Genomic DNA, 114,363 nt, shown 5'->3' with positions numbered 1-114,363 from the left:
AAGGTCGTCGACGACCGCACCTTCACCGTCGAATTGCAGTCCCCCTCCATCGATTTCGAGATCGGCCTGGGCTACTCGCCGTTCTATCCGCTGCCCGATGCGGCGTTCAAGGACATGAAGGCCTTCGGTGCGGCCCCGATCGGCAACGGCCCGTACAAGTTCAAGACGTGGGAGCACAACGTCAAGATCGACCTGGAGCCGAACCCGGACTACAAGGGCGGCCGCCCGGCCAAGAACAAGGGCCTGCGGTTCGTGCACTACCAGAACTTCGAGACGGCCTACGCCGATCTGCAGGCCGGCAACCTCGACACCCTCGACACCATTCCGTCGAGTGCGATCGCTACCTACAAGAACGACCTCGGGGACCGCGCGATCACCAAGCCGACCGCGCAGAACCAGCACATCGGCGTCCAGTCGAACGTGGCGCATTTCTCCGGTGAAGAGGGAGTGCTGCGACGCAAGGCGCTGTCGATGGCGATCAACCGGGAACAGATCTGCGACAAGATCTTCCACGGCACCCGTAATCCGGCGAAGGATTTCACCGCCAGCACGCTGCCTGGATTCAACGGCAATCTGCCCGGCGCGGAGGCGCTGAAGTACAACCCGGACGAGGCCAAGAAGCTGTGGGCCCAGGCCGACGCCATTTCGCCGTGGTCGGGACGCTACGAGATCGCCTACAACTCCGACGGCGGACACCAGGAATGGATCGAAGCCGTCGCCAACAGCGTGAAGAACGTGCTCGGCATCGAAGCGGTCGGGACGCCGTATCCGACGTTCAAGGACATTCGCGGGCTGATCACCGGACGCACCATCGGCAAGGCGTTCCGCTACGGCTGGCAGGGTGACTACCCGACGATGCTGCAGTTCCTCACCGCGAACTACTACAGCCACTCGGGCACCAACAATGTCGACTACAAGAGCCCGGAATTCGACAAGCTGCTCGATGCCGCGCTGGCGGCGTCCTCGCTGGAAGAGTCCTACAAGATCATCGGCGAGGCGCAGGCGCTGATGCTCCGGGACATGGTGGATATCCCGATTCTCGACTATGTCGCCAACGCCGGACGGTCGGACAAGGTGAAGAAGGCCGAGCTCGCCTGGAACGGGCTGTTCGACTTCGAGGGCATCGAGAAATAGTTTCAGCGAGATCTGGGAGAACGCAGTGAGATTCACAAGAGCTGGTGCGTTGGCCGGGGCGGTGCTACTGGCCACCAGCCTGGGACTGTCCGGATGCGGGAACGACGACGACAGCGCCGATGGCCGGATCGTCCTCGTCAACGGCGGGGAACCGCAGAACCCGTTGGTGCCCACCAACACCAACGAAAACATGGGTGGTCGGGTCATCGACCGGTTGTTCGCGGGTTTGAAGTATTACGACGCCAACGGTGTCGCGCACAACGAGATGGCCGAGAAGATCGAGACCACCGACCGCAAGAACTACAAGATCACCATCAAGCCGAACTGGAAATTCACCGACGGCACCACAGTGAAGGCGAAGAACTTCGTCGACGCCTGGAACCACGGCGCCCTCGCCACCAACGCCCAGCTGCAGAACTACGTTTTCACCCCGATTCTCGGGTTCGACGAGGTGCAGGCCAAACCACCGAAGGCCCAGACCATGAAGGGCCTCCAGGTCCTCGATGACAGCACCTTCACGGTCGAATTGCAAAAGCCGTCCATTGATTTCGAGACCGCCCTGGGTTACGCGCCGTTCTATCCGCTGCCCGATGTCGCGTTCAAGGACATGAAGGCCTTCGGTGAGGCGCCGGTCGGCAACGGCCCGTACAAGTTCAAGACCTGGGAACACAACGTCAAGATCGACCTGGACAAGAACCCGGACTACAAGGGCGGCCGCCCGGCCAAGAACGACGGCCTGCGGTTCGTGCACTACCAGTCCTTCGACACCGCCTACGCCGACCTGCAGGCAGGCAACCTGGACGCCCTCGACACCATCCCGCCCAGCGCGCTCGCCACCTACAAAAAGGATCTCGGTGACCTCGCGATCACCAAGCCCACCGCGCAGAACCAGAAGATCGGCATCCAGCCCACCGTGCCGCACTTCGCCGGCGAGGAAGGCGTGCTGCGCCGCAAAGCGATTTCGATGGCGATCCACCGGGAACAGATGGCGGAGAAGATCTTCCAGGGCACCCGCCTGCCGGCCCGCGACCGCACCTCCAGCGTGCTGCCCGGTTTCGACGGCAACCTGCCCGGCTCGGAGGTGCTGAAATACAACCCGGACGAGGCCAAGAAACTGTGGGCCCAGGCCAATGCCCTTTCGCCATGGTCGGGCAAATACGAGATCGCCTACAACGCCGACGGTGGACACCAGGAATGGATCGAAGCCGTCGCCAACAGCGTGAAGAATGTGCTGGGCATCGATGCGGTCGGCGTACCGTTCCCGACGTTCCGCGACATTCGCACGCAGATCACCGGACGCACCATCGGCAAGGCGTTCCGGTACGGCTGGCAGGGTGACTATCCGACAATGCTGCAGTTCCTGACCCCGCACTACTACAGCTACTCCGGCTCCAACAGTATCGACTACAAAAACCCGGAGGCGGACAGGCTGCTGGACGCCGCGTTGGCCGCGGGGTCGCTACCGGAGTCGTACAAGATCATCGGCGAGTTCCAGACGCTGCTGTTCCGGGACATGGTCGACATCCCGATCTTCGATTACGTGGCGAACGCGGGTCGCTCGGACAAGGTGAAGAAAGCCGAACTCACCTGGAACGGGCTGTTCGACTTCGAGGGGATCGAGAAGTAGATGGACTGGCTGATGGGGACTTGCGGTTGCAACATCCCCATCAGCCTCCAGTCAGGCCGGCTCGAAGGAGCACAGATCGGCCTCGCCGGAGATCTGCTGATAGACCGCGCGGTAGCGCTTGCTGTTGGTGTGGTCCAGGCCCGGTGCGTGTTTGGCGTAGCGGACGGTGACGTCCGCGGCGATCTCGCTCTCGCTGCTGTCCGCCCAGCGGTAGTTCGCGATCTCGGTGACCTGCCCCAAGCCGCGGGCGGAGGCGTTCGCCTTCATCTGCTGTTCGAAGGCTTGCCTTTCCGGAGTTTGCGGCCCGACGGTCAGTTTCCGGTTCAGGGGCCCGCAGGTGATGGTGTAGAGATCCAGCGGGTTGCCGTTATTGAAGGCCTGCACGGCTTTTCGGGTGAGGGCGGGGATGTGCGCCAAGGTGGCCGCGAGTGACCCATCGGCGGATGGGATGTCCGCGGCGCAAGGCGTGGTCGCCCACACGGTGAGCACATTCGTGTTCGAAAGGCGTACGCCGCCTTCGTAACCCGCGGTGCTGGTGAAGGACTTGGTGCGCGCTTGATCGTCCTTCATGCGGTAGCCGTCGCGCTTGACGAGCGCAGCCAGCTTGTCCTGGGCGGCGCGAACCAATTCCGGTGTGGGATTGGGGAATTCGTCCTGGGCGCGCAACTTCCACGGCGGCCCTTCGGTCATCGCCGAGGCGTTGGTGCGGCATCCGGTGCGGCTGGATTCGACGCTGTAGGACCGGCCCGGGTCCGGGGAGACGGCCAGTAGATTGCCGAACATCGCGAACTCGGCCTTGTCCACGGTGAGGCCGGACTTTTCGAGGATCTCCTGCTCGGTGGGCCCGCCGCTGTACGGGTCGCACGTTGCCGCTGTCGACAGCAGCGCGGCCGCGACCAGGACTGGCACACCGTGCAGGAATCTCATGACGCCAGGATCCTCGGTCCCAGTTCGGCGTTGTCGGTGACGCGCGGGTCGGCGTAGGGCTTCTTGCCCAGCTGCTGTGCGGCCTGTGCGGCGACCAGATCGGCGACCTCGTCTTTCAGATCGCCGTCGTCACCGAGATCGATGTCCACCCAATCGGTTTCGATGCCGCGCTCACGGTAGGCATGTACCTCGCCGCCCGCGATGACGCCCGCGATATTGCGGAAGGCGGTGGAATTCGGGTCGTCCCAGTACTTTCCGTGGCCGTCCGGGCCGAAGACGACCGCCTGTTCGCCGTCGCCGTTGTAATCGCCGTAGTAGCCGGTGTCGAGGCGGGTGACGCCCGGCATCTTGTCCGGGTCGGTGCCCTGTGGGTGGCCGCCGTGCGGGTTGCTCTCCGGGATGCCGGGCAGGTCGAGCCAGGACGGGAGACCGGTGTCCCGGGGCGCGGATTGTGCGGCGCCGATCAGGTCACCGGGAGCGGTCATGGAGTAGCGCTGCACATTCGGGTTCGGGTTGTTCCACGCCTTGTCTTCCACGCCGGTGCCCGCCGAGGAGGCGTGCAGGATGCGGTCGGCGCGCAGGCCCTGTTGTTCGGCGGTGCCGACGATCGAACCGCCATAGGAATGGCCGACGTAGGTGACCGGGGTCCCCGGGGCCCGTTGACCGACCTCGCGGTCGACCTCCTTGCCGAACTCGACCAACTTGGGGGCCATGTCCTCGGCGTACTGCGGGTTCATCGCGCCGGACGGGCCGAGATCCTGTGGGAAATCGCCCTCCATGTAGAGGAATACCGGGCCCTTGGTCTGGTCGGCCAGGTTCCAGGCGGCGGCCTGATTGGACGCGGAACCGTCCAGATCGGTCGAGGTGCCGGGCACGTAGACGCCGACTCCCTTTGTGTCCGAGGTGAATTCGCCGACCATCTCGATCATGTGCCCGGTGCCCTCGTCGGCCCGGAACATGATGAATTTGCGGTCCAGCTTCGCGTCGTCGGCGGCACTGAGGCCGGCGGTCCGCACCAGCTCGAGTTCCGGCTTCTTGTCCGACTCGGACTTCCCGAGCACCTTGTCGGTCTTGGTCGGGTCGTCGATCGGCGCGAGCAGGCCCTCCAGACGGTTGATCCGCTCCTGATCGGGATTGGGCTTGTGCTTCTCCTGCTGAACGGCGTTGCGGATATTGATCTCGTTGGCCGCGATGCGGATCGGGAACGGGACACCGTTCAAATTGCCCATCACATCCGGATTCGCGATTACCAGGGCCCGGATATCCGATGGGCTCAGCTGCGACAGCGCGGCCGCGCGCTGATCAGCGGTCATCGCCGCCAGTTGGGTGATTACGTCGTCCGGGTCGCGGGGGACGCCCTGGAACATGATGTCCTGCTGGCCTTCCCGGATCGCGGCGAGATCGGCTTGGATGGCGCGCAGCTGTTCCCCATAGCTGTTGTCGATCCGCTCGATCTCGTCCAGACCAGCGAGGATATTCAGTTGGAAGACACCGGCTTCGGTGTTGCCGCTGTCCGGGTGGGTGACCATGCCGGTGTCGCCGACCGTGCAGCCCGCGGTCCGTGCCGTCGACTGCTGCGCCAGCACATACGTGCGGGCGGTCTCGAATTCCCGGTGCGCGTCCGCGGCTTCGTCGGCGAACTGCACCAGCAGCCCGCGCACCTCGTGCGCGTGCTCGATCTCCTCGTTCGTGCGCCGCCAGGCCGCGTCCCTGGTCTGGCCCCGCCACTCCTGCGCGGCGTCCATCGCCCGCGACGAATCCGTGAGCGAGTCGTACAGCGTCACCGCGTTCTCGTTCGCCACCTTCGCCGCCTGCAGCAGCCCAGCGAGGTTCCACGCCGCCAGCTGCGAGATCGTCGGCCGCATCAGCGCGCCTCCAGCTTCCCGAATTCCGCCGCGATCTCGGCATCCCGCTCGGCGATACTGCCCGCGAACTTGTCCACCAGCTCCGCCATCGTCGTGAACCTGCTCGCGATCGAAACCGCCGCCTGCCGCGCCGGATCCGCGCTGTCCCGCACCGCCGCCAGCACCGCACTGCCCTCGCCGCCGACCTCGGACAACGCCGACCACACCAGCCCCGTGAGGTCCCCCGCCTCCCGCCGCCACGTAGCGGAAATGCTCGTCAACTGTGCGGGCTGTACCCCGAACTGCGCCTCCTTGGCCACATCTCTCCCTGCGTAGTGCGTTCACTTTCTTCGACGCAGCGTGGGCAAGATCGGTTCCACTTTCCTGGCGGCGAAGTTTCGCCAACCCGCAGTGGGCGCCGGGCGCTGGATCTAGCATTGTTTCCAGTCGTTTGCGAGCGCCGGAGGGGTCCCATGGAGCGCGATCACGAGTTCACCGTCACGCTGCCCGGTGCGGGCACCTACATCATCAAGCTGCTCGAAACAGTCCAAATCGAGGAATCCGACGGCCACACGATCGGCCACTGGCCCGCCTTCCACCTCGACGCGAAGAGCGACAGCGCGGCGAAGGTCTACGAAGAACTGCTGGGCGGCCTGCAACAGCAGATCGCCGCCGGCCCCGGCTCGCCGGAGTTCGAACCCTTCGCCGCTTACGTCCGCGAACACGGCACCCACCTTTCCGAAGCGGAAGCCACCGCCCGCGAAGTAGCGGAACTCCGCGACATCACCGTCCGCTGGCGAGTCACCGACGACGAGCAGTACACCGTCCGCCTCTGGCAAGACCTCGAATTGCAACGCGACGGCGACACAGTCACGGCCCAAGCCTTCAACCTGACCGGCACCGGCCACCACCCCGGCGAAGCGCTCCAAGAATTGTCACGCGCCCTCAGCGAAGCCTGCGGCGAACCCGACGCCCCCGGCCCACGCCTCACCGACCTCACGACCTGGGTCCGAACCAACGGCGACCCGGTCCCCACCGAAGTCCTCGCCCAAGAAGCAAAAGACAAACAGCTCTACCTGACAGCGCGCGACAAACTAACCGCCATCACCCCGGAAGACATCCCCGCCGAAAGCTCCACCGGCATCCCACTACTGGTCGACTTCTGGGCCGAATGGTGCGGCCCCTGCCGCCAGGTCACCCCAGTCCTAGCCGAACTTTCCGAACAATGGGCCGGCCGAGTACTCGTCCGCAAGATCGATGTCGACCAATACGAAGGCATCTGGGAGCGCTTCAACTTCCGCGGCATCCCCGCCATCTTGATGTTCAAGGACGGCAACGAAATCCACCGCGTAGTCGGCTTCGCCGGCAAAAAGCACCTGATCACCGAAATCGAACCCCACCTCTGACCTGTACCAGCCGCTCGCGACTCAGGAATTCGTCAGACCGGCGGCGTTACTCCGAGCCGAGGGCCCTAGCCTCGCTCTCCGCACCGGCCTCATCGCCCGACGAATAGCGCTAGGTGCCGGACACATTGGTGCCGTGCCGCAGGGAGGATGTGTAAGCGGTCGGCCGCGGTGACTCGTTTCGATGCTGTCGAGAGCCGCGGTTCCGAGACGGTCGTGGGCGCGCGATAGTGTCGGCGAGCCAGTTAACTCGCTGGATTGGTGGAGGAGACTCTGTCAGAGGCCAGCAGCGGTCGATGTCAGGAGAGGCGATCCATCCAGGACCTTTCCGGGTTATCGAATTATGGTCCAGGACAACGGTTTATGGCTTGCGCGCTACGGCTGGGGCAGGGCCCGTTCGGCTGCGGACGCGGATATCTCGCGGCGCCGCGCGGGGCGGCACCGCGGGCTCAGCGGCGGGCTTGCGTGGCGCTAGTTCGGTGAGCCAGCGTCGGCGCTGTGCGCGGTCGTGTTCTCTGTCTTCGTGGATGCGTGCGAGTGTTTCGGCGAGTAGTTCGCTGGCGTGGTGGCGGTGGTTGATTCGGGGTGTGCGGGTGGGGTCGATGTGGGGTGGTGCGATCCACCCGGTCCGGCCCGGATGATCCGAACCCTTGCCGAGGACAACAGTTTTCCAGCCGCCGGGCCCGTCATGAATCAGGGCGTGGCAGCGGTCGCAGGCCAAGGTTTCGTTGCCGATGTCAGTGTTGCCGTGTTTGTTCCAGTCGGTGACATGATGGACCGCGCATATACTCGCCGGGGCGTCACAACCCGGACGGGTGCAGCCCCGCAGAGCAGCGATCAACGCCAATCGTTGACCGGGGCTGGCGAGGCGTTTGGTGCGCCCCAAATGCAATGGGACACCGGCATGGTCGAACACCATCAGCCACGGCAGAGCCCGTTCGGCCAGCTTCAACGCTTCCCCGATCGGGACCGTGCCCCCGGTCGCGGTGGTCGCGACCCCGGCGGCGTTCTCGATGTCCTCGATGCTGATCGACAGGATCGCTGAAACCGGCAGCCCGCGATGGGTTCCCAGGTTTGCGGGGTCGGTGCCCGGCGACAACAGGGCGACCAACGCGTCGTGGGTGCGTTGGGCGGCACTGCGGGTATCGCGCTTGGCGGCGGCATCCAACACCTCCCGATCGATGTGCTCGGTGCTGCCGGAGGGGCTGTCGGGGTCGTCGGGGTTGTTCATGCCCGGGCGTCCGAGTTTGGCGAGGACAGGGTCGAGCAGGGCGCGCAGGGTGGGGGTGATGTCTCCGCTGATCGCCGACATGCCGTCAGCGCGTTGCCGACCAATACGCAGGCTGCGTTGGCGTTGGCGGTCGCTGTCGTTGGTGAGGCTGCCATCGGGGTCGAGGCGTGCCAGGATGTCTCGGCCGATGTTGGTGATATCTTCGGGCATCACGGCACGGGCGGCGGTGGCCAGGATCTGTTCGGCGGCTTCGAAATCGGTGTTCGCGGTCGAGCCGGGGACACGTTTCAACACTTTCGCGATCTCGCGTGCGTGGTCGGTGGAGATCTGGCCTTCGGCTTGGGCGGCTGCGGTCGCGGGGTGGTGGGGCTCGACATCCTCGCCCGGGATGTCATGCCACACACCCAAAGCCGTCGCGGCCGCGACGCGGGCGGCGGCATCGGCATGAGAAATCCGAAGAGTTTGGATCAGTAGTTTCTTCGTGGTCCCGGCGCCGGTGCGGGCGGGGAGTCCGCCTTCGGTGGCGCGCACGATCAGTTTGTGGGCGAAGGAATCCAGCACCCGCCGCGCTTTCTCCAACTCGCGCATCGCTTCGAGCACAGCCTCATCCGAGAACAGCGTCACCGTGGTGGCGGTGAGGTCGGTGGCGGCGGTCAGTAGCGGGTCGGTGACCCGCTGTGCTGATACCGCTGGGCTGGTCGAACGCATGTGTGAATTCTATCGCCGTTCAAAGCGGATAGCTATCGAAAATCGGGTCTGAATTCGATCTCTTCACACTGGACACGCGATCGAAATCCACTGGTACACAATGCGTTACGGGATGCGACTGTTTCGGTTTGTCTCCACAGTGCCTCTGAAGCTGTTCATCCGCACCGATTCTCTTTTCTGTCTTTCTGGAATGTTCTGGACCGGACCACAGCCGGGTGACCGAGGACCGAACCGAGCGCCCGCACGAAAGGTGAGGGGTAAGTCCGGTAGGGCTGCCAACGCGCCCCGCATGATTGGGCAAGATCTCTGGACCACAGCACCACTACTGGACGACCCTGGCCGGGAGGTTTGTCCGATCCCCAACCGCCGCCACCCTGCGGACGCACCGAAACCAGCCCTCTGCCGGGCACCCGAACGGTCACCACCATGCCAGGCGCGCCGAACGCGGCCATCCATGGTTGAGCCAATCTCTGGACCACAGCCCCCACCAGAACGCCCTGTCCGGAAGGGTTGTTCGATCCCAACGCCGCCGCCACCCTGCGGACGCATCGAAAAACTGACCCTCAGCCGGGTACCGAAGGGTGACGACCTCGCGGACGCACTGAAGCGATGCGGCGTGTCGGGAGCCCTACCGTGCTTACCTGCCGCAGCCATGTCCGAACGCTCGATGTCGTCACAAGTACCCCGCTATGGGCGCGTTCAGAGCTTCGACAAACCCGAAAAGTGTTCGCTCAGTAGGCAAGCCGCGATTTCAAAGCAAGGGCATCTCGCGGCGCCATCACCTTCGCATCGTTGTCGAAGTAGACATAGACATCGCCATGCAGAGCCCAATCGCGAATCTTGCCGGCCCACATGTCGAGCCCTTCGTCGGTGTAGCCGCTGACATACAGCTCTTCATGGCCATGCAGGCGGATGTAGGTGAAATCGGTGGTGATTTCCTCGAGGGCGGGATATTTGCCCGCAGTGTCGGCGACGACCAGCGCGATGCCGAATTCGCGGAGCAGGGCCGGGAATTCGGGTGTGACGAAGCTGGGGTGGCGGATTTCGAGGGCGTGGCGGATCGGACGGTCGGCATCGGTGGTGAGCCAGGCCGGGTCGACGCGATGGTCGTGGTGGCTTGCGATCTTCGCTGCCTCGGTAGTGCTCCGGGGGAGGCGGGTAAAGAAATCCGCGAGCAAGGCGGGGTCGAAGGCGAAGTTCGGCGGCAACTGCCACAGGAATGGTCCCAGTTTCGGGCCTAGCGCGAGAACCCCGGAGGCGAGGAAGTTCGACAGCAGCGTGTCGCCGTCGCGCAGCCGCTTCATGTGGGTGATGAAACGGCTGCCCTTGACGGCGAATACGAAGTCGTCCGGCGTCTGTTCGGCCCACTTCTGGTAGCTGGCAGGCTTCTGCAGCGCGTAGAACGAACCGTTGATCTCTACGGTTTCGAACTGCTCTGCCAGATAGGCGAGTTCACGGCGTTGCACCAGGCCCTCGGGATAGAACACGCCCCGCCACGGCGGGTACAGCCAGCCCGAGGTGCCGATCCGGATCTCGCCCATCCGACCATGGTGGCAGTTACCGCGGCGAACGGGTCGCCGAAACGCGGCCGACCAGCCAGGCCACCAGGCCCGCCGCCAGGAACGACAGCAGCGACGCGCTCATCCAAGCCTGCTTGGTGAAGCCCAGCGCCTCCTGAACATTCACCCAGAACCGGGTCCACGCGCCCGCGTCGCCCGGGTTGATCAGCTGGTACACCGACAGGCCCACCAGCCACGCGAAGACCATGCCCCAGCGCGACGGCGCGTCCTCGGCGGTGTTCCAGGAACCCTTGGCGCGCAAGAAGAAATCGGCGACCAGCACACCCAGCAGCGGCACGAACACCGAACCGATCAGGCCGAGGAATCCGAAGTAGTCGTCCATCTGCAGCCACAGCGCGAGCAACGTGATCAGCGCACCGAGCCCGATCGTCAGGATCCGCCGGTCGATGCGCGGCCACAGGTTCTGGATCGAGATGGCCGTGGAGTAGACGTTGGCGAAGGACTGATCGGCTTCGCGGAGCACCAGAATGAAGAAGAACAAAGCGCCCAGCGTGACATGCAGGAACGGACCGTAGGTGCCGCTGTCGCTGGTGGCCAAGGCCAAGGCGAGCAGGCCGAGGATGTAGGCGACGATCTGGGTCAGCGCGTAGGACCCGCTGGCCGCGCCGAACGCCGCCCGGCTGCTCTTGGAATGGCGGGTGTAGTCGGCGGCCACCGGCATCCAGGAGATCGAGACGGCCAGCGCCGCGTCGGTGGCGATCCAGAACAGACTCCAGTCGACGCCGAACGGGCCGCTGCCCTTCGGGCCCGGGTTGGCGGTCAGATCGGGGATACCCGCCCGGAAGAACTGGATGTAGAACCAGGCCAGCGCGATCACCACACCGATGGTGACGAATCGGCGCAGCATCCGTACCGAGCCGAGCGGCCAGATCGTCAGGGCCACGGTGATCACGCCCGCCCCGACCACATACAGCCAGCGCGGCCCGCCGCCGAACAGTTCCTCCGCGGCGCTGCCGATGACGATCAGCTCGAAGGTGCCCCAGCCGATCAGCTGGGCGATGTTCAGGATCGTCGGCAGGTAGCTGAGTTTCGCGCCGAACAGGCCGCGCAGCAGCACCATGGCCGGTTGACCGGTCTGCGAGCCCGGGACCGCGGCCAGGCCGAGCATCAGCCCGCCGACCACGGTGCCGATGATCATCGCGACGATGCCCGCCGCGATGGACAGTTGCAGCGCGCCCTCGGTATTCGGGGCGAGCACCGTGTAGGCGCCGGAGAACGCGAACAGGCTGACGCCGAGATTCGCCCAGAACGCGCTCTGATCCCAGAATGACAGCACCCGGGGTGCGGGCTGGTCGAGGGTGAGCGGCGCCTCGTGCGCTTCGTTTGGAACAGACATAACTTCGAGCACTTTCCCTACGTCGGCATTACCCGGACAGGTTCGCGCGGTCGGCGGAACTGACCCTTGCGAGCGATCTGCGAGCAGTCGCTACGGATCGGTCCGCCCTCTCAGCCCGGCCGTGCCCGAGCTCCCGCAGTGAGATGGTTCGGCCGAATAGTACACGCGACCACTTCAATCGTGGGATGTCTCGTTGTCCCTGCTCATCGTGGGTGTGGACGGCTGTGGATCGATCTTGTGTGGTCCTCCGATCGGTAGGCTGCAAGAGAGCTGCCGGGGTGGAGGATTCGCCGAACTCGGGGCGAGAGATTCGGGGCGGGTGCGGTGCGAGCATTCTTCGGGGCAGTCGGTGCGCGGTGGCGGCGTTGGTCACGGTGGCGGCGAGCGGGGGTGATCGCCGGGCTGGTGTTCGCCTTGCTGCTCACCACGGTGGCCGGGCTGGCGGTCGCGCTGCGGCTTGAATACGCGGGCGACCCACCGGCGGACGCGCGAACCCGAGGCCGCGACGCGGTGTGGCTGGGCCATGCCTGGGTCGACGGCCGCAAGACCGACGCCGATATCGCCGCCCTGGCGACACTGCTGTCCGGCACCGGCATCAAGGACCTGTTCGTCCACACCGGACCGTTCGCGCGCGACGGCAGCGTGCCGGACGACCTCCATCCGCAGGCCCGCTGGTTCACCGACGCGGTGCACCGCAGCCTGCCCGGAATCCGGGTGCAGTCCTGGCTCGGCCAGCTCGTCGAGCCCGAATTCGACGACCTCGACATGGCCGATCCAGCGACGCGCGCCAACATCACCGCTGCCGCGCGAAAGGTGCTCGACCTCGGATTCGACGGCGTGCACCTGGATCTGGAGCCGGTCCGTTCGGGCTCGAGCGACTTCCTCTCGATCCTTGGACAGGTGCGGGCGGTCACCAAGAGCCGCAACGTGCCGCTGTCGGTTTCGGCGCCGCAGATCGACCCGCTACCGGGCTTGCACTCGGTTGGTATCGCCCTGCGCGACCACGGAAAGTGGTGGTCCCAAGCCTATTTCGCGGAGGTCGCGCGCCGCGTCGACCAGGTCGCGGTGATGTCCTACGACACCGCGATGCCGACCCAATCCCTCTACGGCGGTTACGTCGCCCAGCAGACCTCGCTCGCGCTGGCCGTCACCCCCGCCGAAGTCGACTTGCTCATGGGCGCTCCCGCTTTCTGGGCCGACGACATCGCCCACCACGGCGCCGCGGAAACCGTTCCCGCCGCGATCCGCGGCATCCGCCTGGCCCTGGGCCGCGACGATCGACACCGGCAAACCTTCGGCGTCGCGCTGTACGTCGATTTCGCTGCCACACCCCAGGATTGGGCCGCCTACCGCCGTGACTGGGGACAACTGCCCTGATCAGACCGGCATGGACGGTGACACGGTGCCGATGCCGCGCCGCTCGTGCGCCCCCGCATCCCGTTTGGGAAGGGTCTTTTGGGCCTTGTTTTCGTGCGCCGTGGGGTTTCCCATTGTTAGGAAACCAAACGCCGACGTTCGGGGGTGTTCTGATGCGCGCCGCTCCGGTCCATGGTGAGTACGTCTTCGACAACGCAAATGAAAAGGCCGCGGAGCAGTTTCGACTGCTGTGCGACATCCTCAACGCCCACACCGTCGGCGTCCTCCGGGAAACCGGTGTGACCAGCGGGTGGCGCTGCTGGGATATCGGCGCGGGCAACGGCAACATCGCGCACTGGCTGGCCACCACGGTCGGCCCGACCGGGTCGGTGCTCGCGACCGACCTGGAGCCGCACCACATCCCACCGCACGACTGCATCGAGATCCGCCGCCACGATATCCGCGTCGACGCGCCGCCCGGCACCTTCGACCTGATCCACGTGCGGCTGGTCCTGATGCACCTGCCCGAGCGCGAAGCCGTATTGCGCCAGCTCACCTCGGCATTGGCGCCGGGCGGCGTGCTGGTGGTCTCGGATTGGGACGGCCCGCAGGAGGATTTCGTCATCACCGCACCGACCGTGGAAGCCGCCGCGGCCGTCAGCAGATTCGGCGACGCCATGCATGCCGTGGCCGGTCTCGCGGGCATCGACTTCTCCTGGGCCAGGCGTACGCCCGCCGTCTTCCACGCCGCAGGCCTGTCCGACGTGTGGTCCACGGGCATCGGGGAGATCTGGCCCGGCGGCAGCCCCGGCTGTGCCCTGTTCCGGCTGCACACCCTGCTACTGCCCGGCCCACTGACCGCGGCCGGTCTGGCTCCGGGCGATCTCGACACTCTGGGCGAGGCCTTCACCCGGCCAGACCTTCGCCTGTGGTCGCTGCGGATTTACACGACCACCGGCCGTCTAGCCGCGTGAGTGGTGCGGGCTCCCGAAACCCGACCTTGCAATCGGTACCCAGGTACAGGCTTACCGTGGGGTTATGGAACAGCACGCCTGGGTTTCGGAAGCCTGCACACTGCCGACGGCGGAGCAGCCGATGCGGGTCGCGGAGTTCGATCGGTTCTTCGCCGAGGCGGTCCGTGGGATGCGGCAGCCGGAGCGCACCCGGCTGGAATTGGTGGTCGATCCGGCGTGTGAGTCCCGGGCGCGCGACCTCGCAGCACTGGAAACCGCGTGCTGTTCGTTCTTCAGCTTCGAGTTCGGTACAGCCGGCGCGGATCTGATCATGAGCATCGCAGTACCAATCGGTCGCATCGAGGTGCTCGATGCGCTGCGGCGGAGGGTGGCGACGATGCTCGGAGAACAGGAAACATCATGAACGACTTCGGATTACGCACGGGCCAGGTGGCAGCGGCCGCGGGTGTGAATGTCCAGACCTTGCGGTACTACGAACGGCGCGGCCTACTCCCGAAGCCGCAGCGCTCGCTGGGCGGACATCGGGTGTATCCGCGCGAAACCCTCACCACACTGCGGGCCATCAAAGCAGCCCAGCGCCTCGGCTTCACCTTGGCGGAGGTCGCAGATCTCCTGGCCTCCCGCCGCCGAACCAGCGTGAAACACAGCGCCGCGGCAAAGCTCGCAGCAGTCGACGCGAAACTCGCCGAGCTCACCACTGTCCGCGACACCCTGAAAGCAGCACTGTCGGCAGGTTGCGACGACCTCCTGATGTGCGCTGAAATCCCCAGTTGCCCAGTGCTATCCGTGCAACCACACGCCAGCGTCTGATCCCGCCGCCCCGGCCGTCGATAAATCCAGCTGCCGCCCGCCTCCGAGCCTGCCATCATTGCCGGATGGGGAGCGTTCTGATGACCGGGGATCTGCACGGCAACACCAGCCATGCCCTCGACCTGCTGCAGGTCGCCGTGCGCGAAGAGTGCGAAAGAATGTTCGTGCTCGGCGATTTCGGCGCCTGGGAGCACACCGCCGCCGGGCGGCGCTACTTCGATGTGGTGGACCGGGTCGCCCGCAAGAAGAAGGTCCGGGTGTATTTCCTGGACGGCAATCACGACAAATCCTCGCTGCTGCACGAACGCTATGGCTCCGAGCTGGACGACGAGGGCTTCCTGGTGTGCCGCAAGAACATTCGCTACGCACCGCGCGGACAGCGATGGACCTGGGACGGCACCCGGTTCGCCGCCTTCGGCGGGGCCTACTCGGTGGACAAGGGCTGGCGACTGGCCGCCGAAGCGCAGCGGGCACGAAAAGCCGAGCGGCGCAGACAGTTCGGCTCCGCCCGACACCCGGCGACCGAGGGCACGCTGTGGTTCCCAGAAGAGCAGATGACCGACGACGAATGCGACGCGCTGCTCGCCGACACCGACCCGGTGGATGTGCTGCTCACCCACGACAAGCCGCGGGCTGCCGACCCGGATTGGAACCGCAAGAACCTCCCCGAATGCCTGCCGAACCAGGACCGCATCCAACGCGTGACCGACACCCTGCGGCCCCGGCTGCTGCTGCACGGGCATCTGCACTACCGCTACACCGACCACCTCGGCGATACCCGGGTGGAAGGTCTCGGCGCCGATCCGGACGCCTCGCACCCGATCGGCTACGAGGCCTCGGACTCCTGGCTGGTGCTGCCGCTGCCGTATGCGCCCGAAGTCGCCGCGGAACGCGAAATCGCCTGAGGCGAGCGGTTATCCGGCCATGCAGGCGTCGCGCGCGGTGTTCTTGCTCGCGTTGAACCTGTCGACTGAGGCGTTGAGTGTGTCGACATCCACCTTGCGGTCCACATTGTCGGCGACGGTATTGCTTTCGTCGCGGTAGCCGCGCAGCGGATCGGCGATGCGCGGGGGCAAATCACTGGTCAGCGTCGCGGTCAGCTCGGTGGCGCCGGCGCGCAGGGTGTTCACCGCGTCGGCGGCCTTGGCGTCCACGTCGGAAGCGCCGGCTTCACCCGCGGCGATGTAGGCGTTGAACGAGGTGACCGACTTGGAGGTCACCTCGGCGAAGGTGTCGCAGGCCGTTTCGATGGCCGAGGCCAACGCGGCCGCCTTGGACGACGACGCCGCGATCGAGGACGAGATCGAGGAAGCGGTCACCTCGGAGGTGTAGGAGGCCAGCTCCGTCTGGTTGGCCTCGGCGGCGCCTTCGACCTGTCTGGAACATGCGCCGAGGAAGATGATGCCGGTAGCGGTCGCGGCTGCCGCGGCGGCCAGGCCGGCGCGCTCTAGTCGTCGCATCGTGTACGCCTCTCTGATATCCCTCGGGCCCGATGACGCTGCGCGGTCGGAATCGGACGTTTCGACGGTACTGGGTTGGCGGCGTTCCCGTGAGCTGGGTCGGCAACCGATACCCAGCTGTACCCCGAAGGGGCCCGTGACCTGGGGGTCACGGGCCCGGTCAGACCTGCGTCAGCTCGGCAGTCCGGCGAGCATGCCGTTCATCGTGTCGATTTCGGCCTGCTGCGCGGAGTTGACGGCCCGCGCCAGTGCCACCGACTCGGGATTGACGCCGCCCGCGATCTCGGTGTCGGCCATGGCGATCGCGCCCTTGTGGTGCTGGATCATCAGCTCCAGCCACTGCCGGTCGAACGCCGTGCCGGTGGCGGCGCGCAGCGCGTCCATTTGTGCGGTGGACATCATGCCGGGCATGGTCGCGCCGTGCCCGCCATGGTCACCCGCCGCATTCGGCACCGGTTTGCCGAAACTTTGCAGGAGGGTGCTGATCTGCTGCATCTCCGGCGACTGCGCCTGCTCCACCGCCGTTGCCAAGGCGAGCAACTGCGGGTTCTGGCTGCGGCCCGGCACCAGCTTCGCCATCTCCACGGCCTGGGCGTGATGCGGGTACATCCCTTGCAGGAAGGCGACATCCGCGTCGTTGAAATCGGTGCGCGCTCCCGGCGCGGACGTGGCCACCGCGCTGGACGACGTGCTGTGGTCCATGCCGGGCATGGAGTCGGAATCGTCGCTACATCCGGCGACGATCAGGCCGACTGCCGCGACGGCCAGGGTGATTCGGGTACGACTGATGAACATGCTTGTACTCCTGGGGAATTGGGGGGGTGATTCGGGAAGGGCGAAGCGCCCATCAGATCCGCAGAATCGACAATTCGGCCAGGGATAGGACAGTCCACGGCGGCGGGCGTACCCGCTCGGCTCGCCACTGCCGCGGCAATGTCAGCGGGCCGCTCGGATGACCGGCGGCGACGTAGTAGAGCAGCACGAGCATCAGCGCCAGCCCGAGCGCTGTCAGGATGAATACGCAGCCGTGCGGGCCGGCGTGCCCGGAGTCGCAATCCGCGCCGCCGCAACCGGTTCCGGTAGCTGTTTTCGGGAAGTGCGTCGAGGTGCCGCCGTCCACGGTGTGGTCCGAGCCAAGCGCATGCTGGGACGACGGGGCGTGGTCTGCGCTGTGCACCGCGCTGGTCGCGGCGTGATGACTGCCGCTGGCGGACACCGCGAAGACGCCCGCGTGCATGGCGACGATCCCCGCGAGTAGCGCCAGCACTGCCAGCATCCGGGTGGCCCCGGACGCTCGAAGCAGCGGATGCTGGTCGACCACGGCGCCGAGTGTAGCGACCCGCGCCGACCAGTCGCAAATACCCCTAGGTAGTACTGGTAACGACCGTTCGCTCCGCTCGGGATGACAGAAAGTGCGTTGTCAGGAGCAGGAAAGCGCACTAACTACGTCGCGATATCTATCACCAATCGTGTCGGGTTGCTCAGCGTGCTGACCGTGAACGGTGGCCGATCGGCGTTCACTCCGATGAACGACTGCGTGGTCCCCTCATAGACAGCCGTCCGGTACACCCCGGCGATGCCCGGTGCGACCGGGTCGGTCGCCGGATCGGGCCCCGAATAGGGTTCGACCCCGCTGTCGAACGGATACGCGGACCCGGTGATCTGCACCTCCAGGATCGACTGCCCCGCGACGTCGATGACCTTGCCGCTGCCGTCCTGTACGGCCCGATCGGCGTATCGCACGGTCCAGCCCGGTGTTCCGAGGCCGCCGAGGTCGTAGACGACGCGGTCGTATCCCGGCTGCCGCCCGATCCGGACGCCGGTCACCGTGACCCCCGCTTCGGCCGAGGGCGCCTGCTCCTTGGGCAGCGCGTCCCGCGGGACCTGCGTGGGCGCGTCGATGAACGTGCTGGTCGTATCCGTGATCCCAGCCCGCTCACCCGCGGCCTCCGAACCGCGGTCGTCGCAGCCCGTGAACAGGACCGTGGAGACCGCCGCCAGCAGCACCATCGTGTTACGCATGGGGCAGATGCTACTTAGCGAAACGGCTTTCACCGGGACCAGCAATCCTCGTGTCGCGCACCCACTTCCGGCAACCCGCTGTTGTGTCGAATTGCATTGTGAGACTTGCGGTTACGAACCTCGCAGATTTGCCCGAAAATCTATTCCGGCCGATTCGCCGGGGTGAATGAGACATTCGGGCAACGATCTAGCACACTTGACGTGTGGGAGATGTCGAGGATGTCCTAAGCCGGCTGCGGCGCTACCCGGATGTGGAGGCGCTGAACCTCTATGCCGTCGATGCCGCTGATCGACTGATTCTGGATGTCGCCGAGGAGCACCTGGCCACCGCTGGTAGCGGAAAGGTTGCTGTAATCGGTGACAGTTACGGCGCGCTCACCCTCGGCGCGATCGCCGCGCACGATCTGCGCGACGTTCGCGTGCATCAGGATCTGTACACCGGCGAACTCGCGCTGGCCAACAACTCTCGAACCCTGGGCCTCGCGGATCGCTATCTCGCGCACGGACTCAACGAGAAGCTGCTCGCCGACGCGCGGGTGGTCCTGCTGCGCTTGCCGCGGATGCTGTCCGGGCTCGCGGAGGTCGCCGACGCCATCGCGCGCTACGCCGACCCCGAGGTGACGGTGATCGCCGGCGGCCGCGACAAATACCTGACCAAATCCATGAACGACGTACTGGCCGAATACTTTTCCGACGTGCGGGCCAGTCGCGGCCGGCAGAAGTCGCGCACCCTGCTGGTGTCGGGCCCGAAACCCGTGGGCGCGCCGCAGTTCCCGATGTGCGAGCGCGTCGAGGACCTCGCCCTCGACGTGGTCGCCCACGGCGCCGCGTTCTCCGGCGCGCGCCTGGATATCGGGACCAGATTCCTGTTGCAGCACCTGAAACTGATGAAGCCGGACGCCCGCGACGCCATCGACCTCGGTTGCGGCACCGGCATTCTCGCCGTCGCACTGGCCAAGGCGCGTCCGTCGATCCGGGTGGTCGGCACCGATCAGTCCGCGGCCGCGGTGGCCTCGGCGCGGGCGACGGTGGCCGCCAACCACGTCGACGACCGCGTCACCGTGGTGCGCGACGACGCCATGTCCTCCGCCGCGGACAACAGCGCCGACCTGGTGCTGTGTAATCCGCCGTTCCACGTGGGGGCCGCGGTGCACACCGGCTCGGCGATCAAGATGTTCGTCGAAACCGGCCGGGTGCTGCGACCGGGCGGAGAGCTGTGGACGGTGTACAACTCACACCTGAATTATCGCGGCGTGGTGGAGAAGATGGTGGGCCGCACCGAGGTCGTCGGGCGCAACCGGAAGTTCACGGTGACTCGGTCGGTCCGTGGCCTGCACGACGCCCAGCAGCGGTAGAGTCCAGTCCGATATGTCCAACTCGGGCAAACCCCACCTGGGAACTTGCCTAGGGGCATACACGTTGAACAAGGCAGTTGGCGATCGAGCGCACGGCTCGGGCGGCGACAGCAGCAACGACTGAAAGAAGGGACGCAGTGCGCACCACGAGCAATCCGGTTTTCAAGAACCTGCCCAAGCAGCAGGGCGGCGGTGGCTACGCCAACTTCGGCCAGGGTATGCCCGGCGCCCCGATGGGCCAGCCGTACGGCAATCAGTACCCGCCGAACCAGCCTGGCCAGCCCGGTCAGTACCAGCCTTACGCCCCGCCGGCGCAGACCACCCGCTCGATCACCATCGATGACATCGTCACCAAGACGGCGATGGTCCTCGGCGTGCTTTCGGTGACAGCGCTGGTCTCCTACATCCTGTCCGCCACCAGCACCAACAACTCGCTGGCCTTGCCGCTGATGCTGGTCGGCCTGATCGGCGGCCTGGTGCTGTCGCTGGTCGCGATCTTCGGCAACAAGACCGACAACCCCGCGATCGTGCTGTCCTACGCTGCATTCGAGGGCCTGTTCCTCGGCGCGATCTCGTTCGTGTTCGCCAACATCGTCAGCGTCGGCGGCACGGGCATGATCGCCCAGGCCGTGCTCGGCACCTTCGGTGTCTTCGCGGGCATGCTGGTCGTCTACAAGACCGGCGCCATCCGCGTCACCCCGCGCTTCACCCGCATGATCATCGGCGCGATGATCGGCGTCGTGGTGCTGATGCTGGGCAACCTGGTCGCGAGCTTCTTCACCGACGGCGGCTTCGGCCTGCGCGACGGCGGCCCGGTCGCGATCATCTTCAGCCTGATCTGCATCGCGATCGCCGCGTTCAGCTTCCTGCTGGACTTCGACGCCGCCGATGACCTGATCCGCGCGCAGGCGCCGGAGAAGGCGGCCTGGAGCGTGGCGTTCGGCCTCACCATCACCCTGGTCTGGCTGTACCTGGAGATCCTGCGTCTGCTGAGCTACTTCAACAACGACTGATTTTTGGCCAGAAAAAGGGCGGCTACCGGAGAACCGGTAGCCGCCCTTTTTCTTGTCAGCCCGAAAAACTAGCTCAAACGCTCGATGACCATCGCCATGCCCTGGCCGCCGCCGACGCACATGGTCTCCACGCCGAACTGCTTGTCGTAGGTCTGCAGGTTGTTGATCAGCGTGGCGGTGATGCGCGCGCCGGTCATACCGAACGGGTGGCCCAGGGCGATCGCGCCGCCGGACACGTTCAGCTTGTCCTCGTCGATCTTCAGCTCACGCGCCGAGCCGAGCACCTGCACCGCGAAGGCCTCGTTGATCTCGAACAGGTCGATGTCGCCGACGCTCTTGCCGGCCAGCGCCAGCGCGCGTGTGACAGCCTCGATCGGGCCCAGGCCCATGATCTCGGGGGACAGACCCGAGACGCCGGTGGACACGATGCGTGCCAGCGGGGTCAGGCCCAGCTCCTTGGCCCTGGTGTCGCTCATGATGACCAGCGCGGCCGCGCCGTCGTTGAGCGCGCAGCAGTTACCGGCGGTGACGGTGCCGTCGGGACGGAACACCGGCTTCAGGCCGCTGACGCCCTCGTAGGTGACGCCGGCGCGCGGGCCGTCGTCCTTGGACACCACGGTGCCGTCGGGCAGCGTGACCGGGGTGATCTCGCGCTCGAAGAAGCCGCTCTTGATGGCCTCCTCCGCGCGGTTCTGCGAGCGCACGCCCCAGCGGTCCTGGTCTTCGCGGGTGATGCCGGTGAGGGTGGCCACGTTCTCGGCGGTCTGGCCCATCGCGATGTAGGCGTCGGGCAGCAGGCCGTCCGCGCGCGGGTCGTGCCAGACCACGCCGCCCTCAGCGGATTTCGCGGTGCGCGCCTCGGCATCGGCGAACAGCGGGTTCTTGGTGTTCGGCCAGCTGTCGGCGGAACCGTTCTTGTACCGCGACACGGTCTCCACACCCGCGGAGATGAACGCGTCGCCCTCGCCGGCCTTGATCGCGTGGAACGCCATCCGGGTGGACTGCAGCGACGACGCACAGTAGCGGTGCACGGTGGTGCCCGGAACGGTGTCGTAGCCGAGCATGACCGCGACGTTGCGCGCGATGTTGAAGCCCATCTCGCCGGCGGGCGAGCCGCAGCCGAGGATCAGGTCGTCGATCTGGGTGGGGTCGAGAGCCGGAACCTTCTCCAGCGCTGCGCGCACGATCTGCACGGTGAGGTCGTCGGGACGCATGTCGACCAGCGAGCCCTTGGCGGCGCGGCCGATGGGCGAGCGGGCGGTCGAAACGATAACTGCCTCAGGCATGAGGGCTCCTTCGGTACTGCGGCGTGGCGAGCTCAGTTTTGTACTGGCGCATCTATGTGTACCGAACTCCTGGATCCCAGGGTCAGGCAGGTACGTCGAAACTCGCGTGCGCGGGGACGCTCGCGCTGTCGGTGGTGACGACGACTTCGATGCGGCCGGGCCCGGTGTCCTGGAACAGCGAGTAGAGAATGCTGCCGTAGATACCCACCACGACGGGGTTGCTGTAAGCGCCCGCCGCACCGGTGGTCAGGTTGCGCCAGGCGACCGTGGTCTGCACTTCACACAGGGGCGCGAGGGGATATTTGCCGGGTCCGAGGCCCGCGACCGGATCCGCGCGCATATTGATGATGGCCCGGCCCGGCCATTGCTGGCTGGTGTCGGCCCAGGTGCGGACGCTGGTCCAGCACAGGCCGCCGTGCGCGAGCGTGGGCACCGCCGGAAACGACGTGGTGGCGGCGTTCGCCGCCGCGGCCGGGACCAGTGCGATGGCCGCCGTGGCAAGCAGGGCGGCACGAGCGATGTTGGGCTGCCTCATGTTCGCGAATCCTATGCGTGAAAATGCCGCCCGGCCCGCTGCACTCGCGCATCCGCGCGTTTGCGAATAATCAGCCTGAAATCCTCGAGAATCCAGCCTCTGCAACGATGGGGGCATGCGCATCGCGAACCATGTCGTCGACCTCATCGGCAATACGCCCCTGGTTCGGTTGAACTCTGTGGTGGAACCAGAAGCCGGCCTGCTGGCCGCCAAGATCGAATACCTGAACCCGGGCGGTAGTTCCAAGGACCGCATCGCGGTGAAGATGATCGACGCCGCCGAGGAAGCCGGGCTGCTGAAGCCGGGCGGCACCATCGTCGAGCCGACCTCCGGCAACACCGGCGTCGGCCTGGCCCTGGTCGCCCAGCAGCGCGGCTACAAGTGCGTGTTCGTCTGCCCGGACAAGGTCTCCGAGGACAAGCGCAATGTGCTGCGCGCCTACGGCGCCGAGGTCGTGGTGTGCCCGACCGCGGTCGCCCCGGAGGACCCGGCCAGCTACTACAACGTCTCCGACCGCCTGGTGCGCGAGATCGACGGCGCCTGGAAGCCGGACCAGTACTCCAACCCGGGCGGCCCGGACAGCCACTACGAGACCACCGGCCCAGAGATCTGGCGCGATACCGAAGGCAAGGTCACCCACTTCGTCGCGGGCGTCGGCACCGGCGGCACCATCACCGGCACCGGCCGCTACCTCAAGGAGGTCTCCGGCGGCAAGGTGAAGATCGTCGGCGCGGATCCGGAGGGTTCGGTGTACTCCGGCGGCACCGGCCGCCCGTACCTGGTCGAGGGCGTCGGCGAGGACTTCTGGCCCTCGGCCTACGACCCGGCCATCCCGGACGAGATCATCGCCGTCTCCGACGCGGACTCCTTCGACATGACCCGTCGTCTGGCCCGCGAGGAGGGCCTGCTGGTCGGCGGCTCCTGCGGCATGGCGGTCGTGGCGGCCATCGAGGTGGCCCGCCGGGATCCGAACAATGTGGTGGTCGTGCTGCTGCCGGACGGCGGCCGCGGCTACCTGTCGAAGATCTTCAACGACCAGTGGATGAGCTCCTACGGCTTCCTGCGCACCCGGCTCGACGGCAGCGTCGCCGAGCCGCTGGTCGGTGACGTGCTGCGCGGCAAGTCCGGTGCGCTGCCGGATCTGGTTCACACCCATCCGTCGGAGACGCTGCGCGACGCCATCGAGATCCTGCGCGAATACGGCGTCTCGCAGATGCCGGTCGTCGGCGCCGAGCCGCCGGTGATGGCGGGTGAGGTCGCGGGCAGCGTCACCGAACGCGATCTGCTCTCGGCGGTCTTCGAAGGCCGTGCGCACCTGACCGATTCGGTGGCCCAGCACATGAGTCCGTCGTTCCCGCTGATCGGTTCCGGCGAACCGCTCTCGGCGGCTACCAAGGCGCTGTCGGATACCGACGCGCTGATGGTGGTGGAGGATGGCAAGCCGGTCGGCGTCATTACCCGCCATGATCTGCTCGGATTCTTGAGCACGGGCAGCATAGGGCACTGACCAAATAAACGCACGCGGCGATTCGGTCGCCGAATCATCGCGACCGAATAACCATTTCTTCGCATTCGGCAATTTCCTGGCAAACTGCTGGTTTAGCACTTCGTGGCGGGGTACAACAGCTGCGAAGGTCGCCTCGGCAAACCGTCAGGCGTCGTCGAATAGCAGCGAAGGGAAGCGCCCGTGCAAACCTCCATTTTGGCTATCGATATCGACTTCCGGCAAGGGTGGAACGATGCGTGGAGTGCGATCGCGACGTTCGTGCCCAAGTTCATCGGCTTCCTGGCGATCCTGTTCATCGGCTGGATTGTCGCCAAGGCCATCGCCGCCATCGTGCGCCGCGTCCTCGACCGGGTGGGGTTCGAGCGCCTCGTAGATCGTGGCGGCATCAAGAACATGTTGGCGCGCAGCAATTGGACCGCGTCACAGATGCTGGCGAAGCTGGCCTACTACGCGGTACTGCTGATCACGTTGCAGCTGGGCTTCGGCGTCTGGGGCCCGAACCCGGTGAGCGACATGCTCAACGGCATCGTCAGCTGGCTGCCCAAGCTGGCCGTGGCGATCGTCATCGTGATCGTCGCCGCGGCGATCGCGAAGGTCGTGCACGAGATGGTGTCGGCCGCGCTGGGCAGCCTGTCCTACGGTGCGCTCCTCGCCCGGGTGGCCTCGGTGTTCATCTGGGCGCTGGGCATCATCGCCGCCCTGAACCAGGTCGGCGTCGCCACCGCGGTCACCGAACCGGTGCTGTGGGCCGTGCTGCTGACCGTCGCCGGTGTCCTGATCGTCGGTGTGGGTGGCGGCCTGGTCCGTCCGATGCAGGCGCGCTGGGACGGCTGGCTGGACAAGGTCGAGGGTGAGATGCCGGCGCTGCGTGGCCATGCCGAGGCCTACAAGCGTGGTCGCGAGGATGTCTCGCGGCAGCAGGCCTGGCAGGACCAGTCGGCGACGACCACCACCCGCTACACCAGCACTACCGGTGAGCCCACCCGCCAGAACGGCTGAATCGGGCCACAATTCGCTGAATAGACAAATGTCCGCCGTGAGCTTCGGCTCGCGGCGGACATTTGTTTTCAGCTGATGTATTGCGCTTGGACGCAGACCGCGGCGAGCCGCAATTGCATCCAGTCCGCTTCGGTCCAGTCCGCGGGCGGCAGGCCGGTCATCGGCGTCGCGATCATTTCGGCGAGGTCCTGGGCGGTGGCCGGTTGATGCTCGCGGGCCTGGTCGAGCAGGCCGCGCACATATCCGGCGAGGAGCAGCAGCGGCGGGACGTCCGCGGAATCCTCGACGCCGTGGTCGAGAATGTCGCGAATAGCCGCACCATGCTGGTCGAGCACCGCCGACAATGCCGGATTCTCCGCGGCTGCCGTGAGCGCCGGTTCCCCGTGCGAGTCGTGCAGGCGGTTCATAATTCTGCGCGCCGACACTTCGAGCAACGCGGGGCCGAGCATGAACATTGGCCGACTGTAGCAATCATGCAGCGTTTATCAAAATGTGATCTTCCGCGCATTTATCGCCCGTGCCGAAAGTGTTTGTCAGCGAAACGCATTCGCGTCCGTGAGGGCCTTGCCGAGTACCAACTGGTGGACTTCGGCGGTGCCCTCGTAGGTCAGCACGGACTCCAGATTGTTCGCGTGCCGCAGCACCGGATAGTCCAGCGTGATGCCGTTGGCACCGAGGATGGTGCGGCATTCCCGGGCGATCTTGATGGCTTCCCGGGTGCTGTTCAGTTTGCCCGCGCTGACCTGGTCCGACAGCAGCTCGTGCCGGTCCTTGAGCCGCCCCAGATGCAGCGCCAGCAGCTGCCCCTTGCCGTACTCGAGGGCCATGTCGGCCAGCTTGGCCTGGGTCAGCTGGTAGGCGGCCAAGGGCTTGTCGAACACCTCGCGCGTACGGGCGTAGTCGATCGTGGCCGCCAGGCAGTCCCGTGCGGCGCCGAGGGCGCCGAAGATGATGCCGAACCGGGCCTCGCTCAGACAGGCCAGCGGCGCGGCGAGCCCGCGCGATTCCGGCAGCACCGCGTCGGCGGGCAGGCGCACGTCGTCGAAGTCCAGCTCCGCGGTGACCGAGGCGCGCAGCGACAGCTTGCGGTGCATCTCGCGCGCGATGAACCCGGGGGTTTCCGTCGGCACGATGAAGCCGCGGATCTTGTCCTCGGTCTGCGCCCACACGATCGCGACATCGGCGACCGACCCGTTGGTGATCCACATCTTCGACCCGTTGAGCACCCAGTCCGCGCCGTCGCGCACCGCGCGGGTGCGCATGCCCCCGGGATTGGAACCGAAGTCGGGTTCGGTGAGGCCGAAGCAGCCGATGATGCGCCCCTCGGCCATCCCGGGCAGCCACTGCTGCTTCTGTTCCTCGGAGCCGAACTTGTGGATCGCGGTCATGGCGAGCGAGCCCTGCACCGAAACCATGCTGCGCACACCGGAATCCACGGCTTCGAGCTCCTGGCAGGCCAGGCCGTAGGTGGTCGCCGACATGCCCGCGCAGCCGTAACCGTCCAGGTGCATGCCCAGCAACCCGAGTTTGCCGAGCTCCGGCGCCATCTCGCGGGCGGGGAAGGTGCCCGCCTCGAACCAGTCCGCGATATGCGGTCGGAGCTTCTGCGCCGCGAAGTCGCGCACGGTGTCGCGGATTTCGCGCTCGTCGGCACTGAGCAGGGAGTCGGTGGCGAAAAGTTCATCAACGCTGAGCATGGGCCTCACGCTACCGCCGGGGGGTGTGGGCGGTGGTAGTTCACGCACAGCCCCGATCCCCGGCCGAATATCCAGCCCATTTAGGCTGTCGTTCATGAGTGAAGGGCTGGGTTTCTCCACACGGGCCGTGCACGCCGGATTCGATCCGGATCCGCAAACCGGCGCGGTGAACGTGCCCATCTACGCGAGCTCCACCTTCGCCCAGGACGGCGTGGGCGGCCTGCGCGGCGGCTTCGAGTACGCCCGCACCGGCAACCCCACCCGCCAGGCGCTGGAAGCGAACCTGGCCGCCCTGGAGTCCGGCCGGTTCGGCCGCGCCTTCGCCTCCGGCATGGCCGCCACCGACTGCGGGCTGCGGGCCACCCTGCGCCCCGGTGACCACGTCGTCATCCCCGACGACGCCTACGGCGGCACCTTCCGGCTCATCGACAAGGTCTTCACCCAGTGGGGCATCACGCACTCCCCGGCGGCGGTCTCCGATGTCGACGCCGTGCGCGCCGCGATCCGCCCGAACACCAAGCTGGTCTGGATCGAGACCCCCACCAACCCGCTGCTGAACATCGGCGACATCCCGGCACTGGCCGAGATCGCGCACGCCGCCGGCGCGAAGCTGGTGGTGGACAACACCTTCGCCACCCCGTACCTGCAGCAGCCGCTGCTGCTCGGCGCCGACATCGTCACCCACTCGACCACCAAGTATCTGGGCGGCCACTCCGATGTGGTGGGCGGCGTGCTGGTCACCAACGATCCGGAGCTGGACGCGGCGTTCGCGTTCCTGCAGAACGGCGCGGGCGCGGTGCCCGGCCCGTTCGACGCCTACCTGACCATGCGCGGCGCCAAGACCCTGGCGCTACGCATGGAGCGGCACTGCGACAACGCCGAACTGCTCGCCGAGTTCCTGGTCAAGCATCCGGCCATTTCCCAGGTCATCTACCCGGGCCTGACCGAGCATCCCGGCCACGCTGTCGCCGACAAGCAGATGCGCCGCTTCGGCGGCATGATCTCGGTCCGGCTGCACGGCGGCAAGGAAGCGGCGCACGAGTTCTGCTCGCGCACCAAGATTTTCACCCTGGCCGAATCGCTGGGCGGTGTGGAATCGCTGATCGAGCACCCGGGCGCCATGACGCACGCGTCCACCGAGGGCTCGGAGCTGGAAGTGCCCGCCGATCTGGTGCGCCTGTCGGTCGGCATCGAGGACGGCGCGGATCTGCTCGCCGATATCGAGCAGGCCCTGGCGGGATAGGGACCTCAGACATGACGAAGCGGCCGCACTCGAGATCGGGTGCGGCCGCTTGCGTCTATGCCGGGTTCGGCTCAGCTGTGGTAGGGCTCCGCGCTGACCAGAGTGACTTTCATGATGTTGCCGTTGGGCAACTGGTATTCGCGGGTCTCGCCGACCTTGGCGTCGATGAGCGCCCCGCCGAGCGGCGACGCGGGGGAGTAGGTCTCCAGCTTGGAATCGCTGAGGCCTTCTTCGCGGGTAGCGATCAGGAAGGTCTCGGTGTCGGATTCGTCGCCGTCGTAGTAGACCTTGACGACCGAACCGGGCAGCGCCACACCGGACTTGGTGGGCGCGACACCGACCTTCGCGTTGTTCAGCAGTTCCTGCAGCTGGCGAATGCGCGCCTCCTGCTGACCCTGCTCTTCACGCGCGGCGTGGTAGCCGCCGTTCTCCTTGAGGTCACCCTCTTCACGGCGTTCATTGATCTCGGCAGCGATGACGGGACGGTTGGCGATGAGCGCGTCGAGTTCGCCCTTGAGCCTGTCGTGCGACTCCGGGGTCAGCCAGGTCACTTGCGTCTCAGTCATCTCGATCACTCCCTAGTAGTTGTTCCCGGCGAGCCGGGATTCCTTCGTAACTGCCGCAGTACCCACCCGGGAGCGGGCACGCACCAGCCGACGACCAATGGCGATCACGGGCAACCCGCCTGTAAAACCTGAAAACACCCGCGAACACTGCGCTGGCCGCCAATGCAGCAAACACGGCTCCGAGGTCCGGAACCGTGTATCACGCCATTTTAGCATGAATCACAAACATGCAGGTCGGAACTTGTTTTGTGTCCGAGGGGTGCCGTTGGTTCGCCGGATAGGTCCGGTTGATCACCCCAGCTCGCAGGTGTCTGAGCCTATTTCAAGTACGAGGGCACCTGATCGGTGCAGCCATAGACGTTGCCCGCAGATGGCCGGGACGAGGACTTCACGGTGGTGGTCAGCTCGACCGTACCGCTGTCCTGCCCTGGGATCAGTACCTCGCGGCGGCCGATTTCCTCGCTCTTGCTGCTCATGACGCGCACGAAACACACCACGGGCTGCTGCGGATCCTTGCGGGTGACCTTGAACCGGACCGTCATGGTGGACTCGTCCACCTGCTGGTAGCCCAGCCCCTCGGCCTCGATGTCCTTCGGCCCGTACTTCTGATAGCCGAGGAAAGCGACTCCGACTCCGGCCAGCACCACCGCGATGCTGAGCGCCCAGGGGATCCACGGACGTCCGGCGCGCTGAATTTTTCCGTAGCGGTCGGCGTGTCGAGCTGACGCTATCTCCGATTGCCGGCGCTCCGCGTCGCTCATTGCTGATCTCTCCGGGGGGTAGGTCGGAACAAAAGTGGGTCGGATGGAACTATAGGGAACGACCATCCGACATCCGCGACCGAGAGCGATGGTGAACGAAATCGTGAGTGGCCTTCGCCTCATGGCGGTGCACGCCCATCCGGACGACGAGTCCAGTAAGGGCGCCGCGACGACCGCACGTTACGCCGACGAAGGACACGACGTCCTCATCGTCACGCTGACCGGCGGCGAACGTGGCAGCATCCTGAACCCCGCCATGGACACCCCCGGCGTGCTGGATCGCATCGACGAGATCCGCCGCGAGGAAATGGCCGCCGCCGCCCGCGCGCTCGGCGTCCGCCAGACCTGGCTCGGGTTCGTCGACTCCGGGCTGCCGGAGGGCGATCCGCTGCCGCCGCTGCCCGAGGGCTGCTTCGCGCTGGTGCCGCTGGAGGAGTCGACCGAGGCGCTGGTGCGGGTCATCCGCGAGTTCAAGCCGCACGTGATCACCACCTATGACGAGACCGGCGGCTACCCGCATCCCGATCACATCCAGTGCCATCTGGTTTCGATGGCCGCGTTCGACGCCGCCGGCGATCCGGACAAATTCCCCGACGCGGGCGCGCCCTGGACGCCGCTCAAGCTGTACTACGACCACGGGTTCTCCATGAAGCGCCTGGAGATCTTCGCGGCGGAGTTCGAGCGCATGGGCGAGCCGTTCCCGCTGCAGGAGTGGCTGGACCGGATCCGGCAGTACGCGGTGGAACGCGGCGACGTGATGTCGCGCGTCACCACCCAGATCGAATGCGGCAAGTACTTCCCGCAGCGGGATGATGCCCTGCGCGCGCACGCCACGCAGATCGACCCGAACGGCGCCTTCTTCGCGATCCCGCTGGAGATGCAGCAGCGGCTGTGGTCCACCGAGGAATTCGAGCTGGCCAAGACCCGGGTGCGCACCGCCATCCCGGAAAACGACCTGTTCGCGGGCATCGAAGATCAGTCTGGAGTTCAGCGCTGATGTTGCTGGCAGTGCTCGCCCAGACCCCCGGCACCCCGACCGGTCCCGAATTCGGCAAGGCCTCGCCGCTCGGCTTGGTGATCGTGCTGCTCCTGCTCGCGGGCACCGTGCTGCTGGTCCGCTCGATGAACCGGCATCTGAAGAATCTGCCCGAGACTTTCGAGCCGGAGCATCCGGAACCGGACCAGGAAGCCGACGAGGGAACCGAGCCGGGAATCACGCGGCTGTCCAAGGACGAGTCCGATACCGAGGGGCACGCCCAGCCGAGCTGAGCTCGCGGTGGCTAGTGTCCTTGACATGAAAACGCCTCCGTCGCAGTCGATTCCCCCGGTGTGATCCGAGTCAGCGCGGCTGCGCTGGAGTAAAGCGCGGTGCCGCAACAGGTTTGGCCGCGACGTGCCGCCAACAGCACTCAGCGTGATCTGGCGCACATTGACTAGTGGGCGATATGGGAAGTAACACAGCTGTTTTCAGCGCTGCTCGTGCTGGGTAACCGGATCCTGCGGTTGCCGCCACTTGTCAGCCGGTCGTGCTATCAATGCTGCATCCGCTCGAGCGAAGGAAGCCCATGGAAACTGCGCCTACCCGTCCTGCCGGAGTGATCGGCCAGATCGATCGTGCGCTGGATGCCACCGGCCAGATCGTCGAGGCGGTCGGCGACGCACAGCTCGCGGCGGCCACACCGTGCCGGGAATGGGATGTGCGCGCGGTCCTCAATCACACCGTGAGCGGCATGCATCTGTTCGCCGCGGCGCTGAGTGGGATGGACGCGGGCGCCGGTCACGAGGACGACTGGCTGGGCTCGGATGCGCAGGGCGCTTTCGCCGCGGCCGCCGAAATCGACCGCGCCGCCTGGCATCGCCCGGATGCGCTGGACGGCACGGTCGACATCGCGCTGGGTGCGCTGCCCGGTCAGTACGCGGCCGCCGTGCATCTCACCGAGCTGGTGGTGCACGGTGTCGATATCGCGGTGGCCATCGAGCGCCCCGATCTCGCCGACGACCAGTTGTGCGCGGAACTGCTCGCCATCATGGCGGACCAGGGCGGTATCGACGCCTTCCGGAAGCCGGGCATGTTCGACGCCGAGGTCGAGATCTCCGCCGACGCGCCCGCACACCGCAGGTTGCTCGCCTACGTCGGCCGCGACTGGAACTAGATCCGCCGCGCCGGGTGGCGCAGAATCGTTTTCGTGTTGGGGCCGAGTGTCCTGCGCGGATCCGACAGGTAGATCTCGTGGTGCCTGCCGTTCATCGTCAAACCTTCGGCCGACATGAAAGCGTCCATCCGGGCCAGGGTTTCGGGCTCGGTCGAATACGGGCCCAGATGCAACGCCTGAACGGTCAGGCCTTCGTGTAGCCGCTCGAAAGTGACAGGCTTCTCGACGAGATCGGCCGCCAGCTGTTCGGTCACGACGTCGGGCATGCGAATGATCAACTGCCAGTGCCATTCCTCGCGGGGCACCGTGAGCGCGGGCTGATCGGATTCGACCCACCACAGCCCCTCCAGCTTCGGCACCACGAAATCCTGTCCGGCCGCCTTGGCCAGTTTCTTGATCCCGTAAGCCGTCCGGTACAGCGCGGTGAGCGCCTCGGTGTACTCCGGCCCGGCCGGCGCACCGACCCCGGTGACCGTCAGGTAGTCGTAGGCTTCGAAGGTCCGCAGCTCGACCTCGGTCGAGGCCGTGTAGTAGTGCTTGTCGCTCTTGGCGAGATCGATCTTCACAGCGATGCTCCTCTCGGGTCGGCTTCGAGCCTGCACCCTCCCGCGACTGGAGAGTCAAGCCGATTGTCGAATCACCGGCCGGTGTAACCGCGGATTAGCTGATCGGTGGGTCAGACTGAGTTCGTGGCCATCCCTCCACCGGACCAAGCTGCGGCGGACTGGTATTCGACGCGCCGGATGCCGCGGTGGCTGCCGCGGGCGATGGTGCTGGCGTTCATTCTGCTCGGGCTCTTCGAGCTCGGTAACTGGGCGGTGCACCGGCTGCTCGGGCTGTTCGTTCTGGTGCTGGTCGCGTTCTTCGTCTCGCTGGCGATGGAACCCGCGGTCGACAGCCTGGCGGGGCGCGGGATGCCGCGCGGACTCGCCACCGGGGTGGTGTTCGTCCTGCTGTACGCCGGGGTGGCCGGGTTCACCGCCGCGCTCGGGGTCCTGCTGGTGCATACCGTCAGCAGCGTGGTCGACGAACTGCCGCGCTTGCTCAACGAGGCGGTCGGCTGGGTCAATCGAATCTTCCACCAGGACTTCACGGTGGCGAAGCTGCGTGCGCGCCTGACGAGCGAGTCCGATGTCATCAGCGGCTACGCGCAGCGGGCGGCCAACCACGCCTGGGGCCTGTCCTACACCGTGCTCGGGGAACTCGGCCGCTTCCTGACCGTCGCCTTGTTCAGCATCTATTTCACGGTGTACGGACCGCGGATGCGGCGCGCGGTGTGTTCCTGGCTGCCGACCCGGCGCCAGGACATGATCCTGCGGGCCTGGGATCTCGCGATCGAGAAGACCGGCGGCTACCTGTACAGCAGGGCATTGCTCGCGGTGATCTCCGCTGTCGCGCACGCCCTGTTCCTGATGGTGCTCGGCCTCCCCAACGCGATCGAACTCGGCATCTGCTTCGGCGTGATCGCCTCGTTCGTACCGATCGTCGGCACCTACCTCGCCGGCCTGCTGCCGATCCTGGTGGCGCTCACCATCCACCCGATCGACGCGGTATGGATCCTGCTGTTCGTGGTGCTCTACCAGGTTTTCCAGGACTACGTCCTGCAACCGCGCATCACCGCCCACACGGTCGATGTGAACCCGGCGATCGCCCTACTCGCCGTGATGGCCGGTGGCGCTCTGCACGGCGCGGTCGGGGCTTTGCTCGCCATCCCCGCGGTGGCCACCTTGCAAGCTTTCCTGAGCCTCTACGTCAAACGCTATGAGGTGGCCGACGATCCGCGAATCGATCGCGTCGGCCACCGAGTTTCGCGCCGATCCCGGCGCGGCCAGGCCGCCGAATCACCCAGTCCCGCAACGGAGGAACCGCGGGACAGCTGATCCCGGCTCAGTGAGTGTGATCGAGCGAGGGTGCGTCCGGGTGGGCGAGTAGCCAGTCCGTGCGACGGCGGCTTTCGTCGTCGACGGGTGTCCACACGGTGACGAAGGTTTCGGGGGTCGCGGTGAGGTCCATCCGGGTCATGGTGAAGGAGAGTTCGCCGACCGCGGCGTGCTGGTAGGTCATGGTCTGGCTGGGTGGCGCGGCGACGTCGTGGTTGGCCCAGATCCGCGTGAATTCCGGGCTCGCGGTAGAGAGTCCGCGGATCAGGCCGGTCCAGGCCGGGTCGTCGAGGTGCTGGGCGAAGGCCGCGCGGAACGAGGCGACCATGTGGGGTAGGCCGATGTCCCGGTTCACGAAGCAGCGGCAGCATTCCCGGGTGGTGAACATTTCCCAGAGGACGTTGCGGGAGCTGGTCGGCGCGGTGAGCCGCGGCCATACCGCGGCGCAGGATGCGTTCCAGCCCAGCAGATCCCAGCGGCTGTTCAGGGCGGCGGCGGGAAAGCCCGTGATGCTGTCGAGAATTGCCTGCACGGCGGGGGTGATCCGGTCGGCGGTGGTCGGCGCCTCGGGGATCGGCACCTCGGCCAGCCGGTACAGGTGGTCACGCTCGGCGGCGTCGAGCTGGAGGGTGCGGGCGATGGCGTCGAGGACCTGACCGCTGACGTTGATCGGCCGCCCCTGCTCCAGCCAGGTGTACCAGGTGATGCTGACCCCGGCCAGCTGGGCGACCTCCTCGCGTCGCAAACCCGGTGTGCGACGCCGCAATCCGGGCGGCATGCCGACCGCGGCCGGCGTGATGCGATCGCGGCGGCTGCGCAGGAACGAGGCGAGCTCGGTGCGGCGGGCGGAGAGGGTGGTGGTCACCCGTCCATGATCGGCTACCGCGGCGGTGCGTTGCCAGGTGGTGCCGGTACCAGTGTCACCACTGTCTTGGTGACGGTGTTGCGACGGCAACAGGCTGACTCCCATGAACGCCACGCCTTTCACCCTGCGGTTCACCGTCCGCAGCTACGAACTCGACACCAACCACCACCTCGCCGGCACGGTGTATCTGCAGTACGCCGAGCATTCCCGCTTCGCCTGCGGACAGGCGGCCGGGCTGTCACCCGAGCGGCTGCTCGCCGACGGCTTCGGCCCGATCAACCTCGAAACCACGCTGCGGCACCATGCGGAACTGCGCGCCGACGACGCGGTCGACGTGTCGTGCGCGTTCGTCTGGGGGCCGGGCAAGACCCACCGCGTCGAACACGTCCTGCGCAAGCCGGACGGGACGCTGGTGGCCGAGGTGACCAGTGTCAGCGGACTACTCGACATGCGGACTCGACGACTGGTCGCCGATCCGGCGCAGGAGCTGCGGGCCCGCGCCGCTGACCCCGCGCTGCTCGGCCTGGCCTGAGGGCGCGTCATGAAATACCGACTGGGGCTGATAGATCACGGCTTCGTGCCCCGCAAACTCACTGTCAGCTACGTGGCGATCTGCACCGGCGAGATCGATATCGCGCTGCTGCACAAGGCATTCGAGCTGCTGTGCCGGAAGTATCCGATGCTGCGCGGCACGATCGAACGCACCGGCGGCGACTGCTGGCTGGATATTCCCGACGACGGCTCGAGTGCCGCCATCAGTCGCACCGCGCCGGGCCCGATCACGGACTGGCTCGCCCACGGCAATACGCCTCTCGACCCCGCGCACACCCTGGCCGAACTCACCATCGTCCCCGAGGGAGAGCGAACCGCGGTCGCCCTTCGGGTGTGCCACGCGATCAACGACGCCACGCTGGGATTCGCACTCCTCGAACACTTTTGGGAGATCACCGCCGCACTCACCGGCGCTGCTGTGTTTCCCGATCCGAGCCCGAAGTACCCCGGCAGCTTGGAACAGGCCTACCGCGCACGCGCGATGGACTTTCCGGCACCGGCAGTTCCCGGGACGGGCGGGGTATTCAGCATCGCGCCCGTCGAGACCGCCGACGAGACGGGATTCCGCCCGGTACCGGCACATCGGATCACCTTGTCCGAGAACGACACCAGCGCACTCCTGAGCCATGCGCGCGCATCCGGAACCACACTGCACGCCCTGCTCGCCGCCGCGATCGTTCGCGCCGAACGCGCAACGATCACCGAATTACCCGGTGCCGCAGCAGAACTGCCGATGATCATGTTCCACTTGGCCGACCTGCGCCCACATCTGCATCCCGCCGCGGACCCCGCTGAGATCACCAACGCTCTGGCTTTCGCACCTACCGTAACCACCTGCGGTTCCGGTTCCGACCTGATCGTGCTTGCCAAAGACGTGAAGGCTCAGATCACGGCCGGTATCGACAGCGGGGCTGCGCTCGCGGTCATGCTGGCCGCAGCGTCCGTGGCCGCGCAAGGCCGCGTACGCGATTCCGTCGGGAACTTCATCACCAACTGGGGAGTGGTCCCAGAGCTCGCCGCACCGGCGGGAGTCGAGATCGTCGACTTCCGCGGCTTCGCGACCTCCGAGCCGGTCACCTGGATCGGCTACTTCGTCTCGACCTTCGCTCGGCGGCTCAGCATCGAGCCGGCGTTCTCCCCGCGCTTCCACCGGCCCGCTCAGATTGCCGAACTCCGCGCCGCGATCGTCGCCAACCTGGCCCAATTCGCCGAGATTGGCACAAACCACTAATTACGTTACAGTCACTCACTGTAACTAAACCGAAGGAGAAGGAAATCATGAGCAATCACACCGGACGTAAGCCCACGGTGGTCCTGGTGCACGGTGCGTTTGCCGATGCCTCGGGCTGGCAAGCGGTTTCGGCACAGCTGCACCAGCGCGGTTTCCCGGTCGTCGCGGTGCCGAACCCACTGCGCGGCCTGGCCTACGACACCGCCTACCTGCAGGGTCTGCTCGCGGGCATCGACGGACCGAAGATCCTGGTCGGGCACTCCTACGCCGGTGCGGTCATCAGCAATGCCGCGCCCGGAATCGCCGACGTACGGGCGCTCGTGTTCGCCGCCGCGTTCATCCCCGACGTGGGTGAGGCGCTCGGTGGCCTGCTCGAGGCGCACGCCGATCCGTCCGTGCCGGCGCTGCCTCAGCAGGTCTTCCAGTACGCCCGCCCCGACGGCTCGACCGGCACCGAGGTGTGGCTGGATCAGGCCCAGTTCTCGACCGCCTTCGCCGCCGACGTCGACGCCTCGACCGCCGCATTCCTGGCGATCTCGCAGCGCCCGGTCGCCGCCGAAGCCTTCGGCGAACCGGCCACCGCGGCCGGATGGCAGACCATTGCGTCGTGGGCGCTGATCGCGACCAAGGATCACGCCATCGCGCCGAGCCTGGAACGGTTCATGGCCGAGCGGGCCGGGGCCCAGATCCGCGAAGTCGATTCCTCGCACGCGGTCATGATCAGCCAGCCCGGCGCGGTTACCGACCTGATCGAGCAGGCCTACGAGGGCACCCGCTGACCCGCAGCCCCCACCGGTGATCGGGAGGGATGGCCTCCCCGCCGCGTTACAGTCTGGACGCGTAACGCAACAGTGAAACGGGGAGGCCATGACGCGACAGCGCACCGAATCCACCGAACAGCCACCGGCCGGCAAGTCCGGTTCCCGCGGCGGACGCCCGCGCGATCCCGGCGTGGACGAGGCGATCATCCTCGCCACCCGCCGCCGCCTGGTCACCCACGGCTACACGCGGATGGCGCTGGGCGACATCGCCTCCGACGCCGGGGTCACCCGCCCCACCCTCTACCGGCGCTGGCCGAACAAACTCGAACTCGTCATCGACGCCCTCGACTACGGTTTCCGCGTCCAGACGGCGGCCACCCCGCCCTTCGCGTTCGAGGACCTGGCACCGCGCGAGGCGTTCACCGAAGCCATCCGCCGCGTCGACCCGTGTTACTACAACCCCGACGCCATCGTCTTGCAGGGCGGCTTCATCAGCGAAGCCGACCGGGTGCCGGAATTACTCGCCCATGTCGTCGAACGCGCCGTCGAACCCCGTGTCTCCCAGGTCGAAAACGTCTTGCGGCAACTGATCGACCGCGGGGCCGTACGCTCCGGCATCGACACCCGCACGATCGCCACCATGGTCTTCGGCGCCTATTTCGGCGCTTTCCTGCGCGGTGACGACGCCGAAACCCGAAGCGGCCTGGCCGAAAAGCTCAGCGCCACCCTCTGGCCCGCACTGGCCGGGCCGTCAGCGAGCGCGTGACATCACGTCCGTGGGATGGCTGTCTACGATCGGCGCGAACCCCGGGGAGTCGGCGGGCCGGAGTTCGCGGTCGGCCAGGAGTACCGCGACCGGCGCGGCGAGCAGGCAGGCGGCACGCACGGCGAGCGCGAGCTCGAGTAACAGCATCGCGCCGGTGTGATGCGCCGCGGCGCACGCCACCGCGACGGTGATACCGGCCGCCGCGATCAGCAGTTCGCCCCGAGCGGTCCAGATCGCGCGGACACCGACCGGGCGGACGGTGAACTTGCTGGTCCGGGCCCACTCGGCAGCGCCGGTGCGGGCTGCCGTCAATGCCGCTCGCGCACAGGTGAATTGCAGCGACATGGTCATCAGCTGGACGGCCACGCCCTGGCGGGCCGAGAGACCGTCGGCGACCCGGTAGCAGGTCAGTCTCAACATCGGCCCCACGACGATGCCGAGCACGGCTACCAGCAGCACCGCCGAGCCCAGCGGCAGCTCATGCTCGTGCCAGGCCAGGGAGATCACCGCGACCGCGGTCACCGGCAACGACAGCACCATCGCGATCGCACCGGCGATCAGACCGAACCCGTGATGTAGATGCAGAAATCGCTGGGCCGGAGAGAATTTCGAGGACCTGGCCAGGATCAGCCGCCAGTGCCGCCGGAATTCCTGTACCGGGCCGAAGGTCCAGCGATAGCGTTGTTTGGTGTAATCGGCGAACCGTTCCGGGATGAGTCCGTGCCCGAAATCGCCGAGCACCAGCCGTGATTCGTACCCCACCGCCTGGAGCCGGACCACGATCTCGGAGTCCTCGGTCAGACACCAGGTGGCCCAGCCGCCTACCTGCTCGACGGCCCGTCGGCGCAGCACGCACATGGTTCCAACCGTGAACGCCGCCCGGCGTTCGTCGAGACTGCGGAACAGCGTCGGAAACCCGACCCGGTAATGCCAGAAACAACCGGTCAGGAACCGCCGCTCCCGCCAGTCCCGGTAGTCGTAGCGCGTCTGCACCGCGGCCATGCGCGGGTCCGTGAAATAGGGCGCCAGGCGGGACAGGAAATCCGGTCGCACCTGCCAGTCGGCATCGACCAGGGCGATCAGTTCGGCCGCCGGATCGGTCTTGGTCAACGCGTAGTTGAGCGCCCCGGCCTTCGCCCCCGTCATACCGGTCACATGGAAGAAGCGGAACCGGTCACCCAGCGTCCGGCAGTGGCGGCGCACCGGCTCCCACAACGCCGGGTCCTCGGTGTTGTTGTCGATTACCAGCACTTCGAAATTGTCGTAATCCAGGTTCGCCAGCGAATCCAGGGTGGCGATCACGATCTCGGGCGGTTCGGCGTAGCAGGGCACATGAACCGAAACCATGGGTCCGCGCCGCGCCGGCTCGGATTCGGCGTGCGGTCGCGATCTCGACCAGCTGTCCCGAAGCAGCGGCTCCAGGGCAAGGAACTGAGCGGTGAGCATTGCCGGAGTGATGAAGGCGAACCCCGCCGCGAAGATCAACACTACGGCGGCGGTGACGGAATCGGTGCGCGGATGCATTGCGAAGGCGGGCAACCACAGGCCGGTATCGATCGCGGCGAACGCCATCAGCACGATCAACGCAGCCCCCGGCACATGCAGGTAGGGCCGGGCTCGACGCAGGGCCCCCGTAACGACTGCAGCGGTGACCAGCGCCGCCCAGATGATCGGGCTGTCCCAGGCCACGACCGCCGGTAGACCGAAGACCACCGGGCCTGCCAGCATGTCCAGGTTTCGCAGACGGGGGAACCACTGTCGCAGAACCACGAAGGCCGCGGCGGCGCACACCGCGGACGCTATGCCGGTAAAGGCGATTTCCAACCAGGCCAACATCGGTGACAGCCCCTTCGGGGTCGTACGGATCGTGCCGGATCATCGATCAGCAAATCTACAGCAAACTCATCGGTTGCGCCTGGGACCCGAAGATCCGCTAGGTGTCCCCGGCCGGGTGGGTGAGCACAGGCAGCCGGGGGACCGAGGCGACCAGTCGGCGGGTGTAATCGTGTTGTGGCGCATGCAGAACCGAGTCGACGTCGCCGGACTCGACGACGCGGCCGTCCTTCATGACGACGACGCGGTCGGCGATGTGGTGGACCACGCCCAGGTCGTGCGAGATGAGCAGCAGGGCGGTGCCGAATTCCGCTTGGAGTTCGGCGAGTAGGTCGAGGATCTGGGCCTGGACCGAGACGTCGAGGGCGGAGACCGGCTCGTCGGCGACGATGAGCGCGGGGTTGGGGGCCAGGGCGCGGGCGATGGCGACGCGCTGGCGTTGCCCGCCGGACAGGGTTCGGGGGTGCCGGTCGAGCAGGTCGCGGCTGAGGCCTACGGCGTCGAGGATTTCGCGGACTCGGTTGGCGCGGAAGCGCTTTCGGACACCGATTGTGTCGAGACTTTCGCCGATGACGCGCTCGACGGTGTAGCGCGGGTCGAAGGAGCTCAGCGGGTCCTGTGCGATCAGCTGTGCGGTGCCGCGGTGGCGGCGCAACTCGCTGTCGGTGTATTCGCTCCACGGTTCGCCGTCCACGACGACGCGGCCGGAGGTGGGTGTGATGAGGCGCAATGCGAGCCGTGCTGTCGTGGTCTTGCCGGATCCGGACTCGCCGACGATCCCGAGCGTTTCACCGGCGAACAGGTCGAAGTCGACGTCGTCGACCACGGCACGGGCGGCCGATCCGGAGCCGTAGATCTTGCGAAGGTGCTGGACCGACAACACGATTCGGCTGTCGTCCACGGTGCGCGGTGGCAGTGGCAGGCGGTCGGTGGCCGGGTCGTCGGAGACCGACAACTTCGTCCCGCGCGAAGCGGCCGACGGCACCGCCGCGAGCAGCTTCTTCGTGTAGGGATGTGCAGGCCGAGTCAGGACATCATGGGTGTTTCCCTCCTCGACGACCTCGCCATTCCGCATGACCAGCACTCGGTCGGCCAATTCCGCGACTACCGCCAGATCATGGCTGATCAGCAGCAGTGCGTTGCCCGCCTCCTTGCGTTGCCGGAGCAGCTCCAGAATCTGTTGCTGCACAGTGACATCGAGCGCGGTGGTCGGCTCGTCGGCGATGATCAACCGGGGCTCGCCCGCGATCGCCGTCGCGATCAGCACCCGCTGGCGCAGTCCGCCGGAAAGCTCATAGGGATACTGCGACAAACGCCGCTCGGGCTCGGGGACGCCGACATCGGTCAGCAACTGGACGCTGCGTTCGATGATCGCCGGCCGACGCAGGTCGGTCAGCGCGCGTTGCGCCTCGGCCAGTTGCGCGCCGACCGTGCAGAGCGGATCGAGGGAGACGAGTGCGTCCTGGAGCACGAATCCGATGTCGCTGCCCCGGATTCGGCGCCACTGGCGTTCCCGATGGTTACGCGCGTCCTGTCCGAACAGCTGCAATTGCCCGGCGCGCACGACCGCGCCGGATCCGGTCAGCCCGACCAGCGCACGGGCTGTCACCGACTTGCCCGATCCCGATTCGCCCACCAGGGCCACGGTCTCGCCCGGATCGATCCGCAGATCGATGCCCTTGACCACATCGCGGATTCCGGCCCGCGCCGGAAAGCCGATGCGCAGATCCGTGACAGCGACCAAACTCTGACCGCTCACGTCGCGGACCTTCCGTCGTAGTTTCGTTGCCAGTGCCGGCCCAGGGAACTCACGGCAATGACGGTGGCGGTGACGGCCACACCGGGAAGTACCGCGATCCACCAGGCAACGCGCAGATAATTGCGGCCCTCGGCGAGCATGGCGCCCCATTCCGGTTCGGGCGGTTGCGGACCCATGCCGAGGAAGCTCAGGCCGGCCGCACCGAGAATGGCGGTGCCCAGGCCGATGGTGGCCAGGATCGGGACCTGGGCCACCGCGTGCGGCAGGACGTGCCGCCGCACCAGCGTGGCCCGGGTGAGGCCGAAGGTGCGCGCCTGTTCGACGTACCCGGATTCCTGCACGACCAGGGTTTGTGCCCGCACCACCCGGGCGAATCGGGGGATCGAGGCGATACCGAGTGCGAAGATCAGGTTCGTGGTTCCCGGCCCGGTGAACGAGATCAGGACCAGCGCGAGCAGCAGATCCGGGAAAGCCGACACCACGTCGAGGAAACGGGTGACCAGCTCGTCGAGCCACCCCCGGGCCAACCCGGACAGCAGTCCGAGCGCCGTGCCCGCCACGACCGCGATCGCCACGGCGGTGACCCCGATGAGCAGTGAGTAGCGCGCGCCGTGGACCACGCGCGTGAAGACATCGCGTCCGAGATGATCGGTGCCGAACCAGTGCTGGGCGCTCGGCGAGAGCTGGGCGGCAAGGGGATCGGCGGCCAGCGGATCGGCACCGGCCATTACGGCGGGTGCGATCACGGCGATCGCGACCAGCCCCACCGTCAGCGCCGCCACGGAGAGGCCTGGCGTCACGCCGAAATTCCTTGCACGCGAAGCGATCCGGCCAACAGTCGTGCGCGGATGAACGACAGCTGTCATCGTGCGCCGCCGTTCCGTGAGTCGCGGCGCAAGCGCGGGTCGAGCCACAGATACAGCAGATCGACAAGCGTGCTGATCACCACGTAGACGAAAGCCGACAGGATCGCGACGGCGAGCACAACCGGAAGATCCTGTGCCAGCACAGCTTCGACCGTCACGCGACCGAGGCCGGGCCTGCCGAAGACCTCCTCGATAATCACCGCCCCGCCCAGTAATCCGCCGACCAGCCAGCCGGTCAACGTCACCGCGGGCAGCGCGGCATGGCGCAGTCCGTGCCGCACGCGCAGTTGGCTTTCCCGCACCGACCACGAGCGCACTGTCACCGCGAACGGTTCGTCGAGCGCCCGCTCGAGGCCGTCGCGCAGCACCTGGGAGATGACCGCGCCGAGCGACAGCCCGAGCGCCAGCGCGGGCAGCACCAGCGCGGGCAAACCCTTGTTGGCGGCCACCGGGAAGATCTTGAACTGGAAGCTGAATACCGACAGCAGCACGATGCCCAGCCAGAACGCGGGCGTCGAAACCAGCGCCAGCTCAACGGCATTCGCGACCGCCCGCGTGCGTCGCCGACCCGCCGTGGTGGTTGCAACGGTGACCGCGAACGCCAGCGCCACCAATAGCGCAGCCCCCGTGAGCGCGAGGGTCGGCCCGACCTGCGCGCCGATAACCTCCGAGACCGGCCGCTGCAACACGTAGGAGCGCCCGAAGTCGCCGTGTGCCACGTTCCACAGGTATCGGGCGTATTGCACGACGGCCGGGCTGTCCAAGCCCCACTCGGCCCGGATGGCCGCCTCGACCTCCGGGGTGCGCGGCTGTTCGCCGAGCAGCACGTCGACCGTGTCGCCCGGCGCGAGCCGTACCCCGATGAAGGACAGGGTTGCCGCGCCCCACAGCACTCCGATGCCCGAGATCACCCGCAGCACAATCTGTTTCGTGGTGCCGGTGCGAGCGCCGGGTGCGGTGTCGACTGCGGACCCCACTGCTTGCGGTGCGGTGATTTCGAGCGTCATGGACACCGCCCCGGCTGATTGTGTGCCGCCTCAGCCACGGTCGACCCAGATGTCGTACGCGTTCTCCGGAAGTTGCTTGTACGGCCGGAATCCCGCGCCGTGCACGTGCGTCCCGGCCGCGATCTGGTTCTCGGGAATGTAGAGCGGCAGCCCATATGCCTTGTCCAGGAGCGCGAACCGCTGCAACTTCCCGTACTGCTCGGCCCGCGCGGCGGTGTCGATGGTCGCTGCGGCGGCCTGCAGCCAGCCCGACAGTTCGGGATCGCCGGCCCGGCTGTAGTTCAGCGTCCCCTTCGAAGTCGGCGGGTACCAATGGTTTTCGATATCGATGCCGCCGGTCAGGGTGTCGGAGTTGGCGATCGAGCCGAAGGTGTTGCTTTTACGGAACTCGGCGTAGGTGCCCAGATCGACGTAGGAGATCTTCAGGTCGATGCCCGCGTTCTGCCGGGCCTGCGCTTGGACCGCCTGCAGCAGCACCTCACGCTGATCCCGGACGGTGGACTGGGCCTGCACCAGCTCGACGGTCAGGCGCTGACCGTTCTTGGTCCGGAATCCATCGGAATCCCTTGCCGACCAGCCTGCTTCGTCGAGCAGGCGGTTGGCGGCGTTCTTGTCGGCGCCGTAGGTGCGCTCGATGCTCTTGTCGTAGAACAGCGCGTCGACGCTGGAGGCGATACCCCACCCGCGGGTGCGCTGACCGCGATAGATCGACTGCAGGATCGCATCGACGTCGACGGAGTTGTTCAGCGCCTTGCGGACCTTCTCGTCGGCGGCCGGACCGAAGGTCGCGTTCCAGTACAGCGTGTACGGGCTGCCGTTGTTCAGCGAGCGCTGATAGGTGAACTCCGGATTGTCTTGGAACAGCGAGGCGTCGTTGCCGGAGACGCCCTCGATGAGATCGACCTGACCGGAGGTGAGCGCACCGGTGCGCACCGAGGATTCGGGCAGGAATCGGTAGGTCACCTCGTCGAGGTAGGCCGGGCCCTGATGGGCGGCGTTGCGCGGCGCCCAGTTGTAGTCCGGGTTCTTCCGGAAGTGCAGTTCCTGACCCTTGACGTAGCGATCGAGAATGAACGGACCGGTGCCCGCGATCTCGGGCCCACCAGCTTTGAGCTGAGGCTTGTCCCACGCGGCGGGGGAGATGATGTCGAAACCGGAGGCGAAGTCGAGGAATGGCGCGTAGGGATTCTTCAGCGTGAAGACCACCGTGCGTTCGTCCCGCGCGCTGACTCCGGCCAGGTTCGACAACGGTCCGGAGGAGAACCCGCCGGAGTAGGCCACGTCCTGCATCGTGGTGAAGTTGCGGGCCACCGCGGCCGCGGTCAGCGGATTGCCGTCGGTGAACTTCACGTCCTCGCGCAGGGTGAAGGTGTAGGTCAGCCCGTCCGGCGATACCTCATGACCGGTGGCCAGCCAGGGGAGGAAACCGCCGTCCTGGGTGCGCGCCAGCAGCGTCTCGTAGGTGTTGCGCAGCATCAGCTTGGTGTTGCTCTGACCGTTGAGGTGCGGATTGAGCGTGGTCGGCTCCGTCTCCACACCCCAGGTCAGCGACCCGCCGCTGCGGGGTTGCCCCGATCCGCCCGACCCGGTGTCCGACCCGCCGCACGCGGTCACCAGCAAGGCTGTCGCCATGAGAGCCGTTGCCAGCCGCCAATTCCGCTTCACCGCGCGGTACTCCTGTCCTCGATGAGAAATAGTGTTTGATCGGTAGTGATGACCGCGCCCTCGGTTGCGGAGACGGTCACGATTCCGGCATGGGTCGCGGTCAGCTCGTGCTCCATCTTCATGGCCTCGACCACGCCCAGGAGCTGGCCTTTCTCGACGGGTGTCCCCGTTTCGACATGAAGCCGAACGACGGTGCCGGGCATGGGCGATCGGATCTCGGGGTCCGCCGCTGCCGAGCCGAACGATCGGTATTCCGCGTATCGCACTTCCCTGGTGACCCCGGCGACCTGAACTGTCCAGGCCTCGCCCGCGCGGCGGACGACAGTGGGTGTCGAGCCCACCGAGATCGTGTCGCCGCTGGTCCGGACGCAGACCACGCCCGGGTCGGCGGTGTCGGCGCGCACGCGCACCGCGTCCCCTTCGTAGCCGTTGACCCGGACGGTGAACGGTCGTCCGTCGACCGACAGGTCGACGCTGCCGAGATCGTGGTCGGTGGGATCGAGCCAGGCCCGATCACCGACCGGGGCGCCCACCGACCACGGCGTCGCCCGGTCGGGCGCGCTCAGCCCGGCGGCAACTGCCAAGGCGCTCAACAGATCTGGATCCGCGAACTCCGCGATCGGGTCGATCCGATCCAGGTAGGCGGTGTCGTGCTCGGCCGCCGCGAGGATCGGGGAAGCGAGCACGTGACCGGCGAATCCGAGGTTCGTGGAGATGCCCGTCCAGCGCAGCTGCGCGCAGGCATCGCGGGCCGCGGCCAGGGCCGCCTCCCGGGTGCGTCCGGTGGCGACGAGTTTGGCGATCATCGGGTCGAATCCGCCGGTGACAGTCAGGCGGCGGTCGAAAGCCCGCTCGATTCGGATGTCCGGCCAATGCGTCACCTCGAGGTCGCCCGGGCCCGGCAGAAACGACCGGAACGGGTCCTCGGCATACATCCGGACCTGCACCGACGCACCCGTGTAGGCGATCTGCTCCTGGGTGGCGGGCAGCGGCTCACCTGCGGCGACCCGCAACTGCCACTCGACCAGATCGATGCCGGTGATCTCCTCGGTGACGGTGTGCTCGACCTGCAGCCGCGTGTTCATCTCGATGAAGAAGAACTCGTCGCCGACCAGCAGGAACTCGAAAGTGCCCGCGCCCACGTAATTCAGCGCCTGCGCACCGCGCACCGCGGCTTCGAATATCGCCTGCCGGGTGCCGGCGGGGATACGCGGCGCGGGCGCCTCCTCGATCACCTTCTGGTGCCGCCGCTGCAACGAGCAGTCGCGATCGAAAAGGTGCACGGCACTGCCGAATTCGTCGCCGAAGACCTGGACCTCGATATGCCGCGCGTGCTCGACGTAGCGTTCCAGGTGCAGTCGTCCGTCCGCGAAAGCCGCTGTCGCGGTGCGGGTCGCGGACGCCAGCGATTCGCGCAGCTCGTCCCGCGAGCGCACGACCGACATCCCTTTACCGCCACCGCCGCCGGCTGGTTTGACGATGAGCGGATACCCGATGTCCTCGGCCGCGCGGGCCAGGACGTCGAGGTCGTCGGTCGCCTGCCGCGTTCCGGGTAGCACCGGGACGCCCGCGTCAGCCATGATCAGGAGCGCGGAGGCCTTGTCGGCCATGGTCTCGATCACCCCGGAGCTGGGACCTACGAAGACGAGTCCGGCGGACCGGACGGCACGTGCGAAACCGGCATTCTCGGAGAGGAACCCGTAGCCGGGATGCACTGCGTCGCAGCCAGTTTCGGTGGCGGCGCGGACCAGCGCGGCGGCGTCGAGGTGACCGCCCGCCCCGGGTAGTCGCACGGTCGCCAGCGCACCGTCGTGATAGGCCAGGTCGCGATCCTCATCGACGCTCACCGTGATGTAGCCGATGCCGAGCCGGTCGCAGGTGCGGGCGATACGGGCGGCGACCTCACCCCGATTCGCGATGAGCAGCGTCGAGATCACAGCCGGAACACCCCGAAGGTGCCGGTGGCGGCCGGTGACCTATCCCAGCGTTCGTGCGCCAGCGACAGCGTCTGCGCCAGCCAGGTCCGGGTGTCCTCGGGCTCTACGACGGCATCGATCCACATCCGCGCGGCGATATAGGCCGGGTGTGATTGGCGTTCGAAACTGTCGATGATCGGCTGCTTGATCTTCGCTTCCTCGTCCGCGCCGAGTTCCTTGCCCTCGCGACGCAGCCTGTCGCGCTTGAGAATTGCCATCACGGCGGCGGCCTGCTCGCCGCCGACGCCGGTGGAGCGGGCGTTCGGCCACATCGCCATGAACTGGCCGCCCATCGACCGCCCCGACATCGCGAAATTGGCCGCGCCGAAGCTGCCGCCGATCACCAGGGAGATCTTGGGGACGGTGGCGCAGGACACCGCGTTGACCATTTTCGCGCCGTGCTTGGCGATGCCCTCGCGCTCGTATTGCTCGCCGACCATGAACCCACTCACGTTGTGCACGAACAGCAAGGGGATCCGGCGCTGGTTGCAGATCTGGATGAAGTTCGTCGCCTTGAGCGCGCTGTCCGGGAAGATAACGCCCTGATTCGCGATGATGCCGACTTCGTAGCCGGCGATGCGCGCGGTCGCGCACACGATGGTGAGGCCGTAATCCTTGCGGTACTCCACCCACGATGTGGCATCGACGACGCAGCGCAGAATCGCGCGAACGTTCATCTCCTTCTTGGTGGTTGCCGGGATCAGGGCAGGTAGGCGCGCCGGATCGTCGGCCGGTTCGAGGGCTTCGAAGGCGGGTGGATGCACCTTGTCGCCGGGCGTGCGCGCGACGATGTCACGGACCATCGCCAGTGCTTCCGCCTCGTTCGCGGCAAGATGATCCGCCACAGCGGTTTCCCGGACATGCAGGTCGGCGCCGCCGAGGGTTTGGGCGTCGACCTTGATGCCGGTGGCGGCCTCGACCAATTGCGGTCCGCCGAGAAAGACCGTGCTGAGGTCTTTCACCATCACCGTTTCGTCGCTCATCGCGGGGATGTAAGCGCCACCCGCGGTGCAGATTCCGAGCACCGCGGAGATCTGCGGCAGTCCCAGCGCGGACATTTCCGCGATATTGCGGAACATCTTTCCGAGGTGCTCCTCATCCGGGAAGATCTCCTCCTGCAACGGCAGATAAATGCCGCCCGAATCCGCCAAATACACACAGGGGAGCCGGTATTCGCGGGCCAGCTTCTGCCCGCGTAGGTGCTTCTTGATGGTGAGCGGGTAGAAGGTTCCGCCTTTGACGTGCGGGTCGTTCGCGAACACCATGCAGGGCCGGCCGTGGATGGTGCCGATCCCGACGATGAGCGCGGCCGCGGGCAGATCGGTGTCGTAGACCTCGTGCGCGGCCAGCCGGCCGATCTCCAGGAACGGAGTCCCGGGGTCGAGTATCCGGTTGACCCGTTCGCGCACTGGAAGTTTGGCGTCGCCCGGGCGGCGACGCGGGGTGACGATTTCGGCGATGTGGTCACGCAGCAAGCGCCGCTGCGCTTCGAATCCGGTGTTGTGTTCGATGGTCAGCGTCATGCGAACTGTTCCTCCCGCTCCTGGTGCGCGGCGAGGCTCGCGGTCAGCGTGTCGGCGAACCGGCGGATGGTGCCGGGTTCCAGGTCGCCGCGCAGCATCAGGCGCAAGCCCGCACTGCCGCGGCGGATGATCGGGAAGAACACAGGCGAGGTGTAGAAGCCCGCGTCCAGCATGTCGCGCGCCACGGCGACCGTGGTGTCCTCGCGGCCGATACTGACAAATCGGATCGGCAGCCCGTCACCGGCCAGATCGGTGGTCACCAGGGAATCGAACAGCCGAACCCGTTCGCGGAGTTCGGCTTGCAGTCGATCGACCGTGCCGTCGTCGTGCAAGTCGCAGGACGCGATGATCGCGCCGAGGCCCGCGGTATTGATCCGCTGCGACCACATCAGCGGTCCACTCGTGCGGAGCAGCGTGGGTTTACGGGAATCGTCGCCGGGCGGGCCGAAGAAGATCACCCCGCCGCTGGCTCCGAATCCCTTGTTGAGCGAGGCGATTATGAGAGTCCGGTCCCGCCATCCGTCGTAGGCCCCGAGGACGTAACCGCGGCCACCCGGACCGAGCGTCGAGATGCCGTGTGCCTCATCGAAATACAGGAACAGCCCGTACTGGTCCTGGAGCCGGTGCAGCTCGGCCAGGGGAGCGCCGCCGCCGGTGCTGTAGACGCCGTCGGCAACATAGGCGACGTGGGAGTGCTTGCGGCACAACTCTTCCAGGGCCGCGACGTCGTTGTGTTCGATCGTGACCAGCTCGGTCTCGTCCGCGACCAGCGGCTTCATCGCGTTCAGGCAGAAGTGCGCGTTCTTGTCGAAGACCACCAGCGGCGGGTGCCCGCCGGTCAGTTCCCCGGAGGCGAGCAGCGGCAAGGTCGCCCAGGCCGCCGCCGCACACGAGGAGACCGTGACGGCCTGCGCGCCGAAGGTCCGCGAGAGTCGCTGCTCGGCTTCTTCGAGGAGCGAGAGCCGGATCCGCATCCGGGAGATCGACGAATTGATGGTCGCCGTCTCGTCGAGTCCGCGATGGGCGCCCGCGATGATCCGCGGATCGCTGTCCAGGCCGAGATAGGAGTACGAGGAGAAGTTGACGAGCGTCCGCCCGTCGCGGTCGTGTACCTTCCCGTCGCGCATATCCGCCGCGACGATGTCGACCAGACCATGCGTCGTGCTGTCGTCCCAGAACGTGTTGCTCAGTTGGAGTTGCCTGCGGATATTGGCGAATTGGTGTGTGCCCATTCGGTTATTCCTTTGTCGGCGAGGACACCGTGACGACGAGTACGTTCACGGCGGCGAGCAGGGTGATAGCGAGGGACCAGGCGATCAGCCCGGTGAGTGCGGGACCCGCCAGCGAGGCGACGCCCGCGAGGCCCTGCTGGATCAGCGCGCACCAGGTGACAGCCATCGCACCCCCGGCGACCAGATGGCTGACGGCGTGCGCGGCGCTGTTGGGGAACAGGGTGGCCTGGCCGAAGGTCGCCGTGAGGTATCCGGCGAGAAAGATCGGCAACGCGATCACCTTGGGCGGCTCGAACACCCAGACGACGGTGATGAGCACGCACCCGGCGAGCATGAGCCAGGCGCCCTGCCGCATCATGGCGCGCGCGCCCAACCGGCTCACACTGCGCCTTACATAGGTCGCACCGGCCAGGTACGCCGCACCGTAGAGCACGCCGAACAGGCCGAATACCCACGGCGGCAGCGCGAATCCGTCCGAGAAGATGAACGCGGATTTCTGCTGGATCATCACGATGACGGCGAACCCGATACCGCCCGCGGCGGCAGCGACGACGAAGGTCCGGTCGCGGAGGAGCCGTCGAGCCGTTCCCCCGGTGGTGGATTTCGGTTCCGGCGGCGGCAGTGCGACGCGCAACGCGAAGGCGACGGGCACGACAGCGAGTGCGGCCAGCAGGGCGAACCCGTAGCGCCACCCGAGTGTGGAGGTGACGATGCCGCCGATCACCTGCCCGCCGCCGAGCGCGACCACGAACGCCATCGACAGCAGCGCGAGTTGCCGCGCCAGCTCGGCGCCGCTGAACAGGTCTTTGACCATCATCCGCCCGACGACCGCGATGCCGCCCGCGCCGATCGCTTGAACAACGCGCAGGGCGAGCAACTGCGGCGCGTCGGTGATCAGCGCCAGTCCGGCGCTGGCGAGGATGAAGCACACCCCGGCCGCGACGAAGGCGGGTACTCGGCCGAACCGCTCCGCCGCCCGGCCCCAGGCCACCACCGGAAGCGCCGCGAACACCACGAACACGGCCACCGACAGTTGCAGCGTGCCCGCACCGGCGCCGATGTCGGCGCCCAGTGCGGGCATGCTCGGCAGGTAGATGGTGGTCGCCATCTGTGCGACAACGACTGCGCCACACGCGGTTGCGACGATGGCCCGGTGCGGTGTCGTAGACGCCGACGTCCCGCCGGTCTGCTGCCGCACACTCATTCACACCCCTACGCTCCACAGCGGTGCGCCGCACTGGTGAAGGCGATGGCGGCGGCACTCGTCCGGATTTCGGATCCGTCTATAGGTCTACGGGGGCTAGCGGCCGCCAAACATAGTTAGGATCGCTCTGATTCGAGCGGGCGCGTACAAGGCCGACTTCGACAGCGCCACAACACCTCTGATGTGCGCAGTTCCCCCGAGCCGGGTGACCAGGCTCGTGACCAGGTCTGACCGGGCCGTAAACCCCCAAACCTCCAGCTAACTCTATTTGCCGACCAAAGTTACTGTAAATAGACGCTATTCGTGTCGCCGACGAACTACAGCTAATTTCTAGCAACATTCATGTACGCTCACGCCGCCAGTGGCTGGGTGGCACCCGCTACCCAGCGTCAACAGTTGCTAACTCTCGAGAGATGGGTGGCGTTGTGAGTACAGGTGTGGAGGGTACTGTCGGCGCCGGGCAAGAACCGATCGCGATAATCGGGATGGCGGCTCGGTTGCCGGGCGCCGCGAGCGTCGAAGCGCTATGGGATCTGTTGCGCAACGAGAGAAACGCGATTGCCGAGGTACCGGCGGAGCGATTCGCGGTAGACGACTACTACGACGCCGCACCGGCGACACCGGGGCGCATGATGAGCCGCTACGGCGGTTTCCTCGACGGCATCGAGGAATTCGACGCGGAGTTCTTCGGGATCTCCCCGCGCGAAGCCGAATGCATGGACCCGCAGCAACGGTTGCTGATGGAGGTGGCCTGGGAGGCGTTCGAGGACGCCGGCCTGACGCTGGACGGCACCGCCACACTCAACGCCGCGGTGCTCATGGGAGTGATCACGAGCGACTATTGGGACCGGCAGTCGCACCGGCTCCAGGACCTCGACGTGCACACCGTCGGCGGCAGCACGCGCGGTGGGAACGCCGGGCGAATCTCCTTCGCGCTCAACCTGCGCGGCCTGAGCGTCGCGGTCGACGCGGCCTGCTCGTCGTCCCTGGTCGGCGTGCATCTGGCGGTGCGATCGCTGCGCGCGGGTGACTGCGATGTCGCCTTCGCCGGCGGCGTCAACCTGATCCTCAACCCGGACCACGCGATCGGATTCTCGCAGGGCCGGATGATGGCGCCGGACGGTCAGTGCAAGGCCTTCGACGCCCGCGCGGACGGGTACGTCCGCAGCGAAGGCGCGGCCGTGGTCGCCCTCAAACTGCTGTCGCGGGCGATCGCGGACGGCGATCGCGTGCACGCGGTGATCAGGGGGAGCGCGGCGAGCAACGACGGGCACGGCGAGACGTTCATGGCGCCGCAGGTCGCGGGTCAGAGCGCGGGCCTGCGATCGGCGTACCGGGACGCCGGGATAGATCCGGGCAGCGTCGGCTACGTCGAGGCGCACGGCACCGGCACCAGCGTCGGCGACCCGGTGGAAATCGGTGCGTTGCACGAGGTTCTGGGTCAGGCCAGACCGGCGGGAAAGCCACTGCTGGTCGGGTCGGTCAAGACGAACATCGGGCATACCGAGGGCGCTGCCGGCGCCGTGGGCCTGATCAAGGCGGCACTGTGCGTGCGCGACGGATTCATTCCGCGCAGCCTCAACTTCCAGACACCGAATCCCGCGATTCCGTGGGCCGACATCAACGTCGAGGTCGCCGCGCACGCCCGCCCGTGGCAGGAGGAGGACGGGCCGCGCCGGGCCGGTGTGAGCAGCTTCGGCATCACCGGGACCAACGTCCACGTGGTGCTGGAGCAGCCGCCGGCCGTCCCGGCAGGCAACCCGCGTCCGGCGCGACCGGTCCTGCTGCCGATCTCCGCGCGCAGCGAGGCGGCTCTGGTCCAGCTGGCGAGGGCCTATCGAGACATGCTGGCGGACACCGAGATTCCGCTATCGGACGTGGCGCTTTCGGCCGCCGTGCGCCGGACCCACCACGCCCAGCGGCTCGCGATCGTCGCGACCACGCACGCGGAAGCGGCCGAGCTGCTCGATGCCTACGCCCGCGGCTCCTACACCGAAGGTCTGGCCTGCGGCGACGCCGAGGACGACATCGATGCCCAGCACGCGACGGCGTGGATCTTTCCCGGGCAGGGCGGGCAGTGGCTCGGCATGGGACGCGAACTGCTCGCCACCGAGCCGGTCTTCGCCGCGAAGATCGCCGCCTGTGAACTGGCGATGGCCCCGCACGTCGAATGGTCGCTGACCGCGCAACTCACCGCCACCCCGGCGGAATCGCTGCTGGCGCGGATCGACGTGGCCCAGCCGGTGATCTTCGCGGTGCAGGTCGCGCTGGCCGCCCTCTGGCTGGACCGGGGATTGAAACCCGATGTCGTGGTGGGGCATTCGATGGGTGAGGTCGCGGCCGCGCACATTGCCGGGATTCTCCATCTGGACGACGCCGCGCTGCTCATCTGCCGGCGGAGCGCCTTGCTGCGTACCACCAGCGGCCAGGGCGTGATGGCCGCGGTCGACCTGTCGCCGACGTCGGCGCAAGCCCTCGTGGCCGGGCACTGCGGGGTATCGGTCGCGGTCTGCAACGGCCCCGACTCCTGCGTGCTGTCCGGCGACGAGGCCGCGATCACGCGGATTCTCGCCGAACTCGAGGCGCGTGGTGTGCCCGGCCGCCGCGTCAAAGTCGATGTCGCCTCGCACAGTCCGCAGATGAATCCGCTGCGCGCCGAACTGCTCGAGCTGCTGTCGCCGCTGCGCCCGCGGGCCGGCGGCATTCCGCTGCACTCGACGGTGCACGGCCGGGTCGTCGATGGGACGCAGCTCGGACCCGAGTACTGGATGGACAACCTGCGCGAGCCGGTGCTGTTCGGTGCGGTCATCCAGCAGCTCGCGGACGCGGGTGTCGACACGTTCGTGGAGTTCGGTCCGCATCCGCTGCTGGTCTCGGCCGTGCAGCGGAATCTGGAGTTCCGTGGGCGGGCCGGCGTCACCGTCGCGGCCATGTCCCGGGACAGTCACGGGCCGGCCGCGCTGCCGCAAGCCCTCGCGGATCTGTATGTCGCGGGACGACCGGTTCCCTTTGCGGCCCTGGCTGATTCGACCGCCAGGTACGTGCCGCTGCCCACCTATCCCTGGCAGCGCGAGCGCTACTGGCGGGACGAACTGGGGTTGCCCGGTGTGGCGCAATGGAGTGCGCTCGCGACCAGCACGGCGGTCCCGGCCCATCCGATCATCGGCTCCTATCTCCGCTTGGCGCCCGGTGACTGCTATCTCTGGGACGTCGAGCTGGATCTGGGCCGGCTCCGCTACCTGGCCGAGCATCTCGTGCACGACATCCCGATCCTGCCCGGCGCCGCCTATCACGAGCTAGCGCTCGCGGCCGGCCGGCAGATCCACGGCCCGACCGCGTTCTCGATCCAGGGTCTGCGTTTGGAACGCGCGCTGTTCCTCGCCGCGGATGCGCCATCCCGAATCCAGATCCGTTGCACCGTAGAAGATCTCGGCGTGTACCGCTGGGACTGCTACACCTACGACGGCGGCTGGCTACTGGTGGCCACCGCGGCCCTGCACAGCGAGCCCGACCTGGTCGGGGCCGAGTTCCTGACGCGGCCGGACCCGTCGGACTTCCCCGAATGTCTCGACATCGCAGCGCATTACGCGGCATCGACGGACCGCGGGATCGTGCAGACCGGGCCCTTCCGCGCGCTGACTTCGCTGCGCCGCTCGCCAGGGCGGGTCCTGGCGGAGTTCACCGTCGACGCATCGATCGCGGCGGACATCGGCAGGTACGTCATGCATCCGGCGCTGCTGGATTGTGCGCTGCAACCGCTGATGTCGCTGCTGCACGGGCCCGAGGTCGCGCACGACACCTATCTACCCGTCGGCACGGCCCGATGTTTCGGCCAGGGACAACCCACGCCGGGGGCGGCACTGTGGTGCACCGTCACCCGGACCTCACCCGCCGACGAGGTCGATCTCGTGTGCGGTGACATCGTGATCGGCGACAGCCAGGGTCGCCACCTGCTCACCATCGAAGATTTCCGGCTGAAGCGACTCGGCGGCGATCTGCCCGAGCTGTTCCGGCAGCGAGCCGGCAGCCTGCGCTACGACCTGACCTGGACGCCGGTCGAGCCATTGGCGCCGGGCAGTGCCGCCGCGGGCACGGTGCTCGTCATCGGTGACGGTTCCGCTCTGCAGGCCGAATTCGCCCGGCACGGCGTCGACGTGGTCTGCGCGTCGCCCGGTGATCGGTCGGCACTGGCCGACGGCAGCATCCGGACCGTCCTCTATCTGCACACCGGGTCCGACATCGAAAACACCGTCGCAGCTTTGGAACTGGTGCAGGAGCTCGCCACCCTGCCGATCCCGCCGCGGCTGTGGTTCATCACCCGCAGCGCCCACGCGGTGACCGCCGGTGCCCCGGTCGATCCGCTGCACACCGCGCTCTGGGGACTCGGTCGTGTTGTGCGCTACGAGATTCCGGATCTACGGTGCTCGATGCTGGACCTGCCCGCGCTGCTGTCGGCGGCCGAATGGTCTGCGTTGTGCGCCGAAATCTGCGCGGACGGACCGGAAGACGAGATCGTGCTGCGTGCCGGTGCCCGCTATGCCGCGCGCCTGACGCCAGGGCACCTGCCCGAGGAGCGCGAGACTCCGGTGCGGGCGGGTGCCACGTACCTGATCGTCGGCGGCTTCGGCGGCGTCGGATTGCTCACTGCCCGTTGGCTTGTCGACCATGGCGCCCGGCATGTCGTCCTCGTAGGGCGCACCGCACCCGACGAAACGACCCGGCAGCACCTGCAAGGCCTGGCCCTGGACGGTGCGGAGATCCGGATCGTCCAGGCCGACGTGGCCGACCAGGATCGGATGTCCGAGGTCTTCGCCTACATCGAGGCGACCATGCCGCCGTTGCGCGGTGTGGTGCATTCCGCGGTCGCGCTCGCGGACGGGATTCTCGCGCAGCTCTCCACCGAGCAGTACCTCGCGGTGATGCCGCCGAAGGTGCACGGCGCCTGGAATCTGCACCGGCTCACCGAGAATCTGGAGCTGGACTTCTTCGTCCTGTACTCCTCGGCGGCCTCCCTGATCGGCTCACCGGGCCAGGGCAATTACGCGGTCGCCAATGCCTACATCGACGGCCTCGCGCACTACCGCAACGCGCGCGGCCTGCCCGCACTCAGCGTGAACTGGGGGCAGTGGACCAACACCGGCCGGGTCGCCAAGGCCGAAACCGACTTGCGGCTGGCCGACCGCGGCTTCAAAGGTTTCGACCCGGCCGACGGCCTGGCCATCCTCGGCCGGCTGCTGGGCGGGGCACATGTGCAGACCGCGGTCATGTCCTTCGATCCGATCGTGTGGGCCAGGGACTTCCCGGCGCTGCGGACCGGATCACTGCTGCGCGACCTCGACACCGACTCCGGGGCAGCGGTTTCCGGTGTCAACCGCACCGATCTGTACCAGCAGGACGACACCACGGCGCACGCCGTCATCACGTCCTATCTGTGTGGACAGATCGCCACGGTGGTCAAGACCCCACCGGAGCGCGTCCAGGGAAATCAGCGTTTGAACCGTCTCGGCATCGATTCCCTGATGGCGGTGCAGCTCCGCAACCGGATCGCCGAGGATCTGGAAACCACTGTCCCCGTAGCGATCTTCCTGCAGCGCGGAACGATCGCGCACGTCGCGACGCACATCCTCGACGCCATCCGGGCACCTGACGGAAGCGCCGAGGCAGCGTTGAACTGACGGCACACGGCAACGGCCCTCCCTTGCCGGGGAGGGCCGTTGCCGGTCGAGTCAGAGGGTCTTCAGGTCGAAGGCGGCGGCCATGGCGGCGTAGCCCGCGGCGTTGGGGTGCTTGTGATCGCCGGAATCGAAAGCGGGATTCAGCTTTTCGGGGTCGGCCGGGTCGACGACGGCGGCGTGGAAGTCGGCGACGGCGTCGTATTCGCCACTGGTGCGGATCCATGCGTTGAGGGCCCGGATCTTCGCCGCGGAGGTGTCGTTGTAGTACTCGGCGCCCTTCATCGGCAGCAGGGTCGCGCCGACCACGGTGAGCCCGGCCCGGTGCGCGCGTGCGATCAGGTCGCGATGACCTTCGATGAGTTGCTCCACGGTGACCTGAGGGTTGGGCTTGTAGGTCGGCAGGTCTACCTCGGAGAAGCCGATGTCGTTGAGTCCACCGAAGACGACGACCGTGCGCACACCGCGTTTGGCGAGCACATCGCGATCGAAACGGTGCAGGCCGCTCTCCCCGAACCAGGGGGAGTCACTGCGGATCATGTTGCCGCCGATGCCGGCGTTGAGCACCGTGCGCGGGGTGCCGGCCGCGGCGAGCCGTCCGGCGAGTGCGTCGGGGTAGCGGTTGTTGGCATCGTTGTCGGATCCGAAGCCGTCGGTGATGGAATCGCCGAAGGCGACGATCGTTCCCCCGGTGCCTCCGGTCATCTCCAGATCGCTGAGGTAGTACCAGGAATGGGTTGTCTCGGTGAACGCCGCACCGCCGGTGTCCGCGACCCGGTCGCCGGTGGCACGGTAGGTGCTGGCGTAGCCCTGGGCGTGGAAGGTGGCGGGCCCGGTCTTGTCGGCCAAATACAGTGTGACCGTTGCCGATTCGAACGGTGCCAAACGCAGTTCGGCCGAGTCGCTGGTGACCTGCTGCCCGGGGGCGATGGTCGCAGAACTGGTGCCACCGAAACGCAACGGCCGCAGGGTATCCGGCTGAACTCGTGCTCCGTCCTCGGTGCGGCCGATGGTGGCGTCGGCGATACGGAGGTCACCCGGACCGAATTGGTTGGACAGCGTGATCCGCGCCGCGGTGCCGCCACCGGTAACCCGAATGACCTGTCGCACAGTCTGATCGGCGAAACCGTCCAGAGACCAGTTCGGTTCGAAGCCGATGCTGGGCTGTTGCATGGGTACCGCCCATGCGGTGTTCCAGGTATTCGCCGGGCCGGGGTCTGCGGTGGTGTTCGTGTAGACGGCTGCCGTCGCGGCGACAGCGACAGTGGCGGTCGCCATAGTGAGCAGTTTCCAAGTGCACATTGCTTCTTCGATTCTCTGAGTTGTATTGCTGAACAGGGGATTACGCGCGGCGCTCGAGCGCGCCGGACAGGAGTGCGACGGCCAGGGCGGCGGCTGCGAGGCCCGCCCCGATCCAGAGCGGCGCGGCCAGGCCGAGCCCGTGCTCGATGGCGGTTCCGCCCAGCCAGGAGGCGACGGCGATGCCGATGTTGAATGCGGAGATGTTCGCCGCCGAGGCCAGCGGCGATTCGCGGCCCGCGGTTTCGAGGACCCGCATCTGCACGGCGGGCACCATGGCGAACCCGGTGGCGCCGAGCGCGAAGATGGTGAACGCGGCGCCGGCCGCGTTGTGTGCGGTGAATCCGAAGACCAGCAGGACCAGGGCCAGTGCCCCCAAAGCGCCTGTCAGAGTTCGCATCAGCGCTCGATCGGCTAGGCGGCCTCCGATGATGTTCCCGGCGAACAGTCCGAGCCCGAACACTACGAGCAGCCACGGCACGGCCGCCTCGGACAAGCCGGTGACCTGGGTAAGGATCGGCTGGAAGAAGGTGAAAGCGGCGAACACGGCACCGAATCCCAGCGCGGTGATCAGCAACGCCAGCCACACCTGAACCCGTGCGAACACTGCCAATTGCGTACGCAAACTAGCGGATTCGGCACGCGGCTGGTACGGCACCAGCAGGGCCAGGGCGGCGAGAGCGGCCACGCCGACAGCGGTCACGGCCCAGAAGGTGGCGCGCCAACCGAAAAGCTGACCGAGCCAGGTGCCCAGCGGCACGCCGGCGACATTCGCCAGGGTCAAGCCGGTGAACATCAGGGCGATGGCGCTGGCCTTGCGATCGGGCGCGACCATACCGGCCGCCACGATCGAGCCGATGCCGAAGAACGCGCCGTGCGTGAGGGCGGCGATGATGCGCCCGGTCATCAGCAGCTCGTAGCCGGGTGCGAGCGCCGAGAGCAGGTTGCCCGCGACGAAAATCCCCATCAGCGCCAAAAGCATTGTCTTGCGCGAGATCCGGGTGCCCGCCGCGGTCATCAGCGGCGCGCCGATCGCGACACCGGCCGCGTAGCCGGACACCAGCAGGCCCGCCGTCGGGATCGAGACATTCAGATCTGTGCCGATCACGCCGAGCAAGCCCACGATCACGAACTCGGTCAGGCCGATGCCGAACGCGCCGAGCGCCAGCGCGAGCAGGGCCAGGGGTGCTCGTCGTGTGGTGGCCGGCGGCCCTGGCGCCACCAATGTCGTTGTCATGCCCCATGTAACCGAGCTAATGGGAAAATTGTTCCATTAGTGCTGAGAGGCTTCCGATGGACCGGCTACTGGGCGGCCAGCGCCGCCGCGATCGTCCGGGCGGCCGTCGGGAAGCCAAGGGGGTTGGGGCCGGTGAAGTTCAGGCGCAGGAAAGGCCCCGAAGGTTCGGCCGGGAACCACTCGTGACCGGAAGCGACGTACACGCCTCCGGTTTCGCAATCCCGGACGAGCCGGTCGGTGTCGGTGCCGTCGGGGAGCCGGGCCCAGAGATGGAGTCCGCCCCGCGGAACATGGTCGACATGCAGAGCGGGGGCGTGCTCGCGCAGACTCTCCACCAGCAGGTCCCGCCGCTCCCGCAGCTGGCCGCGAAGCCGGCGCAGGTGCGTGTGCCAGCCGGGATCGGTGACCACCCCGAGCGCCGCTTCCTGTAGGAGCCCACTCACGTACAGCGACTCCGCCGAGCGGTCGGCGAAGAGTCGCTCGCGAACGGGCCCGCGCGCGATGAGCGCGCCGATCCGGATAGCGGGCGACATGCTCTTCGTCAGCGAGCGGAGATAGACGACATGGCCGGCGGTGTCCCGGGCCGCGACGGGCCGTGAATCCGAGTCGATTCCGAAGTCGTGAGCCCAGTCGTCTTCCACGAGGAACGCGCCGTGCGCGCGGACCAGGTCCAGAACGGCCTCGGCCCGGTCCGGAGACCACTGGGCCCCAGTGGGATTTGCGTAGTTCGGCTGGACGTAGAGCGCTCGCGCCCGGGTCTCGCGGAAGGCTCGGTCCAGGGCGGCCGGATCGGGTCCCTCGGCGTCGCTCGGCACGGGGACCAGGTGCGCACCAGCCTGATGCGCGGCGAGGATCGCACCCCAGTACGTCGGCGATTCGATCAGTAGCGGTTGGCCCGGGGCGACCAGAGCGCGGAATATCGAGGTGAGCCCGCTCTGGCTGCCCGGGACGATGACGACGTCATTGGCCGTGGGCCCGGCCAAGCCGGCGGGCGTCAGATCGGCCAGCTCGGTCGCGAACCAAGTCCGGAGATCATGCAGCCCCGCGGAGGTCGAGCGGGACGTCGCCGACGCGCCTCGGGCGGCGCGCACCAGCGCCGCGCGGACCAGTCGTCCGGGCAGCAACTCGGCTTCGGGGTAGCCGGAATGGAGTTCCTGGGCGCCGGGCGGTGCGGTGCGCAGCGCGCCGGTCGAAGCCAGTGTGACACCGCGCGACGAGCCCAATGCGGCTGTCTGCCAACCGTAGTCCTGCGGACGGGCCGAACGCGGAGCCCGGACGAAATTGCCGACCCCGGGGCGGCACTCGATGAGGCCTTCCGCGGCGAGTGCCCGAATGGCCTTCTGGACTGTGACCGGGCTGGCCGCGTGCTCGCTCACCAACTGGCGGGTGGACGGCAGCCGCGCACCCGGGGCGGCCGTCCCGATCCAGGCTCGGATACCGTCCGCCAAGCGACTGCTGCTATCGTTATACATGTCAGTACAGAGTAGCGCTACTGCAAAGCCGCGAACACCGCTACCGGTCGGATCGGCGGGGTTGGCCTGGGGGTTCGTAGGCGTCGCGGCCTTTTCGTTCACGGTTCCGCTCACCCGCGTCGCGGTCGGTGGACTCTCACCCCTGTTCATCGGGTCCGGGCGAGCCGTCGTCGCGGCGGTGCTGGCCGGGATCGCCCTGGCGGCCACCCGGCAAACAGCGCCCGCGGCCAGGCAATGGCTGCGGCTCGCTGTCGTCGCCGCAGGGGTTGTCGTCGGCTTCCCGCTCCTCACCTCCTACGCCCTCACCGTGACACCGGCAAGCCACGGCGCCATCGTCATCGGCCTGCTGCCCGCCGCCACCGCGGTATCGGCCGTACTACGCACCGGCGAGCGGCCCAGCCGTGCGTTCTGGCTGTTCTCCCTCGCGGGCGCGATCGCCGCCGTCGGTTTCGCTCTCTTGCAGGGCGGTGGTATCGGCCGGTTGCACTGGGCCGACCTGCTCCTCTTCGGTGCGGTGCTGGCAGCCGCGATCGGATATTCCGAGGGCGCCCTGCTCGCGCGCGAAATCGGATCCTGGCAGACCGTGTCGTGGGCGCTGATCCTCGCTTCGCCGCTGATGCTCACCCTGACGGTCATCGCGATCGAGCAGCAGCCGCCGTCGGCGACCGCCGTCGAATGGGCCTGCTTCGCATACCTTTCGGCGATCAGCATGTACCTCGGCTTCTTCGCCTGGTATCGCGGCCTCGCCATCGGCCCGATGTCCCGAGTCAGCCAGGTACAACTCGTCCAGCCCCTCATGAGCATCTGCTGGGCAGCCCTGCTCCTCGGCGAACACCTCGACTGGCTCACCTTCCTCGGCGGACTCGTCGTCATCGCCTGCGCGGGCGGCGCGGTGCGAAGCAGGCTCTAGGAACGCCGGTTCTGTTGTCACGGTGCGGGGTTGTCGATCTGCTCGCGCAGGATGTCACCGTGACCCGCGTGCCTGGCGAACTCTTGGATCATGGCCAGCAGCGTCCATCGCATGCTGACTGTTCCCTCGCGAGGATTGGTCTTGGTGTCGTCGAGGTCGAAGCGGGACGCGATCTCCCGTGAGCGTCGGCTCGCGCGTTCGAACTCGGCGATCACCGCTGCCAGCGACTCGTCGTCGGCGACGGTGAACGTGCCCTCGTCGCGCCGCGAGTATCCATCGCATTCGGATTCGTCGAGTCCCGCCCAGAACCGCTGGAACCAGATCCGTTCCGCGGCGGCGGCATGCTTGAGCAATGAGATCGGTGTCGTCAGCGACGCGACGAGTCGCCGGCGGGCGTCGGCATCGGACAGACCGCGGACGGTCTCGATGAGTGCCTCGCGGCTGCGGTCGAGCAGGTCTTCGATGATCGCTCGTTCGCTGCCGTCGGTAATCGGGTTGGTACGCATGGGAGTTCACCATTCTTTGGTGTGAGGGATGAAACGTCCGGCGTCAGGGAACGACCGGGAAGAGGGTCACTATTCGACCCGTGGCGGGCGACGTCACCACCGCAGCGCAGGCCTGTCAGAAGGCGCTGCTGCTGGACTCACCGTACCGCGTCAGGGGATGGTGATAAAGCCCTGTGCCGCCATCCATTCACGGGCGACGGTGGCGGGTTCGCGGCCTTCGACATCGACCTTGCGGTTGAGTTCGGTGACGGATTCGTTGGTCAGCAGGCGGGAGATCGGGGTGAGGACTTCGATCACCTGGGGGTGAGCCTTGGTGAAGTCCTCGCGCATGACGAGGGCGGCGTTGTATTGCGGGAAGAAGCCGAGGTCGTCTTCGAGGAGGCGGAGGTCGAGGCCGGGGATGCGGCCGTCGGTGGCAGCGACGGAGCCGAAGCGGCATTGGCGGGCGTCGGCGGTGGACTGGTAGACGATGGCGTCGTCGACGACCTGCTTCAGGACTTTGCCGCCGTCGATGCCGTATTTGCGTACCACGCCCGGGAATCCGTCCTGGCGCACACTGAATTCGGTGCCGACGCAGGTGGCTGCGGCGGCGGGGTCGGTGTTGACCAGGTTCGCGTACTGGGACAGCGTCTTTACGCCGGTTTCCGCGGCGGTGCGCGCGCTGGTCGCGATCGCGTAGGTGTTGTTCACGGGAGCCATTGCGGCCCAGATCATTCCGTGCGCGGCGCGGTCGGCATCGCGGACCGCCTCGAACTGGGCCTGCGAACCCGCGACGGGGGATTCGTTGCCCAGGTAGTTCATCCAGCCGGTGCCGGTGTAGTCATAGGCGATGTCGACCTGCCCGCGTACCTGGGCGTCGCGCAGACTGTTCGAACCGACGATGTCGGTCAGATCCCGTACCTCGGCCCCGGCCGCGTCGAGCGCGAACGCGATGATCAAGCCCAGGATTTCCTGTTCGGTGAAATCCTTGGAGCCCACGGTGATTCGCACACCCTCCAGTTCGGGTATCGGCTGGATGCTGCCGGGACCCACGTCCAGGGGCACCGAACGACCGGCTTCCAGCCCGCAGGAGGCGGCCAGCAGTACCGTGAGCGTCAGCGCGAATGCCGTACAGCCACGCCGGATTCGGGCTCTCATCGCAGCCCCTTCGGTCCGAGGTAGCGTTCCGCGAGCGCGCCCACCCAGTCGATGAGCAGCGCCAGCGCCACCGCCAGTACCGCACCGACCCAGAGGGTGACGTTATCGCGCAGCTTGTAGCCGGTATCGATGAGGATGCCCAGGCCGCCCGCGCTCACCAGGAAGGACAGCGTCGCGCTGCCTACCGCCAGCACCAGCGAAATCCGCAGTCCCGCAAGGATGTAAGGCACCGCAAGCGGGAACTCGACGCGGCGCAGCACGGTGGCTGCCGACATGCCCTGTCCGCGACCGGCATCGACGAGCGTGGGATCCACCTGCTGAAAGCCGAGGATGGTGTTGCGCAGCACCGGCAGCAGGGCCAGCAGCACGATCGGCGCGACGCCGATCCAGAAGCCGGTGGTGCGGGTGATCAGGTAGAACAGCACGATCAGGCCGATGGCAGGCGCGGCCGCCCCGATGTTGGCGATGCCGACGAAAAGCGGTGCGAGGAGGCGGAATCGGGGCCGTGTGAGGGCGGTGCCGAGGGGCACCGCGAGGATGATGACGATGACGACCACGGTCGCGGTGATGAGCAGATGCTCCCAGGTGACGGTGGCGATATTGCCCGCGCTCAGGCTGGCCTGCTGGGTGGCGGTGAGATCGCGCGCGAACGCCCACACCAGCACGCCCGCACTGAGGAGCAGGGCGAGCACCGGCTGCGCGAAGAGCCGGATGTGTTCGGCGCGGCGTTCGGTCTGCGCGGTCATACGGAGCCGGTTCCGGAGTGTGTTGCGCGGAGGGCCGACAGGTGCGTGACCAGTGTGTCGATGGTGATCAGCCCCGCGTACGCACCACGCCGGCCGGTGACGACGGCGTTCGCGGTGCTGTCGGCTAGCAGGGCTTCCAGCGCCTGCTGGAGGGTGGACCGCAGCGAAACACCCTCGCCCACTCCGGTTCCCGCGTCACGAAGGGATTTCGCGATCGCGAGTTGGGGCAGCGTGACCCACCGCAGCGGGCGGCTCTGCTCATCGAGAACGAGGCCGAAGTCGTTGCCGCCGTCGGTGATTCTGGTGCGCAGCGACGCCACCGAATCGGTGACCAGAGCGGTGGGGCAATCGCCGAGTTCGACGTCCTCGACACGGGTGAGCGTGAGCTGTTTGAGCGCCGCGTCGGCTCCCACGAATCCGGCTACCGTCGCATCGGCGGGCTCGGCCAGGATCGCGCCCGGGGTGTCGTACTGCAGGACGCGAGACTGATTGCCCAGTACCGCGATTCGATCGCCGAGCTTGACCGCCTCGTTGAAATCGTGCGTGACGAACACGATCGTCTTGCGCAATTCCGCTTGCAGTCGCAGCAATTCGTCTTGCAGCAGCCCGCGCGTGATCGGATCGACCGCACCGAATGGCTCATCCATCAGCAGCACCGGAGGATCGGCGGCGAGGGCCCGCGCGACGCCGACCCGCTGCTGCTGACCGCCGGAGAGCTGACGTGGATAGCGATCCCGGAAAGTGCCCGGATCCAGCCCGACCAGATCCAGCATCTCCGTTACCCGGTCGCTGATCCGCTTGCGGTCCCAGCCGATCAGCCCCGGCACGGTGGCGATGTTCTTCGCGACCGTGAGGTGCGGAAACAGCCCGGCCTGCTGAATGGAGTACCCGATCCCGCGCCGCAGCTGATCCGGATTCACCGCCGACGCGTCCTGCCCGCCGATCGTGATCGTCCCCGAGCTGGGTTCGATCAGCCGGTTGATCATCCGCAGGGTCGTCGTCTTACCGCACCCCGACGGCCCGACGAGCACCACCGTTTCCCCGGCCGGGATGGTCAACGAGACCTGCTCTACCGCCGGATCCCGTTGCCCGGAATAGCTTTTGGTGACCGAGTCGAGCACGATCTCGACCCCGGACACGGCCGGTTCGACGGTTTCACTCACGAATACCCCCGGGGGTGGTCAGTCGTCCGGCGAGGACGAGCAGGACGTCGAGCAGCAGTGCCAGCAGGATGATCAGCACCGTGCCGGTCAGCGCCTGCGGCACCGCGGTCGGCGTGCCGAGTCGCGACAGCCCGGAGAAGATGAGATTGCCCAGGCCTGGGCCTTTCGCATAGGCGGCAATGGCCAGAATGCCCATGATCAGCTGCGTGCTGATCCGCATGCCGGCGAGGATGGCGGGCCAGGCCAGCGGCAGTTCGATGACGGCGAGCACCCGCAGCCGGTTCATGCCGACACCGCGCGCGGCATCGGTGACGGCGGGATCGACCGAGGACAATCCCACGATCGTGTTGCGCAGAATCGGCAGCAGCGCGTAGAGCACCAGCGCGGTGATGGTGGGCGGAACACCCAGTCCGAGAACGGGAATCAAGATCCCGAGCAGTGCGAACGACGGAATGGTCAGGATGATGCTCGCGGCGGCGGTGGAGACCGCCGAGCCGGCGGGACTGCGGTAGACCAGCACGCCGATCGCGATCGATACGATCGCGGCGATCAGCACAGCTTGGACCACCGCCGAGACATGCAGGTAGGAGTCCGTCATCAACTGCTGGCGGTGGTCAGCGATGTAGGTCCACAGCGTGTCCAGGAGCCTGCCCTCCCTCAGGTCGGCATGGTGAGCCTAACGGCAGAGCGGCCCCGCCGCAGGGTAATTCGCACTGGACTGGGTGGGTGGGGAATGCGGAGGGCCCCGGCGTTGTTCGCAGGTGATATGTCGGAGCGACTGACGATCATGGCTGTCCACGCCCATCCTGACGATGAAGTTCTCACCACCGGCGGCGTTTTCGCGCGCTACGGCGAGGAGGGGATCCGCACGGTCCTGGTGACCTGTACCAACGGCGAGCAGGGCGACGGCCCCGGCGGCGTGAAACCCGGTGCACCAGGCCATGATCCGGCCGCAGTGGCCGAGCAGCGGCTGGGTGAACTCCGGGCGTCGGCCGCACTGCTCGAGATCGAACACCTCGAACTGCTGGGCTACCAGGACTCGGGGATGGACGGCTGGGACGCCAACTCCGATCCGCGAGCCTTCGCCAACGTGCCGGTATCGACTGCCGCCGCCGAACTCGCCGCCCTCATCGAGAAGTACCGTCCGCAGGTGATCGTCACATATGACGAGAAGGGTGGTTACGGCCACCCGGACCACATTCAGGCGCACCGCATCACGGTCGCGGCCACGGAGTCCACCGGCATCCCGGCCAAGCTGTACTACGCCGTCGAGCCGCGTGAGGGTACCCGGGAAATGTTCGCCGCGGCCAAAGCCAACGGCCTGGACATGGGCGATTTCGAACTGCCGGAAGACTTCGGCACCCCGATAGCCGAGATCACCACCGTAGTCGACGTCACCGGCTACACCCGGCGCAAAGTGAAAGCCCTCGAGGCACACGGCAGCCAAGGCGACAGCGCCTTCTTCCTCGGCCTGCCCGACCCGATGCAGGACCTCATCCTCGGCACCGAATACTTTGTCCGCCAACACAACCGAGTCGACGGTGCGCCCGACCAGGAGACCGACCTGTTCGCCGGGCTGCGCTGAGGCCGTCGTCCACCGCATGACCGCCGGGTCATGCCCATAGGCCGGGTTTCATCTGGGCCGCGTGACAGGCACGCAGCATGCTCAGCGGCGCCGGCCCTGCCGTAGCTGCTTCGCTAGTTCGAAGCCCATGACGATTCCGATCCACCAGAGAAAGGACCACAGCACCCCCATCGCAAACAGCGCTATGGCGGATGCGGCCAGAAGAATCAAATCGAGCCAAAATACCGCTTCAGCTATCCGGATGCCGGCTGCTTCCATGCGGCTGCGGAACAGCAGTATCCCGATGGCAAGAAATATTACTGCCGATACAAGGGGAATTATCACTGATAGTGAATCAGTGGTACTGAATCCGCTTGCATGTGGATCGGAGTAATGGAAAAGAAGGGAAATCCCAGCCGAAACAGCGAACATCAACGCGGATGAAATAGCTGCCGATACAGCTCGGATTCGTGATGCACGTCCCGCCGAAACGGCGGGGCCACTCGGAGGCGTTGGCATCATGCCGTTTTCACCGACCAATCCGCATCGCCGTCCTTGACGGTCGCATCGTTGTACTTGGACGAGTCCGAGGCGGGCCAGTGTCCGTCCGGGAAGGCTTGATTGTTGCCTAACTCCACGTTCAGCGCCTGAATCTGGGTCGCTACCGCAACGAGGGTGGCGCTGGTTCCTGCGACAAGCGCGGTGACAAGGGCCGCAGCCTTTGCGGCCGTGAAGCAGCCGGCAATAGCTGCCGGTAGAGCGCCGATACCCGAGCTGGCAGCAGCAACTTCGAGAGTTGCTTCAACAATGACAGCGATCGCAATCCCAAGAAGTGCCGTCAGGAATGCAACACCGACGCCGCCAACGGTCATGCAGGCCGTTCGGATCGCGTTGATAATCGTTCCGACGCGGGCCACGGCCTTCTGCTGGGCCCCGACGGCAGTGCCGTACGCGGTGGCCGCACTGCCCTGCCAATAGCCATCCACTTTCACGGCTGTCGCTTCGAGGGCCGAAGCCATGGTATTGACTTCGGTTTGAAAATCCTCCCAGTCGAAGGAGGCGGAAATGAAATCGCCTGGAGCGCTGAGGCCTTCGAATAATTCCTTCAGCTTTTCCCACAGTCCAGACACGAGATCAGCGAACTTTTCACCCGCTTCTCTGACCTCATCTTCGAGGCCGGCCAGGCGCACGACTGTCATACTGGCTACGCTTGAAAATTTCGTCCGAATCGTGCCGGGCAATTCCCCTAGTTCTGCAACTTTGTTGACAAGGTCTTCAACAGCCTGCTCGGCCTGAGCGACAGATACCGACATTTCGCTTCTCTATTCCGCTAGTACAAATTGCGCAGTTCGTGTTCGCGAGCTTGGTCTTCTTGCTCGTACACGCTGGCTGCCGTATTCAGCGTCCTGGCAATGTCTTTCATTGATAGTTCCGCTTCTTTGAACCGCTCTTCGAGCTTGGAAATAACGGCGTTGTATTCCTCCACCATGAGGAAAAAGATTCCGCCTTGCAGCTTGGTCAAGCGATAGGTGGCCGCGTCGGTTGCCCACTGAGCCGAGGTGGTAGACCTCTCGGCCCACCCGGTCGCTTGAGTTCGGACCGCGGTAATTGCCACGGATATTTGCTGTGCCGTAGGAGCCATTGTCGTCATCCTTGCGTGTCGGTCTGCTGCAACTTGCTTATCAGGCGCTCGGTCGCGTTCGTAAGCGCGCCGACGGGCGGCCTTTCAGTCCGGTCGGCGAAATACGCGCTGAGTTGTAATGCCAGCTGGGTATTCAACTCGGTTTTGAGTTGCGTAGTAGCAACCGTGTTCGCCCAGGATTGATCGATTCGACAAGAAGTCATTCCGTTTTCAGAGAAATCGAAATGAACTTTCGAGTTATGCCCCGAAAGCCCGGGCGGACTCGTTCGGATCAACTCCGCGGTCGGCTTGGACGCGAGTGCCAGGACCTCTTCGATCAGATCCTCCAAGGGCTGATCCGAGGCGATTTCAGGGATGGCAGCTCGGGCCGGTTGAGGTGGGAGTTCTCCGCGTGCACGAGCCGCCGCGACTTCGATTGCCGCCCTCCGCCATCCGTCTGCGTACGCGAACATGACGGCCTCCGAGATCGCCGTATCAAGGTTTCGACCGGAGAGACGTACTTTCCAGTCACGCGCGATGGAGAATCTGTGCGGAATGTTGCGGTCGTCCAGGGTGGTTTGCACCGCACCGTTGGTATCTCGCCCGCTGCGGTCCAGTGACCGCGCAACGCGATCTATCCACTCGTATTCTGCAGCCGTCGATTCGGCTCGATGCTGGATCTCGTTCAAGCCGGCTACGACGTTGTGCATTTCCGGTTCCGAAAATGCTGAACCCAGGCCGGGCTGACGTTCGGACGGGATCGACATCGGAGGCACGGCGGGCCGGGCGGCGGGAGCACCCGGGGAATGAACATGCGGCGTGGGGGCAGGACTCGGGGACGGCACCGCAGGCGGCGGACTGTACTTCGGCGGCGGAAACGCAGACGATGGGTGAGGAGCCGGTGTCTCTCGCGATGGTTTGAGTACGGGCCGGAGCGGCTCCTCGTCCCAATCTTCGTCGGGATCGTCGTAGTGGTTATAAAACCCGCCAGCCATCAGGGCACCTCGCAACCACCGACCGCGGATGCGGACGGACTGAACTCAGAAATCATCAACCCCCCAGTAGTAGACCACCGTGAAAGGCGGACGCCATCACCCTCTCTGGCGCCGGTAGGTTTGTCAACCGCGCGAGGGATAGCGAGAGTACGAAAGTCGCTGTGTAGATACCCGATTCATGTTAGGGCTGCCGACTGCGACTGCGATCCAGAATCTCCGCTGATCCCACTGCCGCTGTTGACTGCTGCGGATCGGCGCTGTCTCCACCAATGCGTGTGCATTGCTGTTGTCTATCTGAACGCGGCGCTCCTGACGGCCCTTGATCTTCCAGCGCTAGCGGGTGAACCTGCTGTCCCAGCGGCAGGGCGTGACAGATGCGGTTCCCCACGGGCGCCGCAGGTGGGGGTTGTCGCGACGATAGGCCGAGGTCGTGAACCAATTGGCCAGTGCGACGTCGCCCTATCTGCGTCAACACGCGGATAACCCCGTTGATTGGCGGGAGTGGGAAGCCGAGGCGGCAGCCAGGGATGTGCCGATTCTGCTGTCCATCGGATACGCGAGCTGCCACTGGTGCCACGCGAGTTGCTAGGTACCACAGTCTCCGAGCTGAGTCGACAGAGCGGCTTCGATCCGGTTGGTTGCGGCGAGGATTTCCGGCTCTGCGCGCCGGATGAACCGCCCGACAACGGAATCAGGTCCGTGCCGGCCCACGATTCCTCCGATCCGGTCGCCGGTCGTCGTCGTGTGCAGGGAATTCCAAGGCCAGTTGCTCGTGCAGGCCGCGTTCCTCTGCCTCGAGCAGTGCGAATGTGTGATTCGCGACCACGAAGACCGCTCGCTGATCGACCTGGTGCTGATCGCGGAGGAATCGGGCACCGTCCAGAGGATGAAAGCCCGTGGACGCAAGCCGTGGTGCATACCTCACATCATGCAAACGGCTGCTGCAGCTAAAGCTCGTTGTCACAACTGATCCGGTCGGCGAGGCGACGGCCGCTCGTGCCACGCCCTTTGTGTGCCCAGCGCCTGGGCTGACATACTTTGCGCTGGAGAGTATTCCGTGGAATCGTCGGTTGATGTGATCAACAGACGAATTTCTCGAATCGGGTTTCTCACCTCGGCGGCGGCCATAGCGCTTGCCCCCTTCGCCGCCGCACCCGCGAGTGCGGACACACCGTTCAACGGCCCCGAAGTGAGCTTCAACGGCACCGGTGTGGGCACAGTGAGCGCCACACTGCGTAATTCCAACGATCGCGGAACCTGCTGGGCGGAGGCGTCCATCGGGGGTCAACGAGTCTTCTTCGGCGACAGCAAACCGCTGGACGGATATGAAGAGCCTGCGCGGAATGACACGCTGGCCGGCGTCGGCCAGATGGTCACGGTGAAGCTGGAAGGCCTCGAGCCGGGATCGACAATCAATGTGCGGGGAGGTTGTGTGGACAAGGCGGAGGTGCAGTTCAGCGGTTTCGTCGCGGTCCTCGTCCCCACCACCGGCAAGCCCGGCACCGGCAGCTTCGGCTTCTAGAAACGGCGGGAGGCGGTACGGAACGACCCGCCGATGTCCGTGACGGCGTCAAAGGTCTGCGAACTGCGAGACTCGACGAATGGCTCGAACGGACATCGGCGCTCCGGGTGGTGGGGAGCGTTTCAGGTGCGTGCCAGGTGTGGAAGGCTGACTTCATGAACCAATTGGCCAGCGCGACATCGCCTTACCTGCGTCAACACGCTGACAACCCCGTCGATTGGCGGGAGTGGGATGCTGTAGCTCTGGCGGAAGCGGCGGAACGGGACGTGCCGATACTGCTGTCCATCGGATACGCGTCTTGCCACTGGTGTCATGTGATGGCGCACGAGTCGTTCGAGGACGCGGCGACGGCCGCGGTGATGAACGAGAACTTCGTGTGCATCAAGGTGGATCGGGAGGAGCGGCCCGATCTGGATGCGGTGTACATGAATGCCACCGTCGCGATGACCGGGCAGGGTGGGTGGCCGATGACGTGTTTTCTGACGCCTGCGGGGGAGCCGTTCTATTGCGGGACCTATTACCCGAAGGTGGCGCGGGGTGGGATGCCGTCGTTCACGCAGTTGCTGACCGCGGTGGCCGATACCTGGCAGAACCGGCGGGATGAGGTGGACAAGGCTTCCGGGCAGGTGACCGAGGCGTTGCGGGCGCAAGCCGCGGGGCTGCCGGATGCGGATCTCGCGCTGACCGCCGAGTTGCTCGATCATGCTGCCGCCGCGGTCCTGCGCGATGAGGACCCTGAGCACGGCGGTTTCGGTGGGGCGCCGAAGTTTCCGCCGTCGGCGCTGCTGATCGGGTTGCTGCGAAGTTGGGAGCGCACCGCGAATCCGGAGGTGTGGGGAGCGGTGACGCGGGCTGCCGAGGCGATGGCGCGGGGCGGCATCTACGACCAGTTGCGGGGTGGGTTCGCGCGGTATTCTGTCGACGCTGCCTGGTTGGTGCCGCATTTCGAGAAGATGCTTTACGACAACGCGCAATTGCTGCGCGCCTATACGCATGTGGCTCGCTGCGCCTCGCGGACCGAGCCGAATGCCTTGGCGGAGCGGATCACTCGCGAGATCGTGCAGTTCCTGCTCGACGACCTCGGTACCGAGCAGGGCGGGTTTGCCTCCGCGCTGGATGCCGACACCCATCTCGAACCCGGTGGTCCAGGAGTGGAGGGCGCGACCTATGTGTGGACGCCAGCGGAGCTGGCCGGTGAGCTCGGGGCTATCGACGGCGCCTGGGTCGCAGAGCTTCTCGGGGTGACTACAGCGGGCAACTTCGAGCAGGGCACGTCGGTGCTGACTCGCTATACCGATCCTGACGATCAAGCGCGTTTCGACGGCATCCGGGCCGCCTTGGTGAAAGCCCGTGACCGGCGTCCGCAGCCGGCTCGGGACGACAAGGTGGTCACCGCCTGGAACGGTATGACGATCACCGCGCTGGTAGAGGCGGGTTCGGTGCTCCAGCAACAGGATTGGATCGCGGCGGCGGTGCGGTGCGCGCGGTTCCTGCTGGCCGAGCACGTGGTCGACGGCCGGGTGCGACGCGCGTCGCTGGGTGGCGTCGTGGGTGCTTCGCCCGGTGTGCTGGAGGACTACGCCTGGCTCGTCACCGGCCTCCTGGCGCTGCATCAGGCCACCGCGGAGCTCGAATGGCTCGATCACGGACAAGCATTGCTGGACAAGGCAATTGCGCACTTCGCTGATCCGGACACGGCGGGCAGCTGGTTCGACACCGCCGATGACGCGGAAGTCCTCGTCACGCGTCCACGTGACCCGATCGACGGCGCCACCCCGGCGGGCGCGTCCGCTCTCGCCGAAGCACTGCTCACCGCTGCCGCCCTCAGCGCACCCGACAAGGCCGTCCAGTACCGGGAACTGGCCGACCGCACCCTCGAACGCGCCGCGGTCGTGCTGGCGCGCGCCCCACGCTCGGCAGGGCAATGGCTGACCGTCGCCGAAGCCGCCCTGCGCGGACCGCTCCAGGTCGCCATCGCCAGATCCGCCGAGAACCCGGACGCGGCAAGGGAATTGCTCGAAACCGCGCACCGGTCGTCCCCCGGCGGCACGGTCATCATCGCCGCCGCCCCCGACGCGGTCCCCTTGCTGGCCGACCGCCCCACCAGCGGCGGGCAGGCCGCGGCGTACGTCTGCCGCGGCACGGTGTGCGAGCTTCCGGTCACCACCCCGGACGACCTCCGCCGCGTGCTCGATCGCTAGGGCTCAGCGCAGCAACGAGCGCGAAGTCGGCGCGCCACTCGGTCTACGGGCGATCTCCGGCCGGGGCCGAGTCGGTTTCGGTGACGAGCGCGCGGATCTCGGTGACCGGCCCGCGCGCGGTGGCCGGGTCGGTGGTGCCGGGCGGCGTCAACGGGACCGAGTCGGGCTCGCCGTCTTCGATGATGTGCCCCGAGTAGTCGACATCGCTCCAGCAGGAGGTCGGCTCCCGCATCCCGCGCAGCTGAATCCTCTGGTAGAGATGCCATTTCGCTTGTTCATTGGGTGCGGCGGCATCGATTACCGCGCTGCTCACCAAGATCCGCCGCGGCACCTCTTTGGCCTCGGTGGTCAACCTGGCCGCCTCGTTCACCGCGTCGCCGATCACCGTGTACTCCAGCCGCGTGTCGGAGCCGACGTCACCGGCGAACACCTGCCCGCGCGCGACCCCGATCCCGATATCGAGTTCACCGCTGGCGAGCACCTCGTCCCGGATCCGCCGGGCTGCCCGCAGCGCCGGCGTCGCGTTGTCGTCCAGCGTGATCGGCGCACCGAAGATGCACAGCGCCGCATCACCCTCGAACTTGTTGACCAGTCCGTTGTTCTGCTCGGTCGCAGTGACGACGATGGTGAGCAGGCGGTTCAGCTTCGCGACGAACTCGTGCGGCGACAGCCCGGTGGACAGCGCGACCGAACCGGTCACATCGACGAACAGGGCCGACACCTCCCGCACGTCGCCCTTGAGGTCCACGTCCTGCTCGGCCAGCGCCCGCTCGGCCACCTCGGTGCCGACGTGCCGCCCGAACAGGTCCCGCATCCGCTGGCGTTCCCGCAGATTCGCGGCCAGCTCGTTGACCGAATGCTCCAGCCGCCCGATCTCACTGGTGCTGCCGATCGGCACCCGGACGTTCAACTCGCCCTGGGTGATCCGATCCAGCGCCTGCCGGAGCATGCGGATGGGGGAGGCGACCGCCAGCGCGAGCAGCGCCGTCGCGAGCGCGCCGACCGCGAGTCCGACGGCGGACAAATAGATCGCGGTGCGAATCCGATCCTGCGCCGCGGAGGCCGGGTCGGCGAGCACCACGATGAGCATCATCATCGGCAGCGCCCCCGCCACCGCCCAGCTGAGCACCAAGCGGACCAGCACCGAAGAACTCCAGTGCATGGTCGCACCGAGGACGCGCGCGAGCACCGGAATGGTGGGCCGGATCAAGCGATCCACGATGAGGAAGGTGATGCCCGCGGATTCCAGCGCGCCGATCGTGAACAGCGCCGCGGTGACGCCCCGGTCGTCGTGCGCGGTGACATGGGTGAACACCACGGAGGCAACGATCACGCCGGGGATCCAGATCGCCAGCGCCCGCAGTGTGATGGCGTACGGCAGCCGCAGCAGCCGCCGCGCTTCCTCGGGCGTCGGTTTGCGCGCCTGGTCGAACCAGCCGAAGTAGACGCTGCGATCCCGGATGGCCAGCGCGACGCCGACCAGGAAGCCGATCGTCGGGTAGATCGCCACCAAACCCAGGATCCGCATCCAGTTCTCGCCGAGCTTGTCGAAGAAGTTGCTCAGCCAGAGTTCGGTGACGATGACCGCGAAACCGCTGAGATTGGCGGTGATCACCACCGCGGCCAAACCCCAGCGCGCCCGCAGCGCCCACAGGACCAGCCAGGCGATCACGCGGCGCACGCGGTTCATCGGGGGAGCGAGGTGCACGGCATCCTCGCGATCACCTGTACCGGTGGTCGCGTTGTCCGTGTCCTGCTCTGCCATTGCCTGCGCCGTCCGGTCGTCGGAGTTCCGCAGCCGACTTTATTGCGCCGGGCCGGTAGCGGGTGCGCGGACACCGAACTTTCAGCGCAGAACGACCATCCAGATCGCGATGTAGTGGGTCAGGGCCGCCAGCACCGTGGCGGCGTGGAAGAACTCGTGATGCCCGAACACGGCCGGCCACGGGTTCGGCCACTTGGTGGCGTAGAGGATCGCACCGCCGCTGTAGATCACTCCGCCGATCAGCAGCAGGATCAGCGGCGCGATACCGATCTGGGTGTGTAGTTGCCCGGCGACCGGCACGATGGCCCACCCGAGCAGCAGATACAGCGGCACCCCGACCCAGCGCGGCGCGGTCGGCCACAGCAGTTTCAACGCGACGCCGGCCAAGGCGCCCGCCCACACCACCGCGAGCAGGATCTTGCCGGTCCGGCCCGGCAGCCCGAGCAGCGCGAACGGCGTGTAGCTGCCCGCGATGAACAGGAAGATCATCGAATGATCCGCGCGCTTCATTTGGATGCGCTTCTGCACGGTCGGCCAGGTCACCCGGTGATAGACGGCGCTGACACCGAACAGCAGACAGACGGTGAGCCCGTAGACCAGCGTGGACCAGCCCGCAGTCGCCGAGACGGTCGCGGCCTTGGCGATCAGCACGATGCATGCCACGGCGGCGACGCCGACGGCCCAGGTGTGGATCCAGCCCCGCATGCGCGGTTTGACCAGTGCGTCGACCAGGGTTTCTCCGGACTGCGCAAGTTCGGTGGCATTGCCTGATTCGGACACGAGCAATCTCCTAGTTGACTGGTGAGTAACCTACGGTACCGTAGGTTTGCCTGTGGTGCCAGTGCACGCCGTCGTTGCCGAGATCCGGCCGGTGGGGCGTAGGGTTGGACGCCGTGGAGTTTCCGAGTCGGGTGCGTGGCCTGCCCTACCGCATCTACGAGGCCAGGCTGTCCAAGCAGCTGGCCGGCAAACAACATCCCAGACACGTCGCCGTCATGTGCGACGGTAATCGTCGCTGGGCTCGGGAGAACGGTTTCACCGACGTGAGTCACGGCCACCGGGTCGGCGCGCTCAAGATCGCCGAGCTGGTCGGCTGGTGCGCCGAGGCCGGCGTCGAGATGGTCACCGTCTACCTGCTCTCCACCGAGAATCTGCAGCGCGATCCCGAAGAACTGGAAACCCTCTTCGAGGTCATCACCGACGTCGTCGAGGAATTGTCGGCGCCGGAACAGAATTGGAGCGTGCGGATCGTCGGCAGCCTCGACGGGTTCCCGGAGCTGATCGCCAAGCGCCTGCGCACCGCCGCCGAACGCACCGACGGGCGCGACGGCGTGCACGTCAATGTGGCCGTGGGCTACGGCGGCCGCCAGGAAATCACCGACGCGGTACGGAAACTGGTGCGCCAGGAGATCGCGGCGGGCGAGCACGGCGAGGATCTGGTCCAGTCGATCACCGTCAACGCCATCGGCCAGCACCTCTACACCTCCGGTCAGCCCGATCCGGATCTGGTCATCCGCACCTCCGGCGAGCAGCGCCTGTCCGGCTTCCTGCTCTGGCAGAGCGCGTACTCCGAGATCTGGTTCACCGAGGCGTACTGGCCGGAGTTCCGCCGCGTCGACTTCCTGCGCGCGCTGCGGGACTTCGCGGCCCGGCACCGCCGCTTCGGCGTTTAGCCGGTACCCCGAGTCCTGGGTTTTCCCCCGTTTTCCCGTGCCGGGCTCCCGGTGTCGCGTAACTTCCGATCTATGGACGAGTCGGCGCCCTACATCAGTTACGAGGACTTCGGCCGCCGCTTCCTCGAATACGCGGTCTCGGAGCAGCGCATCCTGGCCGCCTTCAGTCAATTGACCGGCGCCGCCATCGATTTCGGCCCCATCGGGGTCGGCCCCGCCCGCCTGGCCAAGGTCACGGCCAACGTCCAACTCGGCGAACCCCGCCTCACCCGCTACCTCGACGAGCTGATCACCTTCGAACTGGTGATCCCCCTCGCCCTCGACATGCTCATCGACCTCACCGTCGACCGGCACACCTTCGACGTGGCCGGCACCCTGCACCTGCACCTGACGGCCCGCACCGCCGATCCGCTGCGCATCATCATCGACATCGCCGAACCCCGCCCCAGCGACGTCCGCATCAACGTCGAAGCCGACACCCTGCGCGCCCAACTGCTGCGCATCCTGGCCAGCGTCGACCACGAGATCCGCCGCTTCGTGGCCAAATACATCGCCAAGGAGATCCGCAAACCGCACATCGCCGCGGCTCGCGACATCGATGTAGCGGCGCGGCTGGATGCGGCGTGGAAGCTGTGAGTTGTCTGAGAATCGTAGGATGAAAAGGAGCGTTGGCTCACATCGTTAGCTTTCCGGGCCGATCCGTGACATGGTTAGTGGGTGAGTACGGGCTCATCGAAGTGATTTGCCCGGCTCTCTACAGAAAAGAATGAATACCAAAATGGCTCAAGGCAGTGTGAAGTGGTTCAACAGCGAAAAGGGCTTCGGCTTCATCGCGCAAGACGGTGGCGGTCCTGACGTCTTCGTTCATTACTCGGCGGTGTCCGGCTCGGGATTCAAGTCCCTTGAAGAGGGTCAGCGCGTGGAGTTCGAGGTCGGCCAAGGACAGAAGGGCCCGCAGGCCCAGGATGTCCGCGCCATCTGATTTCAAACTCAGCTTGGTAAGCAAAGCCCCGCACCCTCTGGGTGCGGGGCTTTTGCGTTGGCTCAGAGCTTGCGCAGCCGGATCCGGTTGATCGTGTGATCGGCGTCCTTGCGGAGCACGAGGGTGGCGCGGGGGCGGGTCGGCAGGATGTTCTCCACCAGGTTGGGCCGGTTGGTGGAGTTCCAGATCTCCTTCGCCGCGGCGGTCGCCTGCTCGTCGGTGAAGTTCGAGTAGTGGTGGAAGTGCGCCTTGGGGTCGGCGAATCCGGTTTCGCGGAGCGCGAGAAACCGCTGGATGTACCAGTTCTCGATGTCCTCGATGCGGGCGTCGACATAGATGGAGAAATCGAACAGGTCCGACACCATCAGGCGCGGACCGGTCTGCAGCACGTTGAGCCCCTCGACGATGAGGATGTCGGGCTGGTGCACACAGTGCTGCTTGCCAGGCACGATGTCATAGGAGATGTGCGAGTACATCGGCGCGCACACCTCGGCGGCCCCGGATTTCACCTCGGTGACGAAGCGCAGCAGCTTGCGGCGGTCGTAGCTCTCCGGGAAACCCTTGCGGTGCATGATGCCGCGCCGGGTCAATTCCGCTGTGGGATACAGGAATCCGTCGGTGGTGATGAGATCCACGCGGGGATGGTGGTCCCAGCGGGCGAGTAGCGCCTGCAGCACACGCGCGGTGGTCGACTTACCGACGGCGACACTGCCCGCGACGCCGATCACGAACGGCACCTGCTGATCCGGGTGCTTTTCCCCGAGGAAGGTGGCGGTCGCCGCGAACAACCGCTGACGCGCGGCCACCTGGAGGTGGATGAGACGAGCGAGCGGGAGGTAGACCTCCGCGACCTCTTCGAGGTCGATCTGCTCGCCCAGGCCCCGCAGGCCGATCAGTTCTTCCTCGGTGAGCACCAGGGGAGTCGATTTGCGCAGTGTTCGCCACTGCTTCCGATCGAATTCCACATACGGGCTCGGCTCGCTCATCTTCGCCACTGTATTAACCCACCCCGCCGGCACTCGAAGAACACTCACCATTGCCGCGCGGGCTTTGTGAGTTTCGGTCTAGCTGTCGCCGCATGGACGAATTGTCCTCTGCCGCACAAGTGTGTGAAACGGGGGGTACCGCTACCGGCTGGTAACCGCAGGTGGCTCCGGCTGACACGCACTAGGGTTGACGGGCATGGAAGCGCATCCCCTTGTGACCGAATATCTGCGGCTCGGCCTGGCTTTCGATCGGCTCGAGGAAGGTTTCGTCGACGCCTACACCGGTGATCCGGAGTTGCGCCGCGCCGTTCAGAACACCCCCGCACCGGAACCGCGCGACCTGGCGCGCCGCGCGGCCGTGCTGCGCGCCGAACTGCCCGACGCGGGCCTGGCGCCCGAGCGCACCGAGTTCCTGGACGTGCACCTGCGGGCACTGGAAACTTCCGGCCGCAAGTTCGCCGGTGACGACATCGGTTTCGTCGAGGAGGTGCGCGACTACTTCGACGTCGACATCGCACCCGGCGACACCGAGGACTACCGCGAGGCGCACCGGCTGATGGGCGAGGTGCTCCCCGGCGACGGCCCGCTGGCCGAGCGGATCGCCGCACATCGCCGCGGCGACGAGATTCCGCCGGAACGGTTGCAGGTCTGCGTCGAAGCGTTCTCCTCCGCGCTGCGGGAACTGGTCCGTGAGCGCTACCCGCTGCCCGACCACGAACACGTCACCTACGAGGTGGTCGGCGACAAGCCGTGGTCCGGATTCAATTACTACCTGGGCAATTACCACTCCCGCGTGGCGATCAACTCCGACCTCAAACAGCACATGGCGCACCTGCCGAGCCTGATCGCGCACGAGTCCTACCCGGGTCATCACACCGAGCACTGCCGTAAGGAAGCGGGACTGGTGGGGGCCGGCCAGGCCGAGCAGACGCTGTTCCTGGTCAACACCCCGCAGTGCCTGATGGCGGAGGGTTTGGCGGACCTGGCGCTGCGCTCGATCGTCGGACCCGGTTGGGGCAAGTGGGCGCAGGAGATCTACGCCGATCTGGGTCTGCGCTTCGACGGCGACCGCGCCGAACGCCTGGCCACCGCTTCGGCCAAACTGCTGAGCGTGCGGCAGGACGCGGCCCTGCTGCTGCACGACCGCCATCGCGACGAAACCGAAGTGGCGGAGTTCCTGCAGCAGTGGTCATTGGCGACACCGGAACGGGCCCGGCAATCGCTGCGATTCCTGTCCTCGCCGCTGTGGCGGGCGTACATCAGCACCTACGTGGAGGGTTACAAACTGCTCGCCGGCTGGCTGGACCAGGCCCCCGACGCCGAGGGTCGCGCGGACCGATTCCGTCGCCTGCTCGACGAGCCCCTGACGCCCGGCGCGATCCGCCGCATGTGAACGAAAGGCCCGGCACCATCGGTGCCGGGCCTTCGCGAATTGTCTCGCGCTACTGGATGACTGCGCAGTTCCCACCCGAGGAGATGGTGCACATCAGCTGCGACAGTGCGCGCAGCAGGCCATCGAGCGGGTTGGTGGGTACGGCGACCAGGTTCAGCATGAGGGCTTCCTTCGTAATCGAATGGAGATAACTTTCACCCTGTGAACCGGTGGTCACACCCCATTCCGTTACCTACTGCCGCGCCCCCAAAAGGAGGGGCAGGAGCGCCGATTCAGCGGAAGATGACGCAGGTCGTCGTGGCGTGCGCGACCAGGCGGCCCTGCTCGTCGACGACGCGTCCTTCGGCGGTCGCGGTGGTCCGGCCGACGTGGATGATGGTGCCGGTGGCGGTGAGGCGGCGGCCGTCGGTGGGCACCGAACGGATGTAGTTCACCTTCAATTCCAGGGTGGAGTAGCCCACGCCCGGTTCCAGGGTGGTGTGCACCGCGCAGCCCATCACCGAATCGAGCAGGGTGGCGCAGATGCCGCCGTGCGTGCTGCCGAGCGGGTTGGCGAAGTCCTGGCGGGTCTGCACGGCGAACACCACGCGGCCGTGCTCGATTTCTTCGACTTCCATGCCGAGCAGGTCGCCGATGAAACGCGGCCGGTTCTCCATGGTCATGGCGGTGCGCAGCAGTTCGAGGCCGGAAAGCTTCGAGTAATCGATCTCGGCTGTGGTCATTCGGCCGCCCCTTTCGGAGGAATTCACTGAGCCCAATCGGTGAACCGATCGGTTCACATCCGCTAGTATTGGAACATGGACCGATCGGTTCACACAAGTGGCGTAGGAGGACGCGTGCCAGCAGGTCCGCGAGAACGACTGCTCGAGAGCGCCATCGAGCTGGTTCGCGAGCAGGGCGTGCCCGGCGCGGGCTTGGCCGCGCTACTCGAACGCAGCAACGCCTCCCGCAACTCGCTGTATCAGCACTTCCCGTCGGGCAAGGCCGAACTAGTGGCCGAAGCGACCAAGGTCGCGGGCGAACGCATGTCCGCCGTCTTCGACCGGGTCACCGCGACCGGCACACCCGACCAGTGGCTGGCCGGGCTGGTCGGCTGGTGGAAGAAGGCCTTGCGCAACAGCGACTATGCCGCGGGCTGCCCGGTGGTGAGCGCGGCGCTCGCCGAAGCCGAACCAGGCGTGCAGGCGGCCGCGGGTGTGGTCTTCGACGACTGGAACGACCGGCTGGCGACCGCACTTGCGGCCGAAGGCGTCCCCGCCGACCGTGCACGGGCCCTGGCGAGCCTCGTGCTCAGCGCCATGGAAGGCGCGATCGTCCAGGCTCGCGCCATGAAATCCGTGCGGCCGCTCGACGACGTCCAGGAAACCCTCGGCCCACTGCTGACCCTTTCGAGTGACCAGCGGCCACGCCCGATAAGCTGAGCGGACCGCGACTGGCGCACTCGAGGTGGAAGCAACCACCGGGAAGCCTCACGTCCCGCACCGCGCGCCTGGGTGCCGGGCAACGATGGAGGTTGCGATGCAACAGAACCCCGTGCCCACCACGCAGGATCAGGCCAATACACTCGGCGGCGTGACCGCCTCTGTCAATACCCAGTCTCTCGGTGAGCTCGATCCGGAGCTCGCCGCCGCAATGGCCGGCGAACTCGCCCGCGAACGCGACACCCTCGAGATGATCGCCTCGGAGAACTTCGTGCCGCGCGCGGTGCTGCAGGCTCAGGGCAGCGTGCTCACCAACAAGTACGCCGAGGGTTACCCGGGCCGCCGCTACTACGGCGGCTGCGAGCACGTCGACGTCGTCGAGACCCTCGCCCGCGACCGCGCCAAGGAACTGTTCGGCGCCGACTTCGCCAATGTCCAGCCGCATTCCGGCGCCCAGGCCAACGCCGCGGTGCTGATGGCGCTGATGAGCCCCGGCGAACGGCTGCTCGGCCTAGATCTCGCGCACGGCGGCCACCTGACCCACGGCATGCGCCTGAACTTCTCCGGCAAGCTCTACGAGGTGCACTCCTACGGGGTGAGCAAGGAAGACCACCGCGTCGACATGGACGAGGTGCGCAAGATCGCTCGCGAATCCCGCCCGAAGGTGATCGTCGCCGGCTGGTCCGCCTACCCGCGGCACCAGGATTTCGCCGCGTTCCGGGAGATCGCCGACGAGGTCGGCGCCTACCTGTGGGTCGACATGGCGCACTTCGCCGGTCTGGTCGCCGCGGGCCTGCACCCCTCCCCGGTGCCGCACGCCGACGTCGTCTCCTCCACCGTGCACAAGACCCTCGGCGGCCCCCGTTCCGGCCTGATCCTGGCCAAGCAGGAATTCGCCAAGAAGCTGAACAGCGCGGTGTTCCCGGGCCAGCAGGGCGGCCCGCTCATGCATGCCATCGCCGCCAAGGCTGTGGCCTTCAAGATCGCCGCGGGCGCGGAGTTCAAGGACCGCCAGCAGCGCACGCTGTCGGGCGCCAAGATCCTGGCCGAGCGCCTCACCGGCGCCGACGTCAAGGACAAGGGCATCACCGTGCTCACCGGCGGCACCGACGTGCACCTGGTCCTGGTCGACCTGCGCAACTCTCAGCTCGACGGCCAGCAGGGCGAGGATCTGCTGCACGAGGTCGGAATCACGGTGAACCGCAACGCCGTTCCGTTCGACCCGCGCCCGCCGATGGTCACCTCCGGCCTGCGCATCGGCACCGCCGCCCTGGCCACCCGCGGCTTCGGCGACGCCGAGTTCACCGAGGTCGCCGACATCATCGCCACCGCGCTGGCCGGCGGCTCGGATCTCGAGACCCTGCGCGGCCGCGTCACCAAGCTGGCCCAGAGCGTCCCGCTCTACCAGGGCCTGGAGGACTGGCACCTGCTCGGCTGAGCCGCTTTCGCTGTCACCTGGCCGGTACTTCGACGCCCTTCGCGGCGGCCAGCTGGCTCAGCTTCTCGGTCTCATCGATGGCGACCGCGACGTAGGCATGCAGGCCGCCGCCGTCGCGGCGCAGCAGGTACTCGTAGTCGCTGTCGGTGAGCAGGGCGCCCTGGGCGTCGTAGAAGTGCCAGCGCACGCGCACCCGCACGATCTGACGCGTTAGGTCGACCGTCTCCAGCAGGGTGTAGCCGACACTCGCCAGGCCTAGGCGACGGTAGAAGGGGTAGCCGGTGGCCAGACCCTCGGCCATTTCGGCGGTGCTTTCCGCGGAGCCGATGAAGCCGTCGGCGATGATGGTGCCCGGCGTACCCCAGTGTGCGGCAGCACGTTCGGCGTCGTAGGCGGTCAGCGCTTTCTGATACTCGTCGAAGAAGACCTTGATTTCGTCTCGGTTGGTCATAGCGTCCACGGTAGGGAAGAAGCCCGCGGTCCGCGCCTGATTCGGCAGGCAGGGATGTGACACGCGCCCGCCGTGCCGGGCGAAATGCGGGCAACCGTGCTACGAGTCCAGCCGCGCGCGGGCGCGAATGATGGCTTCATCCAGGTAGCGGGTGATTCCGGCGCTGGTGGCCGGCCGGATCATCAGCGCGCCGTTGGCCGGGGTCTCGGCGTAACGGCCCTCGACAGTGTCGATCCAGCGCAGCTTGCCGGTGCGCAACGGTTCCGCGTTGCGCGGGCCGAGCAGCACGACCACGGTGCCGCGGGTGGTGCAGGGCTGCCGCCAGAAGCGGCGGTAGCTGTCCCGGGCCACCGAGGGATTGCCGAACGGGTCGGGCGGGTTGTCGTCGAGATCGCCGAGCAGGTAACTCTTTTCGGGCGCGGTGCCGGCCGGCGGATCGGGCAGCAAGCGGATGAGTTCGGTGGCGAGATGGTCGCTGCGGCAGCGGCGTAGTCGCACCTTGCCGCCGTCGGCGGCCGGTTTCTGGATGGCGATGACCGCGGTGCCGCTGCGGCTCGCACAGCCGATGGCGCGCATTTCCGTGGTCCCGCCGCGCCGGTTGTCGAGGCCGAATAGTTCTATGCGCCAATCGGGTTGGCCGAGCACCCGCAGTGCGCGCTTGAGGTGCAGGTGCTCGTCGGCGTCCAGTTCGCGCCGGAAGCGCCGCTGATAATCCTGATAGTCGTGCAGTCCGGGGAAGCGGCTGGTGAACCGGAACGGGAACGGCAACCGGTCCAGGCCGGTGCCGTACCAGGCCGCCGCGAACTGCTCGGCGGTCAGCGTCCACTGGGGGAGCGGGGGCTGTGGCATCAATCGGCTCCGAGCGCGGGCGGAACGGTTTTCTCGGTCTCGCCGAGCAGTTCCTTCGTATGTTCCTTGGTGCGAAGATATTTCGCCGATTTGTGCTCGCCGTCGTCCTCGCCGCGGGCGTGGCCGCGGGGCGGCATCATGCCCGCGTAGCCGGGAGCGCCGGGCGTGGCGACACGACCGCCGGCCGCGGCCGGTGCGACCGGAGCGTTCTGCGCCGCCGGATGCGCGGGCACCGAGGTGCCGGGCCGCAGCGGATTCGCCGCGTTCGGCGCCGTACTCGGATTGCTCGCGGCCGAGCTGTTCGGCACGACGGCGGACTGGGGTATCGCGGCGGGTGAACCCGGAGCGACCGCGGCGGCCGGCATGGTGGCGGACTGCGGTGCCGTACCGGTCGTCGACGGCGCGTAGGCGGCGGCCGGGAAAGTGTTGCCGGGATTCTGCGAGACCGATTGCGGGGCAGTATTTCCCGGTGCTTCGGTGGTGTCGGCAGGGGTATCCGCGGCGGGGGTGGCTTCCTCGCTCGGCTTCCCCTCTTCGCTGGGTGTGCCTGCTTCGCTCGGCTTGCCTTCCTCGGCGGGCGTGCCTGCTTCGGCGGGCGTGCCGTTTCCGGTGGGATCGACCGGTTTGGTCGCGCTCGGTGTGCCGTTCTCGCTACCGGGTTGTGGCGCAGGCGAACTCGGAATCGGCGTGACACCGGTGCCGGGCACGCTGACGGGATTCACCGGCTCCGGGAGCGTCGGGATTTCCGGTGCCGTCGCGCCGTACGGCTGGATGTAATAGGTGTACATGTCGTCGCGGGCCTGTTCCTCCTGCGAGTTACGCGCCGCCGGCTCGGTGGAGTTGGCGGAACTCTCGGCCACCGGGGGTATCGCGGCCTTGAAACCGGTGGCCGCGCTCGCCGCCGAGGACAGCGGATCGGACTGCTGGGCCAGCGATTCCCCGAGTTCCCCTACCCGGGTGGCATATTCGCGGATTCCGCGCACCGCCGCCGCGGCCGCCGCGCCCTCCCAGCGCTGATCGATGGCTTTCTGGATCGCCGTCTCGAACTCGTCGCCCGCCTTCGTCACCGCCGCGGCGATCGCCGACCAGGCCGCGAACGCGGCGTCCAGTCCGGCCGGATTCATCTGATCGGCGGCCTGTTTGATCTCGGCGTGCGAAAAGTTCTGCGCGTTCTCGGGATTGGTGATCGCCCTGCCGTCGGTAGGTCTCATGGATCGCTCCCCTGGTGTTCAGGTGCCCGGTGGCGGATGTGAGCCGTTCGTCCATATAGACGCACTCCACCCCGTTCCGGTTCCATCGAAACACAGCCGATCTCTATGGGCCAGGTGAGCGGGCGTTCACCTGGCGGTCAGCGCCGGGTAATCCTTCAGATCGATGTCGTTGGCGGCATTGTCACCGAACTTGGCCATCAGCGCGAACATTCGGCTGCCCAGGAACCAGTTGCGGATCTTGATACCGCGCTCGGTGCGCGGGGCGAGGAACTTGCCCGCGTTGGCATTGCCCGCGATCTTGGCGTAGCGGCGCATGATCTCGTTGTAGTTCGCGAAGGCCGCGGCATGGTCGCCGCCGGCGAGCGCCAGTTCCCCGGCGATCACGTACGCGCCGACCACGGCGAGCCCGGTTCCGAATCCGCCCAGGGTATTTCCGTACGCGGAGTCGCCGACCAGCGCGATTCGGCCCTCGGTGTAGCTGCGCATCTGCACCTGGCTCAGCGAATCCAGGTAGAAGTCGTCGAACTCCGCCATCTCGGCCAGCATCCGCGGCACCTCCCAGCCCAGCCCGGCGTACTGCTGCTCGACGATCCGGCGTTGCGCCGCAACGTCATTGCGGTCGTAGTCGAGCTCGGGTGCGGCGAACATGTACAGCTGCTGGGCCTTCGAACCACCGCTGATGGCGAGCCGGCCCGGAGCGTTGAACCCGTGGGCGGTGCCGCGTTCGCGCGGGCCGGTGTGCTCAGCGCTCCACGGGCTGGCACCCGCCACGCAGTAGTAGTGACCCAGGTGCTTGACGAACTCCGCCTCCGGCCCGAACGCCAGACGCCGTACCCGCGAATGGATTCCGTCGGCCCCGAAGACCAGGTCGAAGGTGCGTGGGGCGCCCTTCTCGAATTCGATATGCACCCCGTCGGCGGTCTCGGTGAGCGCGCTGATCGAATCCCCGAAGACGTATTCGCAGTCGCCGAGAGTCCGCTTGTACATGATCTCGGCCAGATCACCGCGCAGGATCTCGACGTCGCCGCCGGTGAAATCACCCGACATGAACCCGACCTGCGTGCCGTTCTCGTCGACGAAGACGGTGTCGGTGGTGCCGGTGCGGTGCTGGCGGATCTCCTCCCAGATGCCCATTCGCTCCAGGACGGTCCGGTGCGTGGCGCCTTTGAAGTCGATGGCCTGACCGCCGGGGCGCAGCGCGGGTGCCCGCTCGACGACGGTCACATCGAAGCCGTAGTGGTTGAGCCAAAAGGCCAGTGCCGGACCTGCGACAGAGGCACCGGATATGAGAACGGACTGGTTACGCATGGTTTCTCCTGAGGTCTGAAACTGCGTCCGATGGAATCTGTTTCCGTCGGACACAGATCAGCGTATGGTAGACACAGTTACGCGTCAAGCGGGTTTCCGGAAGGATCAGCGAATGCCGTCACCGACCACCGTCGAGCTGCTGTGGGGGACTCAGCAGCGGCCCAAGCGCGGCCCCAAACCCGCGCTCACGCTGGCGGGGATCGTCGCCGAGGCCATCGCGCTCGCCGACGCCGAAGGCTTGGCCAACCTCTCCATGCAGCGCCTGGCCGAACGCCTCGGCTTCACCAAGATGTCGCTGTACCGGTACGTGCCGGGCAAGGAGCAGCTGACCGCGCTCATGTTCGACGCCGCCGTCGGTGCGCCCTCGAAAACCGTCGCGCCGGCGGGGGAGTCGGCCGAACCGTGGCGAGAAAGCCTGCGGCACTGGGCGACGACCCTCTTCGAGCGCTACTGCGCGCATCCGTGGTCGCTGGAACTCGCGGTCGGGATCCGCCCCATGGGACCCAACGAGATGGGCTGGCTGGAGGTCGCACTGGCCGCGCTGGAAGGGACCGGGCTGACCGGCCCGGAACGACTCGACACCGTCGTGTTGCTCAACGGGCATATCCGCAGCCTGGCCCAGCAGGCTCGGGGCGTCACCGGCGGCCAGCTGGCCGAGCAGGTCGCCCAGCAATTCGGCGAGATGATGGCCGCGGCGGGGGACAGCTATCCGGCGGTACGAGCCGCCTTCGCCGAGGAGGCCGCTGCCGCGCCGGGCAGCGCACCGTTGGCGGACGACGCGGGCGACGCCTTGCATTTCGGCATCAGCCGGATCCTCGACGGTCTCGCCGCCCTCATCGCCGAGCGGGCCGGTTAGCCAACTGCCTTGCCGCGCGGGATGGTCGAACCGCTCCGGGCGGCCTACGCTCGATTCATGTCCGAGGAACTCGAGCTCATGCAGGATTCGATCACGACGGTGCGGGAGTTCTTCGCCGCGCTCGAAATTGGCGCGGTGGACGAGGCGCTGGAGTTGCTCGACCCCGATATCGTCTGGAAGAACACCTCGCTGCCGGACATCCGCGGCATCCGCCGGGTCGGCGGTGTGCTGCGCGGCCTGGATCGTGACGCCTTCGGTTTCGCGGTCGACATGCACCACATCGCCGCCAACGGCGCGATCGTGCTCACCGACCGCACCGACTACCTGCGCGCCGGCCCGCTGACGATCGGTTTCTGGGTCACCGGCACCTTGGAACTGCGCGACGGCCGAATCGTGCTGTGGCACGACCACTTCAGCTGGGAGAACTTCCTGCGCGGCACCGCCGCCGGACTCTGGCGCGCGGCCTCGTCCAAGCTGCTCACCCGCCGCTGACCGCGCCGATCTGCCCCTCTGGCGCGATCACCGTCGAGTAGCCGGAGTGACTCAGGAATGCTCGGTCAGGTACTCCAGATAGAACGGCCGCAGTTGCTCGGCGACCGCGCCGTCGCCGGCGTGGATGTAATCGTCGATCAACGGGACCACGTATTTGATGTCGGCTTCACTCTCGCCGAGATCCCCGGCCGCGGCTTGGGCGGCCGGAATCCGGGTGAGCAGCTGCCACAGGAACTTCACATCCCCGTGGCGCACCGCGCGCTTCACCGCCTCGTCGTGCAGTTCCTTCGACGACAGGTTCTCGAGTTCCTCGTTGCCGGACATAAACCGACTCTAGCTCGCAGTCTCGTCTCGGTTAACGAAAGATTCACGGACACGCCTTCGCTTCCCCGAGCGCAGACCGGGTGGTCGGCGGTAGCGTCGTTGGTGCGGGCCGCGTCGGTGTGGTTCGTACGGGAGGTCCTGACCGTGACTGAGAAATTCAGTGCGAGAGGGCCGGCGCCCGGCCCTCGTGGTAGTTGACGAAAGTCACACGCCATCAGGACCGGCCGGTCCAGCGAGATCGTCCGCGCGCGGGTGCCGCACGGACACAAAGGAGCCCACCGTGACTGCTGCACGCTCCGTTTCCGCTCCCTCGGCGAAATCCCGTTCCGGGAAATCCGCCGCTGTCCCTACAGACACCAAGGGGGCTCGCCCTTCGCTCTCCCAGAAAACCTTTGTCATCGACACCTCGGTCCTGTTGTCGGATCCCTGGGCATTCACCAGGTTCGGCGACAACGACGTGGTACTTCCGCTGGTCGTCATCAGCGAACTCGAAGGCAAACGTCATCATCACGAACTGGGCTGGTTCGCGCGGGAAGCCCTGCGCAACCTCGACGATCTACGCCTGCAGTACGGCAGGCTGGATGAGCAGGTGCCGATCGGCACCGAGGGCGGAACGCTGCAGGTGGAACTCAACCACACCGACCCCGCGGTCCTGCCCGTCGGATTCCGCACCGACACCAACGATTCCCGCATCCTGGCCTGTGCGCTCAACCTGGCGGCCGAGGGCCGCGAGGTGGTGCTGGTGTCCAAGGACATTCCGTTGCGCGTCAAAGCCAGCGCGGTGGGCTTACACGCCGACGAATATCACGCCCAGGACGTGGTGACCTCCGGCTGGTCCGGCATGGTCGAAATCGATGTCGCCAAAGAGCGGGTCGATCAGCTCTACTCGGAGAACGTCATCGATCTGGACGAGGCCCGGGAGTTGCCCTGCCACACCGGCATCCGGCTGCTCGGGACGAGCTCCAGCGCACTCGGCCGGGTCACCCCGGACAAACGGGTGCAGCTGGTGCGGGAACGGGAGGCATTCGGGCTGCACGGCCGCTCCGCCGAACAGCGCATCGCGCTGGATCTCTTGCTGGACGAGAGCATCGGCATCGTCTCGCTCGGTGGCCGGGCGGGCACCGGTAAGTCGGCGCTCGCGCTGACCGCGGGCCTGGAAGCGGTGCTGGAGCGCCGCACGCAGCGCAAGGTGGTGGTGTTCCGTCCGCTCTACGCGGTCGGCGGTCAGGATCTGGGCTACCTACCCGGTTCCGAGAGCGAGAAGATGGGGCCCTGGGCGCAGGCCGTTTTCGACACGCTCGACGGACTGGCCAGCCGTGAGGTGCTGGAGGAGGTGCTCTCCCGCGACATGCTGGAGGTCTTGCCGCTCACCCACATTCGCGGTCGTTCGCTGCACGATTCGTTCGTGATCGTGGACGAGGCGCAGTCCCTGGAGCGCAACGTGCTGCTCACCGTGCTCAGCCGGCTGGGTACCGGGTCGCGGGTGGTGCTCACCCACGATGTGGCGCAGCGCGACAACCTGCGGGTCGGCCGGCACGACGGTGTCGCGGCGGTGATCGAAAAGCTCAAGGGGCACCCGCTTTTCGCGCATGTCACGCTCACCCGCAGCGAGCGGTCGCCGATCGCCGCTCTGGTCACCGAGATGCTGGAGGAGTACGGCCCGAACGCGTAGTCCGGGAAAGCCCTGATACGGCAATCAGGGAGCGTGTGTTTCATCTCACATCGAGCGGGTAATATCCCGCGGCGTTACCTGTTCAGCGCGATCCGGCGAATCCCATGCGGGTTCGCCGGATCGTTGCCGAACTTCAGAGGTTTGCCTATTTCGAGAAGAGGATGGACACATGAACCACTTCGCTCGACGAACGGCTACATTCACCGCGGCGCTCGGCGTCGGTGCTCTGCTGCTTACTGCCGGATGCAGCGAGGACGAAGCGAAAGAGAACGTCGACAAGGCCAAGGGTGCGGTGACCTCGGTGCTGTCGACTCCGTCGGCCACGGCCAGTGGCGAGGCCACGGCATCCGGTTCCGCTACCGCCACCGAGACCGCCACGACGTCCCCCGGCGCCGAGGTGGAGGAGACCAAGATCCCCACCCAGGGTGGCCAGGAGGTCACCATCTCCGGTGACATCTACGAGAAGTACGTCGAGGCCGGCGGCGCCGCGGGCGCGCTGGGCGCGCCGCTCGAGGCGCAGGAGAATGGCCCCGGCGACGGCAAATATCAGGACTTCGCCGGCGGCACCATCTACTCGGCCAAGGACGGCGACGCCCACATCGTCTGGGGCGAGATCCGCAAGGCCTGGGAGGCCAACGGCGGCGCCAACGGCAAGCTCGGCTACCCGACCAGCGACGAGATGGACATCCCCGGTGGCAAGGAATCCACCTTCACCGGCGGCACCATCACCTGGAAGGACGGTCAGACGACCGTCACGCCGAAGTAGGCCGGGCGGAGCACCCGAGGCCGTTCGGTCTCGGGTGCTCTTTTCTCGTGTGTGGCTCCCCACTAGCTGGGGTCAGCGACTAGGTTGTGCTGGTGCAGAATCACTTGACCGACCGCGAGTTGCTCGATGCCCTCTCCGGCGAGGTGGAACTCGAACTCCATCGGCACATCGAGCTGGCCGACGGCTGGCAGCCCCACGACTACGTGCCCTTCGACGACGGCCGCAACTTCGGTTTCCTGGGCGGAAACGATTGGGAGCCGGAGCAATCCGAGCTCAGCGAGGTTGCCAAGCTGGCACTGACGGTGAGCGTGCTGATCGCCGACAACCTGCCCTCGTACCACCGCGAGCTCGGCAAGTACCTGCGCACCGGCCCGTGGTGGCGCTGGGTGGGCCGGTGGACCGCCGAGGAGAACCGGCACGAGATCATGTTGCGCAACTACCTGATGGTGACGCGCGCGGTCGACCCGGTCGAATTGGAGCGGTCGCGGATGGCGCATATGACCACCGGATTCCGTCGTCCCGCAATGCATTTGCTGGATGTGCTGGCAAATTGCGCTTTCGAAGAATTGGCCTCCGCCATTCGGCATCGCAATATCGCGGCGCTGCAGGAGAATTCGATGGTGACCGCGATGGCGGAACGAATCGCGATCGACGATGAAATGCAGGCGGCGTTCTTTGCCCATCTGGTCGACGCCGCTTTCGCGCACGCGCCGGATCAGACGATGCGGGCGATCGCCGATCGGGTGGCCGGGTTCACGGTGCCGACGGTGGCGCTGCCGGACGGCCGGACCAGCGATGAGCTCCTGGCCGAGGCCGGTATCTACGACCCGGCGAAAGAGGGCGAACTGGTGTTCGGACCGCTGCTGCGGAAGTGGAACGTCTTCGAACGCACCGACCTGGGCGCCGAGGGCGAGCGGGCGCGGGACGAGCTGGCGTATTTGCGGGCCGCAGCGCCCGCCTGAAACCCCTTTTTTCACCTTTCTTGCGGATTTAGTGAAACGCGCCACACATTGCCGCCGATTAGCTGAGTGGACGCTGTAATCCCGCAGCGACGCAAGGAAGGTGAAGGAAATGGTTGTCGACTTCTTTGAATTCTGGGCCAAGGTATTCTGGAAGTTCTTCCTGGGCTAGGAAGTACTCCCCCGAGATCGAATTCCCCCGCCGGCGTCCCGTGCCACGGGGGAATTCGGATGTGCTCAGGAGTTTCCGTCGACCTTCGCCATGGACAGCACGTCCAGCCGGCGATCCAGCTCTTCCTCGGTGAGCTTCTCGCCGATCAGCCCGCGGTCGATGACCGTCTGTCGGATCGTCTTGCGCTCCTTCAGCGCCTCCTTGGCCACCGCGGCCGCCTCCTCGTAGCCGATCGCCGAGTTGAGCGGGGTCACGATGGACGGCGAGGACTCGGCCAGGGTGCGCAGGTGCTCCTCGTTCGCGACCAGCCCGACTACGCACTTATCGGCGAACAGCCGCGACACATTGGCCAGCAGACGGATGGACTCCAGCACGTTGCGCGCCATCACCGGGATGTAGACGTTCAGCTCGAAGGCGCCGCTCGCGCCGGAGAACGCCACCGTCGCGTCGTTGCCGATGACCTGCGCGGCCACCTGCGTCACCGCCTCGGGCAGGACGGGGTTCACCTTGCCCGGCATGATCGAGCTACCCGGCTGCAGATCCGGCAGCTGCAATTCGCCCAGGCCGGTCAGCGGGCCCGAACCCATCCAGCGGATGTCGTTGGCGATCTTGGTGAGGCTGACCGCGACGGTGCGCAACGCACCCGAGAGTTCCACCAGGCCATCGCGCGCGGCCTGCGCCTCGAAGTGGTCCTTTGCCTCGGAGAGGGCGTCGATACCGGTCGACTTCACCAGCTCCGCAACGACTTTCGCGCCGAACCCGGCCGGGGCGTTCAAGCCGGTACCGACCGCGGTGCCGCCGATGGCGAGCTCGCCGAGGCGGGGCAGCGTCGCCATGAGCCGCTCCATGCCCGCCGCGACCTGCCGGGTGTAGCCGCCGAACTCCTGACCGAGAGTCACCGGCACCGCGTCCATCAGATGCGTACGGCCGGACTTCACGACCGTGCGCCACTCGCTGGACTTGTCCAGCAGCGCCAGGCGCAGATGCTCCAGCGCCGGAACGAGATCGGTGATGACCGCCTCGGTCGCCGCCAGATGCGTCGCGGTGGGGAAGGTGTCGTTGGACGACTGCGACATGTTCACGTCGTCGTTCGGATGGACCTCCACGCCGGCCGCCTTGGCGAGCGAGGCGATCACCTCGTTGGCGTTCATGTTCGAGCTGGTGCCCGACCCGGTCTGGAACACATCGATCGGGAACTGGTCGTCGTGGCTGCCCGCGGCGATCTGCTGCGCGGCGGCGACGATGGCGTCGGCCTTGTCCTTGTCCAGCAGCCCCAGATCCCGATTCACCGTGGCGCACGCGGCTTTCAGCAATCCGAGCGCACGAATCTGCGCCCGCTCCAGCCCGCGTCCGCTGATCGGGAAGTTGTCCACGGCCCGCTGCGTCTGCGCGCGCCACAGGGCGTGCACCGGGACCCGGACTTCCCCCATCGTGTCGTGCTCGATGCGAAATTGCTGCGATTCCTCGGTCATGGAAACGACCCTATGCCGGTTGCGCGGCCCTGTGGGCTGCCACGCCTGAGGTCATTCGCACATCCGGTTCCCGGAATACGGCGACGCTCAGGACGAGAAGAGCATCTTCCCGAAGCCCTTGTTCCGCCCGTGATGACCGTGGCCGTGCCCGCCGTGGCCGTAGTGCGGCGCGGGAGCGCCCCAGGCGGGCCCCGGCGCACCGGCAGGCGGTGGCGGCGCGGCATAACCGGATTCGAGGCGAGTCAGGTTCTCCAGCTCGCCGTAGTCCAGGAAGATCCCCCGGCAGTTACCGCACTGCTCGATGTGCACACCGCTGCGGTTGTAGGTCTGCATCAGACCATGACATTTCGGACACTGCATATCGGCGACGGTACCCGTTTCCGGACATCCATGCGCCGATCACGATGTGATGGTCTGCGCGGAAATCCGGCGGCAGGCGTCGACCAGGGCGGTATCGATGTCGTCGAGTGCGCGCCCGGCCAGTCCGGCGGCGGCGACAGCCAGTGCGGCAGCTTGGATTACGACCGCGCGGGCGGGTAGCTCCAACGCGGGCCAGGGGTCGCCGTCCGCCGGTACGGCCGGTCCGCCGGCACGGCGGTATGCGCCCAGAAACCGTTCCCACGCAACGGGTTCCAGGATTCCTGCCGCATAGAAGGCGGCCGGGCGCGCCAGGTCCCAGGCTGGATCACCGCGCCCGATATCGTCGATATCGACCAGCCGCCAAGGGTTTTCGGCGACGTCCGGTAGTCGGATGAGCTGACCGAGATGAAAATCGCCGTGCACGAGTAGTCGTCGCCGGGGCGCAGCGGGAAGCCCGGCGGTGATCTCGGATGGCCCGACGGCGGATTCAGATAGCCCGGAGGCGAATTCGGGTAACCCGGAGGCGAATTCGGGTAACCCGGCGGTGGATTTGGGCAGCCCGGCGAACGCGCGGCGGACCACTGCGCCAGCGGCCGCATCCACAGCATCCTTTGCGGCTTCGAGGCGATTCATCGCCCGCCGCACTCGTGCCGGACCGCCCGCGGCAGGCAGCGGATCCAACGGGTGGGTGGCGCAGTTGACGCGATGCTCCGGCGGAATCGGCAGCGCATGCAGCCGCGCCAGCAAGGCCGCCGCCTCCTCCCACGGAGCCGCGTCCGGATCATCCGGGTCCACCGTTTCGCCGAACGGCCACACCGTGATCAAGCGATCGTCGTACCGCCGTGCGACAGCCGTGGTATTCGGGACCGCGACGATCTCGCGCAGCCACGGGTGGGACGCGAGCCGCAGCCGGACCCGCAAGGCTGCCTCGTCGGTCTCACGCGGATGCGCCTTGGCCACCCAGGCCCCCACCCGAACCACCGTCGCGTCCGCTCGTGCCGCCAGAACCCGCGGCGCCCCCGCACCGCCTGCCACCCGAGCCGCCGCCGCCAGCTCATCGACAAGCCCAGATTCGCTGGACCCCCACACCATCCGTCCCACCTGCCCGAGTATCCCGCAGTGCCGTGGCCGGACACACAACAGGCGAACCACCCAAAGCGTGGCCGACACACCCAGCATCCGCACCTGAAACGATGGAAAGTTCGGTAGGGCTCCCAACCCGCCCAGCACATCTCGGTTGAAACCTCGTGCCCAGCCGACCAATTCAGGCGGGTCAGTGTGAGGAGAAAGTGGGCCGCACCGCAAGCAACGAAAAGACGCGCAGGCGAAAGTGCCTGCACGTCTGTCGTTTCGGCCTACATCAGGGCAGCGGCGGGGTCGCGTCCTCGTCGCCGATGAAGTCGACCGAGCTGTACTCGCGCAGCTTGGTCAGGCGGTGGTAGGCGTCGATCATGCGGACCGTGCCGGACTTCGAGCGCATCACGATGGACTGGGTCGACGCGCCGCCGCCGTAGTAGCGCACGCCGCGCAGCAGGTCACCGTCGGTGACACCGGTGGCGCAGAAGAAGATGTTCTCGCCGGAGACCAGGTCCTCGGTGGACAGGATGCGGTCCAGGTCGTGGCCGGCGTCGATGGCCTTCTGGCGCTCTTCGTCGTCGGTCGGGGCGAGCATGCCCTGCAGCGCGCCGCCCATACAGCGCATGGCGGCCGCGGCGATGATGCCCTCGGGGGTGCCGCCGATGCCGACCAGGATGTCGGTGCCCGAATCGGGGCGCGCGGCGGCGATGGCGCCGGCCACGTCACCGTCGGAGATGAGGCGGATGCGCGAGCCCGCGTCGCGGACTTCCTGGATCAGCTCCGCGTGGCGCGGGCGGTCCAGGATGCAGACGGTCAGATCGGACTTCGATAGGTGCTTCGCCTTCGCGACCCGGCGGATGTTCTCGCCGATCGGCGCGGAGATATCGATCACGTCGGCGGCCTCGGGGCCGACGGCGATCTTGCGCATGTAGAACACCGCGGACGGGTCGAACATGGCGCCGCGCTCGGCGACCGCGAGCACCGCGATGGCGCCGGGGGAGCCCTTCGACATCAGGGTGGTTCCGTCAACCGGGTCGACCGCGAAGTCGACCTCGGGACCGGTGCCGTCACCCACCAGCTCGCCGTTGTAGAGCATCGGGGCTTCGTCCTTCTCGCCCTCGCCGATGACCACGACACCACGCATGGAAACCGAGTTGACCAGCTCACGCATGGCGTCGACGGCGGCGCCGTCGCCACCCTCCTTGTCACCGCGGCCGACCCAGCGGCCCGCGGCCATCGCCCCGGCCTCGGTTACCCGGACCAGTTCGAGCGCAAGGTTGCGGTCCGGTGCCTCGCGGCGGCTAGTGGGCGAAGATGCCGTCATGGCGGGGTGCCTCCCTCGGGTTGTGCGTACCGGACGATTGTCTCATTACGTGGGCAGGCCTCGTGCCACCCCTGGTCCGAGGGGTGCGCGCGAAAGTGGATACTGGGGACGTGTCGTATCAGAAACCGCGGATTCTGCTGAACTACAAGGATCTGTTCTTGTCGCTGATTCCGTTGGTGCTGATCGTCGTGGTCTTCGCCGGAGCGGCCAGCCAATGCAGCTTCGCCGCCAAAGGCCCGACCCAGGGCGCGATCCCGCATTTCGACCTCGAGTCGGCCCTCACCTCCGACGCGCGGACCCTGTCGTTCCCGATCCGGAACCCGAGCGTCCCCGCCGACTGGACCCCCAACTCCGGCAGCCGCGCGAGCATCGCCGGCCCGGGCGGCGGCGCCGTCAGCACTGTGGGCTACATCACCCACCAGGGCACCTACATGCAGCTGACCCAGACCGATGCCACCGAGGAAGCGCTGGCCCGCTTCGTGCTCGGCTCCCGCTATGCCAGCGGCACCCAGACGCTGGGCAACCAGAAGTGGACCGTCTACGCCGAGCCCACCGAGGAAACCGCCTGGATCGCCGACCTCGGCGGCTCCCGCGTGCTGATCAAGGGCGCGGGCAACGAGGGCGCTTTCAAGACCCTGGCCGAGGCTGTCGCCGCGGCCCAGCCGCTGCCGCACTGAGACCCCGCACCCAGAAACCTGCGCCCCGGGGATTCGGGTCGTGTGGTCGCGGGCAAATCGCCGAATACTCTTCCGGGCTGGGGGTTTTCGATGAAGAGGATAGGTCCTTGATGAAGAAGATCGTTGTTGTCGCCGCCATCTCCGCGGCACTGTTCGCGCCTGCCGCCGTCGCAGGTGCTGCGCCCTCCTCTCAGGCTCCCGAGGTCACGCTCGTCGCAGATTCCGGCTCGTCGTCCGGTTCGGGCGCCGCCCAGGCGCTGTGCCTGGTGCTGAAGATGATCAGGATCGGCTCCGTCGACAGCTCCGGCGGCGGGCCCGCCTGTACTTTCTGACCCGCTGACGCCGAACGTCGCATACGGTGCCTGTAAGTAACCGGACGTGCCGTTCGGCTCCGCGTTCCCACCGACTGATGGGCTGGACACCATGCGATTCGGCAGGAAGACCACCCGTTCCGTAACCACCGCCGCGCTGATTGCAGCACCATTGGTCGCCTTCGCGCCGATGGCATCTGCCGGTGACCCGCTCTGGTCCGCGGTCACGACCACCAGCAGCGGCGCCTGTATCGGGCACATCGCCTTCGAACCGATCTACGGGCCCAACACCCCCTACTTCGCGTTGCTCACCGCAATGCACGGCATCGGGCCCTGCTCGGTCGAGGCCTTCGTCAACTGGCGCAACCTCGATACCGGAGCCAGCGGCACGGTTCGGCAGTGGCTCTACGGATCCGGCGGCTACCAGATCAGTTTCGCGCCGGGACCGGGCCGGATCACCGGCACGATCACCACCGACGCGCTGCACCGCGCCGGGTACTTCGAATTCGATCGAACCGCGCCGTAGCGCCTCAGGCTTCTTCGGCGGCCTCGGAGCGGGAGATGGCGTCCTCGACGCGCTGGCGGGCGCCGGCGAGGTGTTCCTCGCAGCGGTTGGCCAGCGCTTCGCCGCGCTCCCACAGGGCCAGGGAATCGTCGAGGTCCAGGCCGCCCTGTTCCAGCATCTTCACGACATTGACCAGTTCGTCGCGGGCGCGTTCGTAGCCGAAGGTCGCGATCTCGGCGGCGTCCTGTGCGGATCCAGCGTCGGTGCCGGGTTCGGCCACGGTTAGTTCCTCTCGGTTTCGGTTGTCTTGCGGGCGCCCAGGGCCTGGGTGCCCAGGGCGGCCGCGGTGATCGCGCCGTCGGCGACTCGGATGCGCAGCTGGCTGCCCGCGGGGGCGTCCTCGATGCTGCGCACGACGTGACGTTCGGGTCCGGTCACCCGCTGGACGACAGCGTAGCCACGCGACAGCGTCGCGGCGGGGCCTACCGCGGTCAGTTTCTCGCGCAGATGCCGGGCGGCGGTGGACTCGGTCCGGATCAGCTGTTCGGCGCAGCGCCGGGCGGAGGTGCGCAGCCGCTCGATTTCCTCTGTGCGCCGGACGATTTCGCGCAGCGGGTCGGCCATGACCGGACGGGAGCGCAGCTGAACCAGGGCGCGGGTTTCGCGATCCACCCAGCCGCGCAGCGCGGCCGCGGAGCGGGCACGCATATCGCGGACTCCCGCCAATTCGGCTGCGGCGTCGGGAACTACGCGCTTCGCCGCGTCGGTCGGGGTGGCCGCGCGCACGTCGGCGACGAAATCGCTGAGGGGGTTGTCGGGTTCGTGTCCGATGGCGCTGATGATCGGGGTGGTCGCCGCCACGATAGCGCGGCACAGCGCTTCGTCGGAGAAGGCCAGCAGGTCCTCCACGCTGCCGCCGCCGCGGGCCAGCACGATCACCTCGACCGCCGGATCGCGATCGAGCTCGGCCAGCGCCTCCAGAATTTGCGGCACCGCCATCGGGCCCTGGGTGGCGGCGTTGCGGACCTCGAAATGTACTGCGGGCCAGCGATTCTGCGCCACCGTGAGCACATCGCGTTCGGCGGCGCTGGCCCGGCCGGTGATCAGGCCGACGGTCTTCGGCAAGAAAGGCAACGGGCGCTTGAGCCGCGGATCGAACAGGCTCTCGGCGGCCAGCAGCGCCTTCAGGCGCTCGATGCGGGCCAGCAGTTCGCCGACGCCGACCGGGCGAATCTCGAGGACGCGCAACGAGATCGTGCCGCGACCGGCGAAGAAGGAGAGCTTGCCGTAGACGACGACGCGGGTGCCCTCTTGCAGCGGAATCGGGGATTTGCGGATCAGCTCCGGATCGCAGGTGACCGACAGCGACATGTCGACAGACGGATCACGCAGGACGAGAAAGGCGGTGCGGGTGCCCGGCCGCAGATTGATCTGCGTGATCTGACCTTCGACCCAGATACTGCCGAGCCGGTCGATCCACTGGGTGACCTTCATCGACACCGTGCGCACCGGCCACGGCGCGTCAGCGGAGTTCGCGGGGCTGTTCGCCGATGGGTTGGCCGCGGAGGTCATACAGCTAGATATACGCGGTGCCACCGACGCTCTTGCGCAGCGGTCGGCCGCAATTGGCCGGGCAACCAATGTTGTCAGGTCTTCTGCACCTGAACCGGCCCCGAACGGAGGGAGTCTTACGACCGACCGTTCGCGGCCGTCTCGCGTCAGAGTGGCCGAAGCGCAGGCGCCGCAAAAGTTACTGCGCCTGAACGGTCGCGATGCGGTTGGTCAGCATGGTGACGAAGGCCGCCCGGGCGCGCGTCTGCTGCTCGTAGTCCAGCAGGGTGGCGAGATCCTCGAGGGTTAGCATGCGCAGGCGGGCGCGCAGCTGGGCCAGGGTCATGTTGGCGTAGTCGTAGCGGGTGGCGATTTCCGGCTCGGCGATCTCCGCGGGCTCCGGCTCGGCTTCGGCGACGGGCTCGGATTCCGGCTCGGATTCCGGCTCCGGCCGGGTGATTTCCGGCACCGTGATCGTCGTCACTGCCGTGACATGACCATTGGTCGCGCGGGCGGGTTCGGCGGGCTCACCCTCGGTGTAGAGGTCGAAGCGACTGGTACGGCCGGCTGTCGCCGGTGCCGAGCCAGAAGTTTGCTCCGAGGGCAGATCTTCATCGAAGGTGGCCCAGTCCGGCTGTCCTTCCGGGCCACTGCCGAGCCGGTCGAAAACAGCGTCGCCCTTGAGTGCGAGGCTGGTCACGAACTGCTGCACGTGCATCGTGGTCTGCAGCAGCTGGCTGATCGCGGTGATCGGGAAATTCATTGCCGCCGTGGGTAACCGGCGGGTTTCTTCGAGGGCGTATACGGCGGCACCGGCGGCGACCCGGGCCAGGAACGGAGGTCGAAACATGGTCCTAGCCTGCCCGATCCGATTGGTTATGCAAAGACTTACTGTCACAGACACATCGTGACGGTGGTCATGCCCCTTCATCCGGCCGGGTGGTAGTCGGTGTACGCCAGTAAGCTGTGGGGCATGTCTTCGGCCATACCTTTGAACGTCGGAATCGCCCGCTCGGCGGGCGCCGGATCAGCCGATGCCAATGGGGGAAAGCGCGTCCTACTCGCGGAGCCGCGCGGCTACTGCGCGGGCGTGGACCGTGCCGTGGAGACGGTGGAGAAGGCGCTCGAAAAACACGGCGCCCCCATCTATGTGCGCAAGGAGATCGTGCACAACCGGCACGTGGTGGAGACGCTGCGCGATCGCGGCGTGGTCTTTGTCGACGAAACCGACGAGGTGCCCGAGGGGCAGGTCGTGGTGTTCTCCGCGCACGGTGTCTCGCCGATGGTGCACGAGACGGCCGCCGAGCGGAATCTGCACACGATCGATGCCACCTGCCCGCTGGTGACGAAGGTGCACCAGGAAGCCAAGCGCTTCGCCCGCGACGATTTCGACATTCTGCTGATCGGCCACGAAGGCCACGAAGAAGTAGAAGGCACCGCCGGTGAGGCGCCGGATCACGTGCAGCTGGTGGACGGTCCGGATTCGGTGGACAAGGTCACCGTGCGCGACGAGTCCAAGGTGATCTGGCTGTCGCAGACCACGCTGTCGGTCGACGAGACCATGGAAACGGTGAAGCGGCTGCGCGAGCGGTTCCCCGGATTGCAGGATCCGCCGAGCGACGACATCTGCTACGCCACCCAGAACCGTCAGGTCGCGGTGAAGGCGATGGCGCCGGAGTGCGATCTGGTGATCGTGGTCGGCTCCCGCAACTCCTCGAACTCGGTGCGCCTGGTCGAGGTCGCGCTCGGCGCCGGCGCGAAGGCCTCCTACCTGGTGGACTACGCCAAGGAAGTCGATCCGGCCTGGCTCGCGGGCGTGCGCACCATCGGCATCACCTCCGGTGCGTCGGTGCCGGAGATCCTGGTGCAGGGTGTGCTGGAAATGCTGGCCGAGCACGGCTTCGGCGAGGTGCAGCCGGTGACCACGGCCAACGAGACTCTGGTCTTCTCGCTGCCCCGCGAACTGCGCGCCGCGCGGAATTAACCCTTACAGGTTTTCCGGCTTGCGCCGCTCGGTGCGGCTGGAATCCCGCTCCCGGTAGCGCACATTGGGCCGCGGCAACGGCGGGTTGTCGCTGCGCGGGGTGGCCGAGCGTCCGGTGCGGCCCGAGCGGCCGTCCCGGGGGCGGCCCGACTTGCCCACCCGGGGTGGTGCGTCGGCGATTTCCCCGGAAGCCCGCTTGCCCGGGCGCGGCGGCAGATACTTGTCGGTCTTCTGATCGGCCAGATCCAGATCCAGATCGTCGTCCAGGTCCGGCCGGCTACGCCGGGGCCGGCGCTTCGAGGAATCCGCGAGGGATCCACCGCGCGCGGTCCGCGATCGGCCGGTCGCTGTGCTGCGTCCCCAGCTGGAACCGCGCCGCGTCTCCGCGGCGTCCTCGGCGGTCTGCTCGCGCCGGAGCAGGTAGATCCGCAACCCGCCGATGATCAGCACCAGCGCCGTGGCCAGCAGCATCGTGGGAAAGCGGTTCACCAGCGGGACCGCGAGGTTCAGCAGGATGTCCTTGATGCCCAAGCTGGAGCTCTCCGAGAGCTGGTAGTAGGCCAGCGGCACCGAGATGGACAGCAGCAGCGGCGGCAGCACCATCGTGCTGAACAGTCCGCGGTGGCGAACGGCGAGCACCGCCGCCACGCAGCCCACGACGTAGAGCGTGGCGAAGGTGCCCGTCAGCTCGCTCATGTCGCCGTTGGCATCGATAAGGAACCCGAGGAACGTGCAGGCGACCGCAATCAGGACGGCTGCGCCGGCCGGGATACCCGGCACCGACGGCAGGATCGAACGTTGCGGCGCGGGCACCCGGGAACGCACACGTTGGGAAGCAGCCACATTATGAACCCTAACCGCCGACGCGCCGTACGGCGTTATGGCACGACGTGACTACCTGCTCCGGCTAACCATCGGCGTCGGCGAACCCGACCGCCCGGGGCCAGGAATCCACCCGTGCGATGGCCGGGACCTCCTGCTCGGCTATCTCCATATCGTGCAATTTGCGGGCTGTCACCATCACCCGCGATTCCACCGAGGCGACCGTGTAGTTGAAGGCATCCACGGCTTTCGACAGCTGCGAGCCGAGCCGATCCAGGTGGCGGCCGGTCATGCCGAGGCGGGAGTAGAGCTCCCGGCCCAATTGCTGAATCTTCGCCATATCGCGAGACAGGGCCTCCTGCCGCCAGCTGAAGGCCACCGTGCGCAGCAGGGCGATCAGTGTCGTCGGGGTAGCCAGGATCACGTTGCGTCCGAACGCATATTCCAGCAGACCCGAATCGGTGGTGAGCGCGGCGTCGAGGAACGGATCACCCGGAACGAACAGCACCACGAACTCCGGTGACGGATCGAAGGCGGCCCAGTAGGCCTTGTCGGCCAGCTGATCGACGTGTGCGCGCAGATGCTTGGCGTGCCGGAGCAACAGGTCGGCCCGCTCGTCCGGATCGTCGACCGTGCTGGCATCCAGATAGGCGTTGAACGGCACTTTGGCGTCGACCACGATGTGCCTGCCGCCGGCCAGCCGGACCACCATGTCCGGCCGGACGGTGCCGGTGCGGTCGGCCGTGCCGTCGCCGCGCGCTGCCCGGCTCACCTGGGTGTCGAAATCGCAGTGCCTGGTCATGCCGGCCAGCTCCACCACCCGCTCCAACTGGATCTCGCCCCAGCGGCCCCGGATCTGCGGCGCCCGCAGCGCCGCCACCAGCTGACTGGTCTGGCTGGAGAGCTGATGCGAGGTGCGCTGCATGCCCGCGACCTGCTCGCGCAGACCCGAATACGCGTTGATGCGGCTGTGCTCGACCTGCTGGATGTGCTGATTCAAGGCGCCCACCGCCTCCCGCAGCGGCTCCACCATGGCGCCGATGGCATGCGAATGCCTGCGCGCCGCATCCTCGTTCGCGACGGTCAGCGATTGGCGCAGCAGCTGTTCATTGTCGGTGGCCGCGGCCAGCCTGGCCTCGGCGGTGGCGGCCCGTTGCCCGGCGTGGGCGGTGTGCCCCAGCCAGCCCAGCCCCACTCCGGCGGCGAATACCAGCAACAGTGCGAAAAGCATCGATGCGGTCATAGACCGAGATAGTGCCCCAACCCACCGACAAGTTCGACCGCCTGGCAACTTCACAGCGCCTGTGTCGGCAAACCGACTGAGCCGCAGGTTTGTCAATGACTGTGGATGAATCGGTCGGTGACAGCAAACAGGCCTTCGGCTGGGCCGCGCGCCCACGCATCCCGAAATCCGGTGGCGGCGCAGGGACTATCGATGTGATCGCGTTGTTCGAGATCAGCCGGGGTGTCGTAGCGCATCCGCGGCAGTCGTGAGTTCCGGCACCCGGACACGCGCGCAGACCCGGAAACACGCCGTAAGGGAACCCGGCAAATCCGACACCCCGGTCGCGGCAATTGAATTGTGTCGGTGGATGCGCCTACGTTTTTCGGCATGCGGATGCTGCACACCTCGGATTGGCACATCGGGCGTACCTTCCACGGTGTCGATCTGCTTGCCGATCAAGAGCGTTCGCTGACTGCTATCGCGGAGCTGGTGGCCGCGGAGTCGGTGGACGTCGTGGTGTTGCCCGGCGATGTGTACGACCGATCGATCCCGAGCGCCGATGCGATCGCGGTCTGTATTCGTGGCTTCGAGGCGATCCGGGCCGCTGGTGCGCAGATCGTCGCGACCTCCGGCAATCATGATTCGCCTGCCCGGCTCGGTGCCGGTGCCAGTTTCGCGGCGGCGGGCGGACTGCATCTGCGCACCACCGTCGCCGATGCCGACCGGCCGGTGGTGCTCTCCGATCGGCACGGGGAGATCGCCTTCTATGGCATCCCCTATCTGGAGCCGGAGATCACGCGCGCCGAACTCGGCGTGCCGCAGGCGCGTTCGCATGCCGAGATTCTGGATGCCGCGATGGGCCGGATCCGGGCCGACATCGCCGCGCGGGGTGCTACGCGCACGGTGGTGCTCGCGCATGCCTTCGTCGTCGGGGGAGAGGCGACCGGCTCGGAGCGATCCATTTCCGTCGGCGGTGTGGAGACGGTGCCGATGTCCGCGTTCGACGGGATCGACTATGTGGCGCTCGGCCACCTGCACTCGCCCCAGACGTTGTCGGAGTCCGTGCGGTATTCCGGCTCGCCGCTGCCGTACTCGTTCGCGGAGAACTCCCATCGGAAAGCGGTCTGGATCGTCGATCTCGATGCCGAAGGCCTGCACGTGGTCGAGCGTCACGACCTCCCGCTGGTCCGCGGGCTCAGCAGGCTCAGCGGCACCCTCGACGAATTGCTTTCCGACGCAGCCTATTCCGAAGCGGTCGAACACTATGTGTCGGCGACTCTGACCGACCACGCCCGTCCCGTCGACGGGCTGCGCAAGCTGCGGGAACGCTTCCCGCACGCGGTGCACGTGGAATGGTCACGCCCGGAGGGCAATCCGGAACTGCGCTACCGTGAGCGGGTGCACGGCCGCCGCGACACCGAAGTAGCGCACAGCTTCCTCACCGACGTCCGGGGTGCGCCCAGTGCCGGTGAAATGACCTGGCTGGAGCGGGCTCTCGCCGCAGCGGTCGCCGAGCCGGAGCGGGTGACGGCCACTGCCGACCAGACCCTGCTCGGGGAACTTTCGGCATGACAGATGTTGTGGGCTGTACGAGTATTTGGCGGCTTTTGGGCACAAGGGGGCGGGTGTGAGGCTGCATCGACTGGAGATGACAGCGTTCGGGCCCTTCGCCGAGACCACGGTCGTCGACTTCGACGCGCTCGGGGCAGACGGGCTGTTTCTGCTGCACGGGCAAACCGGCGCGGGTAAGACCACGGTGCTCGACGCGATCGCGTTCGCGCTGTATGGGCGGGTGCCGGGTGCGCGTGGCGAGAGCAAGCGCCTGCATTCCGATCACGCGCCGGAACAGACTCCGCCGCAGGTGGTCCTGGAAGCGACGCTCGGTGGCAGGCGGTTGCGGCTCACCCGGACCCCGGAGTTCGAGCGCCCCAAGCTGCGCGGCACCGGGATGCGCACCGAACAGGCCAAAGCAACGCTGGCCTGGCTGGACGGGCGCGGCGCGAACCTGGCGCGCATCCCCGACATCGGCGAGGAGATAGTCCGGCTGCTCGGCATGAGCGCCGACCAGTTCTTTCAGGTTGTGCTGCTGCCGCAGGGCGACTTCGCCCGCTTCTTGCGCGCCGACAACGAGGATCGCGAGAAGCTGCTCGAAAAGCTCTTCGACACAGAGCGTTTCGGTACCGCTGAACAGTGGCTCGCGGACAAGCGGCGCGCTTCCGCCGCCGACTTGGAGAAGCGCCGCCAGGGTATCGAGCGGTTGATCGCGCAGATCCGCGGCGCTGCGGGCTTGAGTGTCACCGAATCCGTCGGACCCTTGGAATCCGTCGGCTGGTCGCAGGATCTGCTCGCCACCGCACGCACCGATCTGTCCGCCGCGACCGCGGAAACCGAACGCTGCCAGCAGGAATCGACGCGCGTCGGCAAGCTTGCCGAGGAACAGCGCAGGTTGCACGAACTGCGCCGCCGGATGACGGCGGCGCGATCGCAACTCGACGACTACGCCGCCAAAGTCGACCATCGCACGACATTGCAGGCCGAACTCGAAGCGGCGCGCCGCGCACAGCCGGTCGCCGACGCGATCGACGAGGCTCGCGCCGCCGTGATGACGAGCCGACGGCGTGACGGCGAAAAACACGATGCCGCAGCGAAACTCGTCGCAGCTCTGCTCGAACCCGCCGCTGCCGAGGTCGGTGGTGGTGACTTGATCGCCGAGGCGGAGGCCGCGCCATTCGACGAATCGGGCGGCACCGCAGTGGGCGCTGGCGCGGTCCGGATCCACCCCGACGCCGATATCGACGTTGCGATTCGGCACTGGAGCACCCAGATCGGCGCACTCGAGGAAATCAGCGCCGACGCGTCCACCGCCACCGAACTCGGCACCGAATTGACCAGGCTGCGTGAAGAAGACACCGCCCTGACCGGCCGCGTCGGAAAGCTGATCCGGCTGCGCGAGCAGCTCCCCGCCTCGATCGCCACCATCGAAGCCCGGCTGCGCGAAGCCACCGATGCCGTCGCACTCCTGCCCGCGCTCACCGCGGACTGCGAACGGCTCCAGACCGCCGCCACGGCCGCCGTCGAATTGGCCAGGCATCGGCAGACTTTGGACCGCACCCGGATCGAATTCGAAACCTCCCGCGCCACCCACAACGACGCCAAGGAGCGCGTACTCGACTTGCGTGAGCGCCGCCTCGCCGGAATGGCCGCCGAGCTGGCCGGGCAGCTGAGCGACGGCCGGCCGTGCACGGTGTGCGGTTCGGCCGAGCACCCGGCGCCCGCCCGGCCGACCTCGGACGCGGTCTCCAAGGAGGCCGAGGACGCAGCGGTAGCCGCGGCGCACACCGCCGAGGAAAACCGCGACCGGGTCCTGGCCCGCATCACCGAACTGGAACGCGAAATCGAAGGCCTGATCGCCCGCGGCGGCGACACCGACCGCGTAGAACTCGCCGCCGCCCTGCGGACGGCGACCGACCGCTACGAGGACGCGTCCCAATCCGCCACGCTGGCAGCAGGTCTGACGGCCGAGCTGACCCAAATGCGCGCCGACGAATCCCGCCTGCACGACGAACTGCGGGAAGCCGAAACCCGCCGCGGCGCCACCACCACCCAGATCGCGACCATCGCCACCCGCGTCCTCGAACTCACCGAACGCCTACGAGCCGCCGCCGGTGCCGACGCGACCATCGACCGCCGCCGCGCCCGCCTGAACACCCTGATCAAACTCGCCACCGCCTTCCGCGACGCTCGTGCGCAGGCCGCCACCGCCCGCGAGGCCGTCACCACGATCGCCACTCGTGTCGAAAGCCTCGCCCTCGCAGCAGGTTTCACCCTCGATGCGAGCACAGCCCGGTCGATCGGTGCGCCAACGTCGGCGAACGAATTCCCGGCACCGGCTCGGGTCGGCAGCCCACCGCGCGACGACATCGCGCTGCTCACCGCTTACGCGAAAGTCGTCACCGCTGCCTCGCGAACCATGCAGCGCCAGAACGAAATCGAAGCCGAATTGGTGGCCGCCGACCGCGCCCGCGCCCACGCGGAAGCGGTGCTGGCCGAGCCCGAGGTGCAGGCCGCGGCAGCCGCGGAACCCGGTGATCTGTCCGAGCTGGAGAGCGCGGTCGCCCAAGCCCGCTCGCAGCTGAACGCCGCCGTGGCCGCGCACGCCGACGCCACCCGCCGCGTCAAACTGCTCGAGGAACTCGGCGCTCAGCTCTGGACCGAGGTCGACCGCATCGCCCCGCTCCAGCAATCCCACGAGGAACTCGCCGGCCTCGCCGAAGTCGTCGCGGGTCGCGGCGAGAACAACCGTCGAATGTCCTTGCGCTCGTATGTCCTTGCCGCCCGCCTGGAGGAGGTCGCCCTCGCGGGCTCGGTCCGCCTCCGCCGAATGTCCATGGGCCGCTACGAGTTCGTGCACACCGACAAGGCGGGCCCGCGCGGCCGCCGCGGCGGCCTCGGCCTCGACATCCGCGACGACTACACCGGCGCCATCCGCCCGGCCAAAACCCTCTCCGGCGGCGAAACCTTCATGGCCGCACTGTCTCTGGCCCTCGGTCTCGCCGACACCGTGGCCGCCGAATCCGGCGGCATCGTCCTGGACACCCTCTTCATCGACGAGGGCTTCGGCGGCCTGGACGCCGACACCCTCGACTCCGTCATGGGAGTCCTCGACGAACTCCGCTCCAACGGCCGTGTTGTAGGCGTAGTCAGCCACGTCGACGAAATGCGCCAGCGCATCCCCAGCCGCCTCCACGTCCGCCGCACCCCCACCGGCTCCCACCTGCAAACCATCGTCGCCTGAGCAGACTGCGACCGGGAAACCGGATCGGTTAGCTGACCGGGCTCTCGTGGTCGAGGAGCCAGCGCTTGGCTTCCAGGCCCCAGCGGAAGCCGCCGAGGGCGCCGCCGATGCGGAAGACGCGGTGGCAGGGGACGAAGAGGGCGGCGGCGTTGCGGGCGCAGGCGTTGGCGGCGGCGCGGGTGGCGGCCGGGCGGCCGGAGAGGGCGGCGTATTCGGTGTAGGTGACCGGTTCGCCGGCGGGGATTTTGCGGAGGACATCCCAGGCCTGCAAGAGGAATTCGCCGGAATGTTGTCGGACAGGGATGGTGTCGATCGCGGTGAGATCGCCTGCGTGGTAGTCGATTACGGCCTGGCTGACCGCGCCGAGCGAATCTCGTCGCCGCAGTTCGGTGGGACGCAAGCTCAGGTGGATCAGGAGGCGGAGGTTTTCGGCGTCGGAAGTCCAGCCGGAGGCCAGGACGGCGCCGTCGGGGGCCGCGATGGCGGTGAAGGGGCCGATGGGGGTGTCGACGATGGTGAAGTCGGCGGTGGTCATGAGAGTCGTCCGTTCTTCTTGGGAGAGAGGGCTTTTCGCGGGGCGGCACGCTCGGCCAGGGCCGCTTTCCACAGGTGCATGGAGAGGTAGGAGCGCCAGGGGGCGTAGCCGGCGGTGTCGGTGAGGTCGAGGCCGAGCAGCGTCGCGCCCTGCCGGACCACCAGGTCGGTGCCGAGCATGATGTCGGGGTCGGCCAGCAGGCGCATGGTCACATAGTCGGCGGTCCAGGGGCCGACGCCGTCGAGGGCCAGCAGGTCGCGGCGTAGCTCGGCGGCGGTGCGGCCCTGGTGTAGGTGCAGGTCACCGCTGGCGAGCGCGGCGGCCGCGCCGATGATGGAACGGATGCGTTTGGCCGGGCCGGTCAGTACTTCCGCGCCGCGTTCGGCGATCACCTCAGGGGTGGGAAACAGTCGTGACGGGGGATGGGCCCGCAGGGCAGGCGGGTGCGGGAAGCTCTGCGGCCCGTCGATCGGTTCGCCGAGCGCCTGCACCAGCCGGGCGGTATGCGTGGCGGCCGCAGGCACCGAGATCTGCTGCCCGATCATGGTGCGCAGCAACAGCTCTGGGCCGTCCAGGCAGCCGGGCACCCGGATGCCCGGGGTGAACAGCGGCCGCACGGGTGCGATCGGCGGCGGCTCCGATTCGTCGGCGGGCGCGGCTCCGGCGTCGGGTAACCCGTCGGCAGCCAGCTCGGCCGCGGAGGTCTCCAGGGGCCGCACCCCCAGCACCTCATCGATACCGACCGGATCGGCATCCAGATCCAGCAGATGCCGCAACCGCGCCACGGTGGGCGCGAGATCACGCATATCGTGCAGCGCCAGCTCGGCCCGCACATGATCACGCTGGAAGCTGAGCCGCGCGGTGGCGTGCCCGTTCGGGGTGCGCAGCGCCCGGGTGTAGGCCCGGTCCTCCCACAGCTCCATGCCCGGCGTCACATGTGCCGACAGGAACCATTCCAGCCACGCCCGATCCAGCGGCTCCCGGAACGGAAGCCGAAGCGTCAGTGCGCCGTTCGCGGCCGGCACGGCATCGCGCCGGGCCCGGTGCTGGGCCTCGGTCCGCATCACGGTCGGGCTGACCGCGAACACCTCCCGCACCGTGTCGTTGAACTGCCGGATACTGGCGAACCCGGCCGCGAACGCGATATCCGACATCGGCATATCGGTGGTCTGGATCAGCAGCCGCGCTGTGTGCGCGCGATGCGCCCGGGCCAGCGCCAGCGGGCCGGCGCCGAGCTCGGTGGTCAGCACCCGGGTCAGCTGCCGCTGCGAATATCCGAGGGTGGCCGCCAGCGCGGGCACCCCGCCCCGCTCGATCACCCCGTCGCCGATCAACCGCATGGCCCGCGCGGCCAGGTCGGCGCGCGTATTCCACAGCGGTGACCCGGGCGCGGCGTCGGGCAGGCAGCGGCGGCAGGCGCGATATCCGGCCTGCTGGGCTGCCGCGGCGGTCGGCAGGAAGCTGACATTGGTCGGCTTCGGCGTGATCGCCGGACAAGAGGGGCGGCAGTAGATGCCGGTGGTGCGCACCGCCGTGAAGAACTGCCCGTCGAACCGGGAGTCCCGCGTCGAGACCGCCCGATAACACCGTTCGAAATCCAACGCCATGATCGTCACGCATTCCACAATGTCAGCTCTTCAGCGGGCGCGCTAGCGGAAAAAAGACATCACGGCCAGGCCTTGTCACCGGGCACAAAACCCGGGCCGTGCCCCTGGAGGCAGGGGCCAGGGAACCGGGGTCTGTGGGCTGGGCCGATGCCCGAATAGCGTGATCATCACTGCTTCAGGGGCAGTTGGGCAGTTCGAAAAAGATAGAGCAGAAGGAATTTTCGATGAAACGATCACTCGCCGCGGCGACCTTGGCCGGTGCGCTGATGCTGGCCCCGATGGCCACCGCGAACGCACAGCCCGCCGCCCCGGCTCCCGCCGCTGCCGAGCAGGCGACCCCGGTCTCGGGGTGCGCCACGATCCCGCCATCCGCGCCCAATAAGTGTAGTTGGTTCCACCAGCTCGGGGAGTTGCTGACGACAGGGTCCTCTGCTCTCGGCAGCGGCTCGAAGGCGAAATAAGTTCCACCAAAAAACGGCCGCCGCACCGATGTGGTGCGGCGGCCGTTTCACGTTCAACAGCAGCGGTTTTGCGGTTTGCGTTCGGCTTCGTCATAGCGATCGCGCCAGTACTGCCGCTCGCTCGGTATCTCGCAGCCGGGATGCTCGCGATGCAGGTGTGCCACATAGCGCTGGTAGTCCTGCCCGCCGATGATGGCGTTGTACCAGCTCAGCAGGCTCCGGGCGCCGTCGATGAGACGCCGCAGCGCGGCCGGTCGGGTGGACCGGCCGCGCTGCGGCACAACGGGTTTCGTCACTTGCTCAGACTGACGTCTGGGCTTTCGGCGCCGTGCGCGGAGCCCCGCGGGGGAATCTTCCCGGCGGCGACCAGCTCATCCCACTGCTTCTGCACTTCCTTCTCCTCCGGTGTCGGGAAGAATCCGGTCGGCTCGAAGAGCTTCGACGGCACCTCTTCCGTCTCGGTGGTCTCCGAACCGCCCTTGCGCCAGGCCTTGAAGCAGACGATCGCACCGACGATCGCGACGATCAGCACCATGGCGGCGAACACGATCGACAGCGAGCCCTGGATGAAGGTGTTGCGGATGACGATGTCGACATCTTCGGGTGTCTTCGCCGTCAGGCACAGCTTTCCGGCGGCCTGCGCCTGTTCGCAGATGCTGTTCTGCGTCCAGTAGCCCACCTTCGGGTCGTCGGAGAAGATCTTCTGCCAGGACGCGGTCATCGTGACGAGCAGGTCCCAGACCAGCGGAATACCGGGAATCCAGGCCCACTTCGTGTAGCCCTTCTTCACGATGATGGTCAGGACCACGGTCAGCGCGATCGCGGCGAGCAGCTGGTTGGCGATGCCGAACAGCGGGAACAGCGCGTTGATGCCGCCCAGCGGGTCGTTGACGCCCATCAGCAGGATGGAACCCCACGCGGCGACCACGATCAGCGAGCACAGCCAGGCGCCGACCCGCCAGGACGGATCCTTGAACTTGCGGGCCGCGCCACCGAAGTTGCCCAGCGCGTCCGAGACCATGAAGCGCGCGACACGGGTGCCCGCGTCGATGGTGGTGAGGATGAACAGCGCCTCGAACATGATCGCGAAGTGGTACCAGAACGACTTCATGCCGGCGCCGCCGAGGAACTTGCTGAACACCTCGGCGATGCCGACGGCCAGGGTCGGCGCGCCACCGGTGCGCGAGATGATCGACTTCTCACCGAGATCCGAAGCGGCCTGACTGAAGTCGGCCGGGGTGGCGGGCGGACCCGACAGCCCGAGCGAATTGGTGTACGCGGCAGCCTTTTCCGGCGTGCCGCCGGTGACGCCGAGCGGCGCGTTCATGCCGAAGTACAGGTGCTGGTCGATGATCGAGGCGGTGATGATGGCCATGACCGCGACGAACGACTCCATCAGCATGCCGCCGTAGCCGATCATCCGCGCATGCGATTCCTTGGCCAGCAGCTTCGGTGTGGTGCCCGAGGACACCAGTGCGTGGAAACCGGACAGCGCGCCACAGGCGATGGTGATGAACAGGAACGGGAACAGGCTGCCCGCGAACGCCGGTCCGGGCTTGTCGAAGGCGAACTGCGAGACCGCGGGGGCCTTCAGCACCGGCATGGTGATGAGGATGCCGATGGCGAGCAGGCCGATGGTGCCGATCTTCATGAAGGTCGACAGGTAGTCGCGCGGGGCCAGCAGCAGCCACACCGGCAGCACCGAGGCGAAGAAGCCGTAGGCGATCAGCAGCCAGGCGATGGTGACCTTGGACAGGGTGAACCAGTCCTCGCCCCAGGCGGTTTCGGAGACCCAGCCACCGGAGACGATGGCGAGCAGCAGCAGCACGATGCCGATCACGGAGACCTCGCCGACCGCGCCGGGCCGCAGGAACCGCAGGTACACACCCATGAACAGGGCGATCGGAATGGTCAAGCCGATGGAGAAGACACCCCACGGGCTCTCGGCGAGCGCGTTGACCACGACCAGCGCGAGCACCGCCAGCAGGATCATCATGATCACGAGGATGCCGACGATGGCTGCCACGCCACCGATCGCGCCGAGCTCGTCCCGGGCCATCTGCCCGAGGCTGCGGCCCCGCCGCTTGGTGGAGGCCCACAGCACCAGGTAGTCCTGCACCGCGCCGGCGAAGACGACGCCGACCACGATCCAGATCGTGCCCGGCAGGTAGCCCATCTGCGCGGCGAGCACGGGACCGACCAGCGGTCCGGCGCCGGCGATGGCGGCGAAGTGGTGGCCGTAGAGGACCCGCCGGTCCATCGGCATGTAGTCCTTGCCGTTTTCCAGGATCTCGGCAGGGGTAGCCAGGTCGTCGCGGGGCTTGGTGATTTTCCACTCGATGAACTTGGCGTAGAACCGGTAGGCGGTGATGTAGGTACACACCGCCGCGATCACGATCCACACCGAGTTGACCGACTCGCCCCGCGCGAAGGCGACGACCGCCCAGGCGATGGCGCCGACGACCGCGATCGCCGCGAAGATCGCCTTCTTCTTCGCCGTGATCGGGGACTTGTCGACCACACCTACCGGGGGTAGATCTGGGTCTGTCCGCAGATATTCGATTGTCGCCATCGAGCCCTCATCTCCTGAAAAAGCGCAGGATCCAGCAGAAACCAGAAAAAACGTAACCGATCGAGGTTCCTCGCCGAGCGGGTTTGGTGTGTCCGCCGTCACCTGCGTTATAGCCGTGCGTATGCTGCCACGCCGCCTCACGTTGCGCCACATGCTTCGGAGAGCCTTAGGCAAGTCCGAACATTCGGATCGGGTGAACGGTCGGTAGCGCGCGACGAACGGTCGGTGCGCCGCGACCGGCGGTCGAGAAACATTTTGCCGTAAGTATGCTGCTGCGCATCATGACGACACCCCTCGGCTCGTGATCGCGGTCCGCCGCCGGACCCTGCTCGGTGCCGCCCTGGCCGCACCGCTGGCGCTGGGCGCATGTGGCGCCGACGACGACGCGCTGACCTTCTTCTTCCAGGCCCGGCCGGAGGAGGCCCGGGTCCGGCTGAAGATCATCGAGGAGTTCCGGAAGCGGCATCCGGATATCAAGGTGCGCACCATCATGTCCGGGCCGGACCCGCTGCAGCAGATGCTCACCTATTGCGCGGGCGGCAAATGCCCGGACGTGATGATGGCCTGGGAGTTGCTGTACGCCGGGCTGGCCGAGCGCGGAGTGCTGCTGGATCTGCGGACGCTGCTGGATCGGGATCCCGCGTATGCCGAGGAGCTGCGGCGGGACAGTTATCCGACGTTGTATGACACCTTCACCTATGGCGGCGGGCAGTACGCGCTGCCCGAGCAGTGGTCCGGGGTGTTCCTCTATTACAACCGGCAACTGTTCGCCGATGCCGGGCTGAGGGCGCCCGCGCGCTGGAGCGAGGCTTGGAGCTTCGACGAATTCCTGAACGCGACAAAGGAGCTCACGCGGCGTGCGGGTAGTCGCACCAAGCAGTGGGGTTTCGCCGACGCCTGGGTGCCGTACTTCTCGGCTGCTTGCTTCGGGATGAACAACGGGGCCGAATGGTTCACGCCGTCGGTGAATCCGACCCGGACGAATATCGGTGATCCGCGGTTCGTGGCCGGGTTCCAGTTCTACGCGGATCTGGCGGTGCGGCATCGGGTGGCGCCGAAAGTCGCTGATCAGCAGTCGGTTTCGGCTCCGGACCTGTTCCGGCGGGGACGGGCGGCGATGGCGATGGGCGGACACTGGCTCTACTCGGAGTTCGCCGGACACGACGATCTCGAGGTCGATCTCACCGTGCTGCCGCGTGGTCCGCACGGCGGTCCCGACGCGGTTACCGACGTCGGCTGCACCGGGCTGTCCATCGCCGCGGACAGTCCGCGCATCGAACAGGCTTGGGAATTCGTGAAATTCGCGACCGGGCCGGTGGGGCAGGCGATCGTGGCGTCGTCCGGGTTGTTCGTGCCGGTGTTGAAATCCGCGATGGCCGCGCCGGGCTTCGCCGCCGCGCATCGCGAGACCCGCAACCTCGAGGTGATGACCGGTGGACCTGCCGCGTCGCGCCCGCTGCCCGTGACGCCTGCCTGGGGCAAGGTGTCGGCCTTGCTCGAACGTGGCGGCAACCGGGTGTTGCGAGGTGCGGCGACGGCCGAATCCCTCAGTGGCTCCTTGACATCCGATATCGACGCGCTGCTGGTTGCCCATGCTTGAACGCGAAGCCATGCCGCCAGCGCCTGCCGGGTTGCGTGGGGATGACGAGGCGAGCGCCATCGCACGCACCGTTAC

General features: G+C 67.0%; 107 protein-coding genes, 1 pseudogene and 1 riboswitch (1 of these 109 only partly in view). Of the genes and pseudogenes, 47 read left to right on the top strand and 61 right to left on the bottom strand.

Annotation, left to right across the window (positions count from 1 at the left end; genetic code table 11):
• Together IBX22_RS12670 and IBX22_RS12665 are read left to right on the top strand one after the other, a co-directional pair.
• On the top strand, positions 1–1,134 hold the 3' portion of the coding sequence (locus IBX22_RS12670) for an ABC transporter substrate-binding protein (RefSeq protein ID WP_309234564.1). It extends 465 nt beyond the left edge of the window; only the last 1,134 of its 1,599 coding nucleotides appear in the window; its start codon lies beyond the left edge, outside the window; its stop codon occupies positions 1,132–1,134.
• 25 nt (positions 1,135–1,159) lie between these two features.
• Positions 1,160–2,761: an ABC transporter substrate-binding protein gene (locus tag IBX22_RS12665; protein ID WP_309234563.1), complete on the top strand. Its 1,602-nt coding sequence runs from the start codon at positions 1,160–1,162 to the stop codon at positions 2,759–2,761.
• Between the two features lie 51 nt (positions 2,762–2,812).
• On the opposite strand, the gene IBX22_RS12660 is transcribed toward IBX22_RS12665, so the two are convergent.
• Genes IBX22_RS12660 through IBX22_RS12650 form a run of 3 tightly spaced genes read right to left on the bottom strand, consistent with a single transcriptional unit; the run spans position 2,813 to position 5,852 of the window.
• Entirely contained in the window at positions 2,813–3,688 is an 876-nt protein-coding gene (locus IBX22_RS12660; RefSeq protein ID WP_194815458.1) for a hypothetical protein, read from the bottom strand.
• On the bottom strand, positions 3,685–5,553 hold the full coding sequence (locus IBX22_RS12655) for an alpha/beta hydrolase (protein ID WP_194815457.1): 1,869 nt from the start codon (positions 5,551–5,553) through the stop codon (positions 3,685–3,687). Before IBX22_RS12655 ends, IBX22_RS12660 begins: the two co-directional genes overlap by 4 nt.
• Positions 5,553–5,852, bottom strand: a complete 300-nt coding sequence (locus IBX22_RS12650) for a hypothetical protein (RefSeq protein WP_194815456.1) — start codon at positions 5,850–5,852, stop codon at positions 5,553–5,555. Before IBX22_RS12650 ends, IBX22_RS12655 begins: the two co-directional genes overlap by 1 nt.
• A 153-nt stretch (positions 5,853–6,005) precedes the next feature.
• On the opposite strand from IBX22_RS12650, the gene IBX22_RS12645 reads away from it, so the two are divergent.
• A complete protein-coding gene (locus tag IBX22_RS12645) occupies positions 6,006–6,938 on the top strand; it encodes a co-chaperone YbbN (protein WP_194815455.1) in 933 nt (310 codons plus the stop codon).
• A 358-nt stretch (positions 6,939–7,296) separates the two neighbouring features.
• On the opposite strand, the gene IBX22_RS12640 is transcribed toward IBX22_RS12645, so the two are convergent.
• From IBX22_RS12640 to IBX22_RS12630, 3 genes are all read right to left on the bottom strand, one after another.
• The gene (locus IBX22_RS12640) at positions 7,297–8,874 is read right to left on the bottom strand and encodes an HNH endonuclease signature motif containing protein (protein WP_194815454.1); all 1,578 of its coding nucleotides are present in this window, start codon (positions 8,872–8,874) and stop codon (positions 7,297–7,299) included.
• Positions 8,875–9,605: 731 nt separating this feature from the next.
• Positions 9,606–10,415 (bottom strand): DUF72 domain-containing protein, encoded by an 810-nt coding sequence (locus IBX22_RS12635; protein ID WP_194815453.1) that lies wholly within the window; start codon positions 10,413–10,415, stop codon positions 9,606–9,608.
• A 16-nt stretch (positions 10,416–10,431) separates the two neighbouring features.
• Positions 10,432–11,790, bottom strand: a complete 1,359-nt coding sequence (locus IBX22_RS12630; protein WP_194815452.1) for a cytosine permease — start codon at positions 11,788–11,790, stop codon at positions 10,432–10,434.
• A riboswitch (TPP riboswitch) is annotated at positions 11,787–11,937 on the bottom strand. It overlaps the preceding gene by 4 nt.
• 177 nt (positions 11,938–12,114) lie before the next feature.
• On the opposite strand from IBX22_RS12630, the gene IBX22_RS12625 reads away from it, so the two are divergent.
• From IBX22_RS12625 to IBX22_RS12605, 5 genes are all read left to right on the top strand, one after another.
• The gene (locus tag IBX22_RS12625) at positions 12,115–13,167 is read left to right on the top strand and encodes a hypothetical protein (RefSeq protein ID WP_309234562.1); all 1,053 of its coding nucleotides are present in this window, start codon (positions 12,115–12,117) and stop codon (positions 13,165–13,167) included.
• Between the two features lie 152 nt (positions 13,168–13,319).
• On the top strand, positions 13,320–14,120 hold the full coding sequence (locus tag IBX22_RS12620) for a class I SAM-dependent methyltransferase (RefSeq protein ID WP_194815451.1): 801 nt from the start codon (positions 13,320–13,322) through the stop codon (positions 14,118–14,120).
• Positions 14,121–14,184: 64 nt separating this feature from the next.
• Positions 14,185–14,523 carry a hypothetical protein gene (locus IBX22_RS12615; protein WP_194815450.1) on the top strand — a complete coding sequence of 113 codons (339 nt, stop codon included), beginning with the start codon at positions 14,185–14,187 and terminating at the stop codon, positions 14,521–14,523.
• Entirely contained in the window at positions 14,520–14,930 is a 411-nt protein-coding gene (locus tag IBX22_RS12610) for a MerR family transcriptional regulator (RefSeq protein WP_194815449.1), read from the top strand. The genes IBX22_RS12615 and IBX22_RS12610 overlap by 4 nt, the downstream gene beginning before the upstream one ends.
• A 65-nt stretch (positions 14,931–14,995) precedes the next feature.
• Positions 14,996–15,835, top strand: coding sequence for a metallophosphoesterase (locus IBX22_RS12605; RefSeq protein ID WP_194815448.1), 840 nt, complete (start codon positions 14,996–14,998; stop codon positions 15,833–15,835).
• Positions 15,836–15,844: 9 nt separating this feature from the next.
• Here IBX22_RS12605 and IBX22_RS12600 read toward each other — a convergent pair whose 3' ends face one another.
• The 4 genes from IBX22_RS12600 to IBX22_RS12585 all read right to left on the bottom strand — a co-directional run bounded on the left by IBX22_RS12600 (position 15,845) and on the right by IBX22_RS12585 (position 18,412).
• Positions 15,845–16,390 (bottom strand): hypothetical protein, encoded by a 546-nt coding sequence (locus IBX22_RS12600; RefSeq protein ID WP_194815447.1) that lies wholly within the window; start codon positions 16,388–16,390, stop codon positions 15,845–15,847.
• A gap of 171 nt (positions 16,391–16,561) precedes the next feature.
• A complete protein-coding gene (locus IBX22_RS12595; RefSeq protein WP_194815446.1) occupies positions 16,562–17,185 on the bottom strand; it encodes a DUF305 domain-containing protein in 624 nt (207 codons plus the stop codon).
• Between the two features lie 52 nt (positions 17,186–17,237).
• A complete protein-coding gene (locus IBX22_RS12590; RefSeq protein ID WP_309234561.1) occupies positions 17,238–17,711 on the bottom strand; it encodes a DUF6153 family protein in 474 nt (157 codons plus the stop codon).
• A 122-nt stretch (positions 17,712–17,833) separates the two neighbouring features.
• Positions 17,834–18,412: a hypothetical protein gene (locus IBX22_RS12585; protein ID WP_194815445.1), complete on the bottom strand. Its 579-nt coding sequence runs from the start codon at positions 18,410–18,412 to the stop codon at positions 17,834–17,836.
• 203 nt (positions 18,413–18,615) lie between these two features.
• Between IBX22_RS12585 and IBX22_RS12580 the strand changes: the two genes are divergently transcribed.
• Both IBX22_RS12580 and IBX22_RS12575 read left to right on the top strand, forming a co-directional pair.
• A complete protein-coding gene (locus tag IBX22_RS12580) occupies positions 18,616–19,767 on the top strand; it encodes a methyltransferase (protein WP_194815444.1) in 1,152 nt (383 codons plus the stop codon).
• 137 nt (positions 19,768–19,904) lie between these two features.
• Entirely contained in the window at positions 19,905–20,780 is an 876-nt protein-coding gene (locus IBX22_RS12575) for a Bax inhibitor-1/YccA family protein (protein ID WP_194815443.1), read from the top strand.
• Positions 20,781–20,848: 68 nt separating this feature from the next.
• Here IBX22_RS12575 and IBX22_RS12570 read toward each other — a convergent pair whose 3' ends face one another.
• Together IBX22_RS12570 and IBX22_RS12565 are read right to left on the bottom strand one after the other, a co-directional pair.
• Positions 20,849–22,066, bottom strand: coding sequence for an acetyl-CoA C-acetyltransferase (locus IBX22_RS12570; RefSeq protein ID WP_194815442.1), 1,218 nt, complete (start codon positions 22,064–22,066; stop codon positions 20,849–20,851).
• Between the two features lie 82 nt (positions 22,067–22,148).
• Complete coding sequence (locus IBX22_RS12565) at positions 22,149–22,601, bottom strand: hypothetical protein (protein ID WP_194815441.1); 453 nt, start codon at positions 22,599–22,601, stop codon at positions 22,149–22,151.
• 115 nt (positions 22,602–22,716) lie between these two features.
• On the opposite strand from IBX22_RS12565, the gene IBX22_RS12560 reads away from it, so the two are divergent.
• On the top strand, positions 22,717–24,108 hold the full coding sequence (locus IBX22_RS12560; RefSeq protein ID WP_194815440.1) for a cystathionine beta-synthase: 1,392 nt from the start codon (positions 22,717–22,719) through the stop codon (positions 24,106–24,108).
• A gap of 180 nt (positions 24,109–24,288) precedes the next feature.
• A complete protein-coding gene (locus tag IBX22_RS12555; RefSeq protein WP_194815439.1) occupies positions 24,289–25,107 on the top strand; it encodes a hypothetical protein in 819 nt (272 codons plus the stop codon).
• A 68-nt stretch (positions 25,108–25,175) separates the two neighbouring features.
• Here IBX22_RS12555 and IBX22_RS12550 read toward each other — a convergent pair whose 3' ends face one another.
• Both IBX22_RS12550 and IBX22_RS12545 read right to left on the bottom strand, forming a co-directional pair.
• The gene (locus IBX22_RS12550; RefSeq protein ID WP_194815438.1) at positions 25,176–25,562 is read right to left on the bottom strand and encodes a DUF6401 family natural product biosynthesis protein; all 387 of its coding nucleotides are present in this window, start codon (positions 25,560–25,562) and stop codon (positions 25,176–25,178) included.
• Positions 25,563–25,640: 78 nt separating this feature from the next.
• Complete coding sequence (locus IBX22_RS12545) at positions 25,641–26,804, bottom strand: acyl-CoA dehydrogenase family protein (RefSeq protein WP_194815437.1); 1,164 nt, start codon at positions 26,802–26,804, stop codon at positions 25,641–25,643.
• Positions 26,805–26,898: 94 nt separating this feature from the next.
• Between IBX22_RS12545 and IBX22_RS12540 the strand changes: the two genes are divergently transcribed.
• Entirely contained in the window at positions 26,899–28,047 is a 1,149-nt protein-coding gene (locus IBX22_RS12540) for a cystathionine gamma-synthase (protein ID WP_194815436.1), read from the top strand.
• A gap of 71 nt (positions 28,048–28,118) precedes the next feature.
• Here the strand turns inward: IBX22_RS12540 and greA are convergent, their stop codons facing one another.
• Together greA and IBX22_RS12530 are read right to left on the bottom strand one after the other, a co-directional pair.
• Positions 28,119–28,613: a transcription elongation factor GreA gene (gene greA / locus IBX22_RS12535; RefSeq protein ID WP_194815435.1), complete on the bottom strand. Its 495-nt coding sequence runs from the start codon at positions 28,611–28,613 to the stop codon at positions 28,119–28,121.
• 317 nt (positions 28,614–28,930) lie between these two features.
• Positions 28,931–29,374: a DUF4307 domain-containing protein gene (locus IBX22_RS12530; protein WP_194815434.1), complete on the bottom strand. Its 444-nt coding sequence runs from the start codon at positions 29,372–29,374 to the stop codon at positions 28,931–28,933.
• Positions 29,375–29,495: 121 nt separating this feature from the next.
• Between IBX22_RS12530 and mca the strand changes: the two genes are divergently transcribed.
• The 3 genes from mca to IBX22_RS12515 all read left to right on the top strand — a co-directional run bounded on the left by mca (position 29,496) and on the right by IBX22_RS12515 (position 31,527).
• A complete protein-coding gene (gene mca / locus IBX22_RS12525; RefSeq protein WP_194815786.1) occupies positions 29,496–30,371 on the top strand; it encodes a mycothiol conjugate amidase Mca in 876 nt (291 codons plus the stop codon).
• Positions 30,371–30,643: a hypothetical protein gene (locus tag IBX22_RS12520; RefSeq protein WP_194815433.1), complete on the top strand. Its 273-nt coding sequence runs from the start codon at positions 30,371–30,373 to the stop codon at positions 30,641–30,643. Before mca ends, IBX22_RS12520 begins: the two co-directional genes overlap by 1 nt.
• Before the next feature lie 296 nt (positions 30,644–30,939).
• Positions 30,940–31,527, top strand: a complete 588-nt coding sequence (locus IBX22_RS12515; RefSeq protein ID WP_194815432.1) for a TIGR03086 family metal-binding protein — start codon at positions 30,940–30,942, stop codon at positions 31,525–31,527.
• Here IBX22_RS12515 and IBX22_RS12510 read toward each other — a convergent pair.
• Complete coding sequence (locus IBX22_RS12510; protein ID WP_194815431.1) at positions 31,524–32,093, bottom strand: GyrI-like domain-containing protein; 570 nt, start codon at positions 32,091–32,093, stop codon at positions 31,524–31,526. The two genes, IBX22_RS12515 and IBX22_RS12510, sit on opposite strands and share 4 nt — an antisense overlap.
• Positions 32,094–32,216: 123 nt before the next feature.
• On the opposite strand from IBX22_RS12510, the gene IBX22_RS12505 reads away from it, so the two are divergent.
• The gene (locus IBX22_RS12505; RefSeq protein WP_309234559.1) at positions 32,217–33,407 is read left to right on the top strand and encodes an AI-2E family transporter; all 1,191 of its coding nucleotides are present in this window, start codon (positions 32,217–32,219) and stop codon (positions 33,405–33,407) included.
• Between the two features lie 7 nt (positions 33,408–33,414).
• Here the strand turns inward: IBX22_RS12505 and IBX22_RS12500 are convergent, their stop codons facing one another.
• A complete protein-coding gene (locus IBX22_RS12500; protein ID WP_309234558.1) occupies positions 33,415–34,272 on the bottom strand; it encodes a helix-turn-helix transcriptional regulator in 858 nt (285 codons plus the stop codon).
• Positions 34,273–34,375: 103 nt separating this feature from the next.
• Between IBX22_RS12500 and IBX22_RS12495 the strand changes: the two genes are divergently transcribed.
• From IBX22_RS12495 to IBX22_RS12480, 4 genes are all read left to right on the top strand, one after another.
• Positions 34,376–34,804: a thioesterase family protein gene (locus IBX22_RS12495; RefSeq protein WP_194815430.1), complete on the top strand. Its 429-nt coding sequence runs from the start codon at positions 34,376–34,378 to the stop codon at positions 34,802–34,804.
• Positions 34,805–34,813: 9 nt separating this feature from the next.
• Positions 34,814–36,055, top strand: coding sequence for a hypothetical protein (locus tag IBX22_RS12490; protein WP_194815429.1), 1,242 nt, complete (start codon positions 34,814–34,816; stop codon positions 36,053–36,055).
• A 47-nt stretch (positions 36,056–36,102) separates the two neighbouring features.
• On the top strand, positions 36,103–36,834 hold the full coding sequence (locus tag IBX22_RS12485) for an alpha/beta hydrolase (RefSeq protein WP_228538315.1): 732 nt from the start codon (positions 36,103–36,105) through the stop codon (positions 36,832–36,834).
• A gap of 88 nt (positions 36,835–36,922) precedes the next feature.
• Positions 36,923–37,582, top strand: coding sequence for a TetR/AcrR family transcriptional regulator (locus IBX22_RS12480; protein WP_194815428.1), 660 nt, complete (start codon positions 36,923–36,925; stop codon positions 37,580–37,582).
• Here the strand turns inward: IBX22_RS12480 and IBX22_RS12475 are convergent.
• From IBX22_RS12475 to IBX22_RS12440, 9 genes are all read right to left on the bottom strand, one after another.
• On the bottom strand, positions 37,568–39,418 hold the full coding sequence (locus IBX22_RS12475; RefSeq protein ID WP_194815427.1) for a glycosyltransferase family 2 protein: 1,851 nt from the start codon (positions 39,416–39,418) through the stop codon (positions 37,568–37,570). The two genes, IBX22_RS12480 and IBX22_RS12475, sit on opposite strands and share 15 nt — an antisense overlap.
• A gap of 97 nt (positions 39,419–39,515) precedes the next feature.
• Complete coding sequence (locus tag IBX22_RS12470; RefSeq protein ID WP_309234557.1) at positions 39,516–41,174, bottom strand: ABC transporter ATP-binding protein; 1,659 nt, start codon at positions 41,172–41,174, stop codon at positions 39,516–39,518.
• The gene (locus IBX22_RS37440; RefSeq protein ID WP_309234556.1) at positions 41,171–41,974 is read right to left on the bottom strand and encodes an ABC transporter permease; all 804 of its coding nucleotides are present in this window, start codon (positions 41,972–41,974) and stop codon (positions 41,171–41,173) included. Before IBX22_RS37440 ends, IBX22_RS12470 begins: the two co-directional genes overlap by 4 nt.
• A gap of 62 nt (positions 41,975–42,036) precedes the next feature.
• A complete protein-coding gene (locus IBX22_RS12465; RefSeq protein ID WP_194815425.1) occupies positions 42,037–43,047 on the bottom strand; it encodes an ABC transporter permease in 1,011 nt (336 codons plus the stop codon).
• Positions 43,048–43,077: 30 nt separating this feature from the next.
• Positions 43,078–44,712, bottom strand: a complete 1,635-nt coding sequence (locus tag IBX22_RS12460) for an ABC transporter substrate-binding protein (protein ID WP_309234555.1) — start codon at positions 44,710–44,712, stop codon at positions 43,078–43,080.
• Positions 44,709–46,649: a biotin carboxylase N-terminal domain-containing protein gene (locus IBX22_RS12455; protein WP_194815424.1), complete on the bottom strand. Its 1,941-nt coding sequence runs from the start codon at positions 46,647–46,649 to the stop codon at positions 44,709–44,711. Before IBX22_RS12455 ends, IBX22_RS12460 begins: the two co-directional genes overlap by 4 nt.
• A complete protein-coding gene (locus IBX22_RS12450; protein WP_194815423.1) occupies positions 46,646–48,211 on the bottom strand; it encodes a carboxyl transferase domain-containing protein in 1,566 nt (521 codons plus the stop codon). Before IBX22_RS12450 ends, IBX22_RS12455 begins: the two co-directional genes overlap by 4 nt.
• Positions 48,208–49,443, bottom strand: coding sequence for an aminotransferase class I/II-fold pyridoxal phosphate-dependent enzyme (locus tag IBX22_RS12445; protein WP_194815422.1), 1,236 nt, complete (start codon positions 49,441–49,443; stop codon positions 48,208–48,210). Before IBX22_RS12445 ends, IBX22_RS12450 begins: the two co-directional genes overlap by 4 nt.
• A 4-nt stretch (positions 49,444–49,447) precedes the next feature.
• Positions 49,448–50,647, bottom strand: a complete 1,200-nt coding sequence (locus IBX22_RS12440; protein WP_194815421.1) for an MFS transporter — start codon at positions 50,645–50,647, stop codon at positions 49,448–49,450.
• Between the two features lie 425 nt (positions 50,648–51,072).
• On the opposite strand from IBX22_RS12440, the gene IBX22_RS12435 reads away from it, so the two are divergent.
• Positions 51,073–56,322 carry a type I polyketide synthase gene (locus tag IBX22_RS12435; protein WP_309234554.1) on the top strand — a complete coding sequence of 1,750 codons (5,250 nt, stop codon included), beginning with the start codon at positions 51,073–51,075 and terminating at the stop codon, positions 56,320–56,322.
• Positions 56,323–56,373: 51 nt separating this feature from the next.
• Here IBX22_RS12435 and IBX22_RS12430 read toward each other — a convergent pair whose 3' ends face one another.
• The 3 genes from IBX22_RS12430 to IBX22_RS12420 form a co-directional block, all read right to left on the bottom strand.
• Positions 56,374–57,597, bottom strand: a complete 1,224-nt coding sequence (locus tag IBX22_RS12430) for an SGNH/GDSL hydrolase family protein (protein WP_228538313.1) — start codon at positions 57,595–57,597, stop codon at positions 56,374–56,376.
• Between the two features lie 64 nt (positions 57,598–57,661).
• Positions 57,662–58,855 carry an MFS transporter gene (locus tag IBX22_RS12425; protein WP_194815418.1) on the bottom strand — a complete coding sequence of 398 codons (1,194 nt, stop codon included), beginning with the start codon at positions 58,853–58,855 and terminating at the stop codon, positions 57,662–57,664.
• Positions 58,856–58,920: 65 nt separating this feature from the next.
• A complete protein-coding gene (locus IBX22_RS12420; RefSeq protein ID WP_194815417.1) occupies positions 58,921–60,327 on the bottom strand; it encodes a PLP-dependent aminotransferase family protein in 1,407 nt (468 codons plus the stop codon).
• Between IBX22_RS12420 and IBX22_RS12415 the strand changes: the two genes are divergently transcribed.
• Entirely contained in the window at positions 60,326–61,237 is a 912-nt protein-coding gene (locus tag IBX22_RS12415) for a DMT family transporter (RefSeq protein WP_194815416.1), read from the top strand. The genes IBX22_RS12420 and IBX22_RS12415 overlap by 2 nt on opposite strands.
• A gap of 17 nt (positions 61,238–61,254) precedes the next feature.
• Here IBX22_RS12415 and IBX22_RS12410 read toward each other — a convergent pair whose 3' ends face one another.
• From IBX22_RS12410 to IBX22_RS12390, 5 genes are all read right to left on the bottom strand, one after another.
• Complete coding sequence (locus IBX22_RS12410; protein WP_194815415.1) at positions 61,255–61,743, bottom strand: DinB family protein; 489 nt, start codon at positions 61,741–61,743, stop codon at positions 61,255–61,257.
• Positions 61,744–61,893: 150 nt separating this feature from the next.
• Positions 61,894–62,880, bottom strand: coding sequence for a glycine betaine ABC transporter substrate-binding protein (locus IBX22_RS12405; RefSeq protein ID WP_194815414.1), 987 nt, complete (start codon positions 62,878–62,880; stop codon positions 61,894–61,896).
• Positions 62,877–63,626, bottom strand: a complete 750-nt coding sequence (locus IBX22_RS12400; protein ID WP_194815413.1) for an ABC transporter permease — start codon at positions 63,624–63,626, stop codon at positions 62,877–62,879. The genes IBX22_RS12405 and IBX22_RS12400 overlap by 4 nt, the downstream gene beginning before the upstream one ends.
• Positions 63,623–64,789 carry an ATP-binding cassette domain-containing protein gene (locus tag IBX22_RS12395; RefSeq protein ID WP_309234553.1) on the bottom strand — a complete coding sequence of 389 codons (1,167 nt, stop codon included), beginning with the start codon at positions 64,787–64,789 and terminating at the stop codon, positions 63,623–63,625. Before IBX22_RS12395 ends, IBX22_RS12400 begins: the two co-directional genes overlap by 4 nt.
• Positions 64,782–65,387, bottom strand: a complete 606-nt coding sequence (locus IBX22_RS12390) for an ABC transporter permease (RefSeq protein WP_375540221.1) — start codon at positions 65,385–65,387, stop codon at positions 64,782–64,784. Before IBX22_RS12390 ends, IBX22_RS12395 begins: the two co-directional genes overlap by 8 nt.
• A gap of 168 nt (positions 65,388–65,555) precedes the next feature.
• Between IBX22_RS12390 and IBX22_RS12385 the strand changes: the two genes are divergently transcribed.
• Positions 65,556–66,374, top strand: a complete 819-nt coding sequence (locus IBX22_RS12385) for a PIG-L family deacetylase (protein WP_194815412.1) — start codon at positions 65,556–65,558, stop codon at positions 66,372–66,374.
• 81 nt (positions 66,375–66,455) lie between these two features.
• Here the strand turns inward: IBX22_RS12385 and IBX22_RS12380 are convergent, their stop codons facing one another.
• The 4 genes from IBX22_RS12380 to IBX22_RS12365 all read right to left on the bottom strand — a co-directional run bounded on the left by IBX22_RS12380 (position 66,456) and on the right by IBX22_RS12365 (position 68,741).
• Complete coding sequence (locus IBX22_RS12380) at positions 66,456–66,785, bottom strand: hypothetical protein (protein WP_194815411.1); 330 nt, start codon at positions 66,783–66,785, stop codon at positions 66,456–66,458.
• An 86-nt stretch (positions 66,786–66,871) separates the two neighbouring features.
• Positions 66,872–67,666: a hypothetical protein gene (locus IBX22_RS12375; protein WP_194815410.1), complete on the bottom strand. Its 795-nt coding sequence runs from the start codon at positions 67,664–67,666 to the stop codon at positions 66,872–66,874.
• Between the two features lie 17 nt (positions 67,667–67,683).
• A complete protein-coding gene (locus tag IBX22_RS12370; protein ID WP_194815409.1) occupies positions 67,684–67,995 on the bottom strand; it encodes a type VII secretion target in 312 nt (103 codons plus the stop codon).
• 5 nt (positions 67,996–68,000) lie between these two features.
• Entirely contained in the window at positions 68,001–68,741 is a 741-nt protein-coding gene (locus IBX22_RS12365) for a hypothetical protein (RefSeq protein WP_194815408.1), read from the bottom strand.
• A 658-nt stretch (positions 68,742–69,399) separates the two neighbouring features.
• Between IBX22_RS12365 and IBX22_RS12360 the strand changes: the two are divergent.
• From IBX22_RS12360 to IBX22_RS12350, 3 genes and pseudogenes are all read left to right on the top strand, one after another.
• Positions 69,400–69,546, top strand: a pseudogene (locus IBX22_RS12360) (DUF255 domain-containing protein); the annotation flags it as partial.
• Between the two features lie 498 nt (positions 69,547–70,044).
• On the top strand, positions 70,045–70,491 hold the full coding sequence (locus tag IBX22_RS12355; protein WP_194815407.1) for a hypothetical protein: 447 nt from the start codon (positions 70,045–70,047) through the stop codon (positions 70,489–70,491).
• A 155-nt stretch (positions 70,492–70,646) separates the two neighbouring features.
• Entirely contained in the window at positions 70,647–72,692 is a 2,046-nt protein-coding gene (locus tag IBX22_RS12350) for a thioredoxin domain-containing protein (protein ID WP_194815406.1), read from the top strand.
• Positions 72,693–72,735: 43 nt separating this feature from the next.
• Here IBX22_RS12350 and IBX22_RS12345 read toward each other — a convergent pair whose 3' ends face one another.
• A complete protein-coding gene (locus tag IBX22_RS12345) occupies positions 72,736–74,457 on the bottom strand; it encodes an adenylate/guanylate cyclase domain-containing protein (protein ID WP_228538312.1) in 1,722 nt (573 codons plus the stop codon).
• Positions 74,458–74,538: 81 nt separating this feature from the next.
• Complete coding sequence (locus IBX22_RS12340; protein WP_194815778.1) at positions 74,539–75,162, bottom strand: hemolysin III family protein; 624 nt, start codon at positions 75,160–75,162, stop codon at positions 74,539–74,541.
• A 179-nt stretch (positions 75,163–75,341) separates the two neighbouring features.
• Between IBX22_RS12340 and IBX22_RS12335 the strand changes: the two genes are divergently transcribed.
• From IBX22_RS12335 to IBX22_RS12325, 3 genes are all read left to right on the top strand, one after another.
• Entirely contained in the window at positions 75,342–76,130 is a 789-nt protein-coding gene (locus tag IBX22_RS12335; protein ID WP_228538311.1) for an isoprenyl transferase, read from the top strand.
• A gap of 72 nt (positions 76,131–76,202) precedes the next feature.
• Positions 76,203–76,766, top strand: coding sequence for a hypothetical protein (locus IBX22_RS12330; RefSeq protein ID WP_194815404.1), 564 nt, complete (start codon positions 76,203–76,205; stop codon positions 76,764–76,766).
• A gap of 142 nt (positions 76,767–76,908) precedes the next feature.
• Positions 76,909–77,112 carry a cold-shock protein gene (locus IBX22_RS12325; RefSeq protein WP_067523410.1) on the top strand — a complete coding sequence of 68 codons (204 nt, stop codon included), beginning with the start codon at positions 76,909–76,911 and terminating at the stop codon, positions 77,110–77,112.
• Positions 77,113–77,174: 62 nt separating this feature from the next.
• Here IBX22_RS12325 and coaA read toward each other — a convergent pair whose 3' ends face one another.
• Positions 77,175–78,107 (bottom strand): type I pantothenate kinase, encoded by a 933-nt coding sequence (gene coaA / locus IBX22_RS12320; protein WP_194815403.1) that lies wholly within the window; start codon positions 78,105–78,107, stop codon positions 77,175–77,177.
• A 187-nt stretch (positions 78,108–78,294) separates the two neighbouring features.
• Between coaA and IBX22_RS12315 the strand changes: the two genes are divergently transcribed.
• Entirely contained in the window at positions 78,295–79,491 is a 1,197-nt protein-coding gene (locus tag IBX22_RS12315; protein WP_194815402.1) for a DUF885 domain-containing protein, read from the top strand.
• A 272-nt stretch (positions 79,492–79,763) separates the two neighbouring features.
• Here the strand turns inward: IBX22_RS12315 and IBX22_RS12310 are convergent, their stop codons facing one another.
• Positions 79,764–80,213, bottom strand: coding sequence for a PaaI family thioesterase (locus tag IBX22_RS12310; protein WP_194815401.1), 450 nt, complete (start codon positions 80,211–80,213; stop codon positions 79,764–79,766).
• Between the two features lie 114 nt (positions 80,214–80,327).
• On the opposite strand from IBX22_RS12310, the gene IBX22_RS12305 reads away from it, so the two are divergent.
• Entirely contained in the window at positions 80,328–80,912 is a 585-nt protein-coding gene (locus tag IBX22_RS12305; protein WP_309234552.1) for a TetR/AcrR family transcriptional regulator, read from the top strand.
• Positions 80,913–81,063: 151 nt separating this feature from the next.
• On the top strand, positions 81,064–82,350 hold the full coding sequence (glyA, locus tag IBX22_RS12300) for a serine hydroxymethyltransferase (protein ID WP_194815399.1): 1,287 nt from the start codon (positions 81,064–81,066) through the stop codon (positions 82,348–82,350).
• 13 nt (positions 82,351–82,363) lie between these two features.
• Here glyA and IBX22_RS12295 read toward each other — a convergent pair whose 3' ends face one another.
• The 4 genes from IBX22_RS12295 to IBX22_RS12280 all read right to left on the bottom strand — a co-directional run bounded on the left by IBX22_RS12295 (position 82,364) and on the right by IBX22_RS12280 (position 86,169).
• Positions 82,364–82,801: a hypothetical protein gene (locus IBX22_RS12295; RefSeq protein ID WP_194815398.1), complete on the bottom strand. Its 438-nt coding sequence runs from the start codon at positions 82,799–82,801 to the stop codon at positions 82,364–82,366.
• A 99-nt stretch (positions 82,802–82,900) separates the two neighbouring features.
• Positions 82,901–83,650, bottom strand: coding sequence for an ESX secretion-associated protein EspG (locus IBX22_RS12290; protein ID WP_194815397.1), 750 nt, complete (start codon positions 83,648–83,650; stop codon positions 82,901–82,903).
• A complete protein-coding gene (locus tag IBX22_RS12285; RefSeq protein WP_194815396.1) occupies positions 83,650–84,861 on the bottom strand; it encodes a hypothetical protein in 1,212 nt (403 codons plus the stop codon). Before IBX22_RS12285 ends, IBX22_RS12290 begins: the two co-directional genes overlap by 1 nt.
• Before the next feature lie 126 nt (positions 84,862–84,987).
• On the bottom strand, positions 84,988–86,169 hold the full coding sequence (locus IBX22_RS12280) for an FAD-dependent monooxygenase (RefSeq protein ID WP_194815395.1): 1,182 nt from the start codon (positions 86,167–86,169) through the stop codon (positions 84,988–84,990).
• Positions 86,170–86,281: 112 nt separating this feature from the next.
• On the opposite strand from IBX22_RS12280, the gene IBX22_RS12275 reads away from it, so the two are divergent.
• On the top strand, positions 86,282–87,025 hold the full coding sequence (locus IBX22_RS12275; RefSeq protein ID WP_194815394.1) for a TetR/AcrR family transcriptional regulator: 744 nt from the start codon (positions 86,282–86,284) through the stop codon (positions 87,023–87,025).
• Between the two features lie 57 nt (positions 87,026–87,082).
• Entirely contained in the window at positions 87,083–87,517 is a 435-nt protein-coding gene (locus IBX22_RS12270) for a limonene-1,2-epoxide hydrolase family protein (RefSeq protein ID WP_194815393.1), read from the top strand.
• A 51-nt stretch (positions 87,518–87,568) separates the two neighbouring features.
• On the opposite strand, the gene IBX22_RS12265 is transcribed toward IBX22_RS12270, so the two are convergent.
• On the bottom strand, positions 87,569–87,841 hold the full coding sequence (locus tag IBX22_RS12265) for a hypothetical protein (RefSeq protein WP_194815392.1): 273 nt from the start codon (positions 87,839–87,841) through the stop codon (positions 87,569–87,571).
• 280 nt (positions 87,842–88,121) lie between these two features.
• Between IBX22_RS12265 and IBX22_RS12260 the strand changes: the two genes are divergently transcribed.
• From IBX22_RS12260 to IBX22_RS12250, 3 genes are all read left to right on the top strand, one after another.
• Positions 88,122–89,513 (top strand): PhoH family protein, encoded by a 1,392-nt coding sequence (locus IBX22_RS12260; protein ID WP_194815391.1) that lies wholly within the window; start codon positions 88,122–88,124, stop codon positions 89,511–89,513.
• Positions 89,514–89,682: 169 nt separating this feature from the next.
• Positions 89,683–90,279, top strand: coding sequence for an LGFP repeat-containing protein (locus IBX22_RS12255; protein WP_194815390.1), 597 nt, complete (start codon positions 89,683–89,685; stop codon positions 90,277–90,279).
• 92 nt (positions 90,280–90,371) lie between these two features.
• Positions 90,372–91,241 carry an acyl-ACP desaturase gene (locus IBX22_RS12250; RefSeq protein WP_194815389.1) on the top strand — a complete coding sequence of 290 codons (870 nt, stop codon included), beginning with the start codon at positions 90,372–90,374 and terminating at the stop codon, positions 91,239–91,241.
• 234 nt (positions 91,242–91,475) lie between these two features.
• On the opposite strand, the gene IBX22_RS12245 is transcribed toward IBX22_RS12250, so the two are convergent.
• The 4 genes from IBX22_RS12245 to glpX all read right to left on the bottom strand — a co-directional run bounded on the left by IBX22_RS12245 (position 91,476) and on the right by glpX (position 95,643).
• A complete protein-coding gene (locus tag IBX22_RS12245) occupies positions 91,476–92,882 on the bottom strand; it encodes a class II fumarate hydratase (RefSeq protein WP_194815388.1) in 1,407 nt (468 codons plus the stop codon).
• Between the two features lie 87 nt (positions 92,883–92,969).
• Positions 92,970–93,242 (bottom strand): zf-TFIIB domain-containing protein, encoded by a 273-nt coding sequence (locus IBX22_RS12240; protein ID WP_194815387.1) that lies wholly within the window; start codon positions 93,240–93,242, stop codon positions 92,970–92,972.
• A 39-nt stretch (positions 93,243–93,281) separates the two neighbouring features.
• Positions 93,282–94,343: a phosphotransferase family protein gene (locus IBX22_RS12235; RefSeq protein WP_375540220.1), complete on the bottom strand. Its 1,062-nt coding sequence runs from the start codon at positions 94,341–94,343 to the stop codon at positions 93,282–93,284.
• Positions 94,344–94,602: 259 nt separating this feature from the next.
• Positions 94,603–95,643 carry a class II fructose-bisphosphatase gene (glpX, locus tag IBX22_RS12230; protein ID WP_194815386.1) on the bottom strand — a complete coding sequence of 347 codons (1,041 nt, stop codon included), beginning with the start codon at positions 95,641–95,643 and terminating at the stop codon, positions 94,603–94,605.
• Between the two features lie 110 nt (positions 95,644–95,753).
• Here glpX and IBX22_RS12225 point away from each other — a divergent pair, with 110 nt between their 5' ends.
• The 3 genes from IBX22_RS12225 (at position 95,754) to IBX22_RS12215 (ending at position 97,157) form a co-directional block, all read left to right on the top strand.
• Positions 95,754–96,320: a DUF4245 domain-containing protein gene (locus IBX22_RS12225; protein ID WP_194815385.1), complete on the top strand. Its 567-nt coding sequence runs from the start codon at positions 95,754–95,756 to the stop codon at positions 96,318–96,320.
• A gap of 110 nt (positions 96,321–96,430) precedes the next feature.
• The gene (locus IBX22_RS12220; protein ID WP_194815384.1) at positions 96,431–96,652 is read left to right on the top strand and encodes a hypothetical protein; all 222 of its coding nucleotides are present in this window, start codon (positions 96,431–96,433) and stop codon (positions 96,650–96,652) included.
• 91 nt (positions 96,653–96,743) lie between these two features.
• The gene (locus tag IBX22_RS12215; protein WP_194815383.1) at positions 96,744–97,157 is read left to right on the top strand and encodes a hypothetical protein; all 414 of its coding nucleotides are present in this window, start codon (positions 96,744–96,746) and stop codon (positions 97,155–97,157) included.
• Between the two features lie 4 nt (positions 97,158–97,161).
• On the opposite strand, the gene IBX22_RS12210 is transcribed toward IBX22_RS12215, so the two are convergent.
• The 3 genes from IBX22_RS12210 to IBX22_RS12200 all read right to left on the bottom strand — a co-directional run bounded on the left by IBX22_RS12210 (position 97,162) and on the right by IBX22_RS12200 (position 99,537).
• Positions 97,162–97,416, bottom strand: coding sequence for an exodeoxyribonuclease VII small subunit (locus IBX22_RS12210; RefSeq protein WP_194815382.1), 255 nt, complete (start codon positions 97,414–97,416; stop codon positions 97,162–97,164).
• A 2-nt stretch (positions 97,417–97,418) separates the two neighbouring features.
• Positions 97,419–98,708 (bottom strand): exodeoxyribonuclease VII large subunit, encoded by a 1,290-nt coding sequence (xseA, locus tag IBX22_RS12205; RefSeq protein WP_194815381.1) that lies wholly within the window; start codon positions 98,706–98,708, stop codon positions 97,419–97,421.
• 178 nt (positions 98,709–98,886) lie between these two features.
• On the bottom strand, positions 98,887–99,537 hold the full coding sequence (locus tag IBX22_RS12200; RefSeq protein ID WP_194815380.1) for a lipid droplet-associated protein: 651 nt from the start codon (positions 99,535–99,537) through the stop codon (positions 98,887–98,889).
• A 123-nt stretch (positions 99,538–99,660) separates the two neighbouring features.
• Between IBX22_RS12200 and IBX22_RS12195 the strand changes: the two genes are divergently transcribed.
• Complete coding sequence (locus IBX22_RS12195; protein WP_194815379.1) at positions 99,661–100,671, top strand: 4-hydroxy-3-methylbut-2-enyl diphosphate reductase; 1,011 nt, start codon at positions 99,661–99,663, stop codon at positions 100,669–100,671.
• 3 nt (positions 100,672–100,674) lie between these two features.
• Here IBX22_RS12195 and IBX22_RS12190 read toward each other — a convergent pair whose 3' ends face one another.
• Positions 100,675–101,514, bottom strand: coding sequence for a DUF6542 domain-containing protein (locus IBX22_RS12190; protein ID WP_194815378.1), 840 nt, complete (start codon positions 101,512–101,514; stop codon positions 100,675–100,677).
• A gap of 64 nt (positions 101,515–101,578) precedes the next feature.
• Positions 101,579–102,736 (bottom strand): DNA recombination protein RmuC, encoded by a 1,158-nt coding sequence (locus IBX22_RS12185; RefSeq protein WP_194815377.1) that lies wholly within the window; start codon positions 102,734–102,736, stop codon positions 101,579–101,581.
• Between the two features lie 95 nt (positions 102,737–102,831).
• Between IBX22_RS12185 and IBX22_RS12180 the strand changes: the two genes are divergently transcribed.
• The 3 genes from IBX22_RS12180 (at position 102,832) to IBX22_RS12170 (ending at position 107,513) form a co-directional block, all read left to right on the top strand.
• A complete protein-coding gene (locus IBX22_RS12180) occupies positions 102,832–102,987 on the top strand; it encodes a hypothetical protein (protein ID WP_194815376.1) in 156 nt (51 codons plus the stop codon).
• Positions 102,988–103,105: 118 nt separating this feature from the next.
• Positions 103,106–104,290 carry an exonuclease SbcCD subunit D gene (locus IBX22_RS12175; protein WP_194815375.1) on the top strand — a complete coding sequence of 395 codons (1,185 nt, stop codon included), beginning with the start codon at positions 103,106–103,108 and terminating at the stop codon, positions 104,288–104,290.
• Between the two features lie 76 nt (positions 104,291–104,366).
• On the top strand, positions 104,367–107,513 hold the full coding sequence (locus IBX22_RS12170) for an AAA family ATPase (protein ID WP_375540236.1): 3,147 nt from the start codon (positions 104,367–104,369) through the stop codon (positions 107,511–107,513).
• 28 nt (positions 107,514–107,541) lie between these two features.
• Here IBX22_RS12170 and IBX22_RS12165 read toward each other — a convergent pair whose 3' ends face one another.
• Positions 107,542–108,048 carry a methylated-DNA--[protein]-cysteine S-methyltransferase gene (locus IBX22_RS12165; protein ID WP_194815373.1) on the bottom strand — a complete coding sequence of 169 codons (507 nt, stop codon included), beginning with the start codon at positions 108,046–108,048 and terminating at the stop codon, positions 107,542–107,544.
• Positions 108,045–109,655 carry a DNA-3-methyladenine glycosylase 2 family protein gene (locus IBX22_RS12160; RefSeq protein ID WP_194815776.1) on the bottom strand — a complete coding sequence of 537 codons (1,611 nt, stop codon included), beginning with the start codon at positions 109,653–109,655 and terminating at the stop codon, positions 108,045–108,047. The genes IBX22_RS12165 and IBX22_RS12160 overlap by 4 nt, the downstream gene beginning before the upstream one ends.
• Positions 109,656–109,879: 224 nt before the next feature.
• Between IBX22_RS12160 and IBX22_RS12155 the strand changes: the two genes are divergently transcribed.
• On the top strand, positions 109,880–110,116 hold the full coding sequence (locus IBX22_RS12155; protein WP_194815372.1) for a hypothetical protein: 237 nt from the start codon (positions 109,880–109,882) through the stop codon (positions 110,114–110,116).
• A 53-nt stretch (positions 110,117–110,169) separates the two neighbouring features.
• Here the strand turns inward: IBX22_RS12155 and IBX22_RS12150 are convergent, their stop codons facing one another.
• Entirely contained in the window at positions 110,170–110,412 is a 243-nt protein-coding gene (locus tag IBX22_RS12150) for a YbdD/YjiX family protein (protein ID WP_309234551.1), read from the bottom strand.
• On the bottom strand, positions 110,409–112,688 hold the full coding sequence (locus tag IBX22_RS12145; protein WP_194815371.1) for a carbon starvation CstA family protein: 2,280 nt from the start codon (positions 112,686–112,688) through the stop codon (positions 110,409–110,411). Before IBX22_RS12145 ends, IBX22_RS12150 begins: the two co-directional genes overlap by 4 nt.
• A gap of 301 nt (positions 112,689–112,989) precedes the next feature.
• Between IBX22_RS12145 and IBX22_RS12140 the strand changes: the two genes are divergently transcribed.
• Positions 112,990–114,288 carry a sugar ABC transporter substrate-binding protein gene (locus IBX22_RS12140; RefSeq protein ID WP_194815370.1) on the top strand — a complete coding sequence of 433 codons (1,299 nt, stop codon included), beginning with the start codon at positions 112,990–112,992 and terminating at the stop codon, positions 114,286–114,288.
• Positions 114,289–114,363 lie beyond the last annotated feature (75 nt).

The organism is Nocardia sp. XZ_19_385 (assembly GCF_015355755.1).
In the GTDB taxonomy this organism is placed as follows: domain Bacteria; phylum Actinomycetota; class Actinomycetes; order Mycobacteriales; family Mycobacteriaceae; genus Nocardia.
Note: the sequence above shows the minus strand (reverse complement) of the source record. Positions and strands in the feature narration are given on the sequence as shown.

Coding starts and splice junctions, on each gene's coding strand:
- IBX22_RS12660 (WP_194815458.1), bottom strand. CDS start 3,688: ATGAGATTCCTGCACGGTGTGCCAGTCCTGGTCGCGGCCGCGCTGCTG.
- IBX22_RS12655 (WP_194815457.1), bottom strand. CDS start 5,553: ATGCGGCCGACGATCTCGCAGCTGGCGGCGTGGAACCTCGCTGGGCTG.
- IBX22_RS12645 (WP_194815455.1), top strand. CDS start 6,006: ATGGAGCGCGATCACGAGTTCACCGTCACGCTGCCCGGTGCGGGCACC.
- IBX22_RS12640 (WP_194815454.1), bottom strand. CDS start 8,874: ATGCGTTCGACCAGCCCAGCGGTATCAGCACAGCGGGTCACCGACCCG.
- IBX22_RS12635 (WP_194815453.1), bottom strand. CDS start 10,415: ATGGGCGAGATCCGGATCGGCACCTCGGGCTGGCTGTACCCGCCGTGG.
- IBX22_RS12630 (WP_194815452.1), bottom strand. CDS start 11,790: ATGTCTGTTCCAAACGAAGCGCACGAGGCGCCGCTCACCCTCGACCAG.
- IBX22_RS12620 (WP_194815451.1), top strand. CDS start 13,320: ATGCGCGCCGCTCCGGTCCATGGTGAGTACGTCTTCGACAACGCAAAT.
- IBX22_RS12615 (WP_194815450.1), top strand. CDS start 14,185: ATGGAACAGCACGCCTGGGTTTCGGAAGCCTGCACACTGCCGACGGCG.
- IBX22_RS12610 (WP_194815449.1), top strand. CDS start 14,520: ATGAACGACTTCGGATTACGCACGGGCCAGGTGGCAGCGGCCGCGGGT.
- IBX22_RS12605 (WP_194815448.1), top strand. CDS start 14,996: ATGGGGAGCGTTCTGATGACCGGGGATCTGCACGGCAACACCAGCCAT.
- IBX22_RS12600 (WP_194815447.1), bottom strand. CDS start 16,390: ATGCGACGACTAGAGCGCGCCGGCCTGGCCGCCGCGGCAGCCGCGACC.
- IBX22_RS12595 (WP_194815446.1), bottom strand. CDS start 17,185: ATGTTCATCAGTCGTACCCGAATCACCCTGGCCGTCGCGGCAGTCGGC.
- IBX22_RS12585 (WP_194815445.1), bottom strand. CDS start 18,412: ATGCGTAACACGATGGTGCTGCTGGCGGCGGTCTCCACGGTCCTGTTC.
- IBX22_RS12570 (WP_194815442.1), bottom strand. CDS start 22,066: ATGCCTGAGGCAGTTATCGTTTCGACCGCCCGCTCGCCCATCGGCCGC.
- IBX22_RS12565 (WP_194815441.1), bottom strand. CDS start 22,601: ATGAGGCAGCCCAACATCGCTCGTGCCGCCCTGCTTGCCACGGCGGCC.
- IBX22_RS12560 (WP_194815440.1), top strand. CDS start 22,717: ATGCGCATCGCGAACCATGTCGTCGACCTCATCGGCAATACGCCCCTG.
- IBX22_RS12550 (WP_194815438.1), bottom strand. CDS start 25,562: ATGTTCATGCTCGGCCCCGCGTTGCTCGAAGTGTCGGCGCGCAGAATT.
- IBX22_RS12545 (WP_194815437.1), bottom strand. CDS start 26,804: ATGCTCAGCGTTGATGAACTTTTCGCCACCGACTCCCTGCTCAGTGCC.
- IBX22_RS12540 (WP_194815436.1), top strand. CDS start 26,899: ATGAGTGAAGGGCTGGGTTTCTCCACACGGGCCGTGCACGCCGGATTC.
- greA (WP_194815435.1), bottom strand. CDS start 28,613: ATGACTGAGACGCAAGTGACCTGGCTGACCCCGGAGTCGCACGACAGG.
- IBX22_RS12530 (WP_194815434.1), bottom strand. CDS start 29,374: ATGAGCGACGCGGAGCGCCGGCAATCGGAGATAGCGTCAGCTCGACAC.
- mca (WP_194815786.1), top strand. CDS start 29,496: ATGGCGGTGCACGCCCATCCGGACGACGAGTCCAGTAAGGGCGCCGCG.
- IBX22_RS12520 (WP_194815433.1), top strand. CDS start 30,371: ATGTTGCTGGCAGTGCTCGCCCAGACCCCCGGCACCCCGACCGGTCCC.
- IBX22_RS12515 (WP_194815432.1), top strand. CDS start 30,940: ATGGAAACTGCGCCTACCCGTCCTGCCGGAGTGATCGGCCAGATCGAT.
- IBX22_RS12495 (WP_194815430.1), top strand. CDS start 34,376: ATGAACGCCACGCCTTTCACCCTGCGGTTCACCGTCCGCAGCTACGAA.
- IBX22_RS12490 (WP_194815429.1), top strand. CDS start 34,814: ATGAAATACCGACTGGGGCTGATAGATCACGGCTTCGTGCCCCGCAAA.
- IBX22_RS12485 (WP_228538315.1), top strand. CDS start 36,103: ATGAGCAATCACACCGGACGTAAGCCCACGGTGGTCCTGGTGCACGGT.
- IBX22_RS12480 (WP_194815428.1), top strand. CDS start 36,923: ATGACGCGACAGCGCACCGAATCCACCGAACAGCCACCGGCCGGCAAG.
- IBX22_RS12475 (WP_194815427.1), bottom strand. CDS start 39,418: ATGTTGGCCTGGTTGGAAATCGCCTTTACCGGCATAGCGTCCGCGGTG.
- IBX22_RS12465 (WP_194815425.1), bottom strand. CDS start 43,047: ATGACGCTCGAAATCACCGCACCGCAAGCAGTGGGGTCCGCAGTCGAC.
- IBX22_RS12450 (WP_194815423.1), bottom strand. CDS start 48,211: ATGACGCTGACCATCGAACACAACACCGGATTCGAAGCGCAGCGGCGC.
- IBX22_RS12445 (WP_194815422.1), bottom strand. CDS start 49,443: ATGGGCACACACCAATTCGCCAATATCCGCAGGCAACTCCAACTGAGC.
- IBX22_RS12440 (WP_194815421.1), bottom strand. CDS start 50,647: ATGAGTGTGCGGCAGCAGACCGGCGGGACGTCGGCGTCTACGACACCG.
- IBX22_RS12430 (WP_228538313.1), bottom strand. CDS start 57,597: ATGGCGACCGCCACTGTCGCTGTCGCCGCGACGGCAGCCGTCTACACG.
- IBX22_RS12425 (WP_194815418.1), bottom strand. CDS start 58,855: ATGACAACGACATTGGTGGCGCCAGGGCCGCCGGCCACCACACGACGA.
- IBX22_RS12415 (WP_194815416.1), top strand. CDS start 60,326: ATGTCAGTACAGAGTAGCGCTACTGCAAAGCCGCGAACACCGCTACCG.
- IBX22_RS12420 (WP_194815417.1), bottom strand. CDS start 60,327: ATGTATAACGATAGCAGCAGTCGCTTGGCGGACGGTATCCGAGCCTGG.
- IBX22_RS12410 (WP_194815415.1), bottom strand. CDS start 61,743: ATGCGTACCAACCCGATTACCGACGGCAGCGAACGAGCGATCATCGAA.
- IBX22_RS12405 (WP_194815414.1), bottom strand. CDS start 62,880: ATGAGAGCCCGAATCCGGCGTGGCTGTACGGCATTCGCGCTGACGCTC.
- IBX22_RS12400 (WP_194815413.1), bottom strand. CDS start 63,626: ATGACCGCGCAGACCGAACGCCGCGCCGAACACATCCGGCTCTTCGCG.
- IBX22_RS12390 (WP_375540221.1), bottom strand. CDS start 65,387: ATGACGGACTCCTACCTGCATGTCTCGGCGGTGGTCCAAGCTGTGCTG.
- IBX22_RS12385 (WP_194815412.1), top strand. CDS start 65,556: ATGTCGGAGCGACTGACGATCATGGCTGTCCACGCCCATCCTGACGAT.
- IBX22_RS12380 (WP_194815411.1), bottom strand. CDS start 66,785: ATGTTCGCTGTTTCGGCTGGGATTTCCCTTCTTTTCCATTACTCCGAT.
- IBX22_RS12375 (WP_194815410.1), bottom strand. CDS start 67,666: ATGTCGGTATCTGTCGCTCAGGCCGAGCAGGCTGTTGAAGACCTTGTC.
- IBX22_RS12370 (WP_194815409.1), bottom strand. CDS start 67,995: ATGGCTCCTACGGCACAGCAAATATCCGTGGCAATTACCGCGGTCCGA.
- IBX22_RS12365 (WP_194815408.1), bottom strand. CDS start 68,741: ATGTCGATCCCGTCCGAACGTCAGCCCGGCCTGGGTTCAGCATTTTCG.
- IBX22_RS12350 (WP_194815406.1), top strand. CDS start 70,647: ATGAACCAATTGGCCAGCGCGACATCGCCTTACCTGCGTCAACACGCT.
- IBX22_RS12345 (WP_228538312.1), bottom strand. CDS start 74,457: ATGGCAGAGCAGGACACGGACAACGCGACCACCGGTACAGGTGATCGC.
- IBX22_RS12340 (WP_194815778.1), bottom strand. CDS start 75,162: ATGCGGGGCTGGATCCACACCTGGGCCGTCGGCGTCGCCGCCGTGGCA.
- IBX22_RS12330 (WP_194815404.1), top strand. CDS start 76,203: ATGGACGAGTCGGCGCCCTACATCAGTTACGAGGACTTCGGCCGCCGC.
- IBX22_RS12325 (WP_067523410.1), top strand. CDS start 76,909: ATGGCTCAAGGCAGTGTGAAGTGGTTCAACAGCGAAAAGGGCTTCGGC.
- IBX22_RS12315 (WP_194815402.1), top strand. CDS start 78,295: ATGGAAGCGCATCCCCTTGTGACCGAATATCTGCGGCTCGGCCTGGCT.
- IBX22_RS12310 (WP_194815401.1), bottom strand. CDS start 80,213: ATGACCACAGCCGAGATCGATTACTCGAAGCTTTCCGGCCTCGAACTG.
- IBX22_RS12295 (WP_194815398.1), bottom strand. CDS start 82,801: ATGACCAACCGAGACGAAATCAAGGTCTTCTTCGACGAGTATCAGAAA.
- IBX22_RS12290 (WP_194815397.1), bottom strand. CDS start 83,650: ATGCCACAGCCCCCGCTCCCCCAGTGGACGCTGACCGCCGAGCAGTTC.
- IBX22_RS12285 (WP_194815396.1), bottom strand. CDS start 84,861: ATGAGACCTACCGACGGCAGGGCGATCACCAATCCCGAGAACGCGCAG.
- IBX22_RS12280 (WP_194815395.1), bottom strand. CDS start 86,169: ATGCGTAACCAGTCCGTTCTCATATCCGGTGCCTCTGTCGCAGGTCCG.
- IBX22_RS12275 (WP_194815394.1), top strand. CDS start 86,282: ATGCCGTCACCGACCACCGTCGAGCTGCTGTGGGGGACTCAGCAGCGG.
- IBX22_RS12270 (WP_194815393.1), top strand. CDS start 87,083: ATGTCCGAGGAACTCGAGCTCATGCAGGATTCGATCACGACGGTGCGG.
- IBX22_RS12265 (WP_194815392.1), bottom strand. CDS start 87,841: ATGTCCGGCAACGAGGAACTCGAGAACCTGTCGTCGAAGGAACTGCAC.
- IBX22_RS12255 (WP_194815390.1), top strand. CDS start 89,683: ATGAACCACTTCGCTCGACGAACGGCTACATTCACCGCGGCGCTCGGC.
- IBX22_RS12245 (WP_194815388.1), bottom strand. CDS start 92,882: ATGACCGAGGAATCGCAGCAATTTCGCATCGAGCACGACACGATGGGG.
- IBX22_RS12240 (WP_194815387.1), bottom strand. CDS start 93,242: ATGCAGTGTCCGAAATGTCATGGTCTGATGCAGACCTACAACCGCAGC.
- glpX (WP_194815386.1), bottom strand. CDS start 95,643: ATGACGGCATCTTCGCCCACTAGCCGCCGCGAGGCACCGGACCGCAAC.
- IBX22_RS12220 (WP_194815384.1), top strand. CDS start 96,431: ATGAAGAAGATCGTTGTTGTCGCCGCCATCTCCGCGGCACTGTTCGCG.
- IBX22_RS12215 (WP_194815383.1), top strand. CDS start 96,744: ATGCGATTCGGCAGGAAGACCACCCGTTCCGTAACCACCGCCGCGCTG.
- xseA (WP_194815381.1), bottom strand. CDS start 98,708: ATGACCTCCGCGGCCAACCCATCGGCGAACAGCCCCGCGAACTCCGCT.
- IBX22_RS12200 (WP_194815380.1), bottom strand. CDS start 99,537: ATGTTTCGACCTCCGTTCCTGGCCCGGGTCGCCGCCGGTGCCGCCGTA.
- IBX22_RS12195 (WP_194815379.1), top strand. CDS start 99,661: ATGTCTTCGGCCATACCTTTGAACGTCGGAATCGCCCGCTCGGCGGGC.
- IBX22_RS12185 (WP_194815377.1), bottom strand. CDS start 102,736: ATGACCGCATCGATGCTTTTCGCACTGTTGCTGGTATTCGCCGCCGGA.
- IBX22_RS12180 (WP_194815376.1), top strand. CDS start 102,832: ATGACTGTGGATGAATCGGTCGGTGACAGCAAACAGGCCTTCGGCTGG.
- IBX22_RS12175 (WP_194815375.1), top strand. CDS start 103,106: ATGCGGATGCTGCACACCTCGGATTGGCACATCGGGCGTACCTTCCAC.
- IBX22_RS12170 (WP_375540236.1), top strand. CDS start 104,367: ATGACAGCGTTCGGGCCCTTCGCCGAGACCACGGTCGTCGACTTCGAC.
- IBX22_RS12165 (WP_194815373.1), bottom strand. CDS start 108,048: ATGACCACCGCCGACTTCACCATCGTCGACACCCCCATCGGCCCCTTC.
- IBX22_RS12160 (WP_194815776.1), bottom strand. CDS start 109,655: ATGGCGTTGGATTTCGAACGGTGTTATCGGGCGGTCTCGACGCGGGAC.
- IBX22_RS12155 (WP_194815372.1), top strand. CDS start 109,880: ATGAAACGATCACTCGCCGCGGCGACCTTGGCCGGTGCGCTGATGCTG.
- IBX22_RS12145 (WP_194815371.1), bottom strand. CDS start 112,688: ATGGCGACAATCGAATATCTGCGGACAGACCCAGATCTACCCCCGGTA.